The sequence below is a fragment of the Actinocorallia aurantiaca genome (assembly GCF_039533685.1).
In the GTDB taxonomy this organism is placed as follows: Bacteria; Actinomycetota; Actinomycetes; order Streptosporangiales; family Streptosporangiaceae; genus Actinocorallia; species Actinocorallia aurantiaca.
This window is the reverse complement of the sequence record NZ_BAAATZ010000019.1, coordinates 202,347-296,479: the sequence shown is the minus strand read 5'-3', so window position 1 is coordinate 296,479 and position 94,133 is coordinate 202,347. Positions and strand designations below refer to the sequence as shown.

General features: G+C 70.8%; 91 protein-coding genes and 1 pseudogene (1 of these 92 only partly in view). 43 read left to right on the top strand and 49 right to left on the bottom strand.

The genetic code is table 11. From position 1 onward, the window contains the following. Positions 1-54: 54 nt before the first annotated feature. Both ABD327_RS23545 and ABD327_RS23540 read left to right on the top strand, forming a co-directional pair. The gene (locus tag ABD327_RS23545; RefSeq protein WP_344452819.1) at positions 55-900 is read left to right on the top strand and encodes an HpcH/HpaI aldolase/citrate lyase family protein; all 846 of its coding nucleotides are present in this window, start codon (positions 55-57) and stop codon (positions 898-900) included. A gap of 113 nt (positions 901-1,013) precedes the next feature. After that, positions 1,014-1,445 (top strand): hypothetical protein, encoded by a 432-nt coding sequence (locus ABD327_RS23540; RefSeq protein WP_344452818.1) that lies wholly within the window; start codon positions 1,014-1,016, stop codon positions 1,443-1,445. 126 nt (positions 1,446-1,571) lie between these two features. Here ABD327_RS23540 and ABD327_RS23535 read toward each other — a convergent pair whose 3' ends face one another. Beyond that, positions 1,572-2,516: an oxygenase MpaB family protein gene (locus ABD327_RS23535; protein WP_344452817.1), complete on the bottom strand. Its 945-nt coding sequence runs from the start codon at positions 2,514-2,516 to the stop codon at positions 1,572-1,574. A gap of 153 nt (positions 2,517-2,669) precedes the next feature. Between ABD327_RS23535 and ABD327_RS23530 the strand changes: the two genes are divergently transcribed. Beyond that, positions 2,670-3,224 (top strand): TetR/AcrR family transcriptional regulator, encoded by a 555-nt coding sequence (locus ABD327_RS23530; RefSeq protein ID WP_344452816.1) that lies wholly within the window; start codon positions 2,670-2,672, stop codon positions 3,222-3,224. A 4-nt stretch (positions 3,225-3,228) separates the two neighbouring features. On the opposite strand, the gene ABD327_RS23525 is transcribed toward ABD327_RS23530, so the two are convergent. Beyond that, positions 3,229-3,741, bottom strand: coding sequence for a nitroreductase/quinone reductase family protein (locus tag ABD327_RS23525; protein ID WP_344452815.1), 513 nt, complete (start codon positions 3,739-3,741; stop codon positions 3,229-3,231). 188 nt (positions 3,742-3,929) lie between these two features. Between ABD327_RS23525 and ABD327_RS23520 the strand changes: the two genes are divergently transcribed. Then, the gene (locus tag ABD327_RS23520) at positions 3,930-4,301 is read left to right on the top strand and encodes a cupin domain-containing protein (RefSeq protein ID WP_344452814.1); all 372 of its coding nucleotides are present in this window, start codon (positions 3,930-3,932) and stop codon (positions 4,299-4,301) included. A gap of 7 nt (positions 4,302-4,308) precedes the next feature. On the opposite strand, the gene ABD327_RS23515 is transcribed toward ABD327_RS23520, so the two are convergent. The 7 genes from ABD327_RS23515 to ABD327_RS23485 are packed head-to-tail and all read right to left on the bottom strand — an operon-like array spanning position 4,309 to position 9,507. Further along, the gene (locus ABD327_RS23515) at positions 4,309-5,163 is read right to left on the bottom strand and encodes a sulfurtransferase (protein WP_344452813.1); all 855 of its coding nucleotides are present in this window, start codon (positions 5,161-5,163) and stop codon (positions 4,309-4,311) included. Then, positions 5,160-5,909, bottom strand: a complete 750-nt coding sequence (locus ABD327_RS23510) for an ABC transporter ATP-binding protein (RefSeq protein WP_344452812.1) — start codon at positions 5,907-5,909, stop codon at positions 5,160-5,162. Before ABD327_RS23510 ends, ABD327_RS23515 begins: the two co-directional genes overlap by 4 nt. Beyond that, a complete protein-coding gene (locus ABD327_RS23505) occupies positions 5,906-6,664 on the bottom strand; it encodes an ABC transporter permease (RefSeq protein WP_344452811.1) in 759 nt (252 codons plus the stop codon). Before ABD327_RS23505 ends, ABD327_RS23510 begins: the two co-directional genes overlap by 4 nt. After that, positions 6,661-7,188, bottom strand: a complete 528-nt coding sequence (locus tag ABD327_RS23500; protein ID WP_344452810.1) for a nucleoside/nucleotide kinase family protein — start codon at positions 7,186-7,188, stop codon at positions 6,661-6,663. The genes ABD327_RS23505 and ABD327_RS23500 overlap by 4 nt, the downstream gene beginning before the upstream one ends. Next, positions 7,185-7,577, bottom strand: coding sequence for a pyridoxamine 5'-phosphate oxidase family protein (locus ABD327_RS23495; RefSeq protein WP_344452809.1), 393 nt, complete (start codon positions 7,575-7,577; stop codon positions 7,185-7,187). The genes ABD327_RS23500 and ABD327_RS23495 overlap by 4 nt, the downstream gene beginning before the upstream one ends. After that, a complete protein-coding gene (locus ABD327_RS23490; protein WP_344452808.1) occupies positions 7,574-8,476 on the bottom strand; it encodes an ABC transporter substrate-binding protein in 903 nt (300 codons plus the stop codon). The genes ABD327_RS23495 and ABD327_RS23490 overlap by 4 nt, the downstream gene beginning before the upstream one ends. Beyond that, a complete protein-coding gene (locus tag ABD327_RS23485) occupies positions 8,473-9,507 on the bottom strand; it encodes an ABC transporter substrate-binding protein (protein ID WP_344452807.1) in 1,035 nt (344 codons plus the stop codon). The genes ABD327_RS23490 and ABD327_RS23485 overlap by 4 nt, the downstream gene beginning before the upstream one ends. Positions 9,508-9,628: 121 nt before the next feature. Between ABD327_RS23485 and ABD327_RS23480 the strand changes: the two genes are divergently transcribed. The 5 genes from ABD327_RS23480 (at position 9,629) to ABD327_RS23460 (ending at position 15,150) form a co-directional block, all read left to right on the top strand. Then, the gene (locus ABD327_RS23480) at positions 9,629-10,261 is read left to right on the top strand and encodes a GntR family transcriptional regulator (protein ID WP_344452806.1); all 633 of its coding nucleotides are present in this window, start codon (positions 9,629-9,631) and stop codon (positions 10,259-10,261) included. 88 nt (positions 10,262-10,349) lie between these two features. After that, positions 10,350-10,991, top strand: coding sequence for a Crp/Fnr family transcriptional regulator (locus ABD327_RS23475; protein WP_344452805.1), 642 nt, complete (start codon positions 10,350-10,352; stop codon positions 10,989-10,991). Between the two features lie 65 nt (positions 10,992-11,056). Continuing rightward, complete coding sequence (locus tag ABD327_RS23470; protein WP_344452804.1) at positions 11,057-11,800, top strand: hypothetical protein; 744 nt, start codon at positions 11,057-11,059, stop codon at positions 11,798-11,800. Continuing rightward, positions 11,797-13,977 carry a hypothetical protein gene (locus ABD327_RS23465; protein WP_344452803.1) on the top strand — a complete coding sequence of 727 codons (2,181 nt, stop codon included), beginning with the start codon at positions 11,797-11,799 and terminating at the stop codon, positions 13,975-13,977. The genes ABD327_RS23470 and ABD327_RS23465 overlap by 4 nt, the downstream gene beginning before the upstream one ends. A 93-nt stretch (positions 13,978-14,070) precedes the next feature. Then, entirely contained in the window at positions 14,071-15,150 is a 1,080-nt protein-coding gene (locus ABD327_RS23460) for a hypothetical protein (RefSeq protein WP_344452802.1), read from the top strand. Positions 15,151-15,286: 136 nt separating this feature from the next. Here the strand turns inward: ABD327_RS23460 and ABD327_RS23455 are convergent, their stop codons facing one another. From ABD327_RS23455 to ABD327_RS23440, 5 genes and pseudogenes are all read right to left on the bottom strand, one after another. Continuing rightward, positions 15,287-17,716, bottom strand: coding sequence for a hypothetical protein (locus tag ABD327_RS23455; RefSeq protein ID WP_344452801.1), 2,430 nt, complete (start codon positions 17,714-17,716; stop codon positions 15,287-15,289). Between the two features lies 1 nt (position 17,717). Then, positions 17,718-19,052 carry an FxSxx-COOH system tetratricopeptide repeat protein gene (fxsT, locus tag ABD327_RS23450; protein WP_344452799.1) on the bottom strand — a complete coding sequence of 445 codons (1,335 nt, stop codon included), beginning with the start codon at positions 19,050-19,052 and terminating at the stop codon, positions 17,718-17,720. A gap of 868 nt (positions 19,053-19,920) precedes the next feature. After that, positions 19,921-20,610 carry a site-specific integrase gene (locus ABD327_RS37500; protein ID WP_425547193.1) on the bottom strand — a complete coding sequence of 230 codons (690 nt, stop codon included), beginning with the start codon at positions 20,608-20,610 and terminating at the stop codon, positions 19,921-19,923. A 78-nt stretch (positions 20,611-20,688) separates the two neighbouring features. Next, positions 20,689-21,909 (bottom strand): annotated as a pseudogene (locus ABD327_RS37495) (RNA polymerase sigma factor); the annotation flags it as partial. A 70-nt stretch (positions 21,910-21,979) separates the two neighbouring features. Beyond that, entirely contained in the window at positions 21,980-22,303 is a 324-nt protein-coding gene (locus ABD327_RS23440; protein ID WP_344452797.1) for a YciI family protein, read from the bottom strand. A 102-nt stretch (positions 22,304-22,405) separates the two neighbouring features. On the opposite strand from ABD327_RS23440, the gene ABD327_RS23435 reads away from it, so the two are divergent. Beyond that, entirely contained in the window at positions 22,406-23,071 is a 666-nt protein-coding gene (locus ABD327_RS23435; protein ID WP_344452796.1) for a DUF998 domain-containing protein, read from the top strand. A gap of 85 nt (positions 23,072-23,156) precedes the next feature. Here ABD327_RS23435 and ABD327_RS23430 read toward each other — a convergent pair whose 3' ends face one another. Next, positions 23,157-24,776 (bottom strand): ABC-F family ATP-binding cassette domain-containing protein, encoded by a 1,620-nt coding sequence (locus ABD327_RS23430; protein ID WP_344452795.1) that lies wholly within the window; start codon positions 24,774-24,776, stop codon positions 23,157-23,159. A gap of 79 nt (positions 24,777-24,855) precedes the next feature. Between ABD327_RS23430 and ABD327_RS23425 the strand changes: the two genes are divergently transcribed. Beyond that, a complete protein-coding gene (locus tag ABD327_RS23425) occupies positions 24,856-25,509 on the top strand; it encodes a nucleoside/nucleotide kinase family protein (protein WP_344452794.1) in 654 nt (217 codons plus the stop codon). After that, a complete protein-coding gene (locus tag ABD327_RS23420) occupies positions 25,497-25,895 on the top strand; it encodes a VOC family protein (RefSeq protein WP_344452793.1) in 399 nt (132 codons plus the stop codon). The genes ABD327_RS23425 and ABD327_RS23420 overlap by 13 nt, the downstream gene beginning before the upstream one ends. Positions 25,896-25,937: 42 nt before the next feature. Here ABD327_RS23420 and ABD327_RS23415 read toward each other — a convergent pair whose 3' ends face one another. The 5 genes from ABD327_RS23415 to ABD327_RS23395 all read right to left on the bottom strand — a co-directional run bounded on the left by ABD327_RS23415 (position 25,938) and on the right by ABD327_RS23395 (position 29,972). Then, the gene (locus ABD327_RS23415) at positions 25,938-26,735 is read right to left on the bottom strand and encodes a thioesterase family protein (RefSeq protein WP_344452829.1); all 798 of its coding nucleotides are present in this window, start codon (positions 26,733-26,735) and stop codon (positions 25,938-25,940) included. 5 nt (positions 26,736-26,740) lie between these two features. Then, entirely contained in the window at positions 26,741-27,904 is a 1,164-nt protein-coding gene (locus ABD327_RS23410) for a thiolase family protein (protein ID WP_344452792.1), read from the bottom strand. Between the two features lie 113 nt (positions 27,905-28,017). Next, positions 28,018-28,392: a hypothetical protein gene (locus ABD327_RS23405; RefSeq protein WP_344452791.1), complete on the bottom strand. Its 375-nt coding sequence runs from the start codon at positions 28,390-28,392 to the stop codon at positions 28,018-28,020. Positions 28,393-28,427: 35 nt separating this feature from the next. Then, positions 28,428-29,246, bottom strand: coding sequence for an NAD-dependent protein deacetylase (locus ABD327_RS23400; protein WP_425547192.1), 819 nt, complete (start codon positions 29,244-29,246; stop codon positions 28,428-28,430). A gap of 69 nt (positions 29,247-29,315) precedes the next feature. After that, positions 29,316-29,972 (bottom strand): NUDIX hydrolase, encoded by a 657-nt coding sequence (locus ABD327_RS23395; protein WP_344452789.1) that lies wholly within the window; start codon positions 29,970-29,972, stop codon positions 29,316-29,318. A 114-nt stretch (positions 29,973-30,086) separates the two neighbouring features. Here ABD327_RS23395 and ABD327_RS23390 point away from each other — a divergent pair, with 114 nt between their 5' ends. From ABD327_RS23390 to ABD327_RS23380, 3 genes are read left to right on the top strand one after another with little or no spacing between them, the layout of a single operon-like run. Further along, a complete protein-coding gene (locus ABD327_RS23390; RefSeq protein WP_344452788.1) occupies positions 30,087-32,714 on the top strand; it encodes a CHAT domain-containing protein in 2,628 nt (875 codons plus the stop codon). A 14-nt stretch (positions 32,715-32,728) separates the two neighbouring features. Beyond that, entirely contained in the window at positions 32,729-33,067 is a 339-nt protein-coding gene (locus ABD327_RS23385) for a CATRA system-associated protein (protein WP_344452828.1), read from the top strand. Next, entirely contained in the window at positions 33,054-34,607 is a 1,554-nt protein-coding gene (locus ABD327_RS23380; RefSeq protein ID WP_344452787.1) for a CATRA conflict system CASPASE/TPR repeat-associated protein, read from the top strand. The genes ABD327_RS23385 and ABD327_RS23380 overlap by 14 nt, the downstream gene beginning before the upstream one ends. Before the next feature lie 63 nt (positions 34,608-34,670). On the opposite strand, the gene ABD327_RS23375 is transcribed toward ABD327_RS23380, so the two are convergent. The 4 genes from ABD327_RS23375 to ABD327_RS23360 all read right to left on the bottom strand — a co-directional run bounded on the left by ABD327_RS23375 (position 34,671) and on the right by ABD327_RS23360 (position 40,263). Further along, positions 34,671-35,108 (bottom strand): nitroreductase family deazaflavin-dependent oxidoreductase, encoded by a 438-nt coding sequence (locus tag ABD327_RS23375; RefSeq protein WP_344452786.1) that lies wholly within the window; start codon positions 35,106-35,108, stop codon positions 34,671-34,673. Positions 35,109-35,194: 86 nt separating this feature from the next. Then, entirely contained in the window at positions 35,195-35,971 is a 777-nt protein-coding gene (locus tag ABD327_RS23370; RefSeq protein ID WP_344452785.1) for a class II glutamine amidotransferase domain-containing protein, read from the bottom strand. A gap of 50 nt (positions 35,972-36,021) precedes the next feature. Continuing rightward, the gene (locus tag ABD327_RS23365; RefSeq protein WP_344452784.1) at positions 36,022-37,791 is read right to left on the bottom strand and encodes an N-acetylglutaminylglutamine amidotransferase; all 1,770 of its coding nucleotides are present in this window, start codon (positions 37,789-37,791) and stop codon (positions 36,022-36,024) included. An 18-nt stretch (positions 37,792-37,809) separates the two neighbouring features. After that, positions 37,810-40,263, bottom strand: a complete 2,454-nt coding sequence (locus tag ABD327_RS23360) for a glutamate--cysteine ligase (RefSeq protein ID WP_344452783.1) — start codon at positions 40,261-40,263, stop codon at positions 37,810-37,812. A gap of 443 nt (positions 40,264-40,706) precedes the next feature. Between ABD327_RS23360 and ABD327_RS23355 the strand changes: the two genes are divergently transcribed. The 3 genes from ABD327_RS23355 (at position 40,707) to ABD327_RS23345 (ending at position 43,105) form a co-directional block, all read left to right on the top strand. Next, complete coding sequence (locus tag ABD327_RS23355; protein WP_344452782.1) at positions 40,707-41,855, top strand: CoA transferase; 1,149 nt, start codon at positions 40,707-40,709, stop codon at positions 41,853-41,855. Positions 41,856-42,030: 175 nt separating this feature from the next. Continuing rightward, complete coding sequence (locus tag ABD327_RS23350; RefSeq protein WP_344452781.1) at positions 42,031-42,462, top strand: pyridoxamine 5'-phosphate oxidase family protein; 432 nt, start codon at positions 42,031-42,033, stop codon at positions 42,460-42,462. Between the two features lie 133 nt (positions 42,463-42,595). Further along, the gene (locus tag ABD327_RS23345) at positions 42,596-43,105 is read left to right on the top strand and encodes a GNAT family N-acetyltransferase (RefSeq protein WP_344452780.1); all 510 of its coding nucleotides are present in this window, start codon (positions 42,596-42,598) and stop codon (positions 43,103-43,105) included. Positions 43,106-43,198: 93 nt separating this feature from the next. Here ABD327_RS23345 and ABD327_RS23340 read toward each other — a convergent pair whose 3' ends face one another. Beyond that, entirely contained in the window at positions 43,199-43,501 is a 303-nt protein-coding gene (locus ABD327_RS23340; RefSeq protein WP_344452779.1) for an HAD hydrolase-like protein, read from the bottom strand. Between the two features lie 120 nt (positions 43,502-43,621). Between ABD327_RS23340 and ABD327_RS23335 the strand changes: the two genes are divergently transcribed. Then, positions 43,622-44,185, top strand: coding sequence for a lamin tail domain-containing protein (locus ABD327_RS23335; protein WP_344452778.1), 564 nt, complete (start codon positions 43,622-43,624; stop codon positions 44,183-44,185). 128 nt (positions 44,186-44,313) lie between these two features. Here ABD327_RS23335 and ABD327_RS23330 read toward each other — a convergent pair whose 3' ends face one another. Both ABD327_RS23330 and ABD327_RS23325 read right to left on the bottom strand, forming a co-directional pair. Further along, complete coding sequence (locus tag ABD327_RS23330; protein ID WP_344452776.1) at positions 44,314-46,059, bottom strand: N-acyl-D-amino-acid deacylase family protein; 1,746 nt, start codon at positions 46,057-46,059, stop codon at positions 44,314-44,316. A 25-nt stretch (positions 46,060-46,084) separates the two neighbouring features. Further along, entirely contained in the window at positions 46,085-47,170 is a 1,086-nt protein-coding gene (locus tag ABD327_RS23325) for an alcohol dehydrogenase catalytic domain-containing protein (protein WP_344452775.1), read from the bottom strand. 101 nt (positions 47,171-47,271) lie between these two features. Here ABD327_RS23325 and ABD327_RS23320 point away from each other — a divergent pair, with 101 nt between their 5' ends. The 5 genes from ABD327_RS23320 to ABD327_RS23300 all read left to right on the top strand — a co-directional run bounded on the left by ABD327_RS23320 (position 47,272) and on the right by ABD327_RS23300 (position 53,081). After that, the gene (locus tag ABD327_RS23320) at positions 47,272-48,279 is read left to right on the top strand and encodes a Zn-ribbon domain-containing OB-fold protein (RefSeq protein ID WP_344452774.1); all 1,008 of its coding nucleotides are present in this window, start codon (positions 47,272-47,274) and stop codon (positions 48,277-48,279) included. Beyond that, positions 48,276-49,316: a lipid-transfer protein gene (locus tag ABD327_RS23315; protein ID WP_344452772.1), complete on the top strand. Its 1,041-nt coding sequence runs from the start codon at positions 48,276-48,278 to the stop codon at positions 49,314-49,316. The genes ABD327_RS23320 and ABD327_RS23315 overlap by 4 nt, the downstream gene beginning before the upstream one ends. Further along, positions 49,316-50,470 carry a thiolase domain-containing protein gene (locus ABD327_RS23310; protein ID WP_344452771.1) on the top strand — a complete coding sequence of 385 codons (1,155 nt, stop codon included), beginning with the start codon at positions 49,316-49,318 and terminating at the stop codon, positions 50,468-50,470. Before ABD327_RS23315 ends, ABD327_RS23310 begins: the two co-directional genes overlap by 1 nt. A 218-nt stretch (positions 50,471-50,688) precedes the next feature. Further along, positions 50,689-51,402 (top strand): TetR/AcrR family transcriptional regulator, encoded by a 714-nt coding sequence (locus ABD327_RS23305; protein ID WP_344452770.1) that lies wholly within the window; start codon positions 50,689-50,691, stop codon positions 51,400-51,402. Between the two features lie 146 nt (positions 51,403-51,548). Next, positions 51,549-53,081: a class I adenylate-forming enzyme family protein gene (locus ABD327_RS23300; protein ID WP_344452768.1), complete on the top strand. Its 1,533-nt coding sequence runs from the start codon at positions 51,549-51,551 to the stop codon at positions 53,079-53,081. A gap of 4 nt (positions 53,082-53,085) precedes the next feature. On the opposite strand, the gene sigJ is transcribed toward ABD327_RS23300, so the two are convergent. Continuing rightward, positions 53,086-53,973 (bottom strand): RNA polymerase sigma factor SigJ, encoded by an 888-nt coding sequence (sigJ, locus tag ABD327_RS23295; RefSeq protein WP_344452766.1) that lies wholly within the window; start codon positions 53,971-53,973, stop codon positions 53,086-53,088. Between the two features lie 139 nt (positions 53,974-54,112). On the opposite strand from sigJ, the gene ABD327_RS23290 reads away from it, so the two are divergent. The 3 genes from ABD327_RS23290 (at position 54,113) to ABD327_RS23280 (ending at position 57,309) form a co-directional block, all read left to right on the top strand. Further along, the gene (locus ABD327_RS23290) at positions 54,113-55,258 is read left to right on the top strand and encodes a serine hydrolase domain-containing protein (RefSeq protein WP_344452765.1); all 1,146 of its coding nucleotides are present in this window, start codon (positions 54,113-54,115) and stop codon (positions 55,256-55,258) included. A gap of 10 nt (positions 55,259-55,268) precedes the next feature. Beyond that, entirely contained in the window at positions 55,269-56,729 is a 1,461-nt protein-coding gene (locus tag ABD327_RS23285; protein WP_344452764.1) for an MFS transporter, read from the top strand. Between the two features lie 88 nt (positions 56,730-56,817). Then, positions 56,818-57,309, top strand: a complete 492-nt coding sequence (locus ABD327_RS23280) for a carboxymuconolactone decarboxylase family protein (RefSeq protein ID WP_344452763.1) — start codon at positions 56,818-56,820, stop codon at positions 57,307-57,309. 107 nt (positions 57,310-57,416) lie between these two features. Here the strand turns inward: ABD327_RS23280 and ABD327_RS23275 are convergent, their stop codons facing one another. The 4 genes from ABD327_RS23275 to ABD327_RS23260 are packed head-to-tail and all read right to left on the bottom strand — an operon-like array spanning position 57,417 to position 61,690. Continuing rightward, entirely contained in the window at positions 57,417-58,607 is a 1,191-nt protein-coding gene (locus tag ABD327_RS23275; RefSeq protein WP_344452761.1) for an acyl-CoA dehydrogenase family protein, read from the bottom strand. A gap of 32 nt (positions 58,608-58,639) precedes the next feature. After that, on the bottom strand, positions 58,640-59,599 hold the full coding sequence (locus ABD327_RS23270) for an acyl-CoA dehydrogenase family protein (protein WP_344452760.1): 960 nt from the start codon (positions 59,597-59,599) through the stop codon (positions 58,640-58,642). Further along, the gene (locus ABD327_RS23265) at positions 59,590-60,789 is read right to left on the bottom strand and encodes an acyl-CoA dehydrogenase family protein (protein ID WP_344452759.1); all 1,200 of its coding nucleotides are present in this window, start codon (positions 60,787-60,789) and stop codon (positions 59,590-59,592) included. Before ABD327_RS23265 ends, ABD327_RS23270 begins: the two co-directional genes overlap by 10 nt. 58 nt (positions 60,790-60,847) lie before the next feature. Further along, on the bottom strand, positions 60,848-61,690 hold the full coding sequence (locus ABD327_RS23260; RefSeq protein ID WP_344452758.1) for an enoyl-CoA hydratase/isomerase family protein: 843 nt from the start codon (positions 61,688-61,690) through the stop codon (positions 60,848-60,850). Positions 61,691-61,770: 80 nt separating this feature from the next. Here ABD327_RS23260 and ABD327_RS23255 point away from each other — a divergent pair, with 80 nt between their 5' ends. After that, positions 61,771-62,499, top strand: a complete 729-nt coding sequence (locus ABD327_RS23255; protein WP_344452757.1) for a hypothetical protein — start codon at positions 61,771-61,773, stop codon at positions 62,497-62,499. A gap of 191 nt (positions 62,500-62,690) precedes the next feature. On the opposite strand, the gene ABD327_RS23250 is transcribed toward ABD327_RS23255, so the two are convergent. Together ABD327_RS23250 and ABD327_RS23245 are read right to left on the bottom strand one after the other, a co-directional pair. Continuing rightward, positions 62,691-63,881 carry an acetyl-CoA acetyltransferase gene (locus ABD327_RS23250; RefSeq protein WP_344452756.1) on the bottom strand — a complete coding sequence of 397 codons (1,191 nt, stop codon included), beginning with the start codon at positions 63,879-63,881 and terminating at the stop codon, positions 62,691-62,693. A gap of 1 nt (position 63,882) precedes the next feature. Next, positions 63,883-65,283, bottom strand: a complete 1,401-nt coding sequence (locus tag ABD327_RS23245; protein ID WP_344452755.1) for an OB-fold domain-containing protein — start codon at positions 65,281-65,283, stop codon at positions 63,883-63,885. Positions 65,284-65,340: 57 nt separating this feature from the next. On the opposite strand from ABD327_RS23245, the gene ABD327_RS23240 reads away from it, so the two are divergent. Continuing rightward, entirely contained in the window at positions 65,341-66,555 is a 1,215-nt protein-coding gene (locus tag ABD327_RS23240; protein ID WP_344452754.1) for a CaiB/BaiF CoA transferase family protein, read from the top strand. Between the two features lie 51 nt (positions 66,556-66,606). Here the strand turns inward: ABD327_RS23240 and ABD327_RS23235 are convergent, their stop codons facing one another. Next, complete coding sequence (locus tag ABD327_RS23235) at positions 66,607-67,290, bottom strand: PaaI family thioesterase (protein ID WP_344452752.1); 684 nt, start codon at positions 67,288-67,290, stop codon at positions 66,607-66,609. Positions 67,291-67,373: 83 nt separating this feature from the next. Here ABD327_RS23235 and ABD327_RS23230 point away from each other — a divergent pair, with 83 nt between their 5' ends. Next, a complete protein-coding gene (locus ABD327_RS23230) occupies positions 67,374-68,000 on the top strand; it encodes a TetR/AcrR family transcriptional regulator (protein ID WP_344452751.1) in 627 nt (208 codons plus the stop codon). Between the two features lie 7 nt (positions 68,001-68,007). On the opposite strand, the gene ABD327_RS23225 is transcribed toward ABD327_RS23230, so the two are convergent. Next, positions 68,008-68,823, bottom strand: coding sequence for an enoyl-CoA hydratase/isomerase family protein (locus ABD327_RS23225; protein WP_344452750.1), 816 nt, complete (start codon positions 68,821-68,823; stop codon positions 68,008-68,010). A gap of 14 nt (positions 68,824-68,837) precedes the next feature. Beyond that, entirely contained in the window at positions 68,838-70,475 is a 1,638-nt protein-coding gene (locus ABD327_RS23220) for an AMP-binding protein (protein ID WP_344452749.1), read from the bottom strand. A gap of 174 nt (positions 70,476-70,649) precedes the next feature. Here ABD327_RS23220 and ABD327_RS23215 point away from each other — a divergent pair, with 174 nt between their 5' ends. Beyond that, entirely contained in the window at positions 70,650-71,933 is a 1,284-nt protein-coding gene (locus ABD327_RS23215; RefSeq protein ID WP_344452748.1) for an amidohydrolase family protein, read from the top strand. 24 nt (positions 71,934-71,957) lie between these two features. Here ABD327_RS23215 and ABD327_RS23210 read toward each other — a convergent pair whose 3' ends face one another. The 5 genes from ABD327_RS23210 to ABD327_RS23190 all read right to left on the bottom strand — a co-directional run bounded on the left by ABD327_RS23210 (position 71,958) and on the right by ABD327_RS23190 (position 77,118). After that, positions 71,958-72,707 (bottom strand): GntR family transcriptional regulator, encoded by a 750-nt coding sequence (locus ABD327_RS23210; protein ID WP_344452827.1) that lies wholly within the window; start codon positions 72,705-72,707, stop codon positions 71,958-71,960. A 112-nt stretch (positions 72,708-72,819) separates the two neighbouring features. Further along, on the bottom strand, positions 72,820-74,058 hold the full coding sequence (locus ABD327_RS23205) for an amidohydrolase family protein (protein WP_344452747.1): 1,239 nt from the start codon (positions 74,056-74,058) through the stop codon (positions 72,820-72,822). A gap of 78 nt (positions 74,059-74,136) precedes the next feature. Continuing rightward, the gene (locus tag ABD327_RS23200; RefSeq protein WP_344452745.1) at positions 74,137-74,841 is read right to left on the bottom strand and encodes a TetR/AcrR family transcriptional regulator; all 705 of its coding nucleotides are present in this window, start codon (positions 74,839-74,841) and stop codon (positions 74,137-74,139) included. Beyond that, positions 74,834-75,814 (bottom strand): Rieske 2Fe-2S domain-containing protein, encoded by a 981-nt coding sequence (locus tag ABD327_RS23195; protein WP_344452744.1) that lies wholly within the window; start codon positions 75,812-75,814, stop codon positions 74,834-74,836. The genes ABD327_RS23200 and ABD327_RS23195 overlap by 8 nt, the downstream gene beginning before the upstream one ends. 110 nt (positions 75,815-75,924) lie before the next feature. Beyond that, a complete protein-coding gene (locus tag ABD327_RS23190) occupies positions 75,925-77,118 on the bottom strand; it encodes a CaiB/BaiF CoA transferase family protein (RefSeq protein ID WP_344452743.1) in 1,194 nt (397 codons plus the stop codon). 67 nt (positions 77,119-77,185) lie between these two features. Here ABD327_RS23190 and ABD327_RS23185 point away from each other — a divergent pair, with 67 nt between their 5' ends. Both ABD327_RS23185 and ABD327_RS23180 read left to right on the top strand, forming a co-directional pair. Further along, positions 77,186-77,962 carry an enoyl-CoA hydratase-related protein gene (locus ABD327_RS23185; protein ID WP_344452742.1) on the top strand — a complete coding sequence of 259 codons (777 nt, stop codon included), beginning with the start codon at positions 77,186-77,188 and terminating at the stop codon, positions 77,960-77,962. A gap of 55 nt (positions 77,963-78,017) precedes the next feature. Further along, positions 78,018-78,746, top strand: a complete 729-nt coding sequence (locus ABD327_RS23180; protein ID WP_344452741.1) for a GntR family transcriptional regulator — start codon at positions 78,018-78,020, stop codon at positions 78,744-78,746. A gap of 19 nt (positions 78,747-78,765) precedes the next feature. Here ABD327_RS23180 and ABD327_RS23175 read toward each other — a convergent pair whose 3' ends face one another. The 4 genes from ABD327_RS23175 to ABD327_RS23160 form a co-directional block, all read right to left on the bottom strand. Further along, the gene (locus ABD327_RS23175; RefSeq protein ID WP_344452740.1) at positions 78,766-79,227 is read right to left on the bottom strand and encodes a nuclear transport factor 2 family protein; all 462 of its coding nucleotides are present in this window, start codon (positions 79,225-79,227) and stop codon (positions 78,766-78,768) included. Positions 79,228-79,245: 18 nt separating this feature from the next. Further along, the gene (locus ABD327_RS23170; protein WP_344452738.1) at positions 79,246-80,409 is read right to left on the bottom strand and encodes a thiolase family protein; all 1,164 of its coding nucleotides are present in this window, start codon (positions 80,407-80,409) and stop codon (positions 79,246-79,248) included. Between the two features lie 11 nt (positions 80,410-80,420). Beyond that, positions 80,421-81,182, bottom strand: coding sequence for an SDR family NAD(P)-dependent oxidoreductase (locus tag ABD327_RS23165; protein WP_344452737.1), 762 nt, complete (start codon positions 81,180-81,182; stop codon positions 80,421-80,423). Positions 81,183-81,254: 72 nt separating this feature from the next. Then, entirely contained in the window at positions 81,255-82,751 is a 1,497-nt protein-coding gene (locus ABD327_RS23160) for an AMP-binding protein (RefSeq protein ID WP_344452736.1), read from the bottom strand. A gap of 67 nt (positions 82,752-82,818) precedes the next feature. Here ABD327_RS23160 and ABD327_RS23155 point away from each other — a divergent pair, with 67 nt between their 5' ends. Genes ABD327_RS23155 through fabG form a run of 3 tightly spaced genes read left to right on the top strand, consistent with a single transcriptional unit; the run spans position 82,819 to position 85,310 of the window. After that, positions 82,819-83,271, top strand: a complete 453-nt coding sequence (locus tag ABD327_RS23155) for a MaoC family dehydratase (RefSeq protein WP_344452735.1) — start codon at positions 82,819-82,821, stop codon at positions 83,269-83,271. A gap of 48 nt (positions 83,272-83,319) precedes the next feature. After that, positions 83,320-84,534, top strand: coding sequence for an acetyl-CoA C-acetyltransferase (locus ABD327_RS23150; RefSeq protein WP_344452734.1), 1,215 nt, complete (start codon positions 83,320-83,322; stop codon positions 84,532-84,534). Between the two features lie 32 nt (positions 84,535-84,566). Beyond that, positions 84,567-85,310, top strand: a complete 744-nt coding sequence (fabG, locus tag ABD327_RS23145) for a 3-oxoacyl-ACP reductase FabG (protein WP_344452733.1) — start codon at positions 84,567-84,569, stop codon at positions 85,308-85,310. A 3-nt stretch (positions 85,311-85,313) separates the two neighbouring features. On the opposite strand, the gene ABD327_RS23140 is transcribed toward fabG, so the two are convergent. Then, a complete protein-coding gene (locus tag ABD327_RS23140) occupies positions 85,314-85,739 on the bottom strand; it encodes a nuclear transport factor 2 family protein (protein ID WP_344452732.1) in 426 nt (141 codons plus the stop codon). A 131-nt stretch (positions 85,740-85,870) separates the two neighbouring features. Here ABD327_RS23140 and ABD327_RS23135 point away from each other — a divergent pair, with 131 nt between their 5' ends. Genes ABD327_RS23135 through ABD327_RS23125 form a run of 3 tightly spaced genes read left to right on the top strand, consistent with a single transcriptional unit; the run spans position 85,871 to position 89,106 of the window. Next, on the top strand, positions 85,871-87,217 hold the full coding sequence (locus tag ABD327_RS23135; protein ID WP_344452731.1) for an ABC transporter substrate-binding protein: 1,347 nt from the start codon (positions 85,871-85,873) through the stop codon (positions 87,215-87,217). A 31-nt stretch (positions 87,218-87,248) separates the two neighbouring features. Next, a complete protein-coding gene (locus ABD327_RS23130) occupies positions 87,249-88,379 on the top strand; it encodes an acyl-CoA dehydrogenase family protein (RefSeq protein WP_344452730.1) in 1,131 nt (376 codons plus the stop codon). 4 nt (positions 88,380-88,383) lie between these two features. Then, a complete protein-coding gene (locus ABD327_RS23125; RefSeq protein WP_344452729.1) occupies positions 88,384-89,106 on the top strand; it encodes an enoyl-CoA hydratase/isomerase family protein in 723 nt (240 codons plus the stop codon). A 23-nt stretch (positions 89,107-89,129) separates the two neighbouring features. Here the strand turns inward: ABD327_RS23125 and ABD327_RS23120 are convergent, their stop codons facing one another. Beyond that, the gene (locus tag ABD327_RS23120; RefSeq protein WP_344452728.1) at positions 89,130-90,083 is read right to left on the bottom strand and encodes a GlxA family transcriptional regulator; all 954 of its coding nucleotides are present in this window, start codon (positions 90,081-90,083) and stop codon (positions 89,130-89,132) included. 146 nt (positions 90,084-90,229) lie between these two features. On the opposite strand from ABD327_RS23120, the gene ABD327_RS23115 reads away from it, so the two are divergent. Then, a complete protein-coding gene (locus tag ABD327_RS23115) occupies positions 90,230-90,859 on the top strand; it encodes an isochorismatase family protein (RefSeq protein ID WP_344452727.1) in 630 nt (209 codons plus the stop codon). A gap of 72 nt (positions 90,860-90,931) precedes the next feature. Here the strand turns inward: ABD327_RS23115 and ABD327_RS23110 are convergent, their stop codons facing one another. Next, positions 90,932-92,029 carry a glycoside hydrolase family 113 protein gene (locus tag ABD327_RS23110; RefSeq protein ID WP_344452726.1) on the bottom strand — a complete coding sequence of 366 codons (1,098 nt, stop codon included), beginning with the start codon at positions 92,027-92,029 and terminating at the stop codon, positions 90,932-90,934. Between the two features lie 164 nt (positions 92,030-92,193). Here ABD327_RS23110 and ABD327_RS23105 point away from each other — a divergent pair, with 164 nt between their 5' ends. The 3 genes from ABD327_RS23105 to ABD327_RS23095 form a co-directional block, all read left to right on the top strand. After that, positions 92,194-92,823 (top strand): TetR/AcrR family transcriptional regulator, encoded by a 630-nt coding sequence (locus ABD327_RS23105; protein WP_344452725.1) that lies wholly within the window; start codon positions 92,194-92,196, stop codon positions 92,821-92,823. 98 nt (positions 92,824-92,921) lie between these two features. Then, a complete protein-coding gene (locus tag ABD327_RS23100; RefSeq protein ID WP_344452724.1) occupies positions 92,922-93,383 on the top strand; it encodes a hypothetical protein in 462 nt (153 codons plus the stop codon). An 85-nt stretch (positions 93,384-93,468) separates the two neighbouring features. Beyond that, positions 93,469-94,133, top strand: partial view of an ArnT family glycosyltransferase gene (locus tag ABD327_RS23095; protein ID WP_344452723.1) — the 5' portion only. 847 nt of this gene lie beyond the right edge of the window; only the first 665 of its 1,512 coding nucleotides appear in the window; the start codon lies at positions 93,469-93,471; the stop codon falls past the right edge of the window.

Below are 94,133 nucleotides of genomic sequence, written 5' to 3'. Positions count from 1 at the left end.
CATCATGCGCACCGTCATCGCCAAAGCCCTCACCAGCGGCAAGAACACCATCGGATGAGCGCCCGCTCCGCCCTCTACGTCCCCGGCGACGCGGCCGACAAGCTCGCCAAGGCCCTCACCAAGGGTGCCGACGAGCTCATCGTCGACCTCGAGGACGCCGTGCCCCAGTCCGGCAAGGAGGCGGCCCGCGCCACGGTCGCCTCCTGGCTGGACGGCCTCGCGCCCGGGACCGCCCGTCCCCGCCTGTGGCTGCGGATCAACCCCGGCGCGCAGGGCCACGAGGACCTGCGCGCGGTAGTCGCCCCCGGACTGACCGGCGTCTGCGTCGCCAAGGCCGAGGACCCCGCCGACCTGGCCGAACTCGACGCCCTCCTGACCTCGCTGGAGAAGGAGCGTTCCCTCCCCGAACCCTTGCAGCTCATCCCGCTGCTGGAGTCCGGCGAGGCCCTCTTCCGCGCCCGTGAACTGGCCCGCTCCGCCCGCGTCACCCGCCTCCAGCTGGGCGAGGCCGACCTGGCCGCCGACCTGGGCGTCACCCCCTCCCCGGACGGACGCGAACTCCTGTGGGCCCGCTCCCAGGTCGTCGCCGCCAGCGCCGCCGCCCGGATCAGCCCGCCGATCGCCCCGGTGAGCACGGACTTCCGCGACCTGGACGCGCTGCGCGAGTCCACGGAGTCCCTGCGCCGCCTGGGCTTCTGGGGCCGGGCCTGCATCCACCCGGCCCAGATCCCGGTCGTCCACGAGGTCTTCACCCCCTCGGAGGAGGAACTCGCCAAGGCCCGCGACATCGTCGCCCGCTACGACGAGGCCCTCTCCACCGGCTCCGGCGTCTGCCTCGACGCCTCGGGCCGACTCATAGACGAGGCGGTGGTCCGCTCCGCTCGCCGCCTCCTCTCCTGACCTGACCCGTCGGGAGAACCCGGAGTCCGCCGACCCCGCGTCGGCGGGCTCCTCCTTCGGCGATCCCCGGCCCGCCGGACACCTTCCTGCGAGAATCGCCCGAGGAGGTGTGAATGAACGCCGAGGTCCTGAGGCACTGGGCGGAGCGCCTGTGCGAGATCCCTTCCTCCCGGTCGACGACCGTCCTGTCCGTCCTGGGAATCCAGGGAAGCCTCGTCGCCCACTTCAACGATTTCCTCGTGGAACCACCCCCTCCCGGCACCGGTTCCCTGCGGGTCTCCGAACGCTCCGGAGAGCTGTTCATCCTGGAACTGATCCCGGCCGGGACGGCCCCCGTCACCCCCGCGGACCTGACCCCTCACTTCGGCCCGGGAAGAGACGTCGTCCGCGTGCACTGGCAGGACCCCTTCCCCCTCTGCTACCGCGTGGAGCTCCCCGGATCCCCTCACTACTGCGACCTGTTCGCCTACTTCCCCTCGCCCCCCGCCGCGACGACCCCGGCCCTCCGCCTCACGCTGCGCCGCCAGCCCTCCCGTCCCGCCTGACTCGCCGAAGCGGCAGCCGTTCCCCTGGGTGGGTGGTCCAGGGCGTCTACGAACCGGTCTGTCTTCCAGCCCCAGGTCAGGGATTTCTCCGGCCCGGCGGAGCAGTGGCTCCGCCGGGGGAGGGCATCACAGGGGGCGGGTCACCAGGGCGTGGTCCAGGCGTTCCTTGGCGCGGGCGGCCTCGCGGGCACGGTAGGCGATGGGCATGTAGCGGAGGCGCTCGGGGAGGAGGGGGGTGGTTCGGGCGATGGTCTGGCCGATGATGCGCAGGTTGCGGTCGTCCCGGGAGGTCCAGGTCAGGCCCAGTTTTTCGCGGGCGGCCGGGGGGAGGGTGCCGGTGGTGATGAAGCGGCCCAGGTTGCCGACCACCGCCATCATGGGGGCCAGAGCCGGACGCAGCTGGGCGGGGATACCGGGCGGGACCTTGTCCATCGCGTCCAGGACCTCGAGCGCCACCTTGTGGGGGACGAGGGTGTCGGCGACCATCGCGTCGAAGTAGCGCCAGTAGTCCGGGATCGTCGCCGGGAGCATGCGCTCGGGCACCCGCAGGATGCGTCCCAGCCGCATGAACTCGTCGAAGATCTGCTGTTCCTTCTGCGGGGTCATCGGTTCCGTCGAGAAGTAGCGGGGCGCGGTGACGGCGGCGTAGAAGCCGGTCAGGTGGACCCAGGCCCACGGCTCGGCCGACAGGGCGTGGTGGCTCACGCCGTGCTCGTCCACGGCGCTGAGGGGCTTGTGCATCTCCCGGAGGCGCCTGCCCTCCTCGATCGCGGTCTCGCCGCCGTAGATCCAGGTCTGCACCGAGGCGAAGCTGCGCCTCGCGCGTCCGACGGGGTCGGTGCGGAAGCTGGACAGCTGGTCGACGACGGTGCCGATCGCCGGGTGCATGGCCTGGAGGATGAACACGCTGTTCCCGGCGAGCGCCGAGGTGTACAGGCCGAACTGGTCCCACAGCAGGGAGCCCGGGCCGAACGGTTCGACTTCCCCCTCCGCCTTCCGGACGGTCGCCGGACCGCCGGAGAGCGGCCGCGTGGCGGCCTCGGGAGAATCGCCTTCCTCGAGCAGACTCATCGCTCGTCCTTCCGGTGACGGGGTTCTTTCCCGTTAAGCTAAACGCGAATAAGCAGTCGCTTACAAGTCGCATTCGGAAAGCGGGCCGCAATGCCCTCCCCGCCTGGGAACTCACCCCGGAAAATCCCCCGCCAGGAGCGTTCACGTCGCACCGTGGAGCGGATCCTGGACGCCGCTACTCGCGTTCTGTCCGAGCGCGGATACGACGGCGCGTCCACCAACCGCATCGCGGCCGCCGCCGGCATCAGCAACGGCTCGCTCTACCAGTACTTCCCGAACAAGGACGCGATCGTGGTGGCGGTCCTGGACCGCTTCGCCGACCGCCTCGCCGAGAGGCTCGGCGAGGAGATCGAGGCCGCCGTGTCCGAACCGTGGCAGGCCGGCGGCCGGGCCCTGCTGGAGGCCCAGCTCCGGCTCCTGGAAGAGGACGCCGACCTGCTGCGCATCGTCGTCGAGCAGGTCCCCCGACTGGGCCCCTTCGACAAACTCGCCGCGCTCCAGCAGCGCCTTGCCGACATGGTCCGCATCTACCTGCTGCTCAACCGCGACCGCTTCCGCCCCGGCCTGGACGTGAACACCGCCCTCTGGATCCTCACCGAGACCGTGGGCCAGCTGTCGATCCGCTACGTCCTGGACCGCCCGCCCATCCCCCACGACCGCATGGTCGACGAACTGACCGAACTGATCATCCGCTACATCGGCCGATGACCGCTCAGCGCCGCGGCTCCGCGACGACGCGGAAGACCGGAAAGTCTCCGGCGACGGCCGCGAACTCCTCCAGCGGGGCCTTGCGGTCCACCGGCACGTGAGGCCGGGCGCCCGGCGCGAGATCGAGGTAACGGCGCAGGATCGGCGGACGGGCCGAGACCTCGACCTCCTCCAGGCGCACGGGTTCGCGGCGGCCGTGGCGCAGGACGGCACGGTCTCGCGCCGCGCGGACGTTGCGCACCCAGTGCGCCTGCTCGCCGAGCATCGACACCAGGTAGCGCTCTCCCTCGTGGTCGGCCACGACGACCGGGAAGGAGAGGAGCCTGCCGGTGCGGCGCCCCCGCACCTCGAGTGTCATCCAGTTGCGGGGGACGAGGATCCCGCGGGAGTACTGGAGAGCCGACAACTTGTTCAGCAGCCGGGCGAGGAGGTTCGGACGGCCCGCCGGATACATCCACCTTTTGAACCGGTAGAGCAGACCGCCGTGGCGGGCCTGTCCTTTCGCTCCGCGTGCCATACCGCACCTCCTTTCCCCGATGGTCGCACTGTACGCCTCCGGAGGACAGGGGCGTTGGTCCGGCGGGACGGGGACCTCCGCCTCCTCCGGAGTGCGTCGTCGATCACTCCGGGACCTTTTCGCGACTACCGGCCACCGGGCCGGGGTAACAGTGCGGCATCTGATCACCCGATATGTCAGGAGATACAGTGCAGCACTTCACCATCGCCACCGTCGCCGAGGAGAGTGCCGACTTCCGCCGCGTCCTGTGGACCGGGCAGCACAGCCAGCTGGTCATCATGACCATCCCGCCGGGCGGCGAGATCGGGGACGAGGTCCACGAGGAGAACGACCAGATCCTGACGTTCGTCTCCGGAACCGGCGAGGCCCGCGTCGACGGCGAGGTCCGCGAGGTCGCCCAGGGGGACCTCGTCGCCGTCCCCGCCGGAACCCGGCACAACTTCGTCAACACCGGCGTCAACCCCCTGATCCTCTACACGGTGTACGGCCCGCCCGAGCACTCGGACGGCACCGTCCACCACACCAAGAAGGAAGCCGACCTCGCGGAGGAGCACAGCTGAGAAGATCTCAGCCGAGAGTCAGGGGCAGCGACGGGTCCGCCGACCATTCGGCGAGGGAGCCGTCATAGAGGCGGACGTCGTCGCGCCCCAGGAGCGACAGGGCGAAGACGACGATGGTGGCCGAGATGCCGCCGCCGCAGTAGGCCACCAGGGAGGGTTCTTCCAGGGGGTCGGCCAGGCGGGCGGCGAGTTCTTCCCGAGGCAGGAAGCACCCGTTCTCGTCGAGCAGGTTCTTGGCCGGGCTGTTGAGGCTCCCGGGGATTCTGCCGGGACGGCTGTAGGACGTCGTGCCCTCTCCTCGGAAGACCTCCGGTGCCAGGGCGTTCAGAAGGCAGGAGGAGCCGGAGGCGACGATCTGTTCCACGTCGGAGCGCCGGGCCAGGAGTTCCGGGCGGGGGGCCGCGGTGAACGACGTGCCGGGGTACGCCCGAGGGGTCGAGTCGAGGGGCAGGCCGGCGGCGCGCCAGGCGGGCAGGCCGCCGTCGAGGACGCTCACGTCGTCGAAGCCGAAGTAGCGCAGCAGCCACCACAGGCGGGTCGCCCACATCGGTGACTCCTGGGTGTAGACCACGACCTTCGTTCCGGGGCCGATGCCCAGCCTGCCCGCGGACTCGGCGAAGCGGGAGGCCGCAGGCAGAGCGAAAGGCAGCGGGGCGGGGGCCGCCAGGTCGCCCACGAGATCGGCGAAGGATGCTCCCGGGACGTGTGCCTCCTTGTACGTGGCGCGGCCGCTTTCCGGAGTGTACGGACCGCCGCCGGGCGGGCGGACGAGCCGGACGGTGGCGTCGAAGACCCGGAGGGAGGGGTCGGAGAGTCGGCCCGCGAGTTCGGACGGGGAGATCAGGCTGATGCGTTCGCTCATTGCTCCTCCCCCAGGAGGGTTTCCAGGAGTTCGGTCTCGATCCGGGTGAAGGCCGGGTCGCTGAACGTCGCCAGGGTGCGGGGGCGCGGGAGGTCCACCTCCACGGACTTGACCACGGTAGCGGGGCGTGGTGAGAACACGTAGATCCGGTCCGACAGGAAGATCGATTCGCGGACGTCGTGGGTGATGAGCAGGACGGTCCAGCGGTGCTTCTCCCAGATCCGCTCGATCCACTGCTGCATGCGGGCCCGGGTCAGCGCGTCCAGGGCGCCGAACGGCTCGTCGAGCAGGAGGACCTCGCGTTCCTGGACGACGGTGCGCAGCAGGGCGGTGCGCTGGCGCATCCCTCCGGACAGCTGGGCGGGGTACGAACGCTCGTATCCGGCCAGGCCGAAGGTCTCCAGCAGTGGCTCGACCCGTCGGCGAGCCTCCTTCCGGCGGACGCCGGCGACCTCCAAGCCGAGTGTCGCGTTGTCCATGACCCGGCGCCAGGGCAGCAGCGCGTCCTTCTGGGGCATGTAGGCGAAGCGTCCGGGCTGCTGGGCGAGCGGCTTGCCGTCCACCAGGACCTCTCCGGACGACGGAGGCAGCGCCCCGGTCAGCACGGAGAAGGTGGTGGACTTCCCGCTGCCGCTCGGCCCGAGGATGGAGACGAACTCGCCCTCCCCCACGTCGAGGGAGAGGTCTTTCAGGACGGGCACCCCGTCGAAGGAACGGTTCAGGTTCCGGATCTCGACCTTGCTCATGTCCGCTTCCCCGCCCTGTTCCACGGTGTGACGATCCGTTCGACGAGGAAGGTGAGCGCGAACAGCGCGAGGGTCAGCGCGGCGCTGACTCCCACGGCGGCCAGCACCAGGTCGGTCCGGAAGGAGTTCTTCGCGTTCTGGATGTAGATGCCGAGCCCGGCCGTCGCCCCGGCGTACTCGGCGAAGATCGCTCCGACGACGGCGTAGGTGATCGAGATCCGCAGCCCGGCGAAGAAGAACGGCAGCGCGGTCGGCAGCCGCAGGCTCCAGAAGACCCGCCGCCGTCCGGCGCCCATCGTGCGGAGCAGGACTTCGCTGTCCCGGTCGGTCGCCGCGTAGCCCTCGACTAGGCTCACGGTGATCGAGAAGAAGGTCACGAAGGCCACCAGCAGGATCTTCGGCAGCAGGTCGAACCCGAACCAGAGCACCACCAGCGGCGCGATCGCGACGAGCGGCAGGGTCTGGGTGACGATCAGCACCGGCATCAGGGCGCGGCGCAGGATCTTCGACAGGTCGATCAGCACCGAGAGCGCGAAGGCGACCACCAGGGACAGCGAGAAGCCCAGAAGCGTGGCGCGCAGCGTGGGCAAGGTGTTCTCCCACAGGGCTTCGCGCTGCTCCCAGCCCTGGGCCAGGATGCGGGTGGGGCCCGGCAGCACGCTGGGGCCGAGGCCGCCGTGGTCGGCGTACAGCTGCCAAGCGACGAGCAGCAGCGCGATCAGCCCCGCCGGGGGAAGCCAGCGTCCGGCTCTCATGGCTTCACCACCGCGTCCGCGCGTTCGGGGGTCCGCTCACGGGCGAGCATCGCCGTCTCCTGCGCCGCCCACCGTTCCCAGTGCGGGCCGTAGATGTCCCCGTCACGCTCCAAGGCGCGCTGTTTGCGGTCCTCCTCGGACAGCTCCATCCAGACGAGGAGGCTGATGTAGCGGGCCGCGCGTGCGCAGCCCGCGCCGACACCCTCCACGACGAGTTCCTCCAGCGGGTCCAGCGGGACCGGTTCCTTCCACGTCCCGTCGATCCAGTCGTAGTGCGGGACGAGCGCCCGCCGCCCTTCGGACAGGGGGGCCAGCACGTCGGCGACGAGCCGGTCGACCCCGTCCTCGAGTCCGTCCCAGCCGCCGTAGAGGTCCTCAAGGCTGACGACGGGCGCGTTCAGGTCGCGGGCGAGCTCGGCGGCCAGCGTCGACTTGCCGGAACCGGACCGGCCGTCGACGGCGATCACCCGGGTCCGTCCCGCTTTGGGAGGTGTGCTCCTGAGGCGTACGGCGAGTTCGTTCACGAGGGGCTCCCGTAGACCAGCACCCGTTCGGGCCGGATCCGCAGCACGGTCCGTGAAGCCTCCTCGGCGGGGTTCGTCACGACGTGCGGCTCGCCGGTGTAGGTGCGCGCGAGCCGGTCCATCAGTTCGGCCGCGCCGTCGGTCTCGACCATGGCGGCGCCCTCCACCCGGACGTAGTGCTGCGGCCGGGCCCGGTCGTAGACGAGCACGCTGACGCCGGGGTCGGCGAGGACGTCGCGGACCTGGCGCCGGAAGTCCTTGCTCACCATGAACAGCTCGTCGCCGTCCCTGCCGACCCACATCACGCACTGGTGCCGCTCCCCCGTCGCCAGGACCGCGAACTCGGGCGCGTCGAACAGCCGACGCGCCGCCTCGGGCAGCACGGTCATGCCGTCTCCAGGAACTCGTCGGTCGTCGCGTCCTTCCAGACGGAGGCGTCCGGAACGATCCCGTTGGCCGCGAGCCACTCGGCGTAGGGCTTGTGGAGTTCTTCCCGCTGCGTGCCCCACCGTCCCTCGTGCGTCCAGCTCCCCGAGATCAGGGTGAGGGAACGTTCCAGAACCGGCTTGGGGAAATAGGGGATGTAGTGCTCGAAGGCCTCCAGCGCCAGTTCCGGGGACTCGACCGCGGCCAGGTAGCCCCTGCGGACGGCGCCGAGGAACGCCCGCACCAGTTCGGGGTCGTTCTCCAGCGTCTCGTCGGACGTCCCCAGCAGGTAGCTGTGGAAGGGCGGCGCGCCGATCTCGTCGACGGGCCAGTACACGCCGGGCTTGCCGAGCAGGACGTCCCAGGCCCAGTAGTTGCCGAACGTGGCGTCGGCGAGCCCCGCCTCCAGGTCCTCGACGCGCAGTTCCCGCAGGTGGCTGTCGACGGTGATCATACGGTCGGGGTCTCCCCCGTCGGCGGCGACCAGGTGCCGGACCATCGCGACGCCCCGCGGTGTCGGGTTGAAGGCGATGCGGCGGCCTTCGAGGTCGCGGGGACGGGTGATGCCGGACCCTTCGTGGGTCTGGATCGTCTCCATGCCCCGCTGGTTGATCGCCGCGAGGCCGGTGAGCCGCTCGCCCCTGGCGCGGCGCACGAACAGCCGGTTGGTGGGGAACACCGCGAAGGCGGCCTCCCCCCTGGCGAGGTATTCCAGCGAGTCTCCGCGCGACGGGTCCGCCGACGACAGCTCGACGTCCAGCCCTGCCTCTCGGAACCAGCCCTGCTGCGCGGCCACGAACAGGCCGCCGGAGTTCGTCCAGGGGTGCAGGTACTCCACCATCACTCGTACATGGCGGCTCATTCCGCAGCCTCCGGCAGGTAGTCGTTGGTGTAGTAGGCGGACCAGTCCGGCTTGGCGTTCAGCTTCTTGCCGTCGCCGTCGACCAGGAGGCCGTTGCCGTACAGGAAGTCGCCGTAGGCGCTCCAGTGGTCCGCGCTCTGGTAGCCGACCCGCCCCTTGTCGTCGCGCAGGTAGCCTCCGTCGACGAGCGCCTGCTGGCTCTGGATCACCAGTTCGGGGTCGGGGAAGACGGACTTGTTGGCGTCGATGAGGATCTCGGCCGCTTCCTTCGGGTGGTCGGCGGCGTAGGCGTAGCCCTTCTGCACCGCGGAGAGGAACTTGCGCGCCTCGTCTCCGTTGCCCTTCAGGTACTTCTGGCTGGTCGCGAGCAGGTTGGAGTACTGGTCGGGGAAGCCGTAGTCGGTGAGTTCGAAGGTCTTCAGGGGCTTGCCGACGAGCTTGGCCTGGACGACCTCCCAGGTGACGACGGAGATGGTGAAGTCCGCCTTGCCGTTGTAGACCGCCTCGTAGGCGGCGGTGTCGAGGGTGACGTTCTTGAACGTGCCCTTTCCGCCGTCCTGCTTGATGACGTACTCGAGCTCGGGGCCCTCGTCGGGCGTGCCGAACCCGGCGTACGTCCTGCCGTCGAGGTCCTTGGGCGACTTGATGTCGTCGCGGTCGGCGCGCACGCCGATCACGTAGGTGCCCTTCTGGTTGGGGGCGAAGACGCTGACGACGTCGTTGCCGCCGGCCTGGGCGTAGGCCACACCCGCCTGGTAGGAGAAGCCGAAGTCGGCGGTGCCCTGGGCGACCAGCGTCTCGGGCGCGGTCGAGGCGTACGGGATGATCTTCAGCTCGAGGCCCTGCTCGGCGAAGTAGCCGAGCTTGTCGGCCACGTAGACGCCGGTGTGGTCGGTGTTGGGCGTCCAGGCCAGCGCGACCGACACCTCGGCGCCCTTCTCGTCTTTCCCGTCGCCGGACGAGCCGCAGGCCGCGACCGACAGCAGGGCGGTGATCGCCAGGGCGGCCAGCCGTGCGGTTCGTGTTCTCATCTTCATCCCCTTTGAACTGGGCATACGCGACATTCGGCGACGTACAGGGCTGTACTATACAGATCTAGTAGGAAATGTAAAGTCTTTCTGTATACACGCGGATCCAGTAGTGTCCACAGACGTGACGTACGAACGTTTGCGAGAGGACGTCCTCGCCGGACGGTTCCCCGCCGGAAGCCGGCTCCTGGAGACGACCCTCGCCGCCGAGTACGGCGTTTCCCGCACCCCCATACGGGAGGCCCTCACCCGCCTGACCCAGGACGGCCTGCTCGAGCGCGCGTCCCGCGGCTACCGGGTCAGGGCAGGAACCGCCCAGGACATCCTGGAGATCTACGAGGCGCGCATCGCCCTGGAGGGCCAGGCCTCCGCCTCGGCCGCCGAGCGCCGCACCGACCTGGACCTGGCCCGCCTCCACCACCTCCACGACACCGCGACCGACCCCGCCGCCGACCCCGCGACGGCCCGCGCCGCGAACAGCCAGTGGCACCACGCCCTCTGGCAGGCCGCCCACAACGGGACGATCGAAGCGCTCCTGACCCGCCTCACCGCCCAGCTGCGCATCTACGACCACGGCCGCCACGAGACCCCCGAGGACCTCGCCCTCACCCGCGACGAGCACTCCCGCATGCTCCACGCGATCGAGGCCCGCGACCCCGCCGAAGCCCGCGCCGCCAGCGACCAGCACCTGGGCCGCTCCCGCGAGATCCGCCTCGCGGCCTTCGCCCGCACCACCCCCGTCGAACCAGCCTGGTGAACCGGCCCGCCGGAAGACTGCGATCACAGCACCGCCACAAAACCTAGATTCCGCCATGAACAACAACGAGTTATGACAAACAAGATGGGTGGACTTCCCTGCGGAGACGTGGAAGCTGTTCACCTCGGCCGGCACCGAGGTGAGGTTCGGTACCGGGGAGAGCCTGCTGCGGCAGGGCGATCCACCGACGCACGTCTCGGTCCTGCTGTCCGGCCGGGTGAAGGTGCTGACCGGCTCCGCGGACGGAACGGTGCTGCTGCTGGCGGTGCGCGGGCCGGGCGAGCTGCTCGGGTCGATGGGCGTGGTCGGAGGGCACGGCCGGTCGGCGACCGTCGTCGCCTTGGAACCCTGCGTCACGCGGGTGCTGGGCGCCGAACGTTTTCGGGAGCTCATCCGGGCGCACGGGCTGGAGGAGATGCTCCTGCGGCGCACGATGCTGCGGATGCTCGAGGGAGAGACATGGCGGGCGGAGCTGGCGGCTCTGCCCGCGGAGCCGCGGGTCGCCCGGGCGCTGGAACGGCTCGCGACACCCGGCGCGGACGGACTGCCGGAGGTCGACCTCGACCAGACGGAGATCGGGCAGGCGGTGGGGCTGTCCCGCGGCATGGTCGCCGCCGCGCTGGCCCGCTTCCGGAAGCGGGGCCTCGTCCGCACCGAACGGCGCAGAGTCGTCATCCGTGACCTTCCCGGGCTGCGGGACCTGGCCGGTTCGGGCCAACGGGACGTCTGATTTTCGACATTCCCACCAAGATCGTCTTAGCAGAGTGGTGTCACCTCACGACTCCGGGAGACACCATGGAAGATTTCCACGCGCTGCTCGTCGTCGACGTCGAGCGGTTCAGCAGCCACCGCGACAGCGACCTGCCCGACCTCCACCTGGAGATCCGCGCCGCCGTCGCCTCCGCCTTCGAGGCGAGCGGGCTCGGGGAGGTCTGGAAGGCGGTCCGGTTCCTGGAGAGCACCGGTGACGGGCTCCTCGCCGCGCTGCCCCACCGAACGCTCCCCGCGCTCATCGACCCGTTCCCGCTGTGGCTCCAGGAAGCACTGGCCCAGGCCGCGCCCCGGCTGCGGGCGCGCGGGATGCGCCTGCGACTGCGGGCGGCACTGCACGTCGGCCTGCTCGACGAGGAGCGCCTGGACACGCCCGGCATCTCCACCGCGGTCATCGACGTCAACCGGCTCCTCGACGCCGACCCTCTACGGGACGCACTGAAGAACAGCGACCCGGACTCCACCTTCACCGCTTTCCTGCTGTCGGAGGAGGTCTTCACCACCTATGTGCGCGGCGGCCGGACCGAACTCCGCGCCAGCCGGTTCACCGAGGTGCGGGTCAAGGTCAAGCAGTTCGACCGCCCCGCCCACCTCTACGTGCCGGTCCCCTCCCGGATCGAGACACCCGCCGAAGCGGCCCCCGCCGCGTCGCCCCCGGTCCGACGACCCGGCGGAACACCGGCCGGTGGAGTGACGATCAACGGGGATCGCAACCAGAACGTCTTCGGAAACGAGATCGGCGGCGACTTCCGGATGGGACGGCCATGACGGCGACCGAGGACGTCACGATCAACGGGGACGGCAACCAGAACGTCTTCGGGAACGAGATCGGCGGCGATCTCATCCTCCAGCAGCTCAGCTTCGTGCGCCGCCGCGCCTCGATGGTCCTGTCCTCGGACGAGGTCGACGAGCGGGTCGAGGAGTACGTGCCCTCCTTCAACCACGCCCAGATCGTCGAGGCCCTCCGGCACTTCCGCGTCGTGGCGCTCGCGGGGCCGGACGGCTCCGGGGTGAAGACCACCGCCATCGCGGCCCTGCGGGAGCTTCACCCCGGCCTGGCGATCCGGTTGTTCTCCACCGGTGAGGACGACGTCGAAGAGGTGGGGATCGGCGGTGTCCGCGGGTATCTGGTGCGCGCGGCCGACGAGGACGGGTCTCGGCTCCGGACCTGCGTCGAAGCGGTTCTCTCGTCCGGCGGCTACCTGGTGGTCATGGGCACGGAGGCCGAGCAGCGGCGGTTCGCCGATCACCTCCATGTGATCCCGGTCGAGCCGCCTCCGGCCGAGGCCGTCTACCGCCGTCGGCTGGATCGCCGTGGTCACGGCTCCACCCGTTGGTACGACTGGCCGAAAGCCCGCGCTCTTCTGAAGGGCTCGCCCCCCGGCGACGGACGCCGCCTCGCCGATCTCGTGCGGGACGCCGCCCAGCGGGGCGGCGACGAGTACCAGGTGGAGCAGGCCTACCTCGGGTGGGATGAGGAGCTGCGCGGCTGGTTCGTCCGGCACGAGCTGCTGGAACGGATCCTGATGATCGCCGCCGCGACGATCGCCCCGGCCGACGAGGACAGCGTGTACGGCGCAGCGCTGACCCTGGCCAGACGGCTGGACGTCCCCCTGGAAGGCGGCGGTCTGGCGTGGCACCCGTCCGCCGCGCTGGACGGGCTGCTGGACGCCGACCGCGAGGACGACGACCGGCTCGTGTTCCGCCGCCTCGGCTACGCCGAATCGGTCCTGCGGCACGTCTGCACCCAGTACCCGCTGGCCCGGCTGGATCTGGTGTCCTGGCTGTCGGAGCTGCCCACCGACCCCGTCATCACCCTGGCACCCGAGCTCCGGTACAAGCTCGTCGAGTCGTTCGCCGATCTGGCGGCCGAATACGACCTGCCGGAGAAGATCGCTCAGCGGGCGGAGCACTGGGCGGACGGCCGGCGGCGGACCGCGGACCTGGCCTACATCGTGCTCGCCCGGACCTGCCTTCACCCCCGTGTCGGCGGCCGGGTGCGCACAAGGCTCTACACGTGGTCCCGGGAGCGGAACGCGCCCCGGTCCCTCAAGCTGACGGTCGTCCAGGTCTGCGAGATCCTGGGGCAGACCCACCTTTCGATCGCGCTGACCCGCCTCAAGCATCTGGCGACCTACGGGGACGCGGAGGTGCGGAACAAGGTCTTCGAGGTGGCCCGTTCCCTCGCGGAGAACAATCCCCCGGCGGTCTTCCGGACGGCGCTGCAGTGGTGCCGGACCGGGGCCCAGATGTCCGACCGAGCCAACATCAACAGAATCGAGGTGGGGCTGCGGCTGCTGCGCACCCTGCTGCCCCGGGGCGGTCCGGCCGAACTCCGCGACGTCCTCGGCGTCATCGACTTCCTGGCCGCACAGGGCGATCCCCGATTCCGCCCCCTCCTCCTGGAGAACCTGCTGAGCCTGGCGGCCGAGCACCCGGCGGCCGTACTCGGCATGATGCTGGCCTGGACGGGGAACACCAGCGACCCCCGTACGGAAGCCGTCGTGCTCCGGACGTCCCTGGGCGCCGAAGTCTTCCTAGCCCTGGCCGGAAGACGGGACGGCTCGGGCCTGCCGCTGCTCCTGTCCGGCCGTGCCCCCATCGACCTCGCAGCCCTCACCCCCACCTGGTCCGTGGCGTTCGGCATCGCCTCAGGCCCGGACCGCTGGCTCCCCGAGTTCGAAGAGGTGCTCCGCCTCTGGCTGGAAACAGCCGTCGCCCGGCCCGCCCTGCGCCCCGACGTCCTGCCACCGCTCCTCAACGCGGCGGAGAGCACACCGGGCGGAGCGAATCTGCTGCTGAACCTCGTCGCGTCGTGGTCGAACGGCAGGCCGGAGTGGCGCGCAGTCAGGGAGGCAGTACTCGTCCGGCTGCTCCAACCCGAGTGGCAGAGATGGGTGCTGATCCTCTGGATCCGGTTCCGGGGACTCTTCGAAAACCGCTAGAACCCTGATGTTCGTGAAGTGAGATCTGTGCGGGAGAACACGATCGGTACTGTGCGGTCGAAGATCACCGAAAAAAGACGCGCTGGGAGCGGAATGACCACCTGGCCGACCGCAGGGCATCTGGACGGCGGGGAAGCGGCCGACGAAGTCGACTCCTGGAAACCCGCGCGGAAATTCCCCGAGCACTATCCCGGCGAGTGCCCGGCCGGGGACTACCTGCTGTGGAACCGGCACGTCCACGCGCTCGAGCACCGGGCGGCCACGGGGTTGTCGCTCAGAGGGGAGGAATCCCGCTCCCTTGATGCGTTGCTGGCCTCCCTGGGCCTTCCCGGTCTGGCGGAACGTGTCCCCGTGCTCGCTTACGGGGCGAACCGGAACCCGGCGACGCTGCACCTCAAACTTCTCAACTACGGTTACCGTCCGCCCAACGGCAGGGACCACTGCCTCCCGGTCCTGCGCGGAGAGCTCCACGGCGCGGACGTCGCCGCCTCCGGACTGCACGGTCACGGCTACCTCTACGGTGAACTACTGCTGAACAGCGAGCACACCCGCGATTCCGTTCTCCGCTCCCGCATCTGCATGGCCGACGAGGATCAGCTCCGGGCGCTGAACGAGAGCGAAGAAGTCCGGCAGGGCCGCTACCACTTGGCGTGGATACCGGGGGTCAGGCTCCCCGGGACAGGACGGCCGATCCCGGCGCTCGGGTACGTCGCCAACGCCCGGACCTGGCTGTCACCCGTGTTCCAGACACCCGTAGGGTTCACCTCGGTGCAGGCGGCCGGCCGTACGTACCCCTCGATGACGGCCACCGAAGGGCTGGCGCACGCGCTCGACTCGCTCGGTATCCGGAGCGAGGCCAGCAGGCTGTCCGGACTCGCCGACGACGAGGCCCTCGCCGCCGAGCTGGCCAAGTACCTCAACGGCCAGTGGTGGTACCACTTCCACACCGGCCAGTCCCCCATCTCCGGTTACCACGGCGTCCTCGATCTCTTCCGTTCCAGAATCGCCGAAAGCAGCATGCCCGTGCGCACCTACGACCACCTGGTCGAGCAGGGTCGGGTCCTCTCCGTCGACGACGCCTACTCCCATGCCCGGCTCCTCCGCCGTGTCCGCGCGGAGGGCGGGGCGTTCTCGTCCGACTGCTCCGACCCAAGTGGCGGAGATGGGTGCTGATCTTCTGGGTCTGGTTCCAGGGGGACTCTCCGAGACCGTTCATAGGTTCTCGGGGCAGACCAGAGCCTCCACCAGACCCGGAGCGCTTCACTTGCAGCCCGAAAAGATACCCAGGCGAGTCATGTGGAAGAAGAACTCACAGACCAAACGGGTTGAGAACAAGGGAGAGCGCCACCAAGAGCGCTGAAATCGGGATGAGGACGTCCACTGTTACTGATCCGACAGACCGTGCCGGAGTCTCTGGGAGCGAGATCCCGTGGTGTCCGGAGGCCCGCTCCCGGATCGGGGCCAAGTCCAGCCAGCGGCCTCGCGGATGGCGGAGTCTGATCGGCTTCCCTTGATGACGGGTGAGCAGCACATGCTCGGTCAGCAGACCGGTCCGGACTCTGACCGAGGAGATCTCGCGCCAGAGAAAGAAACGTCGCGTGTCCCAGACTCCCCGATCAGTGACGGTCGTGTGGAAGTTGCGCCGGAGGTAGGCGCCCGCAAGCGCACTCAAGCTCAGGTTCATGGTGGTGGCGGCGAATCCGGCAGCCACGATGGTCTGGTTGAGAGGGCCGTGCATGAACCGGGAAGCCGCCGTGAAGAAGAAAGCCAAGAACATCAGGTTATAGACGATCAACGGACGGATGAAATGGAGCGTCCATCCGTGCCCCGAATGCAGCCGGAACGGCGGAGTCTGCGGCCCTTCCTTGGAGTTCTCCTGCACGATCGGTCGCAGAACACCCCCCGGGACGAACCCGTCCGGGACGGGCCCGACCCTCAGGTCGGTATCCGCAGGGAGGCCGAGCCGGTCGATGCCAGGCCTCAGGAAGCGGTCGTTGAACCAGTAGTACACAGCGTACGGGAGGGCCAGCCGATGGAGTCTGCGGCGGTGGCGAGCGCTCTCAGGCGGGAGAATGCGGTCGAACGTCTCCAGCGTGGGTTTCAGCACCGAGCGGGCGCGAAGCACTTGTCCGCGGTGCAGGAGCGCGATCGCCAGAAAATATCGGATATCCGCGAGATGGCCGGCGCTGGAGGGTGCGGTTCGGTCCGCGCGGGCCTCGTCGAGCAGCCTGGTGCACATCTCGATCGCATGGGTGAAGTCGCCGACTACCCGGGCCAGCTGGAAGACCGATCCCGTCAGGCCGCGGCGCTGGGCCATCGTATGAAGGAAGGGGAGGGTCTCGATGAGGTCGACGACCTCGGCTTCGAGGGTTCGCGCCTGAGCGAGGATCTCGGCCGCCGCAGCAGGGAAGGTCCTGGCGTCGAGGTTCCCCAGGGCGCAGGCGTAGACGTACATGAGATCTGTGTACAGCCGGACTCGCAGGCTCGGCTGAAGCGGGGCGCCGGCGCGGAGCTGGGCGTATGCCTCCTCGAGATACTCGCAGGCTTCCTGCGCGTCCAGATCGCGGAGGGCGCCACCGATGACCAGCAGAGCCGTCAGCCTCGCGGTTCGTACCTCCTCATTCTCCTGATCAAGATCCTCGGTGAGCTCGAGTGCTTTTCTGCCGAGGGCGATGGCGGCCTCAGGTGGGTCGAAGACGACTGCGGCGAGGCTGGTCAGCCAGGTCGCGGCGGAGGCCGGGTCCGGTGTCCTGTCCAGGATCGTGTTCGTTTGCTGCTCCACCGTCGCAGGGTCGATCCGGCCGAAGCCCGCGATCGCCGTGTGTATGTCGGCGATCAGCCGGAGCTCCCATGCGTCCTCTGCCGTGTACTCGGCGCCGAGGGTCTGTGCGGCCTCGTGTTCGCCCATCCGGACCAGGATCGGAATCAGCTCTGAGGCGAACAGCCTGAAATAGGCATCGGACGTACCGAACGAGCGGCGCTGGATGTCCAGGGCGTCTTCGAGGACCGAGCGCATGCGCAGGTCATCGCGGCCCTCCTCGAAGGCCTTGAGGCCGTCTTGCGCCCCGAGGATGTTGGTCGCATCAGTGGCAAGGCCGAGCAGGGAGAATCGTGCGAGTTCCTCTGGTGGTGCCCAGTCCGCGATACGCCTGAGATGTTCCAGGTTGGCCTGCCAGCGGTCGGCGCTGTCGCGTGGGTCGGGTTCGCGCATATAGCGCTGGACGAGGTCATGGACCTCAAGGGCGAGCCTGGACGCGGCTCCCGGATACTCGACCTTGCTCATCCTCGCGACCAAGGTGAGGGTCTGTACGACCAAATACCGGGCGGACTCCTCATGGGTCAGGTCGGCCATGGCGAACAACCGCACTTGGAACTGGGCGGGGGCTTCCTCGGGTTTCACGCCGGCGAAATAGCACTCACAGAGCCAGCGGAGGACGCCGCGGAGCGGCGCGGAAGAGGCCCTCTCCTCAAGCGTCATGGCAACCCATGCCGCGATCCGGAACTCACCCAGATCCGCGAGAAACTCGGGGATCAGGAGGCTCCAGAAGTCCTCATCCTCCTCGGTGTATTCGTGATGGACCCTAACGGCGGTGAAGACCGCCTCTTCCTCAAGGTCCGGGTCCTGACCGGCGAGCTGGAGAAGACTCAGAACGCACCCATCACGGTCTACGTGCCGGTCTTTGACGATTTCTCGGATTGGATCAGACAGATCGTCCCAGCCGTCGAACTCGTCGCTCATGTCAGACGACCGCCTGATGCCTGGACACCTCTCGGCGGTGTGCGATGAGTGCCGTCCGTAGCTCAGGATCCTTCCGGCCGGTCAAGTTGAGTGCCTCGGCGGCTTTGAACAACCACCGGCCACGGTGACCTGGCGGAATGCGTTCGCGGGTGATCTGCTGGACCAGACGGTGCACGCCGAGGACGCCGCCTTCCTGGCGTCGGATCAGCGAATAGTCGGCGAGCAGACCGTACAGGTTCAGCCTGGCCAGTTCGTTGGCGGCCACCGCGCGCAGCGGCTGGGGCAGGACGGGTGCCGCGTGCTCAAGCAATGACTCGGGAATACCGTCGGGTGCGAGGAACGAGCACAGCCACAGGAACTGAAGAGCGGCCTGGGACTTCTCTCTCAGCTCGGCCAGGGCCATCGCGTAAGTGACGAGCACGCTGCGCGGATAGTTAGCTACATCTCCAGAATCTAGGACATCTGCAGGATTTGACTTATACAGCCGTAGATAGGTCTCGATGGTGATGTCGCGTCGGCGGATGAAGCTCGAAGCCTGGTCGAGTGCGAGGGGCAGGCGTCCTAGTTCTTCGGCCAGCGCGTCGAGATCGTCGTCTATCTGACCGGGGATCGACTTGTCGAGGAAGTCACGAGCCTCGTCGGCGGTGAAGACGTCCACGCGCAGCGCGTTGGTCGACGGGCTCCAGGAGGCGTTACGCGAGGTCAGCACCAGATGCCCGCGCGACGACCCGGGGAGGTAACGCGCTATCTCCTGCTCACTGCGCACGTTGTCGTAGACGAGCAGCCACCGCTCCCGCCGGTCGAGCACAGAGAACGCGGCCGAGACCTTGTCCTCAGCGTCTCCGACGGGAAGGTCCAGCTTCCAACAGAGCGTTCCGAGCTGCCGCGGAATCTGCTCCGAGTCCTCCGCCGCGATCCACCAGACGATGTCATAGTCGCCTGCCGCGTAGTGCCGGTGGGCGTATTCAAGGGCCACCTCGGTCTTGCCGATGCCCGGCATGCCGTGCAGTGCCTGTTTGGGCTGCGCCACCAGCGCCACGACCCCGCGCCCCAGACTGGCGCGCAGATCGTCGAGCAGTTCGGCCCGTCCACTGAAATGCGGGTTACGGTCGCGCAGATTGCTCGCGTGCGGGATGAGAGCCTCTTCGGAACGCCCGGCCTTCCAGTCGGTCGCGATCTGCACCGCGATGACCAGAGGGACGACCACCGCGACCGCCACCCAGGGCAACACCTCGGGGAGGAGAGTACCGCCGGTCACGATGTTGATCAGCGCGGGCAGAACAGCCACGCTGATCAGGCCGTAACTTACTTTCCCCGAAATCCGCAGAAATCGCACGAATTCACCTTAGCGGCGGCCATTCCCAAAGGCGAGGAACCTGGGCTTCCCTAGAACACGACCTGCAACCGCCTGCTGGTGTGGTGCGTAGGTAGAAAGCGGCCCACCAGTTTATGATGACGAGCGACGCGCGAAATCGCTACTTGCCGAGCACCTGGACGATGGTGCTGATGATGCTCGCCGTCGCGGCGATGAAGCTCCGGCCATGAGCCAGATTTGAGCGCTGCGGTGGTGGCGTGTTTCGCTCTCCAGGCGAGCCTGTTCGCTCACGAAGCCTAGAAGCGACTGGAGTTGTTCCGGTGCCAGCTCTTCGCCTTCTCCGTTCGCAGGTGGCTGGCTCCTGCGTCTCGCGTACCGCGCGTGGAGGGTGTAGGTGTACTGCCGGCCTGATGCCGTGTTAGCTGTAAGTTGCTCGCTTCTACGGAAGAGGCCAGGAAACCCCGAGAGCGTCACCGCGACCTCGGACTCTTCCAGTCCAAGATCTCGTGCCGGCCCGAAGGGCGAGCGCGAACGCTCTTTCACGAGGGCTAGGTAGGTGGTCAGAGCTATGAGTGTGTCCAGGTGATCGCTGTACCGATGCGCTCGCTCACGCTGCCTCAGTTCGCCAGAAGCCCTTTGCGATTCGACGCCGATACAGTCCGTCCGAACCGGTCCACAGATGGGACCGAAACCGGTCCACCACGTGGACCCGAATCAACGGATGCCGCAGGCCGCGCTAACCATGAGGGCAGGGCCCTTTCGGAAGCGGGACCAGACGATCCGATCTGATCTCCATTCTCGTGGCGGCGGCCGACGTCTGTGTCGCCGCACGGCCGAGCTCGGCGGGCGGGAGGCCACCCGGCGGATCCGACCTCGCGTTCGTTCGGGGTCAGCGGGGGCGGGCATGGCGGAGTTGGTGGAGGGTGTAGCCGTGACCTGAGGGATCCAGGTGCTTCGTCTTCTGTTTGAAGATGTATTCGGCGCGTTCGTACGAGAGGCGGCGGCGGCCGGTCTCCGGGCACAGGTCCGCGGCGGAGGGGGTGCGGGAGGGGGCTGGCCTGCGGTCGGAGAGGAACACCGGGCCCCGGGTACGGGGCGCGACGAGGCTCAGGAGCAGGTCCGCGGTGTCGGAGTCCCGGTTCAGGCCGGGGGCGGTGCGGGTGTGCGGGTCGAGGTCTTCGATGTCGAGGGCGAGGGCCTCGGCGATCGTCGTGGAGGACTCGTACAGGAGGGACCACAGGGCGCGTTCCCTCGGGGAGACGTCAGGGCGGGACAGCAGGCGGGCGAACTCGTCCGGGTGGAGAGGGCGGCGGGGGGCGCGGGATTCGTGGTGGCGGGGCAGGGATGACGCGAGATCCGTCTTCGGCCAGGCGCGGGGTGGGGCGGCGGCCCAGGTGGAGAAGGAGCGGAGGGCCGCGCGGTGGCGGTTCCAGGTCTTGGGGGACGCGTCGGGCCAGACGGTGGTGAAGGTGCGGGCCACGTGGTCGGGGGTGAGGGACTCCAGGGGGGTGCGGGCGCCCAGGGCGCGGGTCAGGCGGTGGAGGGTCTGGGTGTAGGAGCGGCGGGTGGCCGGGGTCAGGTCGTCTCGGGCGAGGAAGGCCTCGGCGGCTTCGGCGAGGGTGACGCCCGGATCGGGCGGGGAGGCGGGGAGGGCGGCCGCGCGGTTGAGGAGGAAAGTGCGTTCGGCGGTGTTGCGGGCCAGGGAGGCGGCGCGTTCGAACTCGGTGCGGGCCTCGGCAGGGCGGTCCAGCTGCGCCAGGAGGTCGGCGCGGACGCTGGGGAGCAGGTGGTAGTCCTTCAGGGCCGGGTCGCCGGTCAGCTCGTCGACGACGGCCAGGGCCGCTTCGGGGCCGTGGACCTTGCCGACGGCGACGGCGCGGTTGAGCCGGACGACGGGGGTCGGCAGGACTTGGACCAGCGCGTCGTAGAGGGCGGCGATCTGCGGCCAATCGGTCTCCTCGGCGGTGCGGGCGCGGGCGTGCGTCACCGCGATGGCCGCTTGGAGGACGTACGGGCCGGGCGGGCGGGGGTGCTCGCGGGCGCGTAGGAGGGCGGCCATGCCGCGGCGGATGAGCAGCGGGTCCCAGCGGCCGCGGTTCTGCTCGTGGAGGCGGAGGGGCTCGCCGGACGGACCGGTACGGGCCGCCGTGCGGGAGGCCTGGATCTCCATGAGGGCGACCAGGCCGTGGACTTCGGGTTCGGCAGGGGCCAGTTCGGCCAGCAGCCTGCCCAGGCGCAGGGCCTCCAGGCAGAGGGTGGGGCGGATCAAGTCGTCGCCCGAAGTCGCCGAGTAGCCCTCGTTGAAGATCAGGTAGACGACCTCGAGCACGGACGCCAGCCGGTCGGCGAGCTCGGCTCCGGGGGGCAGCTCGAAGGGGATCGCGGCGTCGGCGAGGGTCTGTTTGGCCCGAGCGACGCGCTGGACGACCGTCTGCTCGGAGACGAGGAACGCGCGGGCGATCTCCTTGGCGGTGAGGCCGCCCAGGAGGCGGAGGGTCATCGCCACCCGTTCCTCGGTGGGCAGGACGGGGTGGCAGGAGACGAACATCAGGCGCAGGACGTCGTCGCCCGCCTCGGTCTCCCCGGCGTCGGAGTCCTGCTCCAGTTCGCGGGCGAGCTGCTCCTGCCTGCGCTCCAGGCGTTCGTTGCGGCGCAGGTGGTCGATGGCGCGGCGTTTGGCCGCCGTCATGAGCCACGCGGCGGGGTTGTCGGGGACGCCCTGGCCGGGCCACTGCTCCAGGGCGGCGACCAGCGCGTCCTGGGCGAGCTCCTCGGCCAGGCCCACCTCGCGGACGATCCGGGTGAGCGCGGCGATGATCTTCGCCGACTCGAGTTTCCAGACCGCGTCGACCGCGCGGTGGGCGTCCCTGGCCGTCACGGACACGATCAGAGCACCGCCCCCGCGCGGACGCAAACGGGGGCGGTGCTCCGGGGCCGGCTTCGGCGGTTCAGCCGAAGACCTGCCAGATCTGGCTCTCGCCGTCGCCGACGATCTTCCGGAAGCGCCTGGCCACCTCGAGCGCCTCCTCCTTGGAGCGGACCTCGACCAGCGCGAAGCCGCCGACCACGTCCTTGGCCTCCAGGAACGGCCCGTCCGTGACGGTGATGTCGTCGCCTTCGGAGGTCATGACGAGGCCGCGCGGCTCCAGGCCGCCGGTCGCCAGCAGGATGCCGGCCTTGGTCATCTCCTCGACGAAAGCGCCCATCTCGGCGAAGAGCTTCTCGTCCGCTTCGGACCCGCCCTTGGTGGTCATCAGGTAGCGCATGTTCATGTCCTTTTCTTTGGGGTTCGTTCCGTCCTACGCCCACTCGTCGAACGGGACGATGTGACAGGGAACGCGTTCCCTGTCACATCACTGAAGCGACGTGACAGCATGACGACCCTTCAGCACGCAGCCCCCGCCACCGCCGCTTCCCCGTCCACCCGGACGCTGCTGGCCCTCGCCGCCGTCGCCGCTCCCCTGTGGGCCGTGGTCTCGCTGGTCCAGGCGTTCACCCGCGAGGGCTACGACCTGATGCGCCACCCGCTGAGCATGCTGAGCACCGGCGCCCTCGGCTGGCTCCAGATCTCCAACTTCCTGTTCTGCGGCGCCCTGACCGTCGCCGGGGCGGTCGGCCTGCGCCGCGCCATGCGCGGCACACCGGGCGGTACCTGGACGCCCCGGCTCGTCGCCGTCAACGGCCTCGGCATGATGGCCGCGGGCGTGTTCTCCATGGACCCCGCCGACGGCTTCCCCGCTGGCACCCCGGCCGGAGCCCCCGAAGCGATGAGCTGGCACGCCGTCCTGCACCTGGTCTCCGGTTCGGTGGCCTTCACCGCACTCATCGCCGCGTGCTTCGTCCTCGGCCGCCACTTCGCCCGCACCGGCGACCGCGGCCGCGCCGTCGTCTCCCGCGTGGCCGGCGTCGTCTTCATCCTCGGCGACGGCTGGGCCATGAGCGGCGGCCCGGCGGGCTCCCTCACCCTCGCGGTCGGAGTCCTCACCGGCATGCTCTGGGTCTCCGCGGTCGCCGCGCACCTCCGCGGGACGGCCTCCTGAACAAGCCGGGAAACGAACAAGGCCTGCCCGTCGAAGACGGACAGGCCTTCGCCCATGAGAAGACCCGACCAGCGAAAAGACCCGCTCAGCGGTCCCGGACGACCCGGCGTTCGTCCCAGACCGGCTCGGACGTCTCGCGGACGACGCCGTCGGAACCGAAGACCAGGTAGCGGTCGAAGGAGCGGGCGAACCAGCGGTCGTGCGTCACCGCCAAGACCGTCCCGTCATAGGCGTCGAGGCCCTCCTGCAGCGCCTCGGCCGACTCCAGGTCGAGGTTGTCGGTCGGCTCGTCCAGCAGGAGCGCGGTGGCTCCGCCTATCTCGAGCAGCAGGATCTGGAAGCGCGCCTGCTGGCCGCCGGAGAGGGTCTCGAAACGCTGCTCGCCCTGCTTGTCCAGTTCGTAGCGGCGCAGCGCGCTCATCGCGGCGCCCTGGCTCTTGGCGTGGTCCGCCCACAGGATCTCCACGAGGGTGCGTCCGAGGAGTTCCGTGCGGGCGTGCGTCTGCGCGAAATGTCCGGGAACGACGCGGGCGCCGAGTTTCCACGCGCCGGTGTGCGCGACGTCCTCGCCCGCCAGGAGCCGCAGGAAGTGCGACTTCCCCGAGCCGTTGGAGCCCAGGACCGCGACCCGCTCCCCGTAGAAGACCTCCAGGTCGAACGGCTGCATCAGGCCCGACAGCTCCAGCCCGGCGCAGGTAACCGCCCGCACTCCCGTCCGGCCGCCGCGCAGCCGCATGGTGATCTCCTGTTTGCGCGGAGGCTCCGGCGGAGGGCCGGCCTCCTCGAACCGGCGCAGCCGGGTCTGCGCCGCGTGGTACCGCGACGCCATCTCGTCGCTGCGCTTGGCGTACTGCCGCATGTCGACCACGAGCTTCTTCAGCTTCGCGTGCTGTTCGTCCCAGCGCCGCCGCAGTTCCTCGAACCGCTCGAACCTCTGCGCCCGCGCCTCGTGATAGGTGGCGAACCCGCCGCCGTGCACCCACACGTCGCTGCCCGCGGGGCCCGGCTCGACGCTGACGATCTTCTCAGCGGTCTGTACGAGCAGTTCCCGGTCGTGCGAGATGAACAGGACGGTCTTGCGGGTCTCCTTCAGCCGCTGCTCGAGCCACTGCTTGCCGGGAACGTCCAGGTAGTTGTCCGGCTCGTCGAGCAGCAGGATCTCGTCGGGGCCGCGGAGCAGCGCCTCCAGCACCAGGCGTTTCTGCTCGCCGCCGGACAGCGTCCGCACCGCGCGCCACTGCGCCTTCTCGTACGGGGTGCCCATCGCCGCCATGGAGCACATGTCCCACAGGGTCTCGGCCTCGTACCCGCCGACCTCGGCCCAGTCGCTGAGGGCCTGTGCGTAGTCCATCTGGGCGGACTCGTCGTCCCGCTCCATCATCGCCGTCTCGGCCTCGTCCAGCGCCCGGGCGGCCTCCCTGATCCTCGGCGGCGAGACCGAGGCCAGCAGGTCGCGTACCGTCCGCTCGTCCCTGACGGATCCGACGAACTGCGGCATGACGCCGAGCCCGCCGGTGACGTTCACCTTCCCGCCGTGCGGCTTCAGCTCCCCCGCGATCAGCCGCAGCAGCGTCGTCTTCCCCGCTCCGTTGGCGCCCACCAGGGCGACCGTCGCGCCCTCCCCGACCCGGAACGAGACGTCGCCGAGCAGCACCCGCCCGTCCGGCAGGAAATACTCCACGTGCGCGGCCTCGACATGTCCCATCGCTGAAGTTTAGAGCCGCTTGTGAGCACGGGGCCCTCCCCCGACGAGGCTGCCGCGCACTCCGTGAGAAAATCGACATATGCGAGCACGGCCGATCTCGTCGGAGCATCTGGTCGAGGAGCTCTGCGACCGCATCGCGGCGGCTCCCCGGGAGCACCGGCTGCGGGTCGCGGTCGACGGGGCCCCGGCCGCGGAGCCCGAGCGGCTCGCCGACGCGCTGGTCGAACCGGTGCGGGCCCGGGGCCGGGAGGTCGTGCGGGTGTCCGCCTGGGACTTCCTCCGTCCCGCCTCGCTCCGGTACGAGTTCGGGCGGCACGACCCGGACGTCTTCTACGACGACTGGCTGGACACGGGCGCGCTCCTCCGCGAGGTCCTCGCCCCGCTGGACCCCGGCGGCACGGGAAAGGTATTGCCCAGCCTGTGGGACCGCGAACGCGACCGGGCCACCCGCGCCCGGTACGTGGAGGTTCCGCCCGGAGGCGTCGTCCTGGTCGACGGGGCGCTCCTCCTGGGCCGGTGGCTCCCCTTCGACCTGACCGTCCATCTCGCCCTCTCCCCTGCGGCCCTGGCCCGCCGGACGGGCGAGGACGAGGCCTGGACCCTGCCTGCCTACGCCCGCTACCAGGAGGAGGCCCGCCCGGCGGACACCGCGGACGTCGTGGTGAAAGTGGACGACCCCCGCCATCCCGCGCTGGTCACCGAGGGTGGAGGATCAGACCCATGGACGTACTGAGCAGCCGGGTCATGCTGCACCCGACGGACCTCGAACGCAGCCGGCGGTTCTACCGGGACGTGCTGGGCCTGGCCGTCTACCGCCAGTTCGGCCCCCCGGACTCCCCCGGCACCGTCTTCTTCCTCGGTTCGGGCTTCCTGGAGGTCTCCGGGCAGTCCCCGGAGCCGCCCGGTGAGTCGTCCCTTCAGCTGTGGATCCAGGTCCGCGACGTCCACGCCGAGCACGAACGGCTGTCGGCGGCGGGCGTCACCGTCCTGCGCGAGCCGAAGCTCGAGTTCTGGGGCCTGATCGAGATGTGGATCGCCGACCCCGACGGCGTCAGGATCGTCCTGGTCGAGATCCCCGCCGACCACCCCCTCCGCCAGGACACCCGCTCCTTTCCCTGAGAGGCGCGGCCGCGGCCGCGCCTCCCAGACCGGCCGTCCCGGTCAGCTCGGACGGACGACGCGGAGCTGACGGGCGGAGCCGAGATGGAGCCCGTCCGGGCTCCAGGCGTCGATGTGCTCGTCGATCCAGCCGTTCTCGGCCGCCGAGTGCGTCACGGCCCGCAGCAGGACCCAGGGAGAGCCCGTCCGGCCGAGTCCGAGGCCGGGGTGGGCGGTGAGCTGGACGGTCGGGATCGGGACGGGCGCGGTCAGGACGGCGGCGTACGAGGGGGCCAGCGCGTCCATCAGGAACATGAGGCGGAGGAGGTCCGGCGGGGCGTCGTCCTCGGTGAGCCGGATCCAGGCCGTCAGCTCCGGCTCGGCGCAGCCCGCGTAGGGGCGGTCGGGGCCGACCGGCCGGATCTCCGTGTGGACCGAGACCGGCACGAACTCCGGCGGGACGACGAACCGCTCGCACCGCTCGGGCGGCGGTGCGGACGGAGCCGGCGGGGTGACGACGCGGTGGGTTCCGGTCCGCGAGGGGCCGAAGACCCCTGTGGCGTCGGCGTGCGCGCCCCTGTCGGTGGAGACGCGGGCCGTGGCCGTGGACAGGGTGCGTCCGGCATGGGTCAGGGACGTCTCGAGCCGGAAGGGCCCGGTGATGGGGCGGTGGAAGCGGACCGTGGCGCTCCGCAGCCCCTGCCCGGGGACTTGCTCGGTCATCGCCGCCGCCGTCAGGGCGAGGGCCAGCCCTCCGTGCAGGCCGCCGAAGCCCCACAGGTCCCCGTGGGGTTCGATCAGCCCGCTGTGGCGGATCTTCAGGAACTCTCCGGGGGCGGGCGTCCGGGTGAGCGGGGTCATCTTCGTCACAGCCGTTCGAGGATGGTCGCGTTGGCCATGCCGCCGGCCTCGCACATGGTCTGCAGGCCGAAGCGGGCGTCGGCGTCCTCCAGGGCGTGCAGGAGGGTGGTCATGATGCGGGCGCCGCTGCCGCCGAGGGGGTGTCCGATCGCGATGGCGCCGCCTCGTACGTTCAGGCGGTCGTGGTCGACGCCGAGTTCCCGCTGCCAGGCCAGGACGACCGAGGCGAACGCCTCGTTGACCTCGAACAGGTCGATGTCGTCCTTCCGCAGCCCCGCCTTGGCCAGCACCTTCTCGGTGGCGGGCATGATCGCGGTGAGCATGAGCAGCGGGTCGTCCCCGGCCACGGCGAACGAGTGGAAGCGTGCGCGGGGCTTCAGGCCGAGCCGCCGCGCGACGTCCGCGCCCATGATGAGCAGCGCCGCCGCCCCGTCGTTGATGGGCGAGGCGTTGCCCGCGGTGACCGTCCAGCCGATCTCGGGGAAGCGCTCCTCGTAGGAGGGGTGGTGGTAGGCGGGCTTGAGCCCGGCGAGGGCCTCGACCGAGGTGCCGGGACGCACGGTCTCGTCCCGCTGCCCGGCCCAGGCGACCTCCCGGTCGAACCCTCCGCGCTCCCACGTGGCCGCCGCGCGCCGGTGGCTCTCCAGCGCGTAGGCGTCCTGCTCCTCCCGCGAGATCTTCCAGCGGGCCGCGATGAGCTCCGCGCTGATGCCCTGCCCGACGAGCCCGTCCGGGTAGCGGGTCCGCCGGAGCGGCGCGAACGGGTCGGTGCCCGGCAGGACGGCCGCTCCCATCGGCACCCGGGACATCGACTCCACCCCGCAGGCGATGGCGACGTCGTAGGCCCCGCTCATCACTCCCTGCGCCGCGATGTGCGCCGCCTGCTGGGACGATCCGCACTGCCGGTCGACGGTCATGCCCGGCACGCTCTGCGGGAATCCCGCCGCCAGCACCGCCGTCCGGGTGATGTTCGCCGCCTGATCCCCCGCCTGCGTCACGCACCCGCCGATGACGTCGTCGACCAGCGCGGGGTCGATCCCCGCCCGTTCCACCAGCTCCACCAGCGTGCGCGCCAGCAGGTCCACGGGGTGCTCCTCGTGCAGCGCCCCTCCCGGCCTGCCCTTGCCCACCGGCGTCCGCACCGCCTCGACGATGACCGCGTCCCTCATCGGATCCTCCTCGGTTGGATTTTCCTACCCGCTGGAGCCCAGCATGCTCCGGTGAGTAGGAAAAAACAACCCGCTCCGCTGTGGCGGCGATCACCAGGACGCCGCCCGCGGGCTCAGCGCGGGGAGGCGAGACGAGCCACGAGGGCCTCGGGGTCGGCGACCGTGACGGTGAGGGCCTCGTGCGGGCGGGGACCGAAGACGCGGACGGGCTCGTGGAAGGAGAGGCACACCCCGTTCAGGGCGCTGCCGAAGGTGAGGCCCGAGTCCCGCAGGGAGAGCCGCACCCCGATCGCCTTGGCCGCCTTGTAGGGGCCGGTGGGGGTGGCGGAGGCGATGTTGGAGAGGGGCGTGGTCAGGGTCCAGCGGCCGAATTCGGCGGAGAAGGTCCCGTCCTCCACCACGACCCGGCTGTTGTCCGGGCGGATGCCCAGCAGCGCCAGCGGTTTCCGGTAGCGCGGAGCGAACTCGAACGGGTACACGTCGGTCATGGCGGTTCCTCCGGCCTCAGGTGGTGCTTCCAGCCCTACCCGCAATGATCCAACAGGGCGCGGAGCGTGGGACCGAGCGGGGCGTCCAGGCGGCAGAGCGCTCGGGCGTCGGCGCGGGTGGGACCCTGGTTGATGATCGCCACGGGGATGTCCAGTTCGGCCGCACGGGTGACGAAGCGGCGGCCGGAGTGGACGGTCAGGGAGGAGCCGAGCACCAGCACGGTCCCGGCCCCCTCGACGAGCCGGTAGCACTCCTCGACGCGGAGGCGGGGCACGGTCTCGCCGAAGAAGGTCACGTCGGGCTTGAGCATCCCGCCGCAGAGCAGGCAGTCCACGGTGCGGAAGGCCGAGGTCTCCTCGTCGGTGAGGGAGACGTCCCCGTCGGGGTTGACCAGGGCGGGCGCCGCCTCCCAGTCCGGGTTGGCCTCGCGCAGCCGCCCGTCCAGCTCGTCCCGGGAGCTCGGCTCCCCGCACGACAGGCAGACCACCCGGTCCAGCGCCCCGTGCAGTTCGACGACCCGGCGCGACCCGGCGGCCTGGTGCAGCCCGTCCACGTTCTGGGTGATCACTCCGGAGACCAGCCCCCGCCGCTCCAGCTCCGCGACCGCCCGGTGCCCGTGGTTGGGCTCGGCCCGGGTGACGTGCCTCCATCCCAGGTGGCTGCGCGCCCAGTACCGCCGCCGCGCCTCGGCGCTGCCCGTGAAGGTCTGGTAGGTCATCGGCTCCGACGGCCGGGACCTCCCGCTCTCTCCCCGGTAGTCGGGGATCCCCGACTCGGTGGAGATCCCGGCCCCGGTGAGCACCACGACCTCCCCGTCCCCGATCAGGTCCGCCAGCAGGCCCGTCTCGTCCATCGTCCGCGTTCCGCCCACCCCTTCATGGTGCCCCACCGGGGGCCGTGCCGGGAGCACGCCCGCCTCGCGTCAGCGTGACAGGACGACCAGTCCGCTCAGGAGCGCCCGGGTGTAGGCGGCCAGGGTGAACCCGTCGGTGAGCTCACCGGTCCTGATCAGGTCCGCGATCTCGGCCGGCGTGACCGGGATGACCTTGTCGATGCCCTCGTCCCCTTCCGGCGGTCCGTAGTCGTCGACGGCGGCGTGGAACAGGTGGGCGGCGGTGGCCGCCAGCCCGGTGTCGGGGTGGACCACGCCCAGCGGGGTGAGCGCCGCGGCCTCGGCGCCGATCTCCTCGAGGAGCTCCCGGCGGGCGTCGTCCTCCGGAGAGGAGCCGGGCATGCCCGAGCCCCGGGGGATCTCCAGATGCCAGCGGCGGGTGCTGTGGCGGAAATGCCGGATGAGGAGGATCCACTCCCGCCAGACGGGGAGGATCACCACACCGGGGGTGTTGATCGGGGTGACGAAACGGATGTAGGTGCCGGGGCCGCCGTCGGGCATCCGGACGGCGTCGCGAAGGATCATGCCGTAGGGATCCTCGTAGACGACTCCCGTCCGCGCCCAGTCGGAAGGGTGGCCGCGGCCGGCGAGCGCGCGGCCCATCGCCTGCTCCACCCCGGCGACCTCATCGGGATCGGTCAGGATCTCATAGGGAGCTTGAGGCGGATTAATGAACAATTCCGGCATTTCGCCAATGATTTCTTCGTATCGCGACCGACTCGTGTTCTCGTTCATCCCGGAATTCTCACATGATCGTGTACTTTCTGATCGTCGAAACCCCCTGACCCCCAGGGAAGTGGTTTGTACAGCGATCGCATCCGGGACTTCTCCCAGAGCTACAGCCCCGCCGACCTGATCACCCGCTTCGACGCCCATTTCGACGTCCCGCTCCGTCACGAGTACGCGATCGGGCTGCTCAGGATGCAGGGCGCGTTCGCCGCCGAGGCTCCCGCGGCCGAGCGGGTGGGCGCGCACTGGTGCGACATCGTGCGTTCGGACGTCGAATACGCGCTGCTCGACGGCCTGCGGCTGATCGAGCTGTCACGCGGTGACGCCGAACGGCTGCTGGCCGGCTGCCGGGACGGCACCGTCCCGCATGACGACGAGTTCTCCCCCTACGCGGCGGCACGCTGGCAGGACGGCGCGGGCCGGATCCACTACCGGCTGGGCAACTTCGCCCAGGCCCGGATCCACTTCGAGACGGCCGAGCGGCTCGCGTCCGACCGCGGGCTGTGGTGGTGCCTGCCCGACATCCGGGGCAACCTCTACCGGGCGGATCTGGAAGAACGCCGCCAGACCGCCGCGCCCGAGGTGGTCCAGGAGCGGCTCGACGCGATGCTCGACCAGTGGCGGCGGACGCTGGACGACGCCGAGGCGCTGCACGACCCGGAGGAGATCCTGAGGCGGGCCGGCTCGGACGAGGCCACCGCCCGGGAACGCGAGTTCCTGCGCGGGCTGTCCAATCTGCGGCACAACGTGGCGGTCGGCGAGAAGGAGAAAGGACGCGCCGAGGAGTCCGAACGCGCCTCGCTGGCGTCGTCGCGCATCTCCGAAACGCTGGGCGACTGGTATCGGATCGGCCAGGCGCTCAACCATCGGGCGCAGCTCGACCCCTCCAGGGCGCCCGGGTTGTACCGGCAGCTCCTCGACGGGAAGTGGCGCCGCGGACGCCAGATGGCACGTCAGCACCTCGCCCGGCTGAAGGGCGGCGTCCAGGGCGCTTCGGAGCTGCACGACCTGCTGCGCGAGCTGGCCGAAGGCGCGGCCGACGGCAGGAGCGCGGGCATGGACATCGAGATCCACGCCTACACCGTGCGGTTGTTCGCCTCTCTGGTCGGCGCGCTCGACCCGGCGCGGGCCGAGGCCGAGGGCTGGTCCGACCGGTACGCCGCGCTCGCGGCCGAGGTCCCGGTCCAGCGGCAGGCCATGGCCGACTCGATCCGCCGGGTCGTGGCCCTCCCCGCCTACAAGCGGGCCTACGCCTCGGCGGTCCGGCCGAACTACCTGGAGCGGGTCGCCCGGCTCCTCGACGGGAAGGACGAACCCGGACTCCGGCCGCCGGAGCGGCTGGAAGAGGCATTGGGCCTGACCGAGGAGTCCTCGGCCCGCGAGCTGCTCGATCTGATGTCGGCCTCCGCCCTGCCGTTCCTGGACTCCCCGCCTCCCCCGCTGCCCGGGACCGTGCCCCTCCCGTCCGGACCGGTCAGGGGCGGCGGGAGCCGCCGCGTCGCGCTCCGGGAGAGCGGGGGCGGCGCGGAATTCGTCGAGGCCATGGAGCGGCGGCAGCGCGAGTTCGAGGAGCAGTTTCTGCGCAGGCCGCTGGAGACCGCGCCCCACGATCCGGAAATCGCCCACCGGATGCGCATGTACACCGTCAATCACCCTGATACCTGCATCGTTCGGTATTTCGCCCATGGTCCCGCCGGGGCCGTCCGGATCGGCGCGTTCGTCGTCCGTGGCGGCCGGCTCGGCTGCGTTCCGGACCTCTGCGGCATGGACGGGCTGCGTGCGCTCGCCGAGGGGCTGCCCGTCGAACGGGCTCCGTCCCGTCCGGAGTGCGAGCGGATCTGGGAGCTGCTCGTCGCCCCCCTGTGGGGGGACATCACGGCCGACGAACTTCCCGGGCATCTGGTGATGATCCCGACGGACGACGTCTTCACGGTTCCGCTGCACCTCGCCGTCCCGCCGGGAGACGCGGGAATGGGGACGCCGCTGGGCGCCAGGGTGCCGCTGTCGCATTCGGTGAGCGCGACCGCGTTCGTCACCCGAGGCCGTCATCTGCTGAAGCGGCAGCCCGTGGAGCCCGACGACGACCTCGCGGCGGTCATCGTCGCCCGCGACGGCGTCTCGGGCCGGGAGGTGGTCGGCACCGGCTGGCCGGCCGGGCGGACGCTGATCGTGGGCGACATGCCGGACGGGCTGGAGCCGGAGGTGAGGCGGCTCGATCCGGACTGGAGGGCGCTCGCCGCGGTGAGCGCCGTCAAACCCGAGTTCTTCGTCTACGCCGGGCACGGCACCTATGACCGCTCCTACGGCCAGACCGGGCCCTCGCTCGAGTTCGGCGGCGACCGCCTCACCCAGTACGACCTGGCGCTGCGGCTGCGGCTGCCGCGCAACAAGCTGACCGTGCTCGGCGCCTGCCTGGCCGGGCAGGGCGAGCAGACCGGCGGCGGCGACGTCGTCGGGTTCCTCCGCTCGCTGACGGCCTCGGGAGCCGGAGCCGTCGGCGTCCCGCTGTGGAGCGTGCGGGACCAGGCCATCGCCGACACCGTGCGGGTCCTGCTGCGGGCCAGCCGGACCGCGCTCGACGCGGGCGGAGCCGGGTTCGACGTGGTCGAGACACTGCACGCCGAATACCGCGAGATCGCGCGCCGGCCGCTGGACTTCGCGTCGATGGTCGAGTTCATGCCGATCAGCCTCTACCTGTAGGAGAAGCCGTGGACATGCCGATGGGGCTGGTCCCCCTGCTGCTGACGCTGCCGACCTGGCGGCTGCCCGACTGGACCGAGGTGGACCGGGGCCTCGCCTACCTGGCCGAGGCCGTACGGGACGAGGACGCGCGCGCCGTCGAGGCGGCGGCACGCTTCCTCACCGGTTTCGACCCCGTACGGCGGAGTACGCCCCTTCCCCGGGACCAGGGCCCGGGGGCCCGCCTCTACCCCGAGATGGAGGGGGACGGCTCGTATCCCCTTCCCGACTCCACCCGGGAGCTGCTCAACCGGATCATCCACGAGATCGGGGACTCGGAGCAGAACGGAACCACCGACAGTGTCACTCCGTAGAACGGCGCTGCTGCACCACGCTTTCTTCTCGGCCGTCCCCGGGCACGCGCTCACCCCGGGCTCCCCCGTCCGGCAGGCGCTGGAGCGGACCTGGCGGCGGGTCGGGGACCTCGGCTTCGACCGCCGGCTCCAGAGCGCCTGGCCGGCGGAGCTGCCGCCTCCCGAGGCCGGCCTTCTCCGTCCGGGCGTGAAGATCCTGGCCGCCCGCGGCGCGTCCGACGACCCCGGCTGGAACCAGGCGTTCGCCTACCAGCTGGACGACACGGTCGGCGTGAGCGTCCTGCGAGGACTGCCCGGACCCGCCGCGGCCTGGACGGCGCTCACCGAACGCTGGGAGTCGCCCGACGGACCCGGCCTCTCGGAGACGGACCCGCCCACCGGCGTCTTCGGCCTCGCCACCGTCCTCCTCGGCCTGGTGCCGGCTGAGGACTGGGACCGGCTCAGTGCTCCGTCCGCGACCGGCGCCACCGCGCTCGGCGCGGAACTCGCCGACGAGCTGGGCCTTTCCCCCGGCACCGACGCGTGGAGCTCCTCCTGGTTCCGCCCGAAAGAGAACATCCTCGGGTGGGAGCTTCCCGCCTCCGGTGTCCCCGGCACCCGCCGGGTGCTGGTCGTCGCGCCCGAGACCGCCGAAGTGGAACTGCTGCACTGGCTCTGGTCCGGCCCAAGGCCCGGCCTGCCCGTCTTCACCGGCTACCTCCGCCATGCGGCCCAGCTCCGCTACCAGTACCGCATCCTGACCGAGAACCTGCAGGGGATCCGGAAGTCGATCCAAGAGGTCGACTCCGGCTGCCGATACCTGGCCCGCATGCTGGACCAGGACCAGCTCCCGGTGGACCGGATCCTCGCCGTCGAGAGCACCCTGGGACAGCTACAGCTGCGCGAGGGCGGCGTGATCGCCCGTCTGGCCGACATCCGGGGCATGACGCACGCCGTCAAGACCGCCCGCCGCAACATGGTCGCGATGCTGGGTCCGCTCGCCCCCGACGACTCCGGCGGCCCCCTGCACCACGACTCCGAGCTGGCTCAGTGGACCCTGGAGCAGCTGGAGGCCGAGCAGGTCTTCCTCTCCTCCGCCATGACCAAGGCCACCGAGATCGGACGGATCAGCTCTGTGGTGGTGGCCGGGAGGCTGGCCGAACGCCGCGAGAACCTGTTCCTGTTCCAGACCAGCCTGGTGGGCTCGCTGCTGATGGTCCTCGCCGGCATCCAGAGCCTCCAGTACGACGTGGACCTGCCCGGACCCCTCCTCGCACCCGTGATCGCCCTGCTGGGCGCCCTCGCGCTCTTCCTGCCCTCCTCGGTCCTGCACTGGCGCCGCCGCACCCCCCGCCCCGACCGCTGGGCCAGGCTCGACCTCTTCTTCGCCGGCTGCGTGGGAGCCTCACTCGGCTGGCTCGCCGCCACCGGATTCCACCTTCTGTCCCATGACGCGGCCGCCCCTCCCCCCGTCTCCGTGCTCTCAGCGCTGGCCGGGACTCCCCTGGCCATGTTCCTGTTCGACCGCTTCCGGCAGATCATGGACCGGCGCACGAAGTGACCGCCGACCCGCTTCCCGAGCGCGGAGGCCCCCGGCGGTGCGCCGGGGGCCTTCGGGAGCGGTTCAGGGCGACGGGTCCAGGACGAAGACCGGGATGTCGCGGGAGGTCTTCTTCTGGTAGTCGGCGTAGGCGGGCCAGGCCTCCACGGCGCGGTTCCACCACTGGTCCAGTTCGTCCCCCTCGACGCGGCGGGCGACGTAGTCGCGCAGGACGGGACCGTCCTGCAGCATGACGTGCGGGTCCGCGACGATGTTGTGGTACCAGACGGGGTGCTTGGGCGCCCCGCCCAGGGAGGCGACGACGGCGTAGCGGGTGCCGTCGGTGACCCGCATCAGCGGCGTCTTCCTGAGCTTCTTGGACTTCGTGCCCCTGGTCGTCAGGATGATGACGGGCTTGCCCCCCATCGTGCCGCCCTCTTCACCGCCGGTCCGCTCGTAGAGCTCGACCTGCTCGGCGACCGCGTCGACCGGACTCGGCTCGTACTCACCTTTGAGTGGCATCTGGACTCCCCTCCGTGTTCCTCTTCAAGATCTCATGGATCTTGAAGAGGAACACGGCCGGGGGTGCTCTCCGTACGGGCCGCGGGTCAGATCGGGTCGGGGACCGAGGAGGGCTGCTCGGAGCCGGTCTCCTGGTGCGGGAGCTCGACCCGCAGGGGCATCACGGTGACGCCGAGCGGGTCGGCGATGACGAGCTGCCGGTCCGGGACCCTGATCCAGCCGTCCTCGTCGTCGAACGGCTCGCTGGCCAGCAGCGTCCCCTGCTCGTCGCTGCGGTAGCAGAGCGTCTCGCCCCAGGTCGTGGCGACCAGGGTGAGGCCGTCGGTCGCCAGGATGTTCAGGCAGGCGTTCTGGTCGAGGGCCGCGATGTCGCGGACCAGCTCGGGCACCGCGGCCGTGACCTGGCTCCCGGCGTGCAGGCGCTGCCACAGCAGGGCCGCCAGGAAGGCGGCGTCGCAGGTGGACTCGGGGGTGAAGCCGGGCTCCAGGAGGGAGGCGGCGAGCCCCACGTTGAGGTGCCCGTTGAGCGACATCAGGGCGCTGCCGTTGGTGAACGGCGCCGTCGCCTCCGCCTCGATGGGCATGCCGGGGCTGGCCCCTCGCGCCGCCCCGATCACGCAGTCGGCGACGACCGAGGCGGCCAGCATCGGGAACTCGTGGTCGGCCTCGATCGGGCCGACCCGGCGGTAGTTCACCGCCTTGCCGGGAGCGGGGAACCAGCCGACGCCGAACCCGTCCTGATTGATCAGGTCGATGTGCTGCCAGCGCGGGCGGGCCGCTTGCTTGGGCAGGCCGTAGGGAGGGTCAAGGACGAGCTCCTTGACCGAACGGTCAACTCCGAGCCAAGCGAAGTGACGACACATACGACCCCCCTACTGTGCGTTGTTTACGGGTTCCGCATGCAGCATAAGAGCTAAACACCATGGTTTTGCAGCCACAACTCCAAAAGTGCGAGCTGCCACAGCGCGCTCGCTCCCAGCGTGGTGCGGTTGCCGGACGGGTCGGCCAGCAGCCGGTCGGTGTACTCGGGCCGGAAGAGCCCGCGCGCCTTGGCCTCGGGAGCGGTCAGCGCCTCCTGGACGAGGTCGAGGTAGGGCCCGGAGAGGTGCCTGATCACCGGGACGGGGAAGTACCCCTTGGTCCGGTCGATCACGGCGTCCGGGACGATGCCCCGCGCCGCGTCCTTGAGCACCCCCTTGCCCCCCTGGGCGATTTTGAGCTCGGGCGGGCAGGACGCCGCCAGCTCGACCAGGCGGTAGTCCAGGAAAGGGGTCCTGGCCTCCAGGCCGAACGCCATGGTCATGTTGTCGACCCGCTTCACCGGGTCGTCGACCAGCATGACCGTGGTGTCCAGGCGAAGCGCCGCGTCCAGGGCCTCTTCCGCGCCCGGCTGCGCGAAGTGCTCCCGGACGAACTCCATGCTGTGGTCGCGGTCCAGGTAGGCGGGGCTGAGCTGCTCCGCCAGCTCGGCGTGCGGCCGGTCGAAGAACTGCGCGGCGTACACCTCGGCGGCCTTCCCGCGCGGGACGCCGGCGAGCGGCGGATACCAGCTGTAGCCGCCGAGCACCTCGTCGGCGCCCTGCCCGGACTGCACGACCTTGACGTGCTTGGAGACCTCCTGGGACAGCAGGTAGAAGGCCACGCAGTCGTGGCTGACCATCGGCTCGCTCATCGCGCCGACCGCCCCGTGCAGGGCGGGCAGCAGCCGGTCGTCCCCGATGTGGATTTTGTGGTGGGTGGTGCCGAAGTGCTTCGCCACCAGGTCGGAGTACTCGTACTCGTCGCCCGACTCCCCGCCCGCGGAGTGGAAGCCGATACTGAAGGTCTCCAGCCCCTGCTGTCCGGCCTCGGCCAGCAGTCCGACGATCAGGCTGGAGTCCAGCCCGCCGGACAGCAGCACGCCGACCGGGACGTCCGCGACCATCCGAATGTCCACGGCGGCCCTGAGGCTTTCCAGGATCGCCCCGGGCCACTCACGCGGATCCTTGGGCGTGTCCCGGGTGAAGGACGGATTCCAGTAGACGTGGTCCTCGAAGCTCCCGTCGGCCTGGACGGTCCGGACGGTCGCCGGGGGCAGCTTCGAAACCCCCTTGAGGATCGTGCGGGGCGCAGGGACCACAGAGTGGAAGGTCATGTAGTGGTGCAGGGCGACCATGTCCAGCGAGGTGTCCACCCCTCCCCCGGCCAGCAGCGCCGGAAGAGTGGAGGCGAACCGGAGCCGGTCGGGCCCCGAGCTGACGTACAGGGGCTTGATGCCCAGCCTGTCTCGCCCCAGGACCAGGGTTCCGGAGTCCCGCTCGTGGACGGCGAAGGCGAACATGCCGTTGAAGCGGCTCACGCAGTCGCGGCCCCAGTGGTGGTAGCCCTTGAGGATCACCTCGGTGTCGGAGGTGGAGAAGAACCGGTACCCGGCCGCCTGGAGCTCGTCCCTGAGCTCCTTGTAGTTGTAGATGCAGCCGTTGAAGACCGCGGTCAGGCCGAGCTCCGGGTCGGCCATCGGCTGGGCCCCCCGCTCGGAGAGGTCGATGATCCGCAGCCGCCGGTGGCCGAAGGCCAGGGCGCCCGACGACCAGACGCCCTGACCATCCGGCCCGCGGGATTCCAGGGTGGCGTTCATCCTGGCCACGGCCGTCACATCGGCGGGAGCACCGTCGAACCGGAACTCGCCGCAGAAGCCACACATGAAGAAGAAGTCCTTTCCTTAGAGGAGCCAGGTGTCCTTGGAGCCGCCGCCGCGCGAGGAGTTGACGATCCGGCTGCCGTGGGCGGCGACCCGGGTGAGGGCCATCGGCACCACGTCGGGCTCGGCGCCCAGGCAGACGAACGCCCTCAGGTCGACCACGCGGGGCTCCAGGCACCCGTTCGTGAAGGTCGGGTGGGTGGAGACCGCGACGGTCTCCTGCCCGATCCACCGGTCGGGCGAGGCGGTGATCTCGGCCCGGACGGACTCCAGTTCCTCCGGCGAGGCGTCGGGGCCGATGACGACGCCCTGCCCCCCGTACCCGTCGACGGGCTTGACCACCAGCTCCGGCAGCCGGTCCAGCACCTGCTCCAGCCCGGAGGGCTCGCGGCACAGGTAGGTCGGAACGTTGTCGAGGATCGGGTGCTCGCCCAGGTAGTAGGAGATCATCTGCGGGACGTAGGCGTAGATCGACTTGTCGTCGCCCAGCCCGTTGCCCGGCGCGTTGGCCAGCAGGACCGCCCCGGAGGCCACGAGGTCGCGCAGCCCGGGGAGCACCTCCCACAGGTCCTCCTCGTCGATCCGGCGGTAGAGCACCTTGACGCGCTTCTCCCCCGCGAACAGCTCGCCGTCGCGGATCTCCAGGTCGCCGGGCTCCACCAGCGGGACGCCCAGCTCCCTGGCCAGCAGCTGGTGCTCGTAGTAGGCGGGGTCGGAGGACCCGGAAGTGATCAGCGCCAGTTCCCGCGAGGCCTGCGTGAGCGCCCCGCGCAGGACGGACATGGCCCGCCTCGGCGCGGGTGTGGCCACCGCCCGGACGAGTTCGGGCACGACCCGGGCCGACAGCCATCGGTTGGCCATGGCGTAGCCGAGGCCCGACGGCACCCTCAGGTTGTCCTCGAGCACGAACCAGTGGCCCGCGCCGTCCCGGACCAGGTCCGTCCCGGAGATCGCGCACCGGATGGAGTCCGGCGGCACGAGCCTTCCCTCCTCCTGGTACCCGGGAGCGCCCGTGATCAGCTCCTTGGGGATCACCCCGTCCTCGACGATCCCGGCCGGCCCGTAGGCGTCGTGCAGGAACTTCTCCAGGGCCCGGGTCCGCTGGCTGAGGCCCGCCTGGAGCAGCTCCCAGTCCTCGCTGGCGACGATGCGCGGGATCAGGTCGACGGGGAAGAGCCGCTCCTCCTCGAAGTACATGCCGAGGTCGTGCTGGACCTGCTCCTTGTGGCGGTCGCGCTCGGCGATCCCCTCGGAGCCGAGCCGGTCGAGCGCGGTCAGGACGAGCCCATAGGGGCCCCTCGCGGTCCCGTCGAAGACGATCGCCTCGTCGGCCGAGGTGTCGTAGTCGCCCATCATGTCCAAGATCCGCGAGCAGCGCGCCTCCGGCCACCAGGCGGTGTTGGCCTTGGTCTCGGAGACCAACTGGTCGACGACGGCCTCGAGCCCGCCCGTGGCGTAGGCGCTGCGCTGCCTGGCGGCCGAGGTGCCGCGCCGCAGCGCGCCGTCCGTCAGCTCGCAGACCAGGTCCCAGTCGCCGGTGCTCTCCAGCGCCGGGCGCAGGCCGTCGACCAGTTCCCGGACGACCTGCCGGGCGGGCTTGGCCCGGCCCGCGAGCGGGTCGACGAGCTCGCCCTCCAGCCCGGCCCGCGCCGCCCTCCAGGTGAGGGTGCGCACGAGTTCGGGACGGGCGGTCGGAACCGGCGGGCGGCCCGCGGTGATCGCGTCGAGCTCGGTGACGACCAGGGCGCGGAACAGGCCCGCCAGCAGCGCCACGTCCTCCACCCGGGGACACGCGTCGGGAATCCGCAACTCCACCGTGGGCACGTGGTCGGAGGGCCGGACGTCGTAGTAGATCATTCCGGGGTCGGTGATGACGCCGGTCCCGATCAGCTCCGCGACGAGCGCGTCGTACTCCGCGGCGGAGCCGACGGCCGGCGTGGGTCCGGTGGTGGGCCAGCGGTTCCACAGCAGCGTGCGGTAGCTGGCGTAGCCGGAGTCGGAGCCGAGCCAGAACGGGGAGCTGGCGGACAGCGCCAGCAGGACGGGCATCCACGGGGACACCCGGTGCCCGATCTGGACCGCCAGATCGCGGTCCTCCACCTCGACGTGCACCTGGGCGCCGCAGATCAGCTGCTCGCGCGCCAGGAGCTGGTACTCCTCCAGCATCGTCTCGTAGCGGGCGTCCGGGGTCACCTTCAGCGCGTCGATGTCCACGATGGGGACGGTCCCCGCGGCGACGACCCCGAGCCCGAAGGCCTCGGCCTCCGCGACCACCGCGCGGCGCAGCGCGGCGAGATCCTCCAACAGGTCGGAAAGACGGACGAACGGTCTGCTGTTGGTCTCCACGACAGAGCGTTGGAGTTCGCCGGAGAAACGGTTGTCCGGCAGGTTCTGCAGCAGCCGATCGGCCCTGGGCACCAATTTCCGGGTGGCGAGGTCGACGGTGTGGAATTCTTCTTCGACCCCGACTGCCACGGATTCGAGTTTCTCCAACATGATCCTCAACCAGTAGACATTTTCATCTACTATGCCCATATTGGCTATCTTTATTCGCGATAGTCATGGAGGTCACATTCCGCAGGGACGCCGGGCGCCCCCCGATCCCCCGGATGAGGCCAGGTCAGAGGCACCTCTGTCGAGAGACCACCGCCGGACCGGAATGATCAAGTAATTAATGGGTAATTAACCCCGTTCGCCGCAGAGGAGCAACCTCGGCGTGGTACAGACCGCGCAACGGATTATCGAGGACTCCTCCAGTGCCGTTACGGAGAGGCGACTCACGGAATCCGACCGTTCCGGCCATTGACGGGAGAAAGGCTTTCGGTTTCGGGGAAAGGCCGCCGGACCGCCCCGCCGCCCGGTCTCCCCTTCCCCTCCGGCTCATGGCAGGATCAAGGCCGGCCCCAGGAGGAACGAAGATGCTCACCGGACTGCGTGTGCTGGAGGTCTCCAGCTTCGTCGCCGCCCCCCTCGGCGGCATGACCCTCGCCCAGCTGGGCGCCGAGGTCATCCGCGTGGACCCGCCCGGCGGCGCCGCCGACACCGGCCGCTGGCCCCTGACCGGGAACGGCGCCTCGATCTACTGGGCGGGCCTGAACAAGGCCAAGCGCTCCGTGACGATCGACCAGCGCACCCCCGAGGGCAGGGACCTCCTCACCCGCCTGGCCCGCCGGGCCGGCATCGTCCTCACCAACGCCCCCCGCCCCCGCTACGATGACCTGGCCGCGGAGATCCCCAGCCTCATCCACGTCCACATCACCGGCCACGCCGACGGCCGCCCCGCCGTCGACTACACGGTGAACGCCGAAACGGGATTCCCCCAGATCACCGGCCCCCAGGGGGCCACCGCCCCGGTCAACCACGTCCTCCCCGCCTGGGACATAGCCTGCGGCCTCTACGCCGCCATCGCCATCCTCGCCGCCGAACGCCACCGCTCCCGCACCGGCGAGGGCAGCCGCGTCCGCGTCCCCCTCTCCGACGTGGCCCTGGCCACCGCCGGCAACCTGGGCTTCCTGGGCGAGGCCGAGCTCAACGGCGTCGACCGCCCCCGCATCGGCAACCACCTCTACGGCAGCTTCGCCCGCGACTTCCAGGTCAAGGACGGCCGCCTCATGCTGGTGACCCTGACCAACCGCCACTTCACCGACCTGGTGGCCCTCACCGCCGCCTCCTCGGACGTGGCCGACCTGGAACGCCTCACCCGAGCCGACTTCACCGTCGAAGGCGACCGCTACCGCCACCGCGAATCCCTGGCCGCCCTCTTCGAACCCTGGTTCGCCACCCGCACCATGGCCGAGGCGACCGAGGCCCTCGCCCGGACCTCCGTCCTCTGGTCCCCCTACCGCACCTTCAGCGAACTCCTCCAGCAGGACCACCCCCTCCTCCACGAGGTCGACCAGCCCGGCCTCGGCAGACTCCGCGTCCCCGCCTCTCCCATCGACCCCGGCGGCGAACGACGCGCCCACACCGCCCCCCTCCTCGGCTCCGACACCGATTCGGTCCTGACCGACCTGGGCCTGGACGCCGAAACCATCACCCGCCTCCGCACCACCGGCGCCCTCGGCTGAACCCGCGCCCCCGTTCCGCCGCGATCGAAGCACCCCCAGGAGCACGCGAACACGGCCGCCCATCAGCGTCCGGTCGGCACCGGCGTAGAGGCGGGGCTTTTTGTCGTCGGCAATGGGTACGGTTCCCTTCTGGTCGGCGGGGCGACCCGGCTAACGGGACAAAAGGGGGGATTTCATGGCTTTGTCACAGGAAGAGCGGGAAACATTCCTGGCCGAGCCGCATGTGGCGGCACTGAGCGTGGACGCGGGCGAGGACGGGCAGCGTGCGCCGCTCACCGTGCCGGTCTGGTATCAGTACACGCCCGGCGGCGACGTGTGGATCATGACCGGCCGGGACTCGCGAAAGGCCCGGCTCATCGCGAAGTCGGGACGGTTCGCGCTGATGGTCGACCGGACCGAGCCGACCATCCGTTACGTCTCCGTCGAGGGAACGGTGGAGGAGACCGTCCCGGCGACACGAGAACAGCTGACCGAAATGGCCGCCCGCTATCTCCCCGCGGAGAAGGTGGCCCCGTACGTCGACTTCGCCTGGGAGGACCACGGACCCCAGGTGGTCATCCGCATGCGCCCGCGGCGCTGGCTGAGCTCCGATCTCGGCTCGGTCTGAACCCGCCCGGGCACCGGCATCAGGCGTTCCGTGCCATCACGTCGTATCGGTGTGGCAGCCTCGTCCCGAGCGAAGACCGTTCGCGAGGAGCCATCGCCCGACAGTCCGTGTTCCGGACGGCAGGAGGCAGAAGATGAAGATCCGCCGAGGCGGGATGGACGACGTGCCGGCGATCATGGGGATGCTGGACGGCGCGGTGGCCTGGCTCGCCGACAGGGGCAGGACCGACCAGTGGGGCACCCGGCCCTGGTCGGAGAGCCCCGGCCAGGTGGAGAAGATCGCCGACAAGGTGCACACGGGCGTCGCATGGATCGCCGAGGTGGATGAGGAGCCGGCGGGCGCCATGGTCCTCTCCGCCGAGGCGGTGGACTACGTCCCGGCGGCGCGCGAGCCCGAGCTGTACATCACGCTGCTCGTCACCTCACGGGCCTTCACCGGACGCGGGGTGGGCTCCGCGCTACTCGCCCACGCCTACGAGGAGGCCCGGCGTGCGGGTGTCGGCCTCCTGCGGGTCGACTGCTTCGCCGGCAACGACGGACGGCTGGTGGAGTACTACCGCGGAAACGGTTTCACCAGGGCCGACACGTTCACGGTCGGCGCCTGGCCCGGCCGGCTCCTGTTCCGCGAGGTCACACCTTCCTGACGGCCGGACCAAACCGTGGGCGGACTCGACGGCACGGGTGCGACGAGCCGGTGCGTCGTCCGGTCGAGGATTCCCGCGTGATGACCGGTCTCCTCACGTCGGCAGGAGCGAGATCGCTTCGGTGACATGGCCGACGATGCGGTCGGGGCTGCGCTCCGGCAACGGCCAGGGGCGCCCTCTGCTGATCCAGCAGGTCTTGAGTCCGGCGGTCCGGCCGCCGGTGATGTCCGCCGTCGCGCTGTCCCCGACCATCCAGCCGCCGTCGGCCTCCACGATCCACGCGGCGGCCTCACCGCGCCGCCCGCAGAACTCCTCCGCCCACGACCTCAAGCCCGCCGCCCGACCCACCAGCGTGTCGTCCAGATCGAAGAGCACGAACCGCTGCACGCCGCGCACCGCCGCCTCTCCTGACTCGATTTGGGGATTTTAGGAAATTTCACACGATCTAGAGCCGCCTCCCCTAGATTGGCGAGTCCGCTAGTTCTGTGAATAGAGGTAAATGTGCGATCTGCTGTGATGTCTGTCGTCGTGATCGCGGCTGTGCTCGGCGGCTCCGGGACCGCTGCCGTCGCCGCGGGCAAGCCGACGCTGAGGTTCACGAAGATCCAGTACGACGCGCCGGGGGCGGACACCCGGGCGAACTCCCAGCTCAACAAGGAGTTCGTCGTCATCAAGAACACCGGGGGGAAGGCGGTCCAGTTCAAGAACTGGACGCTGCGGGACGCGCAGCGTCACGTCTACAGGTTCCCGGCGTTCAGCCTGAAGCCCGGCAAGAGCGTCGCGGTTCACACGGGCAGGGGCAAGAACACCGCGAAGCACCTGTACATGAACCGCGGCTGGTACATCTGGAACAACGACAAGGACACCGCGACGCTCCGCAACGCCCAGGGCGTCAAGGCGCTCTCCCGGTCCTGGGGGAAGTCCGCGCCGCCCGTGACGCAGCCGCAGCCCTCGAACGACCCTCGGTACAGCACCTGCGCCCAGGCCAAGGCGAACGGCTACGGGCCCTACTACCAGGGGCAGGACCCGGAGTACTACTGGTACACCGACCGCGACGGTGACGGGGCCGTCTGCGAGTAGCCGCGCGGCCCGGTCGGGCGAGGCGGCTTGTGGGGAGCGCGGTCCAGGGCCTTGTGAGGGGTCGTGCTCCCGAGGGAAGCAATGGATGAAGGTGTTCGGGGGCCGCTGAGCGCCTCGGCACAGGCGGATCAGCGGGCTCCCCGCACCAGGCGGCCTGGACGGGCGCCGGTGTCCTTGTCGTTCCTGCGGGTGATGACGCCGCTGACGACCGTGGCGGCGTAGCCTCGGGCATCCTGGAGGAGGCGGCCTCCTCCGGCGGGCAGGTCGTGGGCCATGCGGGGGACGTCCAGGAACAGGGTGTCGAAGTCGATGACGTTGAGGTCGGCCTTCTTGCCTTCGGCGACCTCGCCTCGGTCGGTGAGGCCGTAGAGGTGGGCGGTGTCGCGGGTCTGCTTGCGGATGAGGTACTCCAGCGGGAGCGTCTCGCCTCGCCTGCGGTCGCGGGCCCAGTGGGTCAGGAGGTAGGTGGGCATGGAGGCGTCGCAGACCATGGCGACGTGGGCGCCGCCGTCCGCCAGGCCGATGACGGCGGCGGGGTGCAGGAGCATCTCGCGGAGCGCCTCGTGGTCGTTGTCGCTGTAGCCGAAGATGGGGACCATGAGCATGGCGCGGCCGTCGTCTTCGAGCATCAGGTCGTAGAGCTTGGCCATGGGGTCGACGCCCTCGGCGGCGGCCAGGGCGGCCACCGAGCGGTCGGGGGCGGGCTCGTAGTCGGGGACGGGGCCGCCCAGCGGGTAGATGCGGTCGGTGAGGAACTGCTGGCCCAGGGCGATCATGTCGCTCATGTCGCCGGGGCGGGGGTCGCGGTCGGCCTCGGCGAGGATCTTCGCTCGGACCTCGGGGCGGGCCAGCTCGGCCAGGAGCTCCTCGCGGGCGAGGCGGGCGGCCAGTTCCTCGTAGGTCGGGCGGAGGGTGAAGGCGTGGCGGCCGGTGAAACCGACGATCATGCCGAAGGGGCGGCCCGCGACCTGCGGGTAGAGCTGGATGCCTTCGGCGTGGGCGGCCTTGGACTGCTCCAGCATCTCCTTCCACAGCTCCGGCGCGGCGTCGATCTGCAGGAGGGAGAAGCTGACCGGCAGGCCCGTCTCGGCGGAGAGTCGCTTCATCCAGTCCATCTCGCGGTGGGGGGCGACGATGTCCTCGCCGGCGGTTCCGAGCGGGGCCAGTTCGAAGACGGCGCGTCCGCCCGCCGCGGCCGCGCGGCCGAGGGAGAAGAGTTCGTCCTCGGTGGCGAAGGTGCCGGGCACGGGGGTGCCGTCGATGGCGCGGTGGGTGAGGGTGCGGGACGTGGAGAAGCCGAGTGCGCCGGCCCGGACGGCCTCCTCCACGAGGACGGCCATCGCCTCGATGTCCTCGGGAGTGGCCTCCTCGTTGCGCGCGCCGCGGTCGCCCATGACGTAGGCGCGCAGCGGGCCGTGCGCGATCTGGACGCCGTAGTCGAGGGCCAGGCCGCGGCCGTCGACGGCGTCGAGGTACTCGGGGAAGCTCTCCCACTTCCACTCGATGCCTTCGGCGAGGGCCGCGCCGGGGATGTCCTCCACGCCCTCCATCAGCTCGATCAGCCAGTCCTCGCTGCCGGGCCGCACGGGCGCGAAGCCGACGCCGCAGTTGCCGGACACGACCGTGGTCACGCCGTGGGAGGCGGACGGGTCGAGCGCGGTGTCCCAGGTGACCTGGCCGTCGTAGTGGGAGTGGATGTCGACGAAACCGGGGGTGACGATCATCCCCGCCGCGTCGATCGTCTCCGCGGCGGGCCCGTCGAGCCTCTCGGCGACGGTGACGATGACGCCGTCGCGGATCCCGATGTCGGCGCGGCGGGCCGGGGCGCCGGTTCCGTCGATCAGCGTGCCCCCGACGATGGCCAGATCGTACATTTCGTCTCCTTTGACGGGCACGGGATCAGTCGAACAGGATGACCTGGCGGATGACGTCGCCTCCGCGCAGCGCCTCGATCGCGTCGTTGATCTCCGCGAACCCTATTCGTCGGGAGATGAGCGGCTCAAGGTCGAGTTCTCCCTTTCGCCAGAGATCCACGAAACGCGGGATGTCACGTCGCATGTCACATTCGCCGTAGAGAGAAGCCTTGAGGGACTTGCCCTCGAACAGCAGGGAGAAGGCGCTCATCTCCCACATGTCGTCGACGCCTCCCGCGCCCACGACGATGACGTCGCCGCCGCGCCGGGTGACCTGCCAGGCGGTCTGGACGGCCGAGGCGCGTCCCACCACCTCGAAGGCGTAGTCGAAGCCGCCGCCGGTGAGCAGTGCCGTCTGCTCGGCGTGGTCGTCGAGGGTGGCGACGTGGGTGGCGCCGAACGTCCGGGCCGTCTCGTGCTTGGCGGTGTTGGGGTCGATCGCCAGGATCGTGGAGGCGCCGGCGATGCGCGCGCCCTGGATGACGGAGAGCCCGACGCCGCCCGCTCCGACGACCGCGACCGTGGCGCCCGGACGCACCCCGGCGGTGTTGAGCACGGCGCCCACCCCGGTGGGGACGCCGCAGCCCAGCAGGGCCGCGTACTCGAACGGGACGTCGTCGTCGATCTTGACGGCGGCCGGGGCGGGCACCACGATCTCGTCGGCCCAGGTGCCGATCCCGGCCAGCCCGTACGCTCCGGTGCCGTCGCCCAGCCGGAAGCGCGGGGTGCCGAAGGCGTCGCCGATGTAGGAGACGCACAGGTAGGGCTCGCCGCGGTGGCACTCGGCGCAGTTCCCGCAGTTCGGGGTCCAGTTGATGACGACGTGGTCGCCGGGCGCCAGGCCGGTCACGTGCTCGCCGACCTCGACGATCTCGCCCGCGCCCTCGTGGCCCAGAACGGTGGGCTGCGTGGCGGGCAGGGTCCCGCTCATCGTCGACAGGTCGGTCTGGCAGATGCCGGTCGCCCGGATCCGGACCTTCACCAGGCCCGGCTCCACCTCCACCGCGGTGACGTCGTCACGCAGGTCGACCTGCCTGTCTCCGATGTTGTGAAGTACCGCGGCACGGGCCATGGGTGGCGACCTCCGGAGTCGGCGGGATCATTCGGCCAGGTTAATGCAATAATGTATATGATATTTCTTTAGGGAACCACTCTTCTCCGAGGAGACAGGCCATGCCCCAGCCCGGTACCGGCCTCCCGCCGATGCGCACCGTGCTCGAGTACCCCTACACCCGGACGACGGGCCCCGTCATGGGCGCCTTCCTCACCGGGATCAGGGACGGACGCCTGCTCGGCGGCAGGATCGGCGAGCGGGTCGTCTGCCCGCCCCTGGAATACGAACCCGGCACCGGAGCCCCCGCCGGACTCGACCTGGTCGACCTCGGGCCCGGCGGCACCGTCTCCTCCTGGACGTGGGTGCGCGAGCCGACCGCGACGCACCCCTTCCGCCACCCCTTCGCCTTCGCCCTCATCGTCCCGGACGGCGCGTCGAGCGGCTTCCCGCACGTGGTGGACGCCGGAAGCCCCGAGCGCATGTCCACCGGGATGCGGGTGACCGCCCGCTTCAAGGAGCAGCGGAGAGGGAGCATCACCGACCTCTGGTTCGTGCCGGAGGAGGACGGCGCACGGGCCGCCCCGCCCGTCGAGGGCGGCGACCCCGTCACCCTGGCCGAGCAGCCCGTCTCCCTCACCTATGTCGAGCCCTACCACCCCCACCGGGTGCGTTTCCTGAACGGACTGCTCGAAGGCGTCATCACCGGCCAGCGCTCCCCCGTCACCGGCAAGGTCTACGTTCCGGGGCGCGGCTACGACCACCTCGAGCGCACCCTCATGACCGAGGAGCACGACGTCGCCGTCTCCGGCCGTGGCTCCGTCAGCTCGTTCACCGAGATCACCCCGGTGCAGTACCACGGGCAGAAGGAGACCGAGCCCTACATCAGGGCGTCGATCCTGCTGGACGGCAGCGACTCCCCCATCACCGGCGTCGACATCCGCACCATCCCCCTCTCCGAGTTCCGGGTCGGGCTGCGCCTGCGGGCCGTCTGGAGGCCCGCGGGCGAACGGGACGTCAGCGCCTTCGACAACCGTTCGACGGGCGGGTGGGAGGGCGTGATCGAACGCTGGGAGCCCACCGGCGAACCCGACGCCGACAGCCGCGCACTCGAGGAGCACGCGTTTTGAGCACGAACCCGCGGCCGGTCGCCGTCGTCGCGACCTCGCTGACCCCCGCCTACACCGCCTTCGAGGGGCCGGAAGCCGCCCTCGTGATGACCTGCGTCAACGAACTCCTGGAGAGCACCGGCCTGCGGCGGGAGGAGCTGGAGTTCACCATCGCGGGAAGCTGCGACTACCTGGGCGGCACGCCGTTCTCGTTCGTCATGAACCTCGAGGGCGTCGGGGCGTGGCCCCCGGTCTACGAGAGCCATGTGGAGATGGACGGGGCCTGGGCGTTGTCCGAGGCGTGGCTGCGCCTGCAGTGCGGGGACGTCGACACCGCGCTGGTCGTCGGCTCCGGACGGGCGTCGTCGGGCCGTCCGCGCGAGGTCTTCGCCCTGCAGACCGACCCTTACACGATGGCTCCGCTCGGCGCCGACCCCGTCTCCCTCGCGGGGCTCCAGGCGCGGGCGCTGCTGGACTCCGGGAAGGCCACCGAGGCCGACTTCGCCGCTGCCGCCGCCCGCGCCCTGCCCGCGACGTCGGGTGTGTCGATCGAAGAGCTGCTGAAGGCCGACTACTGGTGCGATCCGCTGCGCGCCCATGACGTCGCCGCGCCGGCGGACGGGGCCGCCGCCCTCATCCTCGTCGCCGGGGACAGGGCCCGTGAGCTGCCCGGCGAGCCCGTCTGGCTCACCGGCATGGACCATCGGATCGAATCCCACCACCTGGGTCTGCGGGACCTCACGGACTCCCCCTCGGCCAGGCTCGCGGCCAAGGGGGCGGGAGCGCACGACGGGCCCGTCGACATCGCCGAGCTGATGGTCGTGCACAGCCCCGAGGAGACGATCCTGCGCACCGCGCTCGGGCTCGGCGGGGAGACCGTCATCAATCCCTCCGGCGGCCCGCTCGCGGGCAACCCCGTCATGGCCACCGGCCTGGCCCGGGTCGTGGAGGTGGTGCGGCGCATCGCCGCCGGGGAGGCCCGTCGTGGGCTCGCCCATGCCTCCAGCGGCCCGTGCCTCCAGCAGAACCTCGTCGCCGTCCTGGAAGGAGAGCACTGATGGCCCGTCCCTGTGCCGTGGTCGGCATCGGCCAGACCGACTACCGGCGGCGCCTGGAGGTGAGCCTGGAGGGCCTGGTCCGCTGGGCCGCGCTGGAGGCCCTCGAGGACGCCGGGCTGACCTTCGCCGACATCGACGCCGTCGTCATCGGCAAGGCGCCCGACCTGCTCGAGGGCGTCATGATGCCGGAGCTGTCGCTGGCCGACGCGCTCGGCGCGGTCGGCAAGCCGATCCACCGGGTGCACACCGCCGGCTCGGTCGGCGCGGCCACCGCGATCAGCGGCGTGACGATGGTCGAGTCGGGGCGCTACGACCGGGTCCTGGTCGTCTGCTACGAGAAGCAGTCCGAGGGCAACGCCACCTGGGCGCTGTCGGGCGGCAAGTCCGGCGGGCAGGGGGCGGGCGGCACGTTCGCGCCGTGGATCCGCAGCTACATCAGGCGTTCGGGGGCTCCCGAGCACATCGGCTGGCAGGTCGCGGTCAAGGACCGGCGGAACGCGCTGCGCAACCCGCACGCCCACCTGCGCATCCCCGACATCTCGGTGGAGAAGGTCAAGGAGTCGCCGATGTTGTGGGAGCCGCTGCACTTCCTGGAGTCCTGCCCGTCCTCCGACGGCGCGGCGGCCGTCGTCCTCGCCTCGGAGGACGTGGCGCGCAAGGGCCCCGCCAAGCCCGCCTGGGTGGTCGCGCACGCCAAGCGCAGCGAGTACGCCTCCTTCCCCGGACGGGACCCGGTGCGGCCCCGGGCCGGAGTGGAGTGCGCCGAGGCGCTCTACCGCAAGGCGGGCGTCACCGACCCTCTCCGGCAGATCGACTGCGCCGAGCTGTACGTCCCGTTCTCCTGGTACGAGCCGATGTGGCTGGAGGGGCACCTGCTGGCCGCCCCCGGCGAGGGGTGGAAGCTGACCGACAGCGGCGCGACGGAGCTGGGCGGCTCGTTCCCGGTCAACCCCTCCGGCGGGGTGCTCTCGTCCAACCCGATCGGCGCGTCGGGGCTGGTGCGCTGCCTGGAGGCGGCCCGGCAGGTGCGCGGCACGGCGGGCGAGCACCAGGTGGAGGGCGCGAAGGTGGCGCTGGGGCACGCCTACGGGGGCGCGGCGCAGTACTTCGCGATGTGGCTCGTGAGCTCGGAGCTCCAGCCCGCGTTCGCGTGAGACGTCCGGGGCCGGGTCATGCGCCGCCCGGCCCCGGACCCTTGACCCGACGGTTCCCGGGTGTCATTTTTGAACTGTCTTCCAAAATCTTCGGGGGAAGGGGGCCTCGGTGACCGTCCCGGAACCCGATCCGCCCGCCCGGCTCTCCCGGACGGCCATGGGATCCTTTCCCGAGAAGGCGCGGCGGTACCGGACACCGCGCCGCCGTCAGGAGCGTCGTGAGCGAGAGCAACCATCCCCCGGCGGGACCCGTCCGCGCGAGCGGGCGGGGCCCCGGCCGCCCGCCGAAGATCGACCGCGCGGCGATCGCCCGCGCGGCGGGCGAGATCCCGCTGAACGACCTCACCCTGCGGCGGGTCGCCGAGCGGCTCGGGGTGAGCGTGCCCAGCCTCTACCACTACGTGCGGGGACGGGACGACCTGCTGAGGCTGGCGGCCGAGCAGTCGGTGACCCGGCTGACCCTGCCCGTGGACCGCGGCCAGCACTGGGCCGTCTGGTTCCAGGAGTGGGCCCTGTACATCAAGGAGGCGTTCGTCCGCGATCCCGGCCTGTTCGCCCAGTACGTCAACGGGGCGATCGGCTTCGAGGTGATGGCCGAGCCGGTGAACACCGCGCTCGGCGTGTGCCTCCGGCAGGGCTTCGCCGCCGGGGAGGCGCTGCGGGCCTACGACCTGGTCTCGGAGTGCGCCCTGGGCGCGGCGGTCACCCGGCTCCGCGAACGGGACCTGCCGTTCGAGCCGGAGCTGCGCCGGGTCGTGGCGCGCGACGACCGGGACCTCCCCCATCTGGAACTGCTCGCGACCGCCCCCGGCGCGCTGGAGCCGATGTCCTTCACCGAGCAGGTCCACACCGTCCTGGCCGGCATCGCGGTGCGCCGAGGCGAGGACTGGACCGAGATCTCGGCCCTTCTGACGGCGGCCTCGGAAGACTGACGCGGCGTCCTCCTCCGCGGGAAGGCGAGGGAGCCCGGCGCCCGTCCTTCCGGGCGGATCCGCCGGTTCGCGGTCCACCGGCCCGGGGCCTCCCGTGCGGACGCGGTACACCCCGCCGCGTCCTCCCCTCCCCCAAGGGACCGCCGATGAACGCACCCCTTCCCGACCCTTCCACCCCGGGGCCGCACGCGGCCGGAGCGCCCCTCGGCACGCTCTTCGAGTCCGTCCTGGACGCCGAACCCGACCTGCCCTCGCTCGTCCAGGACGGCGACGTGCTCACCTACGGCGGCTGGTGGCGGGAGTCCGCGGCCGCCGCGAGCCTGCTGGACGAACGGGGCGTGCAGCCCGCGGACATCGTGACGCTGCTGCTGCCCTCCGGCCGGGCGTTCGCCGTCTGGTACCTGGCGGCGCTGCGGCTGGGCGCGGTGGTCTCGGCCGTCAACCCCCGCCTCGGCCCCACCGAGGTCGCGCACATCCTGGGCCGGTCCCGGCCCGTCCTGACCGTCACCGACACTCCCGAACGCGTCCCAGCCGGCGCCGTGGTGGACGTCCGCGAGCCCATCCCCCGGGGCGCGCCCTCGGTCGCCGGGGCGTTCGCCGCCGGGGACGGCGACCCCGCCGTGATCGTCTGGACGACCGGCACCACGGGGCTGCCCAAGGGCGCCTGGTTCGACCACGGCGCCCTGCGGTTCATCGGCGGCAACCTCGGCCCGCTGAGCGCGCCCTACGACCGCAAGCTCATGCCGGTGCCGTTCGCGCACTCCGGCTACGTCACCCGCGTCTACGAGCAGGTCGCCCACCGGTCCTCCCTCATCCTCACCCCGCCCGTCTGGAGCGCGGAGCACATGCTGGAGGTGCTCGAGCGGGAACAGGTGACGCTCGGCCAGGGCGTGCCGACGCAGTGGGAAAAACTTGTCATGCTGGATGAGCTCGACAAGGCGGACTTGTCGTCGCTGCGGTTGATAGCCACCGGCGCGAGCCGGGTGCCGCCCTCCCTCGTCACGCGGCTGCGCGAGCGGATCGGCTGCCAGGTGGTCGTCAGATACGCCAGCACCGAGGTCCCCCTGGCCTTCGGCACCCGCGTGAACGACCCGGCCGAAGTCATCGCGACCACCGTGGGCCGCCCCCTGGGCGGCGCGGAGGTGCAGATCCGCTCCCCGCTCGGCGAGGCGCTGCCCGCCGGAGCCGTCGGCCGGGTGCACCTGCGGTCTCGGGCGGCGATGCGCGGCTACTGGGACGACCCCGAGCGCACCGCCGAGACGATCGGCCCGGACGGCTGGCTCGCCTCCAGCGACCTGGGCTCCCTGGACTCCGACGGAAACCTGATGATCGTGGGCCGCGCCGACGACGCCTACCTGCGCGGCGGCTACAACGTCTACCCGTCCGAGGTCGAAGCGGCGCTGGCCTCCCATCCGGAAGTCGCCCGGGTGGCCGTCGTCGGCACCCCCGCCCCCGTCATCGGCGAGATCGGCGTCGCCTTCACCGTCCTCCGGCAACCGGAAGCGGCCACGGCCGAGGAGCTGAAGTCCTGGTGCCGTGACCGCATCGCCGACTACAAGGTGCCCGACGAGGTGGTGTTCGTCGCGGACCTGCCGGTCAACGCCACCTTCAAGGTGGACGTCACTCTGCTGCGCGAAGAGGCCGCCCGGATCATGAGCGGCGCTCCCCCGCGGACGTGAACGGTCAGGACGTCAGGTCGGCGAGGTCGAGGCGGGCCAGCCGCTCGGGGTCGGACAGGATGTCGATCGCGGTGATCCGCTCGCCGGCGACGGTGAAGCTCATGATCGAGAAGAGTTCGCCACCGACGGTGTTGACCAGCCCGGCCGCCCCGTTGACCAGCGCGGGCCGGACGGTCGAGAGGGTCGCCATGCGCTGGAAGGTGGCGGCCTGACCGGCCACCGCCTCGATGCCGCGCAGGACCTTCATGCCGCCGGGAAGCGCCTTCCCTCCGTCGGCGCGCAGCACCACGTCGGGGTCGAGGACGGCCACCAGGGCGTCGAAGTCGCCACTGCGCGCGGCGGCGAGGAAGGCGTCGACGACGCGCCGCCGCACAAGTGGGTCCGACTCCGGTTCGGGCACCTCGCCCCGTACCCGCTGACGGGCCCGGCTGGCGAGCTTCCTCGTCGCGGCCGGGGTGCGGTCGACGATCGGGGCGATCTCCTCGAACGGCAGGCCGAACATGTCGTGCAGGACGAAGGCGAGCCGCTCGGCCGGGTTCAACGACTCCAGCACCACCAGCAGCGCCAGCCCCACCGAGTCGGCGACCATCGCCTGCCGCTCGGGATCGGCTCCCTCCTCGCCGACGACCGGATCCGGCAGCCGGGACTCCAGCGGGTCCTCGCGTCGCGACCGGCGGGAGCGCAGCATGTCCAGGCAGACCCGCCCGACGACCGTCGTCAGCCAGCCGCCGAGGTTGTCGATCTCGTCGGCCTCCGAACGCGCGAGCTTCAACCACGCCTCCTGGACGGCGTCGTCGGCCTCGTTCAGGGAGCCGAGCATCCGGTAGGCGACCGCCTTCAGGTGCGGGCGGTGCCCTTCGAAGCGCCGAGCCAGGAAATCACGTTCGTCCATGTCCCATTCCTTCTTAGGTGTCTGCACCCATGACGAACGGAACTCCCGCAATGTGACACACCGATCCCGTCACACTCCCTGAAATCCACGCGTCATGCCTCCGAACACATCGACCCGACGATGATCGGAGCATCAGACGATGAACGAGATCGACATCCACGGAACCGTGGCCACCGGTTTCGAGGCGGTGCGTGAGGAGTTCACCGCCGTGGCGGCCGAGAACGGCGACACCGGCGCGCAGCTGGCGGCCTACATGCACGGCAGGCAGGTGGTCGACCTGTGGGCCGGGGACGAGGCCGCCGGTGACGCCCTGACCGGCGTCTACTCCTCCACCAAGGGCGCCTCCACTCTGGTGGCGGCGCTGCTGGTTCAGGACGGAACCCTCGAGCTGGACGAACCCGTCGCCCGGCACTGGCCGGAGTTCGCCGCTGCGGGCAAGGCCGGGATCACCTTGCGGGACGTCCTCACCCACCGTTCCGGCGTGATCGGCGTCGACGGCGGGTTCACCGCGCACGAGCTCGCCGACGACCAGACGATCGCCCGGCGCCTGGCGGAACAGCGGCCGTACTGGAGGCCGGGCTCGGCCCACGGTTACGGCGGGTTCGTGGCGTTCGCGATCGTGAACGAGGTGATCCGCCGTGTCACCGGCGGCTCCCTGCAGGAGGTCTTCGAGGAGCGGATCCGCACTCCCTACGACCTGGACCTGTACCTCGGTCTGCCGGAGGCGTTGGAGGACCGCTACCGGGAGATCCTGCCCGGCCTGGCGACTCCCGAGGAACTCGCCGCGTTCTGGGCGACCGTCCCCGGCCCGCACAGCATCACCGGGATCGGCTACGGCCTCAACTCCGCCCTTCCCCTGGACCAGGTCGCCTTCCTCAACGCCCGCCGGGTGCGCGCGCTCGGCCAGGCCTCCGCAGGAGGTGTGGGCAACGCCCGAGGCCTGGCCGCCCTGTACGCGGCCGCGGCCTTCGGTCTCGACGGCCGGGCCCCGCTGCTCAAGCCCGACACCCTCGGCGAGTTCGCCATGCTCCACTCGACCGGCGCCGACCTGGTCACCGGCCCCCAGGGACAGTACGCCCTCGGCTTCCAGGCCAAGGGCCTGCGCTACCCGTTCCTGGGCGCGAACGCCTTCGGCCACAACGGCTCGGCCGGCTCGGAGTCCTTCGCCGACCCCGTCAGCGGCATCGCGTTCGGCTACACCCGCCGCCGGTTCTCCTTCAACTGGTCGTATGCCGAGCATGACCGGCTGGCCGCCGCCGTCCACCGCGCCGCCACGGACTCCTGAGGAGACCCGGATGACCTCGCACACCCGAAGCACCGGGAAGAGCGGCCTGGCGCTGCCCGTCATCGCCGCCGCGCAACTGCTGCTCGTCATGGACGGCACCATCGTGACCGTCGGGCTGCCCGTCATAGGTTCCAGTCTGGGCATCGCCGAAGCCGACCTGGACTGGGTGCTCACCTCCTACGCGCTGGCGTTCGGCGGGATGCTGCTGGCCGGGGGCCGCATCGGCGACGTGTTCGGCCGCCGCAGGCTGTTCCGGATCGGGCTGGTGGTGTTCCTGCTCGCCTCCCTGCTGGGCGGCGCGGCGCAGAACGGCGGCACGCTGATCGCCGCGCGCGTGCTCCAGGGCGTGGGCGGCGCGATCGTCGCCCCCGCCGCACTGTCCTTGCTCGCCGACACCTTCCCCGCCGGGCCCTCTCGCAACAAGGCGCTCGGCGTGTACGGCGCGATGGGCGGTCTCGGCTCGGTCATCGGTCTGCTCCTGGGCGGCGCGCTCACCGAGTACCTGGGCTGGCGGTGGATCATGTTCGTCAACATCCCCTTCGCCCTCCTGGTGCTCGCGGGCACACTCGTCCTCGTCCCCGGCACCCGCAGGCGCGGCGGCGTCGACCTGCCCGGTGCGGTCGCCGTCACCTTCGCCCTCGGCTCCCTTGTCTACGCGATCAACCGGGCCGGGTCCGACGGGCTCGGCGACGGCCTCACCCTCGCCTTCGGTGCGGCCGCCCTCGTGCTGGCCGTCGCCTTCGCCGCGATCCAGCGCGGCGTCCGCGACCCGATGATGCCGTCCGGCGTCCTGGCCGACCGCGGCAGGCTCGGCGCCAACCTGGTCATGCTGCTCATGGGCGCGGGCCAGCTGGCCACCTTCTACTTCCTCACCCTCTACATGCAGTCGGTCAAGCACTACTCACCCATGATCACGGGGTTGGCGTACCTGCCGTTCGCGATCGGCATCGGCCTTGGCTCCGGCCTGGCCGGCCCCGCCCTGCAGGCCCGCACCTCCACCCGGAACGTCCTCGCGACCGGCATGGCGGTGGCCGCGGCGGCGATGGTCTGGTTCAGCCTGCTCACCCCCGACCAGAACGCCCTGTTCACCCTGCTCCCGGCCCAGCTGGTCGCAGGCGTCGGCCTGGGCATCGGCTTCGTCGCGGCGACGATCGGCGGCGTGCAGGGAGTCGCTCCCGAGGACTCGGGCGTCGCCTCCGGGCTCATCAACACCAGCCAGCAGATCGGCGGCGCACTGGGCCTGGCCACCCTGGCCACCGTCGCCGCCACCACCACCGCCGGCCGACCCGCGGACACGGCACTACGAGACGCCCTCACCAGCGGCTACACCACCGGCCTGCTCGGCGCCGCCGCGTTCTACCTGGCCGCTCTCCTCGCCGCGTTCCTCCTCCTGCGCCCCCGCCCGACAAGCCAGGGCACGGGACCCAAGCGGCCGGTCGCTCCCGAACGGGCGCCGAGCACGCGCGCGTGAATCGATCGCGAGTACCGGTCACATCCGTTCCTTGCGACCCGTCATAGCAGTGACGCACCACCAGAAATCACGAAAGGAAGACCTCACCATGACCACACACGAGACCCTTCAGTCCCGGCTGCCCAACCCCGCCGTGCTCGTCCCCGAACTGGGTCAGATCGCCGGAGCCCTGGCCAAGGCCACCGGGAACGGCTCGGTCCCGCGGACCACGATCAGCCTGGTTCAGCTGCGCGCCGGCCAGATCGTCGACAGCGCCTACCTGACCGCCCTGCACACCGGCGGCCTCCGCAAGGCCGGGGAGACCGAGGAGCGCATCACCGCCGTCGCCTCCTGGCAGGACGCGTCCTGCTTCACCGGCGCCGAGCGGGTCGCGCTGGCGCTGGTGGAGGCGGTCCTCACCGCCGCCCCGCACGGGGAGCGCGTCCCCGACGAACTGTACGCCCGGGCGTCCGAGCACTACGACGACAAGGCGCTCACCACGCTCATCATGGCGATCGGGCAGGTCTGCTTCTTCATCCCCCTCGCCCTCATCGGCAAGCCCCTCCCGGGAGTATCGCCCGCCCGGCAGTGGAGGGACTGACCTCGCCCGCCTCCTCCGCACGACCCCCGGCCCTCCATCGGCCGGGGGTCACCCCGTTTCCGCGGTGCGGTTCCACCGGCCGTCCCCGGAAGGAGACGGCTCGGGTGTCAGAGGCGGTAGTCCTCGAGGAGGCGGCGGCCGATGATCATCTTCTGGATGTCGGCGGTGCCCTCGCCGATCAGGAGCATGGGGGCCTCTCGGTAGAGGCGCTCGATCTCGGTCTCCTTGGAGTAGCCGTAGCCGCCGTGGATGCGGAAGGAGTCCTCGACGACCTCCTTGCAGTACTCGCCGGCGAGGTACTTGGCCATGCCGGCCTCGAGGTCGTTGCGCTCGCCGGAGTCCTTGCGGCGGGCGGCCATGACCATCATCTGGTGGGCGGCCTCGACCTTGGTGGCCATCTCCGCCAGGCGGAACTGCACGGCCTGGTGCTGGGCGATCTGCTTGCCGAACGTCTCGCGCTGCTGGGCGTAGGCGATGGCCAGCTCGAACGCGCGGTACGCCATGCCGCAGGAGCGGGCGGCGACGTTGACGCGGCCGACCTCGACGCCGTCCATCATCTGGTGGAAGCCCTTGCCGGGAGTGCCGCCCAGCACGTGCTCGGCGCCGACGCGGAAGCCGTCGAAGAGCAGCTCGGTGGTGTCGACGCCCTTGTAGCCCATCTTCTCGATCTTGCCGGGGATGGTCAGGCCGGGCGCGACCTCGCCGAAACCGGGGGTCTTCTCGATCAGGAACGTCGTCATGTTCCGGTAGACCGAGTCAGAACCCTCGTCGGTCACGCACAGCACCGCCACCAGGCTGGAGGAGCCGCCGTTGGTCAGCCAGTACTTCTGGCCGGTGATGACGTACTCGTCGCCGTCGCGGACGGCCTTGGTGCGGATCGCCGACACGTCCGAGCCGCAGTGCGGCTCCGACATCGAGAACGCGCCGCGCAGTTCCCCGGCGGCCATACGGGGCAGCAGCGACGCCTTCTGCTCGTCGGTGCCGTGCCTCATCACCATGTACGCGACGATGAAGTGGGTGTTGATGACCCCTGACACGCTCATCCAGCCCCGCGCCAGCTCCTCCACCACCAGCGCGTACGTCAGCAGGGACTCACCCAGGCCCCCGTACTCCTCGGGGATCATCAGCCCGAACACGCCGAGCCGCTTCAGCCCTTCGACGATCTCCGCCGGATAGGTGTCGCCGTGCTCCAGTTCGGTGGCGACGGGCAGGATCTCCTTCTCGGTGAACTCCGCCACCGCCGCGATGATCTCCCGCTGGACCTCGGTCAGTCCTTCGGTGCGCGCCAGACGTCTCATGCAATCCTCCTCAGGGGGCTGGGTCCACGTTCTCAGAAGGCGGCCGCGAGGTGTTCGGCGTGGTCCCCCGCAGTGCCGAACACCGTCTCCTGCACCCAGGCGCGCTTGAGGTAGAGGTGGGCCAGGACCTCCCAGGTGAAGCCCATGCCGCCGTGCACCTGGATGCCGGTGCGGCCGCTTCCCGCCGCCGCGTCGTCGGCGAGGAGCTTGGCGGTCGAGGCGGCCTCCCGCAGGTCGCCGGATGCGGGGTCGTCCGCCACCAGCGCGGCCACCAGCGTCGCGGCCCTGGCCAGGTCCGTCTTGACGAGAGACTCGGCGAGCAGGTGCTTGACCGCCTGGAAGGAGCCGATCGTCCGGTCGAACTGCATGCGCTCCTTGGCGTACCGGACGGCGAGGTCGAGCGCGCCCTGGGCGGCGCCGACCTGGAGGGAGGCCGTCAGGACCGCGCCCAGCAGCCGCCAGCGGGCCGCGTCCTCGGCCGTGCCGATCCGCTCGCCGTCCTCCGCCCGCACCGACACCCGGGCGACGGGGGTCAGCGGGTCCAGCGGCAGCGAGGCGGGGTCGGCCTGCGGGACGGGCAGGAGGAACAGGCCGCCGTCGTCGATCACGACCAGATGGTCGGCGTCCTGCGGGTGCTCGATCACCTGCAGGGCGTCTCGGGTGTCGAGGAGTGTGACGACCGCGTCGCCCTCGGCCGCTCCGGGCACCAGGCCCGCTGCCAGGAAAGTGCCGGTCACGGGGCCCGGCACGAGAGCTCGGCCGAGCTCCTCGAAGAGGATGACGGTGTCCGCTGTGCCCAGGCCCATGCCTCCGTCCTCCTCGGGCAGCGTCACCGCGAAGACGCCCATCTCCGCGAGGGCCTTCCAGGCGGAACGGTCGAAGGGCGCGCCGTCGGAGGCGGCGCGGAGCCGGTCGGGGGTCCAGGCGTCGGCCAGCCAGTCCCGCAGCGCCGCCCGCAGGTCCTTCTGGTCGGCGTTGAGCGTCAGGTCCACCGGGGCTCCTTGGGCAGGCCGAGCACCCGCTCGGCGAGGATGTTCTTCTGGATCTGGGAGGTGCCCGCCGCGACGGTGAAGGACAGGGTGTTGACGCGGTCCTCCACGACGCGGGCGTTGGACGCGCCCGGCAGGTCGCTCATCGCCAGCGCGGCGCGGCCCAGGACGTGCGAGGCCAGGTCGCCGATGCGCTGGCGGCTCTCGGTGAACCTCAGCTTGAACACCGACGCGCCCTGGACGGGGATCATCCCGGCCTGGGCCTCTGAGACGTTCTTGCGGATCAGCGACCACAGGCCGCTGACCTCGGCGGCAAGCCTGCCGACGTCCCGGCGCAGCGCCGCGTCGTCCCACAGGGTGCCGCCGCCCGGCGCGGGCGTCTTCTTCGCGATCGCGACGGTCTCCTCCAGCAGGTTGCGGGACTCGATCACGTCGGAGATGAACGCGGTGCCGCGCTCGAAGGAGAAGGTGACCATGGCGACCCGCCAGCCGTCGTTCTCCGCGCCGACCCGGTTGGAGACGGGCACGCGCACATCGTCGAGGATCAGTTCGCTGAACTCGCTGCTGCCCACGACGGTGCGCAGCGGCCGGACCTGCACACCGGGGGTGTCCATCGGGAGGATCAGCCAGGTGATGCCCTTGTGCTTCGGCGCGTTCGGATCGGTGCGCACCAGCAGCTCGCAGTAGTCGGCGACCTCAGCGTGCGACGTCCAGACCTTGCGGCCGTTGACGACGTAGTGGTCGCCGTCGCGGACGGCCGTCGTGCGCAGGGCCGCCAGGTCCGAGCCCGCGTCCGGTTCGGAGAAGCCCTGGCACCAGACCTCCTCGCCGCGCAGGATGCGCGGGAGGTGAGCGGCACGCTGCTCCTCGGTGCCCTCCACGATGATCGTCGGACCGGCGTGCAGGAGGCCGACGAAGTTGGCGCCGACGTAGGGGGCGCGGGCGCGGGCCGTCTCCTCCAGGAAGATCAGCTGCTCGGTCGGAGACGCGCCGAGCCCTCCGTGGTCGGCGGGCCAGTCGACGCCCGCGTATCCGGCGTCGAACAGCATGCGCTGCCAGGCGGTGTCGTACACGCGGCGGGCGGGCCAGTCGTCGCGGTCGGGCTTGTCGGGGAGGGCGGGCAGGACGTCGGCCAGCCAGGACCGCAACCGGTCCCGGAAGGCGACCTCCGAAGGGGTCAGACGCAGATCCACGAGAAGCTCCTGTGCCGGGGCATGCGCGATGCCGACAATCTACTGAGGGGCAAATCCGTCACCAGCCGCGGAACCGGGGCGGGCGGCGCTCCAGGAAGGCGCGCAGGCCCTCCTGCCCGTCCTCGCTGGTCATGTTGATCTCGGCGGCCATGGCCTCCTCGGACAGGCTCGCCGCGCGGTCGCCGTCCAGGGCCCGGTTGATCAGGCGTTTGCCGAGGCCGAGGGCGACCGTGGGCCCGGCCGCGAGGCGCGACGCCCACTCCGAGGCGGTCTTGGCCAGTTCGTCGGCGGGGACGACCCGGTTGACCAGGCCGATGCGCTCGGCTTCTGCGGCGGGAAGGTCGTCGCCGAAGAAGACGAGTTCCTTGGCCTTCTGCGGGCCGACGAGCCGGGCGAGCAGGTAGGCGCCGCCGCCGTCGACGACCAGGCCGCGCCGGACGAACACCTCGATGAACTTGGCGTTGTCGGCGGCGAGCACCAGGTCGCAGGCATAGGCGAGGTGGCAGCCGATGCCGGCGGCGGTGCCGTTGACCGCCGCGATGACCGGCTTCTCGCAGTCGAGCACCGCCGAGACCAGCCGCTGCGCGCCGCCCGCGATGGCTCGCGCCACCGACCCGGCGGGGCGGTCGGGCAGGTCCGGGGGCGGCGGCTCGGCGGAGGCGGACGAGGCGGCCAGGTCGGCTCCGGTGCAGAAGTGGCGGCTCCCCGCGCCGGTGAGCACCACGGCCCGCACCCGGGGGTCGGCGCTCGCCCCGGCCAGCCGGGCGATGAGCTCCTCACGCTGGGGGCCCGTGATGGCGTTGCCCGCGTGGGGGCGGTTGAGCGTCAGCTTCGCGACACCGTCCCCGCCCACCTCCCACAGCAGTTCGTCTTCCGGTGGTGCTTCGGGCTGTGCGGGCATGGGTCCGCCTTCCTGAGGGGCTGAGTGTAAATTATATAAAACATCATCAATCAGGGAAGCCCGGGGAGCGCGTGAACGACATGAACGACAAGGTCTACATCCACGAGTTCATCCACATCACCAAGCAGAACCGCGCCCGCTACATGCACCACATGACGGCCAACTGGAGCCCGATCGCCCAGGAGCAGCGGCACCAGCTCTGCTACGGCGTGTGGGGCGTGGTCGGCAGCACCGGCCCCTGGCCGCAGACGGTGAACATGTGGGAGGAGGACGGCTTCGACGGCCTCGCCTCGTCCTTCGGCCTGGAGTTCGGCAACAGGATCCTCCAGGATCCGGCCCTGGAGAAGTGGTGGGCCGCCGCCGCCGACCTGCGCTCCGGCGGCTTCGACCGGATCGTGGTCCCGCACCCGCGGACCCGCACCATCGAGCAGTTGTGCGCGGACGGAGCGGGCGGCGAGGTCTACGCCCACGAGCTCGTCAAGGTGGAGTCCGGCTCCGCCTGGCGCTTCCTGGACGCCGCCATGGAGGGCGCCGAAGCCGCGGAGTCCCGCACCGGCTGGAACCTCGTCGGCGCGTGGGCGACCGCGATGCAGAACCTCGACGAGTGCCTGCTCCTGTGGAGCATCCCCAGCTGGGCGAAGTGGGGCGCGGCCGAACGCGACCAGATCCGCGGCGACGACGCCCTCCTGTCCAAGGCGAGCGGCTTCGTCCGCGACCGGCAGCGCATCCTCCTCGTCGACGCCCCCCTGTCCCCCCTGCGCACCGGCCGCCAGCCCTCCCGCGAGGACCGTACGGATTGGACTGACTGATCGGAACAAACGACCGCAGCGAAGCGAGGATCGTTTGTTCCGCCCCGGGGGCCTGGGGGTCGTCCCCCAGACAGACAACACGCAACCGCAGCGAAGCGAGGATCGTTTGTTCCACTCCAGGGGCCTGGGGGTCGCCCCCGGAAGGCACGGACGGCGGCGGCCCCTCACTGCCGCCGCCGTCCGTGCCCGGTTCAGTTCGTGCCGAGGATCGACACGAAGCTCACCATCTCCCCCGGGTAGCCGCCCAGGTTGTGGGTCAGCGCCAGGGAGCGGGAGCCGTAGGTGGAGATGCGGCGCTCTTCGGGGGCTTCGCCGCGCAGTTGCAGCCAGGCCTCGAACATCATGCGCAGGCCGGACGCGCCCACCGGGTGGCCGAACGACTTGAGCCCGCCGTCGGGGTTGACGGGCAGTTCCCCGTCCAGGTCGAAGGCGCCCGCCAGGATCTGCTTCCAGGCGGTGCCGCGCTCGGCCAGGCCCAGGTCCTCGAGCAGCACCAGTTCGGTCGGGGTGAAGCAGTCGTGCACCTCCGCCATGGCCAGTTCGTCGGCGGGCGAGGTGACGCCGACCTGGGCGTAGGCGTCCCGGGCGGAGGAGGCGACCTCGGGGAAGGTCGTGTAGTCGTAGGCGGGGTCCATCAGGCCCGAGCCGTCGCCCGCGATGAAAGACAGCGCCTTGATGAACAGCGGTTTGTCGGTGTAGCGGTGGGCGTCCTCGGCCCGGACGACGATCGCCGCCGCCGAGCCGTCCGCGACGCCCGCGCAGTCGAAGACCGACAGGCCGCCCGCCACGGCGGGCATGGAGCACAGCTTCTCGACGGACATCTCCTTGCGGAACTGCGCGCGGGGGTTGCGGGCCCCGTTGGCGTGGTTCTTGGAGGCGATGCGGGCGAGGACCGTGCGCATCTCGCCGGAGTCGACGCCGTAGCGGCGGGCGTAGGCGGGGGCGACCATCGAGAACATCGCCGCGGCCGTCAGCGTGCGCTGGGTGCCGTCGTTCGGGATGGGGAAGGCGTTGAGCCCCTGGTACCCGGAGTCCTTGACCTTTTCCACGCCGACGGCCATCGCCACGTCGTAGGCGCCGGACGCCACCGCGTAGGCGGCCTGGCGCAGCGCTTCCGAGCCGGTCGCGCAGTAGTTCTCCACCCGCGTGACGGGCTTGTCCTTCAGCCGCAGCGGCTTGGAGAGGGTCAGGCCGCTCATGCCCGACTGTGCGGTGCCCAGCCAGTAGGCGTCGACCTGCTCCTTGTCGATCCCCGCCGAGGCGAACGCCTCCCCGGTGGACGCCAGGAGCAGCTCGTCGACACCCTTGTCCCAATGCTCGGTGAAGCGGGTGCAGCCCATGCCGACGATGGCCACCCGGTCCTTGATGCCGTGCGAGCCCATCTCAGCCCTCTTTCTCCGGCGCGGAGCCGCGCAGCGGCCTGGCCTTCCAGAAGTAGTCGTGGATCCCGTCGGAGGTGAACAGCCTGCGGAAGGTCGGCTCGACCCGCCCCCCGGCCTCGACTTCCCCCTCGTTCACGTCGGTGAGCTCGATGGGCAGCCGGCCGCCGCCGTCGAAGTCGACGACCGCGAACACCACGGGCGGGCTCGGCGAGTAGGCCAGCCTGTCGACGGTGAAGGCGACGATCGTGCCCGGTGTCGCGGCCATCGGAGCCGCGGCCTCGTCCAGTGGGGACGGCGGCATGCGCACCATGCCGTCTTCGCCACGGGAGCCGACGAGCCCGAACTTCCAGTCCCGGTTGCGGTTGGCGGCAGAGGAGGACGGGCGGGCGGGTTCGGGCCTGCGTGGCGGTTCGACCGGCAGCAGCCCGCGCCAGGCGAGGTAGGTGCCGTACGCGACGGGTGCGCCGGAGGCGATCTGCGCCCGCACCGTGCGTTCCACCCGGTGCTCCGCCAGCGCGGCGGTGGTGCGGAAGACGAAGGCGTCCGCGCCGTCGGCCAGAGAGAGCAGGACGATGACGCGGCCTTCGGCGGGGTCGGCTTCGAGCGCCGCGGCCAGCAGCAGCGCGGGCTGGGCGGCTCCGAGGTTGCCGACGGTGTCCTCCAGCCGGTCGGCGACGCGCTCGGCGGGCACGCCCGAACGGCCCGCGACCGCCTTGGCCGCCCGGCCGTGCAGGCCCGCGACGATGAGGGCGTCCACGTCCGCGACGTCGATACCGGCTTCTCCGAGGGCGAGTTTCAGCGCCTCGCCGCCGAGCGCGGTGTAGCGGGTCTCGCCGAAGCGCTCCTCCCACAACCGGGAGGCGTACTCTCCGGGCACCCGCCAGCGGTCGACGAACTCCTCCGTCACCGAGGAGCGTGCGACGAGCTCGGCGACGACCGGACCGTCGGCGTCGGAGCCGACGAGCAGGGCCGCCGCCCCGTCGCCTCCGGCCGCCTCGTCAGGGCCGCCGGGCAGCCCGCCGCGCAGGTCGGAGGCGACCACGAGCACCGGTCCTGTGGCGTCGCAGGCGGCTCGCAGCGCGCCGAGGGCGGAGCGGACGGAGCCGACGGCGTCGTAGGCGGGAACGTCCCTGCCCAGGCGCAGTGCCGCGTGGAGGGTCGTGGCGTTCGTGCGGTCGAGGTAGGGCGGTTCGGTGGTGGCGAACCAGAGGGCCCGCGGTTCGGCGGGGGCTCCGCGCAGGGCGGTCTGGGCCGCCGCGACGCCGAGGGTGACCGCGTCCTCGTCGTAGGAGGCGACGGTCCGGGTGCCCCGTCCCCCTCCCGTGCCCGCCACCGCACGGATGGCCTGACGGTCGAGCCTGCGGTGGGGCAGGTGGCCGCCCCAGGACAAGATTCCGCGCATGCAGCCATCCTAATCGTAGATTGCATAAAAGATCTAATCTGCAATTAGACTCCTCCCATGACTCAGGGTGGAACCCGGCCCCTGGACGGCATCCGCGTCCTGGCGCTGGAACAGATGCAGGCACTCCCCTACGCGACCCAGCTCCTGGCCCGCCTCGGCGCCGAGGTCGTCAAGGTCGAGCCCCCTTCCGGAGACTCCGGACGCGGCTCCCTTCCCGCGATGACCGACCCCGAAGGCAGGCGGGTCGGCGCCACCTTCCTGCGCAACAACCTCGGCAAGAGCAGCGTCTGCATCGACCTCAAGAACCCGCGCGGCCGGGAACTCGTCCTGGAGATGGCCCCGAGGTTCGACGTCATCGCCGAGAACTCCAAGGCGGGCGCGATGGCGCGCCTCGGCCTCGGCTACTCCGACATCGCCGCCGTCCACCCGGCGGGCATCTACGTCTCGGTCTCCGGCTTCGGCAACACCGTGCCCACCCCGTACGGGGACTGGCCGGCCTTCGCCCCCATCGTCGAGGCCATGTCCGGCATCTACGAGATGAAGCGCACCGGCGACGAGCCGCCCCGCCCCGCGCCCGTCGGCGCGCTCGGCGACATCGGGGCCGCCCTGTTCGCCACCATCGGCATCCTCGCCGCCCTGCGCCACCGCGAGACCACCGGACGCGGCCAGTACGTCGACATCGCCATGTTCGACGCCATGATCGCGATGACCGACGTCGTCACCAACTTCTGGTCCATGGGTCTGCGCGACGGCGACGTCGGGCCGCTCATCATGCACGGCTTCCGCGCCAAGGACGGCTGGTTCGTACTCCAGGTCGCCCGCGAGCAGCACTTCGCCAAGCTCGCCGACCTCATCGGCCGCCCCGAGTGGAAGGACGACCCCCGCCTGGCCACCCGTCAGGGCTGGGTCGAGAACCTGGAGACACTCCTGCGCCCCGCCATCGAGGACTGGGCCGCCGGCTTCGGCAAGGTGGAGGCCTGCGACCGGCTGGGCAGGGCGGGCATCGCCGCGGGCCCCTGCCTCAGTGACGCCGAGGTCGTCGCCGACCCCCATGTCAAAGCCAGGAACATGCTGGTGGAGCTCCCCCGCACCGACGGGGTGGAGCAGCCCGTCCTCATTCCCGGCAATCCCGTGCGGCTGAGCGACGCGGCCCCCGCCGCGGACGGGCGCCCGCCGTGGCTGGGCGAGCACACCGACCTGGTCCTGGAGCGCGAACTGGGGCTCGGCCCGGCCGAACTGGCCGAACTGCACGCCGGGAAAATCATCTCTTGAACGTCCGGGGAGCGGACCGCCGCCCTGTCGGGCGGCGGCCGGAGGATCGGATCAGGACACACCCTGGGCGCGGCGGGCCATCCGCTCGATCTGCTCCCGGTCGAGCTTCACGAAGTCGCCGACGGCCTCCACGGTGACGTGCCCGTTCTGGATGAGGCGGCCGACCGTGCGCACCGAGCGGCCGTCGTGCTGTTCGACCTCGCCTTCCAGCACGCAGGGCACGTTCAGCAGAGTTGGCCGCCGGTACTTGAGCTCCAGCCGCGCCGTCGGGCCCGGCACACCAGCGACCACGGTGGCCGCGGCGAGGAGAAGGTCGAACGCCGAGGCGAGCATCGCGCCGTGCACGCAGCCGGGAGGGCCCTCGTAAGCACGGGTGAAAGTTCCCTTCAACAGGGCCTTCGGCGGCTCGAAGGACACCTTCAGCGGGACCGCGAGCGGGTTGTGCCTGCCGATCACCACGTCGAACGGCATCCGCGCGGTCAGGTCGGGCAGCCCCTCGGCCACCGGCTGGTGCACCACGGTGTTGGGCAGAGGCGTCTCGGGCACATGGCTCTCCAGCACGTCCGCGATCGCGTTCAGATCCCGTACGGCGGCCAAGGTGACGTCGGCGGGGGCGGGCGTCGCGGTGGTCAGCCCGATCAGCCTGCGCACGGCGTCGGCCAGTTCCGCCGAGGCGTCCTCTCTGCCCGCCAATACGGGGTGGACGAACTCACTCGAGGCCGGGGCGGAATGCATGGTTACTCCTTATTGCGGGTCAGGGCCGGAAGGTATCAGCCCTATACGATGTTTCCTGCCGTGAAAAGGGGGATCACACGCCGATGAGCGAGCGAAGCCTGCGGGAGCAGCGCCGGGAACGCCGCCGCGAGCTCGGACGTGACCAGATCCTGGACGTGGCCGAGGGCGTCTTCGCCCGCAAGGGGTTCCATGAGGCGTCCCTCCGGGAGATCGCCGAGCTCGCCGAGTACTCCGTGGGCGCGGTCTACGGCTTCTTCAGCGGCAAGGACGAGCTGTACCGGGAGATCTTCCTGCGCCGGGCCGTGGTGTTCATGTCGGGCATGAAGGAGATCCTCTCCTCCTCGCGGGCGCCGCAGCGGCAGCTGCGGGAGCTGGCCGAGTGGCAGGTGGAGTTCTTCCGCCGCCACCCGGAGTACGGACGGCTGGTACTGCGCAGCGGCGCCATCGCCTCCGCGCTGACAGGGGCCCCCTCGGACGCCGAGATCCTCGTCAACTTCCGGCAGGCCCAGGAGATGCAGGCCGACCTGTTCCGGCGCGGCCAGCGGGAGGGGACGTTCAAGCCCGGCGACCCGCACCTGCTGGCGCGGATGTTCTCCGGCCTGGTCAGCGCCTTCCAGGCCAGCGAGCTGACCGAGGAGGGGCCGCAGCCCCTCCCCCTGGCCACCTTGCTGGAGACGGTCGAGGCGGCCTTCGTCGCCGGGCGGGCGTGAGCAAGGCTCAGAGCCTTCCCCCGGTGCGGAACTCCGGAGGCACCCAGGACGGGTCGCGCCGCTCGGCGAACGCCCTGCCGCCCTCCGTCATCTCCTCGTTGTAGAGCAGCGCGTCGAACGTCATGCGGTCGACGGCGCCGTAGCCGCCGTTGACGATCCGCTTGACGTGCAGCCGAGCCTGCGGCGCGGTCCGGGCGATCTGGACCGCGACCTCCTCGGCCACGGCGCGCACCTGGTCGTCGGGGACGACGCGGGTGAACATGCCCCAGCTCTCGGCCTCCCGGGCGGTGACGGTCCGGCCGGTGAGCAGCATGTCCCGTGCCCGCGCGATGCCGATCTGGGCGGGCAGGTAGGCCGCGTACCCGGTGTCGGCGATGCCCCTGAACAGCTCCGGCGCCCGGACCGTGACGCTCTCCCCCGCCACCGCGACGTCCGAGAGCATCGCGATGAGCAGGCCTCCGCCCTGGGCGACGCCGTTCACCGCGGAGACGACGGGCTTCGGGGAGCGCCGGATCGCCTCGAACGGGGTGGAGTCGATGCCCAGCAGGTCGGGGAAGTCGAGCCAGCGGTCGGGCTCCCGGCCGCGCAGTTCACCGCCCGGCATGAACATGTCCCCGGTGCCGGTGATGATGAGCGCGGCGAGTTCCGGGTCCTTGTTGAGCAGGTCGACCGCCCGCCGGACGCCGAAGTACATGGCGCTGGTCAGCGCGTTGCGCGCCTCCGGCCGGTCGACGACGCACCAGGCCAGCGGGCCCTCGCGTTCGAAGCGCAGGTAGGGGGTGCCCAGGTCGTCGCCCTTGAGGCCCGTCGGCTCGGGGTTCATCTGCCCGTCTCCCATCAGCGGCGCTCGAAGGTCACGCCGGCGGCTTCGCGATCCCAGGTCGCGGGCGTGACGCCCTCGTCCCTGAGCAGGTTCTTGGTGGTCCGCCCGACCTGGCTCATCGGCAGCTCGTCGCGGAACTCGAAGTAACGGGGCACCGCGTAGTAGGGCAGCCGGTCGATCGACCAGCGGCACAGGGCCTCCTCGGTGAGTTCGGACCCGTCCTTGAGGACGGCCGTCACCTTGACGTCGTCCTCGCTGACCTCGCTCGGCACGGCGTGCACGCACACGTCCTTGACGTCGGGGTGCTCGTGGAACACCTTCTCCAGTTCCCAGCTCGAGATGTTCTCGCCCCGGCGGCGCATGTAGTCGGCCTTGCGGTCGACGAAGAACAGGTAGCCGTCCTCGTCGACCCTGCCGATGTCGCCGGTGTGGAACCACAGGTTGCGCCAGGCCTCGACGGTGGCCTGCGGGCGCTGCCAGTAGCCCTCGAACATCACGTGCGGCATGCGGGGCCGGCACACGATCTCGCCCGCCTCGCCCCGGGGCGCCTCGTGGTCGTCGTCGTCGAAGATCTTGACGTCGAAGCCCTCGGAGTTGACGATGCCCGCCGAACCCGGCTTGCCGGGCATGCCCGGCGGCAACCAGGAGATCAGCGACGCCTCGGTGGTGCCGTAGGCGTTGCTGAACGTGGTGACGCCGAACCGCTCGCGGTAGAGCTCGTCGATCTCCGGGGGGATGGGAGCACCGGTCAGCAGCCGCAGGGTGGTGTTGGCCTCCTGAGCGCCGGAGTTCTTGGCTTCCGGGCGGTCGTCCGCGCGGGCGACGAGGACGGCCAGCGAGCCCAGCAGCGAGGCGATGGTGGCGCCGGTGCGGTTGATCTCCGGCCAGAACCCCGAGACGGAGAACCGGCGGGACAGCGCGGCCCGGCCACCGCTGATCATCGTGCCGGTGAGCATGCACGAGATGGCGTTGAAGTGGAAGAGCGGCAGCGGGCTCCACACGACGTCCTCGGGGGTGCGGCCCCAGGAGGAGATGATCTGCCTGGCGATGGACAGGTGGTAGTTGTGGCTGAGCGCGCAGCCCTTGGACGGGCCGGTCGTGCCGCCGGTGTAGACGATGGTTCCCAGGTCCGCGGGGCGCACCAGGACGCCGGGCCGCGAGTCGTCGGCTCCCAGCAGGTCCTCCCAGGAGTGCAGGGACCAGCGGCCCTTCGCCTCGACCGCCGCGCCGCCCCCCTCGCCCACGACGACGACGTGCTCCACCGTCTCGAGGGAGTCGAGCAGTTCCAGCGGGCGCTCGGCCAGGTCGTCCTGGACGATGACGACGGAGGTCGTCGCGTCGGACAGCTGGTGGCGCAGCAGCGGACCCTTGAGCGCGGTGTTCACCGGGACGGAGATCGCGCCGAGCTTGTGGATGGCGAACCAGGACACGACGGCGGCGGGGCCGTTCTCCAGCATGGTGGCGACGGTGGAGCCGTGCCGGACGCCGAGCGAGGCGAGCGCGTTGGCGACCCTGTTGGCCTCACGGTCCATCTGCGCGGCGGTGTAGGAGGTGCCGCAGCAGTCCAGGAACGGTCCGTCCGGGTCCCTGTCGAGGCGGTGGTCCAGCAGTTCGAGCAGGGTGCTCTGCTCGACGTTCGCCCAGTCGGACATTCCGCTCTCCTTCAGGGGTAGGTGACCTGAATATATTATCTAATCTACTTTCTTGAACAAGGGCGCGGCGGCCCCTTGTCCTTCGGACTGAACTGCTGTTCACTTTTCTGAGACGAGGGTTCAGAGTTCGATCATCTCCCCTCCCCCCGCACCCCGTCGAGCCCGAGGAGCATCGTGAACCCCGAAGACCTGATCATGATCAGTGTGGACGACCACGTGGTGGAGCCGCCGAACCTCTTCGACGCCCACATCCCGGAGAAGTACCGGGACGCCGCTCCGAAGGTCGTCCGCAAGAAGGACGGCTCGGACGTCTGGACCTTCGGCGGCTCGATCATTCCCAACATCGGACTGAACGCCGTCGCCGGCCGCCCGAAGGAGGAGTACGGCATCGAGCCGACCGCCTTCGACGAGATCCGGCCCGGCACCTACGACATCCACGAGCGCATCAAGGACATGAACGCCGGCGGCATCCTGGCCTCGATGAACTTCCCGTCCTTCCCCGGCTTCAGCGGGCGGCTCTTCGCCGCCAACGAGGACAAGGACCTCGCCCTCGCCGTCCTGCGCGCCTACAACGACTGGCACATCGACGAGTGGGCCGGCGCCTACCCGGGGCGCATCATCCCGATGGCGCTGCCCGTCCTGTGGGACGCAGAGGAATGCGCCCGCGAGGTCCGCCGGGTCGCCGCCAAGGGCTGCCGCTCGCTCACCTTCACCGAGAACCCCGCCACCCTGGGCTACCCCAGCTTCCACAACGACTACTGGGACCCGCTCTGGCAGGCCGTCTCCGACGAGGGCGTGGTCGTCTCCATCCACCTCGGCTCGTCGGGCAAGCTGTCGGTGACCGCGCCCGACGCCCCGATCGACGTGATGATCACCCTGCAGCCGATGAACGTCTGCCAGGCCGCCGCCGACCTGCTGTGGTCGCGGGTCATCAAGAAGTTCCCGAACATCCGCTTCGCGCTGTCGGAGGGCGGCACCGGCTGGATCCCCTACTTCCTGGACCGGATCGACCGCACCTACGACATGCACCACCTGTGGACCGGCCAGGACTTCGGCGACAAGCTCCCCTCAGAGGTGTTCCGGGAGCACTTCCTGACCTGCTTCATCTCCGACCCCGTCGGCGTCCAGCTGCGGCACCTCATCGGCATCGACAACATCGCCTGGGAGTGCGACTATCCGCACTCCGACTCCTCCTGGCCCAACGCCCCCGAGGAGCTCGCCGCGGTCGCCGCCGACGTCCCCGCCGACGAACTCAACAAGATCACCTACGAGAACGCGATGCGCTGGTACTCCTTCGACCCGTTCGTGAACGGCCGGACCAGGCAGAACGCCACCGTCGGCGCGCTGCGCGCCGAGGCCGGCGACCACGACGTGAGCATCCGCTCCCGTGACAAGGGCCGATTCACCAAGTCCGTCGGCATCGAGCTGGGCGAACTCGCCAAGAACGCCACGGCCTGACCTGCGCCGGGCGGCCCCGACGGATCAGCCGGCGGAGGCCGCCTCGGCGTTCTCGTCGTCGAACATGCCGCGGCCGCGGAACAGCTCGACGACGAGGTCGCCCTGCCGGCGCAGCATGGTGGCGTACTCGCGTTCGGCCAGCTCGGGGTAGCCGCGTTCGATCGCGGTGACGATGGCGGCCACGCCCTCCCGCTCGACCTCGTCGGTGCCGGGGACCAGCGCGAAGAAGTTGCCGGGCACGATGTCGGTCATCTGGCGGAGCATGGTGCGCAGCCGGGGCGACTGGGCCGCCTCGATCACCGTGCGGTGGAAGTCCAGGGTGAGCCGGTGCAGGGTGTCGGGGTCGTCGGCCTCGGCGATCTGCTTCTGCAGCGCCTTCAGCGGCTTGGCGAGCTCGGGGCCCTTGCGCTCCACCGCGCGGCGGACGCCGAACCCGTAGAACAGCCCGTACAGCTCGTAGTGGTCGCGGACCGACGGCTCGTCGAGCGCGTTCACGAAGGCGCCGCGGTGCGGGATGATCGTCGTCCAGCCCTCGCGCTCCAGCGCGATGAGGGCCTCGCGGACCGGGATGCGGGAGACGCCGAGCGCCTGGGCGATGGCGTCCTGCGGCACCCGCTGGCCCTGCCTGAGCACCCCGTCGAAGATCAGTTTGCGGACGTAGAGGCGGACCTGCTCCCCGCTGCTCAGCCGGGCCAGGTTCCCGCCGGGCAGCGCCCCCGGCCCCTCGTACCCGGGCAGGGCTTCGGCCGTCGCGGCCTCCTGGCGGCGCACCATCTCGTTCACGTCCCCGACTCGGAAGGTGACCCCCTGTCACCTGTCTCAAACATAAGATATCAGGCTGACGGCCCGGAGCCGATCACTCCGGGACCGCCGCGCCTGTGACCTGTCACTCCCCGGGGAGGTCGAGCCCGAGCAGCCGGATGGCGTTCCCCCGGGCGATCTTGTTGATGGACCCCTGGTCGAGGTGCCCGTACTGCAGGGCGGCCTCCTCCCGCGAACGCGGCCAGGTGCCGTCCTGGTGCGGGTAGTCGGTCTCGAACGTGACGTTGTCGAGGCCGACCTTGTCGAGCAGTTCGACGCCGACGGAGTCCTTGAAGAAGCAGCTGGTGATCTGCCGGTAGTAGTACGTCGAGGGCGGCTCGGGGCAGTTCTCCTGGCCCTTGGCCCAGCCGCGGTGCGTCTCCCAGACGTCGTCGATCCGCTCCAGCAGGTAGGGGATCCAGCCGATCTGGGCCTCGGCGTACAGCAGTTTCAGGTCGGGGAAGCGGTGCAGAACTCCGGAGAACAGGAAGTCGGTCATGCTGGCGACGCTGTTGCCGAAGATGATCGTCGCGCCGACCGCGCCCGGGGCGTCCGGCGAGGTCTGCGGGGTCTTCGTACCCGAGCCGATGTGCATCGACAGGACGGTGCCGGTCTCGGCGCAGGCGGCGAAGAACGGGTCCCAGTAGCGCGAGTGGAGGCTGGGAAGGCCCAGGTAGGAGGGCAGTTCGCTGAAGGCGACGGCCCGCACGCCGCGCGCGGCGTTGCGTCGGACCTCGGCGACGGCCAGGTCCACGTCCCACAGGGGGACGATGCACAGCGGGATCAGCCGGCCTCCGCTGGAGCCGCACCACTCCTCGACCATCCAGTCGTTGTAGGCCTCCACCGAGAGCCTCGCCAGCTCGCGATCCCTGCCCCACAGGAAGATCTGGCCGCAGAAGCGCGGGTAGTTGGGGAAGCACATCTGGGCCTCGACGCCGTTGACGTCCATGTCCTTGAGGCGCTCGGAGGGGATCCAGCAGCCGGGCCGCATGTCGTCGTAGGTGATGCCCTCGTTGGTGACCTCGTCGGCGGGCACGCCCGCGGCGGCGATGTACCTCTTGATCTGGGTCATGACGCCTTCGTAGTTCCACCAGGCCACGTCGGGGCCCTCGGTGCCGGGCGTCTCCAGGTACTTGCCGTCGACGAGCTTCACGTCGCCGGCGGGGGCGTAGAGGATGCGGGGCCCGGCGTCCCGGAGGCGGGCCGGGAGCCGGGAGCTCCACAGGGTCGGCGGCTCCACGACGTGGGCGTCCACGTCGATGAGCCGCGGGATCTTTGCCAGCCGGTCGTCGAGCACGTCCGGACGGATGACCTGCTCCGTCACGAGACCCTCCCTTATATTGGATTCTATATACAGAGTACGGGACAAAAACTCCCCGGGCGACCCCGGGGAGGTGTGACGTCAGGCGGATGCCGCCGGGTCGAAGACCGCCGCCGCGATCCGCGCGGTCTCCTCGCCCACCGGGGCCGTCAGCGCGGCCACGGTCATGTCCACGAGGTTCGCCGTCATCAGCGGCAGCGGCAGGGGCCTGCGCCTGCTGTCCGGGGCGTCCTCGAGCGCGGCCCGGTCGGCCAGGAGGTGCAGGGCCGACTGCGAGGCCAGGAACAGCCGCTCGACGGCCAGTTCCCGGGGCATCACGGCCTCCATCAGCGCGATGAGCCTCCGGGACGCCTCGGTCAGGGCCGGGTCGACCAGGTGCTGGACCTCTTCGACGGCCAGTTGCGGGCGGTTCAGCGCCGACGCCCAGATCCGGATCGCGGCGCGAGGACTGGGGCCCAGCGCCAGATACTCGGCGAGCGGAAGGACGATCACCTCGGTCAGCGCCCGGACCTCGGCCTCCCTGCCCCCGCGCGCCAGTTCGGCGTACAGCTCCTCGTGCCGGTCGCGCAGCCAGGGGCCGTGCCGCTGCATGATCGCCCGCACCAGGCCGTCCCTGCCCCCGAAGTGGTAGTGCAGGGACGCCGTGCTGCGCTGGCCGGCGGCGCTGTTGATCTCGTTGAGGGAGACGCCCTCGATCCCCCGCTCGGCCATGAGCCGCTCCGCGGCGTCGAGGATCCTCTGGCGGGTCCCGGCGCCGCGGCCCCCCGCTGCTGCTCGTTCAGACACCACTGTCTTCCAGGCGCTTCACCCGGTTGGGGATCCACGGGCTCTCCGGGACCTGCTCACCATAGAACTGCTTCGCCCAGCGCCGGAACTCGATGATCGGCCCGTCGCCCTTGATCAGCAGCGGCTTCTCGATGTAGATCTTGTTCTCCCAGATCGGGACGTCCTCGGCGATCGCCTCCACGAAGGTCTTGATCATCCTCTCGGAGAACTTCTGCATGGACTTGGGGAAGATGAACACCCAGCGGATGTGCACGTTCTCCTCGTCCACCGGGCTCGCCGAGGAGACGAAGGACATGACGCCCTTCAGCCGCAGCGCGCCCAGGCCCAGGCCGTAGGACTTGCGGACGAAGTCCAGCGGGTAGACCTTGCCCTCCTTGTTCTTGAACTCCTGTCGCTCGGTGACGGTCTTGACGAAGCCGTCGTACTCGACGTCGCCGGCGGGCACCGACTCCATGCCGTGCACGTACTTGAAGTGCACGTAGTCGGCGTTGTTCTCGGCCATCTCCTGGCAGCACGTGGCGAAGCGGAACTCGTGGAAGACCGGCTCCGACCACTCCTCGTCGTCGAACTCCTCCATCTCCGGCATCGGGATGTAGGGGGCGGCGGCGCCCAGCTGGTGCCAGGCGAAGATGAGGCCGAAGCGCTCGACCACGGGGTAGGCGCGGACCCTCGCCTTGTCCGACGGTTCGGCGTCGGTGTAGGGGACGTCCACGCAGCGGCCGGAGACGCCGTCGTAGCGCCAGGCGTGGAAGGGGCACTCCAGGAGCTGACCGGCGACCTGACCGCCCTTGGCGAGGTTGGCGCCCAGGTGCGCGCAGTAGGCGTCGACCACCCGGGCCTCGCCGTCGACGGTGCGGAAGACGGCCAGGTCGCGGCCGAAGTAGTGCGCCGGGATGACCTGGCCTGCCGCGACCTCGTCGGACCGGGCCACGGCGAACCAGCCGTTGGGGATCGGGAAGGGGAACCGGGACATGTCGTCCTCCCGTGGCAGGGGTTTAGAGAACTCTCTTTAAAAGTTCTCTTCATTTGGAAGATAGCAGTGGGTGGCGGGTGCCACCAGAGGGCTTTCAGACCTTGTTCCCGTCAGGAGCGTGGCGTCCCGATGACGCCTTCCGCGCGCAGGCGCTCCAGTTCGTCCGGGGCGTAGCCGAGTTCGCGCAGGATCGGCTCGGAGTGCTCGCCCAGTGCCGGGACGGCGTCCAGGCGCCAGTCCCAGTCGTCGCACTCGGGGGGCGGCAGCAGCACGGTGACCGGGCCCTCCGGGCTGTCGACCTCGCGCCAGCGGTTCCGCTCCGACAGCTGCGGATGCGCGACAACCTCGCTCGGGGTGTTGAGCCTGGCGTGCCCGAGGCCCGCCTCCTCGGCGAGCTTGCGGGCCCCGGCCAGGGGGACGGTCGCCGCCCAGGCCGTGATGACCTCGTCGAGTTCGGCGCGGCGTGCCACCCGGTCGCTGTTGGTTGCGTAGCGGGGGTCCTCGGCCAGGTCGGGCCGGCCCAGGACCCGGGCGGCCAGACGCTGCCATTCCCGGTCGTTGGTGGTTCCCAGGACGAGGGTCTGGCCGTCGGCGGTCGGATAGGCGCCGTAGGGCGAGACCATCGGGGAGCTTAGGCCGTTCGGCTTGACGTCGAAGCCGCCGTAGCGGGCCTGGTTGAGCGCGAATCCCATCCATTCGGCGACCGCGTCGAAGAGGCCGACCGAGACCGAGGTTCCCTCGCCGGTGCGCTCGCGGGCGTACAGGGCGGTGAGCACGCTGGTCAGCGCGTACATGCCCGCGCCGATGTCGGCGATCGGGATGCCCGGTTTCGCGGGGTCCTCCGGGGTGCCGGTGATGGAGCAGGAGCCCGCTTCGGACTGGACGAGCAGGTCGTAGGCGCGGGCGAGGGCGTACGGACCGCCCCGTCCGTAACCGGAGATGTCCACGGTGATCAGCCGGGGATGCCGCTCCCGCAGTACGGCGGGGTCGAGCCCGAGCCTGGCGGCCGCGCCGGGGGCGAGGTTCTGCACCAGGACGTCCGCCCGCTCCAGCAGCCTGGCCAGGATCTCCCCGCCCTCGGGCCGCTTGAGGTCCAGGGCGAGGGATTCCTTGTTGCGGTTGGCCCAGACGAAGTGGGCAGCCATGCCGTGCACGACGTCGTCGTAGTCGCGGGCGAAGTCCCCGCCCCTGCGGTTCTCCACCTTGACGACCCTGGCCCCGAGGTCGCCCAGGTGGCGGGTGCACAGGGGCGCCGCGACGGCCTGTTCCACCGCGACGACGAGGACTCCGGCCAGCGGCTGCATCGATCACCTCAGCAAAAGGATTTGATTATGTATAAAATAGCATCTTGATATCGAGCAAGGAGAGATCATGAGCGGATCTCCGGAGAGCGTCGTACGCGTCACGGTCGACGACGGGGTCGGCGTGCTGGTGCTGGACGATCCTCGGCACCGCAACGCCCTGTCCAAGCGGATGAGCGACGACCTGGCACGGGCGGTGGACACCGCGCTGGAAGGCGGCGCGCGTGCGCTGGTGCTGACCGCCGCGCCTCCCGTCTTCTGCGCCGGCGGCTCCCTCGACGGGCTGCTGGACCGGACGGTGCCGCTCTCGGAGATGTACGCGGGCATGGAACGCCTCGCGGAGGCCCCGGTGCCCACCATCGCGGCGGTCGGCGGGCCCGCCATCGGCGCGGGCGTCAACCTCCCCCTGGCCTGCGACGTCGTGCTCGCCTCCCCCGCCGCCCGGTTCGATCCCCGCTTCCTGGACGTCGGCATCCACCCCGGCGGAGGCCACCTGTGGCGGCTGGCCGAACGGGTGGGCGCGCAGGGCGCGGCGGCGCTCGTCCTGTGCGGGGACCTGCTCACCGGCGAGGAGGCCGCCGCCAAAGGCCTGGCCTGGCGCTGCGTTCCCGAAGACGAGCTGGAGCCGACCGCGACGGCCCTGGCCGTCCGCGCCGCCGGGCGTTCCGCCCCGCTGGTGCTCCGCACGAAGCGCACGCTGCTGGAGAGCCTCTCCCTGTCCTCTCCCGAGGAGGCGGCGAAGCTGGAACTCGCCGCCCAGGAGTGGTCCGTGGAGCAGCCCGAGTTCGCCGAGACCGTCCGCGCCCTCCAGCGCCGGCTGGCGACGCGGCACGAGAAGAACGACTGATCATCACCCAGGGTAATGCATACTTGATTTAATACTCAGACAAAAGGGGTTCTCCGTGTCAGCAGACACAGCGGCCGCCGCCGGCGCCTCCCTGCCTCCCCCCGGGGAGGCGATGGTCCGCCGCAGCAGCGGAGAGCAGGCCGCGCTCTACATCCGCAGGCTCATCTTCGACGGCCGGCTCCGCCAGGGAGACCGCGTCCCCCAGGATGAGATCGCCCGGACGCTGGGCGTCAGCCGCATCCCGGTGCGCGAGGCGCTGCTCTCGCTGGAGCGGGAGGGCTGGGTCACCATCCGCCCGCACCGCGGCGCGTTCATCGGCTCCCTGGACGAGGCCGCGGTGCGCGACCACTACGCCCTCTACGGGCTCGTCTACGGTTTCGCCGCGCAGCGCGCCACCGAGCGCAGCACCCCCGAGCTGGTCTCCCGGCTCGGCGCGGTGTGCGACCGCCTCGACGGCGAGGACGACCCGGCCGCCGTCGCCCGCCTGAACCGCGAGTTCGACGGCCTCATCATGAAGACGGCCAGCTCCCCCCGCCTGCGCGCGGTACTGCGCGCCATGGTCGGCATCGTCCCGGGCAACTTCTTCGCCCTGGTCCCCGGCGCCGTCGAGGTCGAGCGCGCCGGCAGCAGGACCGTCCTCCAGGCGATCGCCGCCGGTGACGGCGGGGCCGCCGCCGGGGCCTACGCGACCATGCTCCAGCGCCAGGGCGACCTCGTCGCCGACCTCTTCAAGAGCCGCGGCCTGTTCACCGCCCGCGACGAGGCGGGCGCGGGCGGCCGCTGAGCCCGCCTCGTCGCGGCCCTCAGACCTCGCCCGTGACGTCCACGATCCACGACAGATCGCCCTCGGCCAGGGTGTCCTGCCAGTTCGGGGGCGCGCCCGCCATGAGGGTGCCCAGGTCCCAGTAGTCGCGCCACAGGGTGATCACCCCGTCCCGGACGTGCTGGACCGAGACGAACGGCAGGGTGACCCGCTCCCCCGTCGGCCAGTGCCAGTGCTCCTCGTGCTCGGTGACGACGGTCCCGCCGGAGGCGACGACCTCGGAGCGTCCGTGGTCGTATCCCGCCAGCCGGTCCAGGCCCAGGCGCAGCCGGGCCTCGATCCCGGCGGGGCCGCGCGCCGCGGCGGCGGGCCCGGTGGGGACGTCGTAGTAGACGGACTTCTCATCGAAGAAGGTGCGCAGCAGCGCCCAGTCGCGGGCGTACAGGGCGGCCCAGAACCGCTCGACCAGCGCGCGGGCCTCGGCCGTCTCGGAGTCGTTCACTTCGTCGTCCCTTCGGGTTCAGAGGGCTTCCAGGATCAGGGCGGAGCCCATGCCGCCGCCCGCGCACATGGAGACGCAGCCCAGGGCGGCTCCCCTGCGGCGCAGTTCCCCGATCATCGTGACGACCATGCGGGCTCCGGTCGCGGCGATGGGGTGGCCCAGGCCGCAGCCGCTGCCGTTCACGTTGACGCGCTCGTGGTCGAGGCCGAGTTCCCGGCTGCACGCCACCGCGACGGACGCGAACGCCTCGTTGATCTCGAACAGGTCGATGTCCGACAGCTTCAGGCCGCCGCGCTCCACCGCCTTGGGCACCGCCAGGGTCGGGGCGAGTCCGGTGCGTTCGGGGGCGACTCCCGCCGACGCCCAGGAGACGATCCGGGCCAGCGGGTTCAGGCCGTGCGCGCGGGCGTAGTCGCCGGAGACGACGACGAGCGCGGCGGCGGCGTCGTTGAGCCCGGCGGAGTTGCCCGCGGTGACGATCGCGCCTTCCAGTTCGGGGTGCAGCACCGGGAGGCCGGCCAGCCGCTCCATCGTGGTGCCGGCGCGCGGGTGCTCGTCGGTGGTGAAGAGCGAGCCGTCCGGCAGGACGACCGGCACGGTCTCGTCGGCGAACCTTCCCTCGGCGACGGACGCCGCCGCACGCAGGTGGGAGTGCATCGCCCACTCGTCGGCCTGCTCCCGGGTCACCCCGGCCAGCCGCGCGGTGTTCTCCCCCACCGTCAGCGGCATGTCCCACGGCGGGGCGAGCTCGGTGGCGGGGTGGCTCGGCGACATCCACCTCTGGTAGTCGCGGGCCGACGCCGGGGTGGACTTGAGCGTCTGCGGCATCGAGCTCAGGCTCTCGGTCCCTCCCGCGATGACGGCCTTGTCCATGCCCGCCAGGATGGAGCCGGCCGCGATCTGCACCGCGCTCAGGCCCGCCGCGCAGTGCCGGTTGTCGGCCATCCCCGGCACGTGCTCCAGCCCGGCCTTCACCGCCACGTACCGTCCGATGACGCCGCCGCCCTGCAGCGACTCGGCCAGCACCAGGTCGTCGAAGTCCTCCACGGGCACCCCGGAGCGCTCGACGGCGGCGGTCACCGCGGTCTCGGCCAGGGCGAACGCGTCGACGTCGACCAGGGACCCCTTGTGGGACCTCCCGATCGGCGTCCTGGCCACGGCGACGATCACCGCTTCGCTCATGGTGTCTCCTTCTACTTGGGGGCGAAGCGCTGGCCGCCGTCGAGGCGGATGGTCTGGCCGTTGAGCATGGGGTTCTTGATGATGGACTCCGCCAGCCAGGCGAACTCCACCGGCAGGCCCGCCCGGCGGGGGAAGGCGGCGTCCTTGGTGAGCTCCTTGACGATCTCCTCGGGTGCGCCCTCGAGGAGGCCGGTGGCGAAGAGGCTGGGGGCGATGGCCATGACGCGGATGCCGAGGCTGCCCAGGTCGCGCGCCATCGTCAGGCTCATGCCCGCGATGCCGGCCTTGGCGGCGGTGTAGGAGACCTGGCCGATCTGGCCCTCGAACGCGGCGATGGAGGCGGTGTTGATGATGACGCCGCGCTCGCCGTTCTCGTCGGGCTCGTTCTTGCTCATGTTCCAGGCCTGGAGCCGGTTGAGGTTGAACGTGGCGATCAGGTTGAGCTCGATGATCCGGCGGAACTCGGCCAGCGGCAGCGGCCCGTTCCTGCCGATGGTGCGCTTGCTGGTGCCGCCGCCCGCGGTGTTGACGGCGATGTGGATGGCGCCGTGGGCCGCGAGGACGGCGTCGATCGCGGCCTCGGTGCCCACCTCGTCGGTGACGTCGCAGGGGTGGAAGCTCGCGCCCAGGGCCTCGGCGGCCTCGGCGCCCCTGCCGTTCGGGAGGTCCACGATCGCGACGGTCGCACCCTGCCCGGCCAGCAGTTCGGCGGTGGCGCGGCCCATTCCGGACCCTCCGCCGACGATCACTGCCACTTTCTTCGCTGCGTCCATCCGAAGCCTCCGGCTCTCCTGGCGATCACAAAAATAATCATTGATATAATAGACATCTCGGGTGAGACGGGTTCAAGGGCGGGCGGCTCGAACCTCCGCCTCCCGCCTGAGCAGGAGCTTGTCCACCTTGCCCGCGCCGTTGAGCGGCAACGACCCGATCCGCCAGAGGGTGCGCGGGACCTTGAAGCCCGCCAGCCTGTCGCCGCAGTACGCCACCAGCTCCCCTGCGTCGGCGTCGCCGACCACGAACGCGGCGGGGACCTCGCCCAGGCGCTCGTGCGGGATGCCCACGACGGCGGCGGCCTGCACCCCCGGATGCCCGCCGAGGACGTGTTCGACCTCCGCCGGGGAGACGTTGAGACCGCCCACGATCAGCAGGTCCTTGAGCCGGTCGACCACCCGCAGGCGGCCCTCGCCGTCCCGCTCCCCCAGATCTCCGGTGCGCAGCCAGCCGTCCGTGAACGCCGCGGCGGTCGCCTCGGGGTCGTCGAGGTATCCGGCCATCAGGCCGGGGCTCCGCACGAGGATCTCGCCGGGGCCGTCGACGGCGTCGATCCTCACCTCCACGCCGGGGATGGGCGTGCCCGCGCTCGAAGCGACGACCTCCACCGAGTCTCCCCTGCCGGTCATCGTGCACACTCCCGAGGCCTCGGTGAGCCCGTAGGCGGTGAACACGTGCGGGATGCCCAGCCGCTCCCGCAGGCCGCGGACCAGGTCGGGAGGCACGACCGCGGCGCCGGTGACCGCGACCCGCACTCTCCCCGAGGGCATGTCCGGCTCGGCGAGCAGCGCCTGGAAGAGCGCGGGCGGCCCCTGAAGGACCGTGACGCCTCCCTCCGCCACCAGCCCGGCCAGGGCCTTCGGGTCCAGGACGGGCTGGGGCAACGCCGTCGCCCCCGCCACCGCGCAGGCCAGCAGGCCGGTCTTGTGCCCGCCGATGTGCGCGAACGGCGCCACCACCGGATACCCGTCCCCGGCGCGCAGACCGACGTTCGCCACCCAGCTCCGGGTGGTCTCCACCATCCCGCCGTGCCGCAGCAGCACTCCCTTGGGCAGCCCGGTCGTGCCCGAGGTGTACTGCACGTGGCTGATCCTCCCGGCGTGAAGAGCCGCCATCCGGCGGTCGGTCTCCTTGCCGGAGAAGGCGTTCCCCTCGAGCAGCCGCACGACGGAGAGCACCTGCGGAGCGCCCGCCTCGACCGCCGCGGCGGCCAGGTCGCTCCCGTCGACCTCGCCCCCCGCGACGACGGCGCGGCAGCGCGACCGGACGATGACGCCCGCAGCCTCGGAGGCCGTGTACCGCGTGTTGACCGGCACGACCCGGGCCCCGGCGCACAGGATCCCGTAGGAGGCGACGGCCCACTCCCATCCGTTGGGAAGCCAGACCGCCACGGCGTCGTCCTCACCCACGCCGGAGGCGGCCAAGGCTCCGGCGACGGTCCGCGCGGCCTCCAGCAGCTCCCCGTAGGTGAAGCGGGTTCCGCCGTCGAGCAGGGCGGGCGCGGCGATCGGGGCGCGTTCCAGGACGCCGGGCAGGGTCTCGGGAGGGGCGAGGGGGCTGGAAGGCATGAGCGCACCTTAGGCCGGAGAACAGCTTTTGATATATTCTCTTAAATATTTTATGAGAGGAGAAGCCATGCGGGTGCTCAACGGCGTGGACGAGATCCGGGCCGCCATCGGCGAACACCTCGGCCACAGCGGATACCGCACGGTCACCCAGAAGGACATCGACACGTTCGCCGAACTGACCGGCGACGACCAGTGGATCCACGTGGACGCCGAGCGTGCGGCGCAGGGCCCCTACGGGCGCACCATCGCCCACGGCCTGCTGACCCTGTCCCTCGGCCCGAAGCTCGTCCGGGAGATCTACCGGATCGAGGGCATGAAGATGGGCGTCAACTACGGCTACGACCGCATTCGGTTCCCCTCCCCCGTGCCCGTCGACTCCAAGGTCCGGGTCGGTGCGGAGATCGAGGACGTGGAGGACGTCAACGGAGGGCTGCTCGTCCGGCTCCGCTTCACCTGGGAGGTCGAAGGGGCTTCCAAACCCGCGTGCGTCGCCTCCATGCTGTTGCGTTACGTCCTTTAAAGCCGGATTTATCTGGGGACGACCCCAGACCCCCGAAGGAGACGCCATATGCGTGAGGCCGTCATCTGCGAACCCGTACGCACCCCCGTGGGCCGTTACGGCGGAGCGTTCAAGGACGTCCCCGCCGTCGAGCTCGCCGCGGCGGTGCTGCGCGGCCTGGTCGACCGCACCGGGCTGACGTCCGCCGACATCGACGAGGTCTTCCTCGGCCAGTGCTACCCCAACTCCGACGCCCCCGCGATCGGCCGGGTCGCAGCGCTGGACGCCGGCCTGGACGTGTCGGTCACCGGCCTGCAGGTCGACCGGCGCTGCGGGTCGGGCCTGCAGGCCGTCCTCAACGCCGCCATGCAGGTGCAGACCGGAGTGAGCGAGCTGGTCGTGGCGGGCGGCGCGGAGAGCATGAGCTCCGCCGCCTTCTACACCACCGGCATGCGCTGGGGCGTGCGCGGCGCGTCCCTGGAACTGCACGACGGGCTCGCCCGCGGCCGCGTCACGGCGGGCGGGAAGCACCACCCCGTACCCGGCGGGATGCTGGAGACCGCCGAGAACCTGCGCGCCGAGTACGGGATCTCCCGCACCGAGCAGGACGAGCTGTCGCTGCGCTCGCATCAGCGGGCGGTCGCGGCCCAGCAGGCCGGAGTGTTCGCCGAGGAGATCGTCCCCGTCACGGTCAGGACCCGTAAGGGCGAGACGACGGTCGACGCCGACGAGCACCCCCGTGCGGACATCTCCTTGGAGGCCCTGGCGAAGCTGAAGCCCGTCCTGGGCCGTCAGGACCCCGAGGCCACGGTGACGGCCGGCAACGCCAGCGGACAGAACGACGGCGCGTCGGCCTGCGTCGTCACCCACCGGGAGAACGCCGAACGGCTCGGGCTGCGCCCCTTGGCCCGCCTGGCGTCCTGGGCCGTCGCCGGGGTGCCGCCCAGGACGATGGGCATCGGGCCCGTCCCCTCCACCGCGCTCGCCCTGGAGCGGGCCGGGCTGAAGCTCAGCGACATCGACCTGATCGAGCTCAACGAGGCGTTCGCCGCCCAGGTGCTCGCCTGCACCCGGGAGTGGGGCTTCGGCGACGCCGACTGGGCGCGCACCAACGTGCACGGCTCGGGCATCTCGCTCGGGCATCCGGTCGGCGCGACGGGCGGCCGGATCCTGGCCACCCTGCTGCGCGAGCTCGACCGCAGGCAGGGCCGCTACGGCCTGGAGACCATGTGCATCGGCGGCGGCCAGGGCCTCACCGCCGTCTTCGAACGCATCGAGAGCTGACCCGCATCCGAGACACAGGAGAAGGAGGTCCGATGGACCTGCTGGAAGGACGCTCCGCGATCATCACCGGCGCGGCCCAGGGCATCGGCCTGGCCATCGCCCGGGTCTTCGCCGGGGCGGGAGCCCGCCTGGTGATCGCCGACATCGACGAACAGGCGGCGAAGGACGCGGCCGAGGAGCTGGTCGCCGGGGGCGCGACGGTGCTGCCCGTGCGCTGCGACGTCACCGACGAGGACGGCGTCGAGGCGATGGTGGCGGCCTGCGCCGCGGAGTTCGGCTCGGTGGACGTCCTGGTCAACAACGCCGGCATCACCCGTGACGCGACCCTGCGCAAGATGACGGCCGAACAGTTCCGCCAGGTCATGGACGTGCACCTGTTCGGCACCTGGCTGGGCATGAAGTACGCGTCCCTGAAGATGCGCGAGCAGGGCAACGGCTCGATCGTCAACATCTCCTCGATCTCCGGCAAGGTCGGGCTGGTCGGCCAGACGAACTACAGCGCCGCCAAGGCCGGGATCGTCGGCATGACCAAGGCCGGGGCCAAGGAGCTCGCGCACCTGGGCGTGCGCGTCAACGCGATCCAGCCCGGCCTGGTGCGCACCGCGATGACCGAGGCGCTGCGCCCCGACATCTGGGCCGAGAAGCTCGCCGGCGTCCCGATGGGACGCGCGGCCGAACCCGAGGAGGTCGGCCGCGTCGCCCTGTTCCTGGCCAGCGACCTGTCCAGCTACATGACCGGCACCGTCCTGGAGGTCACCGGCGGGCGGCACATGTAACGGTCAGCCCGGGGTGATGAGGCGTTCGGCCAGTTTCCAGCCGTGTTCGGTACGAAGGAAGGTGTCCCGGTAGGCGCCCATGGATCGCAGGGTGGGAGTGGTCGCGGTGTCGGTGAAGAACTGCCAGTAGGACTCCGCGACCGCCCGGTCCCCGTCGACGGCGACCGCGATGGTGCTGATGAGGTGGCGGGTGCGGGAGCCGGGGCCGGTGACGCCTTCGGCCCGGCGGGCGGCTCCTGCGGCGACGATCTCCTCGCGGCCGTTCTTGACGGGGACGCCGGGCATGTCCCAGCGGGCGTCCTCGGTGAACAGCTCTCCGTACGCGGCCAGGTCGCCCGTGTCGGAGCCCTGCGCGATGCGGGCCAGGACGTTGCGGATCTCCAGCTCGTCGGCCGCGCCGTCCCGTGTCCTGCCGTCCGTCGTGCCCATGGGCCACACCTTTCCGGTTCGCGGCGGATCTTCGTCCGCCCCTGCTTGTCGCAAAATGGATTTTATATATAAGTTGGGGTCGCGTGTCCCAGTGAACCGCCGCCACCCCCGGCGGCTCGAAGGAGGTCCCGATGTCCGACCAGGACTCCCCGCGCTACGCCGAGCGCCTGTTCCCCGCCCCGGTCGACCACGGAATCGCCCGGGAGGACCGGGCCGCGGCCACGGTGCGGTCGGGCACCGACACCGAGGCCGGAGCGCACGAGAACGAGCTCTGGTACCAGGGCAGCGGGCGGATCGGCGAGAAGGCCGTCGAGTCGATCGTCATCTACCCTCCGACCCACGGCATGGCCACCCAGGGCGACCCCTTCGAGCCCGTCAAGATCGGCCTGCTCATCGACATGGACCTCGGCCAGCTGCTGGCCGACACCATCGACCCCATCATCCTGGCCGTCGAGGACGCGCTCAACGAGGGCGTCTACGACCGGCCCGTGGAGATCGTCACCGTCGACGCCCGCGGCCTGCCGCGCGAGAACTACCTGAAGGTCCACCACGGGTACCAGAAACTCGTCGACGCGGGCTGCGTCGTGGTGATCGGCCCGTTCATCTCCGACAACTCCGTCAACCTGTGCGACAAGGTGAACGAGACCGGCGTCGCCTGCATCGGCTGGACCGGCACCACCCGCTTCGCCGGCGAGTACTGCTTCACCGTCGCCAACGGCGACATCCCCACCGAGGGCGCGATGGCCGCCGACTGGTGCTTCCAGAACGGGTACCAGAAGGTCGGGTTCTTCTGGGAGCAGGGCTCCTCCGGCGACCTGTACTCCGACTTCTTCCGCGACTACGCGCGGCGGTACGGGCTGGAGATCATCAAGGAGGTCTGCCTCGGCCCCAACCCGCGCAACTTCCAGCAGCAGCTGGAGACCATGCGCGACCAGGGCGCCCAGACCATCGTCTACATGGGCTACGGCTACTCCACCTTCCACTTCGCCAAGGCCTTCAAGGCCCTGGACTGGGATCCGCCCCGCTTCATGGGCACGGCGTTCATGTTCTACTCCAACTCCAACGCCTGGGCCGAAGGTCTCGAAGGGTGGCACGGCGTCGACCAGCTCGGCGAGGACGGCGCCAACCCCAACTACGAGGCGATGATGGAGCGGTTCGAGGCCCGCTTCGGCCGCACCAGCCGCAACGTCGTCGTCGCCCTGTCCTACGACAGCGCCCGCGCCGCGCTGCACGGCATCGCGGGCGCGCGCATCGCCACCCCCAAGGAGGTGAAGCTCGGCCTGGAGAAGATCAAGTGGATGCCGTGCACCAACGGCGGCCCCGGCTGCTACATCACCTTCGCCGAGTACGACCACCGCGGCTACAAGGGCGACTTCCTGACGATCCGCGAACTGCGCGGCGGCGACCTTCACTTCCGCGGCTACCACCGCCCGCAGTGGCCTTCCAACACCGGCTCCCCGCTGCTCAAGCAGAGCTGATCCCGTCCCGCACCGCCCCAGGGGAGAGCACATGGACCTGACCTTCAGCCAAGAGCAGGAGGAACTGCGCGGCGTCGTCCGCGCGTTCCTGCGCGACGTCTCACCGGAGGAGGAGGTCCGCCGGCTCATGGAGACGCCGAGCGGACACGACCCGGCCGTGTGGACGAAGATGAGCGACCAGCTCGGCCTGCAGGGCCTCGCCGTCCCCGAGGACCTCGGCGGTGCGGGCGCGGGCCCGCTGGAGGTCGGGATCGTCGCCGAGGAGCTGGGCCGGGCCCTGTCCGGCGCGCCCTTCCTGTCGACGTGCGTGCTGGCCGTCCAGGCGATCCTCGCCGCCGACGACCCCGGCTGCTCCCGCGAGCTGCTGCCGGGCATCGCCTGCGGCGTCACCGTCGCGACGGTCGCGTTCAGCGAGCCCGGCCGCCCCTGGGACTCCCCCGCCGAGGACACCGCGGTCCGTCACGTCGACGGCCGCTGGCTGATCGACGGCGCGAAGGAACTGGTGCTCGACGGCGCGCACGCCGACCTGATCCTCGTCACCGCACGCGGGGATCAAGGCGTCGGCCTGTACGCCGTCAGCGGGGACGCACCGGGCCTCACCCGGACCCTGTCACCCGCCCTCGACCCGACCCGCAAACTGGCTCGCCTGGAGTTCGCCGGCACCCCCGCGCATCCCGTCGGCCCCGGCGACGCGGGATCCCGCATCCTCTCCCGAACGCTGGACCACGCCTCCGCCGCCCTCGCGGCGGAGGCCGTAGGGGTCGCCCAGTTCCTTTTGGACCTGGTGGTCGCCCACGTGAAGGACCGCGTCCAGTTCGGCCGGCCCATCGGTGCCTTCCAGGCCGTCCAGCACGCCTGCGCCAACATGTACGTGGAGGTCGAGTCGGCCCGCGCCGCCGCCCACCACGCCCTGTGGTCCGCCGCCGCGAACTCCCCCGAACTCCCCCTGGCGGCTTCCCTGGCCAAGTCCTGCTGCACCGACGCCGCCATGCGCGTCGCCACCGAGGCCATCCAGCTCCTCGGCGGCATAGGCGTCACATGGGAACATCCCGCACATCTGTACTTCCGTAGGGCGAAGAGCTCACAATTGCTCTTCGGCGACACCGATCAGCACCGCGACGCGCTGGTCCGCCGCCTCGACGCCCGACTGACAGGAGCCTGACGAGATGGTGCTGGGAATCCACGACGACGCCAGGGTCCGCACCCTGACCTTCCGCCGCCCGGAAGCCGCCAACTCCTTCAGCGAGGAGCTCTACCGCGCCACCGCCGCGGCCCTGGACGCCGCCGCCGCGGACGACTCCGTCTCGGTCGTCGTCCTCACCGGCGAGGGCAAGGTCTTCTCCGCCGGCACCGACCTCAAGGAGATGGCCGCGATCGCTCAGGCCGTCGCCTCGGGCGACGCCACTCCCGAAACCGGCAAAGGCTTCCAGATCCTCATGGACGCCGTGGTGAGTTTCCCCAAGCCCCTCCTGGCTGCGGTCAACGGCCCCGGCATAGGCCTGGGCCTGACGATCCTCCCCCACTGCGACCTCGCCCTCATAGCCGAAGGCGCCAAGCTCAGCGCCCCCTTCACCACCATGGGCGTGGCCCCCGAAGCCGCCAGCAGCTACCTCCTCCCCCGCTACCTGGGCCCCCAGAAGGCCAACCTGGTCCTGCTGTGGGGCCACTCCCTCACCGCCGAGGAAGCCGTGGAATCGGGCCTGGCCCTGCGCGTCTGCTCCCGGGACGAGGTCCTTGAGGAAACCCTGGACCTCGCCCGAGAACTGGCAGCCAAGCCCCTCGCTTCTCTTCTGGCCACCAAGCGCGTCATCACCGAGGCCCACCGCGAGGCCGTCCTGGCCGCCCGTGCCCGCGAGGACGCCGCCTTCTCGGAGCTCCTCAAGGGCTGAAGCGGAACGCCTCGACCGCAGGATCAGCCGCTCTGACCGCTGAATCGCCGACGGTACCGTCCTGGAGTCGTGGCATAGCGGGCGTTGAAGTTCTGCCGGAGGGTGACCTCGCTGCCGAATCCGCAATGGGAGGCGATGCGGTCGACCCCCCACGAAGTGGTCTCGAGAAGCTCCCGTGCTTTGTCGAGACGTTGATCGAGCACCCATCTCGCGGGGGTCGACCCTGTGGACTCGCGAAAGCGGCGCACGAAACTGCGCCGGCTGAGGCGGGCCCGCTCGGCCAGGGCGTCGATGTGCAGGGGTGTGTCGAGATTGCCGAGGGCCCAGGCCATGACCTCCGCGATGGGCGTGTCGGATCCGGCCCGCGGGACCGGGCGTTCGATGTACTGCGCCTGCCCGCCCTCACGATGCGGGGCGACCACCATGGCGCGTGCCAGGCGGTTGGCGGCGGCCGCGCCGAGGTGCTTGCGGACGAGGTGGAGGCAGGCGTCGAGGCCGGAGGCCGTTCCCGCGGACGTCATCACGTCTCCGTGGTCGATGTAGAGCACCGAGGTGTCCACGGCGATATCGGGGTGCCGCGCCGAGAACCGCTCCATCGCCGCCCAGTGCGTCACCGCGGAACGTCCCGCCAGCAGCCCGGTGTCCGCGACCGCGAACGCCCCCAGGCAGAGTCCGGCGATCTCCGCCCCGCGGGCATGCGCCCGGCGCAGATGACCGACCAGGTCCGCGTCCGCCTCGGGGAGCGACTCGGGCCACGAAGGCATGATCAGTATGTCGGCCCCGTCGAGGGCTTCCGGACCCTCGACGGGGCCGAGGGTGTGCCCCTCGGAGGTCTTGACGGCCCCGCCGTCGGCCGACCAGAGGACGGTCGTCCACTCCGGTGCGATCCCGAGCCGGTCGACCTCGGTGAAGACGAGCTGGGGCACGGACAGATGGAACATCGTGATGCCGTTGAAGGCGTGGATGGCGATCCTCATGTGCCGCTCCCGGTTTGGCCCGATCTCATCATTATCGTGCCTGTGGGCCACTCGTGGTGCCGGGAACGGTCGGCGAGGATCGTCGGTGGGTTCCCGCGCACCCGGTGCCGGATCCCGCTTCCCGAACCCCCGGACAGGAGGACGACATGACCAGCCCGCGCCGCGCGCTCATCGTCATCGACGCTCAGCAGGAGTACTTCGACGGGCCGCTGACCATCCAGCACCCGCCGCGGGAGGCGACGGTGGCCGCCATCGTGGACGCCGTGAACGCCGCCGTGGCGGCCGGCATCCCCGTGGTCGCGGTCCAGCACACCGCTCCCGCCGAATCACCCGTGTTCGCCTCGGGGTCCGCCGGCTGGCGGCTGCACCCCGAGGTCGAGCGCGCCGTCCAGGGCGCGAAGAAGATCGAGAAGCGGTTCAGCAGCGTCTTCCCCCAGACCGGCCTCGCCGAATGGCTGCGGGACCAGGGCGTCGACACCGTCACCTTCGCGGGTTACATGACGAACAACTGCGACCTCGCGAGCGTCGTCGACGCCGAGACCCTCGGTTTCGAAGCCGAGGTCCTGTCCGACGCGACGGGCGCGATCCATCTGGCCAACGCGGCAGGCAAGGTCTCGGCCGGGGACCTGCACCGGACGCTGATGGTCCTGTTCCAGTCCAGCATGGCGGCCGTGGCCACCACCGGGGAATGGCGGAAGGCCCTCGAGTCCGGAGCCGCGCTCGAGAAGAGCAACCTGGTCGTCTCCGCCCTCGACGGGCTCCAGCAGCACTCCTGAGAACCAGCCGCGAACCTGGTCGTGCACGGGATGCCTCCCTTCCTGGCGCAGGGGCCGACCAGGCGCTCCTGGTCAAGGACCGACGTGGAGGCGGGACGGGCCACCGGCCGCTCGAGCCGGATGCCCGCTCGCACCATCGCGGGCGGCGGCTCTCGCGCGGCCGTAGGCGGCGAGAGCGTGGAAGGCGGCTTTGGGTTCCCAAGGCAGGCCCGGGTGGGTGGTTCCCGTGGTGCCGGGCTCCAGGATCTTGACGATGCCGAAGCTGGCGGTGTCGAAGTCTCGGTCGGGGGTGGCGGAGGTGGGCAGGTCGCGGCGGGCGAAGGTGTTGACGAAGGCCGTGTCCACGCCCGCTTCGTCGTAGAGGTCGAGGAGCTCGCGTATGTAGGCGGCCTGTTCCTGTTCGTCTCGGGTGACGGGGGTGGTGAGGCGGACTGGGCGGGCGTGGTCGTCCCACTCGATGATGGACTCGCCGCGTCCGCCCAGGGCTGCGGCTCCTCGGTGGGTGGTGCAGCCGAACTCGGTGACGGCGAACGGTTTGGGCTGCGAGGTCTGCTCTCGCAGACGGTCGCCGAAGTCGGGCGGGGTCGTGGCGTCGCGGTAGCCGGCGTCGGTGGCGACCACGTCGAACACCGACCAGTCCACGCCTTCGAAAGGCAGGGAGGCGTAGCCGACCGGGCCGTCGAAGCGGGCGCGTACGGCGGAGACGGCCCGGGCCAGGAAGGCGTTGACACGGGTCGGCAGGAGGGGGAGCTCGGCGCGCATGCGCTCGGGATCGGCCAGGAGCGCCAATCTTTCCTCGAAGCCGTCCCCTGGGAGGAAGCCGCGGGTGAAGAGGCTGATCTCGGAGCCGGTGAGGAAGACGACCTCGGCGCCCTCCCTTCGCAGACGCTCGGCGCGTTCGGCGCCGTCGGAGAGGAACGCCAGGAGTTCGTCCCGGGTGAGGCCGTTGGTGAACGGGCTGTACCAGACCTCCAGGCCGGCGTCGGCCGCGTGGCGTGCGGCCGTCTCGAGGCGGTCCGGGTCCCCTCCGGTGACGCGGACCGCGTCGCAGTGCAGTTCGTCGCGGATGACCTTCATCTCGCGACGTACCGCGTCGGGGTCGTAGGGCTCGTGGGTGGTGGTTCCGGCACTCGGGAAGCCGGTGTCGTAGGTGAGACCGTGGGCGCGCATCAGGACCTCCCTGCGGGTCGGGGCGGATCATCCGCCCGCCATTTAAGGTACTCAACGTACCCTAAATGGCGAGGGCTCGACCTGGACCCAAGGCCTACAGGCGCACGGGGCGTACCCTGGGCCACGATTCGAGTTCGCGGGTTCTGAAAGGCGAGGGGCACGGCATGGCAGCCGCCGAGGAGGACGTTCGGCACGGTGGGAGCACTCCCCTGCGGCGGCGGGGCCCGGCGCTCGAGCAGGCGATCCTCCAGGCCGCGGCGGACGAGCTGCGGGAGTCCGGTTACGCGGGAATGACCATGGACAAGGTCGCCCGGCGCGCCTCCACCAACAAGAACACCATCTACCGCCGCTGGCCGCACCGCGCGGCGCTCGGCGTCGCCGCGTACCGCCACCTGGCCGAGGCGCAGATCTCGGTACCGGACACCGGCACCCTGCGCGGCGACGCGCTGGCACTGCTCGGGCAGGCGAACGCGACCTGGTCCTCGCCGCAGGGCGCCCTCCTGAGGGATCTCCTCGCCGCCGTCGGCGACGATCCTCGGCTCCTCGGACTACTACGCGAGCAGGCCGACGGCAGCGCCATGGACGCGGCCTGGCTGACCCTGCTCAGCCGCGCGGTGGCACGGGGCGAGGCACCGCCGGAAGCCGTCCACCCTCGCGTGGCCTCGCTGCCGATCGCCCTGCTGCGCGGCGAGTACACGCTCCGGGGAGCCCCCTCGGCCCCCGACACGGTGCTGGCCGAGATCGTGGACGAGGTGTTCCTCCCGCTCGTCCGGGGCCGCGCCCCGAGCCACTGAATTTCCCGGGCCGGCTTCTCGCTCTTGAAGGTCTTGAACCCACCGTCTCAGAAAGAACAGGCCGACGGCCCCAGCGACAGATCGGTAGCCTTCCGGATATGACGGAGGATTTTCCGGCCACCGCCGCGCCGACCATCGAGCGGCGCCTGACTTGGACCCCCATCCTGCCCCTTTTGGCGGGCTTCAGTGTGATGGGCGTGGCAGCCGGCGGTTATGGCGTGTACCTCGCGTCAGGGCGGCTGCTCTCGATCGCGCTCGCTCTCGCGGCGGCGATCGCCTTCCTGGTGGCGATGACCGTGCGGAGCCGCACCATCGTCGCCATGGACGGCATCCGCGACCTGCGCCCCTTCGCCCCGGAGGTCTTCATCCCCTGGAGCGAGGTCCAGGAGGTCGTAGTGACCGCTCAACCCCGGCGCACCGTCAAGGTGATTCAACGCGGAAGGCGCTGGGGCAGGACGCTGTCGGCGATTCGGGACGGGGACGTCGCCCCCGACGGCCTGGGCTTCGACGAACTGATCGCCGTGATCAGGCACCGCGCCCATCACAGATGGTCCGGCTGACCGCTCCGAGCACGGGACGGCCAGCCGCCGTCCGGGTTCGGACAGGCGCCTCACAGGCCGGTTATCAGCGACATAAGGTACGCACATGCCGGAGCCCGCTGGTCCGCAGGAGCGGGAGCCCGGCGTGCCGCCGGTCGTGTGGCGGCCCGTCCTGGCGATGGCCGCCGTGCTGGGCACGGTGCTGCTGATCCTCTCCGCCCGGTACGGGTACCACCGCGACGAGCTGTACTTCCGGGCCGCCGGCCGACACTTGGACTGGGGATACCCCGACCAGCCTGCACTGGTTCCGCTGGTCGCCCGCGCGATCACCGGGCTGTTCGGTGACTCGCTGGTCCTGCTGCGAACCCCGTCCGCCCTGCTGACCGCGGCGGGCGTGGTGCTCGCCGCGCTGACCGCCCGGGAACTGGGCGGAGGCCGGCGCGCCCAGCTCCTCACCGCCGGGGCGTACGCGGTGTGCCCTTTCATCGTCGCCGTCGGGCACCTCTTCTCCACGGCCACCTTCGACGTGTTCGCCTCCACCGCGCTGGTGTGGCTGGTGGTCCGGTGGACGCGCATCCGCGACGGGTGGTCGCCGCTCGCCGCCGGGATCGTGGCGGCCGTCGCGCTGAACGTCAAATACCTGGTCGTCTTCCTGGCCGCCGCGCTCGTGGCCGGGCTGCTGATCAGCGGGCCCCGGGACTTCCTGCGCCGCCCGGCCACATTCACCGGCGCCGCCGTCGCCGTGCTCGCGGCCCTTCCCGGACTGTTCTG

Coding starts and splice junctions, on each gene's coding strand:
- ABD327_RS23545 (WP_344452819.1), top strand. CDS start 55: ATGAGCGCCCGCTCCGCCCTCTACGTCCCCGGCGACGCGGCCGACAAG.
- ABD327_RS23540 (WP_344452818.1), top strand. CDS start 1,014: ATGAACGCCGAGGTCCTGAGGCACTGGGCGGAGCGCCTGTGCGAGATC.
- ABD327_RS23535 (WP_344452817.1), bottom strand. CDS start 2,516: ATGAGTCTGCTCGAGGAAGGCGATTCTCCCGAGGCCGCCACGCGGCCG.
- ABD327_RS23525 (WP_344452815.1), bottom strand. CDS start 3,741: ATGGCACGCGGAGCGAAAGGACAGGCCCGCCACGGCGGTCTGCTCTAC.
- ABD327_RS23515 (WP_344452813.1), bottom strand. CDS start 5,163: ATGAGCGAACGCATCAGCCTGATCTCCCCGTCCGAACTCGCGGGCCGA.
- ABD327_RS23510 (WP_344452812.1), bottom strand. CDS start 5,909: ATGAGCAAGGTCGAGATCCGGAACCTGAACCGTTCCTTCGACGGGGTG.
- ABD327_RS23505 (WP_344452811.1), bottom strand. CDS start 6,664: ATGAGAGCCGGACGCTGGCTTCCCCCGGCGGGGCTGATCGCGCTGCTG.
- ABD327_RS23495 (WP_344452809.1), bottom strand. CDS start 7,577: ATGACCGTGCTGCCCGAGGCGGCGCGTCGGCTGTTCGACGCGCCCGAG.
- ABD327_RS23490 (WP_344452808.1), bottom strand. CDS start 8,476: ATGAGCCGCCATGTACGAGTGATGGTGGAGTACCTGCACCCCTGGACG.
- ABD327_RS23485 (WP_344452807.1), bottom strand. CDS start 9,507: ATGAGAACACGAACCGCACGGCTGGCCGCCCTGGCGATCACCGCCCTG.
- ABD327_RS23470 (WP_344452804.1), top strand. CDS start 11,057: ATGGAAGATTTCCACGCGCTGCTCGTCGTCGACGTCGAGCGGTTCAGC.
- ABD327_RS23465 (WP_344452803.1), top strand. CDS start 11,797: ATGACGGCGACCGAGGACGTCACGATCAACGGGGACGGCAACCAGAAC.
- ABD327_RS23460 (WP_344452802.1), top strand. CDS start 14,071: ATGACCACCTGGCCGACCGCAGGGCATCTGGACGGCGGGGAAGCGGCC.
- ABD327_RS23455 (WP_344452801.1), bottom strand. CDS start 17,716: ATGAGCGACGAGTTCGACGGCTGGGACGATCTGTCTGATCCAATCCGA.
- ABD327_RS23440 (WP_344452797.1), bottom strand. CDS start 22,303: ATGAACATGCGCTACCTGATGACCACCAAGGGCGGGTCCGAAGCGGAC.
- ABD327_RS23435 (WP_344452796.1), top strand. CDS start 22,406: ATGACGACCCTTCAGCACGCAGCCCCCGCCACCGCCGCTTCCCCGTCC.
- ABD327_RS23430 (WP_344452795.1), bottom strand. CDS start 24,776: ATGGGACATGTCGAGGCCGCGCACGTGGAGTATTTCCTGCCGGACGGG.
- ABD327_RS23425 (WP_344452794.1), top strand. CDS start 24,856: ATGCGAGCACGGCCGATCTCGTCGGAGCATCTGGTCGAGGAGCTCTGC.
- ABD327_RS23420 (WP_344452793.1), top strand. CDS start 25,497: ATGGACGTACTGAGCAGCCGGGTCATGCTGCACCCGACGGACCTCGAA.
- ABD327_RS23415 (WP_344452829.1), bottom strand. CDS start 26,735: ATGACCCCGCTCACCCGGACGCCCGCCCCCGGAGAGTTCCTGAAGATC.
- ABD327_RS23410 (WP_344452792.1), bottom strand. CDS start 27,904: ATGAGGGACGCGGTCATCGTCGAGGCGGTGCGGACGCCGGTGGGCAAG.
- ABD327_RS23405 (WP_344452791.1), bottom strand. CDS start 28,392: ATGACCGACGTGTACCCGTTCGAGTTCGCTCCGCGCTACCGGAAACCG.
- ABD327_RS23400 (WP_425547192.1), bottom strand. CDS start 29,246: ATGGACGAGACGGGCCTGCTGGCGGACCTGATCGGGGACGGGGAGGTC.
- ABD327_RS23395 (WP_344452789.1), bottom strand. CDS start 29,972: ATGCCGGAATTGTTCATTAATCCGCCTCAAGCTCCCTATGAGATCCTG.
- ABD327_RS23385 (WP_344452828.1), top strand. CDS start 32,729: ATGCCGATGGGGCTGGTCCCCCTGCTGCTGACGCTGCCGACCTGGCGG.
- ABD327_RS23375 (WP_344452786.1), bottom strand. CDS start 35,108: ATGCCACTCAAAGGTGAGTACGAGCCGAGTCCGGTCGACGCGGTCGCC.
- ABD327_RS23370 (WP_344452785.1), bottom strand. CDS start 35,971: ATGTGTCGTCACTTCGCTTGGCTCGGAGTTGACCGTTCGGTCAAGGAG.
- ABD327_RS23365 (WP_344452784.1), bottom strand. CDS start 37,791: ATGTGTGGCTTCTGCGGCGAGTTCCGGTTCGACGGTGCTCCCGCCGAT.
- ABD327_RS23355 (WP_344452782.1), top strand. CDS start 40,707: ATGCTCACCGGACTGCGTGTGCTGGAGGTCTCCAGCTTCGTCGCCGCC.
- ABD327_RS23350 (WP_344452781.1), top strand. CDS start 42,031: ATGGCTTTGTCACAGGAAGAGCGGGAAACATTCCTGGCCGAGCCGCAT.
- ABD327_RS23345 (WP_344452780.1), top strand. CDS start 42,596: ATGAAGATCCGCCGAGGCGGGATGGACGACGTGCCGGCGATCATGGGG.
- ABD327_RS23335 (WP_344452778.1), top strand. CDS start 43,622: ATGTCTGTCGTCGTGATCGCGGCTGTGCTCGGCGGCTCCGGGACCGCT.
- ABD327_RS23330 (WP_344452776.1), bottom strand. CDS start 46,059: ATGTACGATCTGGCCATCGTCGGGGGCACGCTGATCGACGGAACCGGC.
- ABD327_RS23325 (WP_344452775.1), bottom strand. CDS start 47,170: ATGGCCCGTGCCGCGGTACTTCACAACATCGGAGACAGGCAGGTCGAC.
- ABD327_RS23320 (WP_344452774.1), top strand. CDS start 47,272: ATGCCCCAGCCCGGTACCGGCCTCCCGCCGATGCGCACCGTGCTCGAG.
- ABD327_RS23310 (WP_344452771.1), top strand. CDS start 49,316: ATGGCCCGTCCCTGTGCCGTGGTCGGCATCGGCCAGACCGACTACCGG.
- ABD327_RS23300 (WP_344452768.1), top strand. CDS start 51,549: ATGAACGCACCCCTTCCCGACCCTTCCACCCCGGGGCCGCACGCGGCC.
- sigJ (WP_344452766.1), bottom strand. CDS start 53,973: ATGGACGAACGTGATTTCCTGGCTCGGCGCTTCGAAGGGCACCGCCCG.
- ABD327_RS23290 (WP_344452765.1), top strand. CDS start 54,113: ATGAACGAGATCGACATCCACGGAACCGTGGCCACCGGTTTCGAGGCG.
- ABD327_RS23285 (WP_344452764.1), top strand. CDS start 55,269: ATGACCTCGCACACCCGAAGCACCGGGAAGAGCGGCCTGGCGCTGCCC.
- ABD327_RS23280 (WP_344452763.1), top strand. CDS start 56,818: ATGACCACACACGAGACCCTTCAGTCCCGGCTGCCCAACCCCGCCGTG.
- ABD327_RS23275 (WP_344452761.1), bottom strand. CDS start 58,607: ATGAGACGTCTGGCGCGCACCGAAGGACTGACCGAGGTCCAGCGGGAG.
- ABD327_RS23260 (WP_344452758.1), bottom strand. CDS start 61,690: ATGCCCGCACAGCCCGAAGCACCACCGGAAGACGAACTGCTGTGGGAG.
- ABD327_RS23255 (WP_344452757.1), top strand. CDS start 61,771: ATGAACGACAAGGTCTACATCCACGAGTTCATCCACATCACCAAGCAG.
- ABD327_RS23250 (WP_344452756.1), bottom strand. CDS start 63,881: ATGGGCTCGCACGGCATCAAGGACCGGGTGGCCATCGTCGGCATGGGC.
- ABD327_RS23245 (WP_344452755.1), bottom strand. CDS start 65,283: ATGCGCGGAATCTTGTCCTGGGGCGGCCACCTGCCCCACCGCAGGCTC.
- ABD327_RS23240 (WP_344452754.1), top strand. CDS start 65,341: ATGACTCAGGGTGGAACCCGGCCCCTGGACGGCATCCGCGTCCTGGCG.
- ABD327_RS23235 (WP_344452752.1), bottom strand. CDS start 67,290: ATGCATTCCGCCCCGGCCTCGAGTGAGTTCGTCCACCCCGTATTGGCG.
- ABD327_RS23230 (WP_344452751.1), top strand. CDS start 67,374: ATGAGCGAGCGAAGCCTGCGGGAGCAGCGCCGGGAACGCCGCCGCGAG.
- ABD327_RS23225 (WP_344452750.1), bottom strand. CDS start 68,823: ATGAACCCCGAGCCGACGGGCCTCAAGGGCGACGACCTGGGCACCCCC.
- ABD327_RS23220 (WP_344452749.1), bottom strand. CDS start 70,475: ATGTCCGACTGGGCGAACGTCGAGCAGAGCACCCTGCTCGAACTGCTG.
- ABD327_RS23210 (WP_344452827.1), bottom strand. CDS start 72,707: ATGGTGCGCCGCCAGGAGGCCGCGACGGCCGAAGCCCTGCCCGGGTAC.
- ABD327_RS23195 (WP_344452744.1), bottom strand. CDS start 75,814: ATGTCCCGGTTCCCCTTCCCGATCCCCAACGGCTGGTTCGCCGTGGCC.
- ABD327_RS23190 (WP_344452743.1), bottom strand. CDS start 77,118: ATGCAGCCGCTGGCCGGAGTCCTCGTCGTCGCGGTGGAACAGGCCGTC.
- ABD327_RS23185 (WP_344452742.1), top strand. CDS start 77,186: ATGAGCGGATCTCCGGAGAGCGTCGTACGCGTCACGGTCGACGACGGG.
- ABD327_RS23170 (WP_344452738.1), bottom strand. CDS start 80,409: ATGAGCGAAGCGGTGATCGTCGCCGTGGCCAGGACGCCGATCGGGAGG.
- ABD327_RS23165 (WP_344452737.1), bottom strand. CDS start 81,182: ATGGACGCAGCGAAGAAAGTGGCAGTGATCGTCGGCGGAGGGTCCGGA.
- ABD327_RS23160 (WP_344452736.1), bottom strand. CDS start 82,751: ATGCCTTCCAGCCCCCTCGCCCCTCCCGAGACCCTGCCCGGCGTCCTG.
- ABD327_RS23155 (WP_344452735.1), top strand. CDS start 82,819: ATGCGGGTGCTCAACGGCGTGGACGAGATCCGGGCCGCCATCGGCGAA.
- ABD327_RS23150 (WP_344452734.1), top strand. CDS start 83,320: ATGCGTGAGGCCGTCATCTGCGAACCCGTACGCACCCCCGTGGGCCGT.
- fabG (WP_344452733.1), top strand. CDS start 84,567: ATGGACCTGCTGGAAGGACGCTCCGCGATCATCACCGGCGCGGCCCAG.
- ABD327_RS23140 (WP_344452732.1), bottom strand. CDS start 85,739: ATGGGCACGACGGACGGCAGGACACGGGACGGCGCGGCCGACGAGCTG.
- ABD327_RS23135 (WP_344452731.1), top strand. CDS start 85,871: ATGTCCGACCAGGACTCCCCGCGCTACGCCGAGCGCCTGTTCCCCGCC.
- ABD327_RS23130 (WP_344452730.1), top strand. CDS start 87,249: ATGGACCTGACCTTCAGCCAAGAGCAGGAGGAACTGCGCGGCGTCGTC.
- ABD327_RS23125 (WP_344452729.1), top strand. CDS start 88,384: ATGGTGCTGGGAATCCACGACGACGCCAGGGTCCGCACCCTGACCTTC.
- ABD327_RS23120 (WP_344452728.1), bottom strand. CDS start 90,083: ATGAGGATCGCCATCCACGCCTTCAACGGCATCACGATGTTCCATCTG.
- ABD327_RS23115 (WP_344452727.1), top strand. CDS start 90,230: ATGACCAGCCCGCGCCGCGCGCTCATCGTCATCGACGCTCAGCAGGAG.
- ABD327_RS23110 (WP_344452726.1), bottom strand. CDS start 92,029: ATGCGCGCCCACGGTCTCACCTACGACACCGGCTTCCCGAGTGCCGGA.
- ABD327_RS23105 (WP_344452725.1), top strand. CDS start 92,194: ATGGCAGCCGCCGAGGAGGACGTTCGGCACGGTGGGAGCACTCCCCTG.
- ABD327_RS23100 (WP_344452724.1), top strand. CDS start 92,922: ATGACGGAGGATTTTCCGGCCACCGCCGCGCCGACCATCGAGCGGCGC.